Raw genomic sequence first — 106,958 nt, forward strand, 5'->3', positions numbered from 1 at the left:
TGCGGCCGATGATCATTGGCGCGTCTCCGTCTCCGACGTGCGTCCTTCGGCTCTCGCCAGCCATTCCTTGACGGCCACGATCATGTCGGTTCGCGTCGCGTTACTGACGTAGTTGACGTTTCCGTTCTCGGTCTTCCCGAACTCGAATACGAACAGCGCAAAGCCGATGGTCTTAGGCCGTTTGGCGCCGTTGAGAACGTCATCGATCCCTTCGGCAAGAGCACGATGGAACGCTTGCATTTCTTTGCGCGCGTTCAAGGCCGCTTCTCCCAACCAGGCGGTATCATCTCGTGAGCGTCGTCAGGCTCCCGCGTAGGCTTGTGGAACATCGCGCGAGCAACCAGCCAGACGATGCCGACGATGAAAGTCAGGGTGATGGAAAGGCCGAGGAGATCGAGAAGGGTCATGCTGACACCTGTTCAGTCTTCGGCGTCAGCATCGCCTTGAAGATTTCGATCGAGGTCTTGCGCTCGACTACGGGGCGGAAGCACGCAGCCCGGAAACCAGGCTGCCAATCTCCATGCGCGTCACCGTCGAACCGCATCTCAACGAATTGGAGCATTGGCTCCCCCTCGCCAGCGAAGGCCTCGGAAACCGTGTAAATGGCTCCCTTGATCGGATGCGGGGGAGGTTCATCCGCATCAGGTGTGCCATTGATACAAACGACCTTCTGTCCGACGTAGAACATCACCGCACCATGATTTCGAGGAGTTGCACGGCGCCATAGGTTGACGCCATGAGCCAGAGAAAGCCGGCCGTACCGGCTATGGTCTTGAGAGCGCTCATTGAGCTGCCTTCTTGATCTGCCTAGCGATGGCCTTCAGCTCTCGCGCGGTGGTCATCCGACGCTTCTTCGCCCGGCCCTTGAGGTTCTTGGCTGCGTCTCTTCCGATAGCTCTGGCGAGGACGCGGATCGTGCGGGCAGAGGTCATGAAGCCCTCGCGAAGAACTGGCGATTGCGGACACGAAGACGCTGCGAGAACCGGGCGTGGCTCACCATGTCCGCGGTGATTTCTTCGACCTGCTCGTCGGTCAGCCACGACAGTCCGCGACGGTTCAGGAAGCGATCGACGGACGCGGACCAGTCGAGGCCATGCACGCCGTCAAAGCTGGCGATGAAGCGAACCTGGCGGTCGCGGGTGGTGGGGCGCGACATCACCGCACCTCCAGACCGCGCGCGATGTCCTTGCCGAGCTGATAGCGCGCATCGGCGTAGGCAGCCCGGTCAGCGCCTTCGAGGTCTTCCAGGACGTAGTTGGTGATCGCGCCCGTCGCTTTATCGTGCGCTTCGGCCGCGGCAACGATCAGGGCGTACAGGGGATTGTCCTGAGCCAGCCGCGTCAGCGTATGCTTGATGGAGAACTTCGGGCCCGGCGTCGCGATGTCGACCCAGATGGTATCGATCGTCCACGAACCATCGGGCTTCGCATCCAAATCCAGATCGCCATTGAAGTGGATCTGCGCGTGCTTGGTCGCGGGGAAAAGGTTGAGCTCTTCAGCTTGGTAGGTGACCGCGTACATGGGGTCTCTCCTCTGGTGTGAAGAGAGAGTGTGCGAAACGCACGTATAAGTCAACAGGCATGTGCGTGCATTGTGCACTTATTTTTGCCGGCATAGCGCACAGCTGATTCGACTCGACTCTTAACGCTGGGTCTGCTTGATTAAGAACATATCAAGAACTAAGGCAGGGCTGGCTATGAGTATGGGTTGGTCTGGTGCAGCGCCGTCTCCGCATTTTCATACGATTCCGGCGCTTCTAGTCCGGTGCGGATGCGGACATGGGAAGACGCTATCGCGTAACGATCTGGCTGGCCTGATCGAAAAGGGCATCGTCACCACGCACCAGCTCCGCCCGCGGTTGAAGTGCTCAGTATGTGAGGCTAAGGAGGGCCTGGAGCTGGTGCCGGTCCTGAGGGGCTAGAAGCCCAGCAGCTCGTTCTGCGGAATAACGCGCAGGAGCTGCTTCACCTCATCGCGCGAGAAATTCAGCACGCCATGCGGGTTGAACTGCTCCACGGTGATCTTGGAGGAGTTCGCGGCCATCAACTTCTTGATGTACGCCTTGCCCGGTCGGCCTTCCTCCTTAGGATGGAGCTCGACTACGACATAATCCCCGATCGCAGGCTTCCGGCGCTCGATATAGAGCCGCTCACCGTCCTCGTACTTCGGGTACATGCTGACATTGGACACCCTAAGGGCAAAAACGTCCTTGCGGTGCATAAGCCCAGGTGGCCGCTTAACGAGATCCACGACCTGGCCGTTGAACTCGAAGGCGCTTTCGTCCTTGCCGTCGCCAGCCATAGCCGCGCCGAGCTCTTCGATATCCCGCGGGCCAGCCATGGAAGGCAGGTAAACCGGGCCTTCCTCGAAGACCGCGTTGGCTTCAGGTTCTGGCAGTTTAACTAGCGGGTCTTCGCCCGGTCCGGCGCCCTCACCGGTCAGCAGCCAGCCGGCGGAGACCTTGAAGGCCTTGGCATATTGCGGCGCCATCTTTGTGATGCCGCGCAAGCCCCGCTCATGTTGGCTGTAGCTCTCGTAATTAAAACCTAGGCGAAGCGCGGCCTCGCGCGCGCTGGTGAAGCCGCGCGCCTCTCTCGCCTTCTGCAGCCGGATCGCCGGTTCGGGACGCTCTTCTGACATTTGTGCAGAATGCACCGGATCGTCCGTGCAAATCGACTTGACATGAGTGCGTGCATTATGCACATATAATGGCATGGACACGCCAATCGATATCCGAGCCCTGCGGGACCGCCTTCGTTGGACGCAGGACGATCTGGCCAAGTTTCTTGGCCTCGATCGATCGAGCATTTCGCGGATGGAGAACGGCCAGAAGCCGAAGGGACCGGTCGTGAAGCTTCTTCGCGAATTGGCCGAAGGAAAGGCAGCCTGACATGCGCCTCCCGATCAATTTCATCGCCTGCTTCGTCATTCTGCTGGCGTCCATCGTGGCCGCATCGGTCAGCGTGTTCCCGGCATTTCTGATCCTGGCGCTCGCGGTGCTGAAATGACCCGCGGCGAACGCCTTTTCTGTACCTCAGTAACGACCTTGGCCGCTCTGTCGGCGGCCAAGTACTGGGGCATAGCGTTGGGGTGGGCCTAATGCCTCCTCTGACGCTTGCGGCGACGATTTCGCGGCCGCTCAACAAGTTGAAGCTCGCGCACGATGCGGTCGAAACGCTCACGCGCAGGCTCGTTGTCATTCGCGACAACAATACCGTTCTCTTCCAATTCGACGCGTTGCTTAACGCCTGCCAGCAACTCGGCAACGATCGAATCCAGTCGCTTCATGGTCTTGGGCTCCAGTTGGTTCCTTCAATGAACCATCAGCGGAGTCCACGAACTTGGAAAAGTTTTCCGACGCCTACCAGAGGATACACCACATGACTGCCTGCGTGTTGCTTGAAGCGCGGGGCCATGTGTCCGCACTGATCGGACCGCGCGCCCCAGGTGAACGGGTGAAGATCGCAATCCCTCAAATTGCCCGCCGTCTCGGCCTATCCGAGCGCCGCGTGAAGGCTCTGCTCTACGGCGAAGCCAAGTCCGTGCGCGCCGACGAGATGGACATACTTCGGCAAGCTGCCGACCTCGCCGCCCGGAAGAAGGCCTCCAATGGAACACTCGAATACGCCGCACGGCTCGAAGCCGATGCTGAAGCGCTTGAAGCGATCGATCCTGATTTTCATCGGGACTCGGTTGATCGCCTCCGGAACACGGCTCGCCTCATTCGGCGCGCTGTTGCTGGCGAGGGCTGATCAATGACCCCAGCATCCCCAGAATGGCACGCCGAAGCGCGCAAAATGGCCAAACGCGGCAAGTCCGTAGGCCAGATCGCTGCCGCCCTCGGCAAAGGCAAGACGACCGTCCGCTGCGTGATCGACGAGGGCGCGCGTCAGCGCCTTCTGCTGTCAACTAAAGTGCACAAGGCTCGTGTGAGGGCAGAAATCAAGGGAACGCGCGTTCGCGAGCCTAGCCGTGGCCGCGATGAACGCCGCGTGATCCAGACGGCCTATCAGGACAAGGAACCGCGCGCTCCCGCACCGATCACCCTGCCGACCATCAAGATACTGCTGACGCAGCCCGAGCCTGAAGCTCCGCGTCTGCGCTTCGCGCCCAAGTCCACCATCCGCATCGAGTCCCCCGGCGTTCGCCGTTGGCGCGAGATCCACCAAGCCATGATGCGTCGTGGTTTGATCCCTGCGCGTCCGAGCGTGATCGAGGAGCTTCACCCGTGAAAGCCGAGGACGCCCTGCAGATCCAGCTCGTCGCGGTGATCAAGCAATACCTGCGGCCTGACGTGCTGTTCTGGCATACGCCCAACGGCGGCAAGCGCGACAAGCGCACCGCCCAGTTGATGAAGCGTATGGGCGTCCTGCCCGGCGTTGCCGATCTCATTTTCATTCAGCCTGGCCCGAAGGTCGATTTTCTCGAGCTCAAGGTCGATGGCGGGCGCATGTCCTCGGATCAGGAACGCTTCATGGAAGCGGCCCAGCGAACGGACTGTTCCTACCACTGCGCGACCGGCTTCGATGAAGCCATCGCGGTCCTCAATTCCATAGGTGTACTGCGTGTGCGCCTCACCAATTCCGTTTCCGACGCCGCCAGCGATGTCGGGATGCGCGAGGGGGAGGGTCGGCTTGTTCCATCCTCCCCCCAACCCCTCACCGAGACGGACCGGGCGCCTGTTTGACCACAGGCATCGGCTGCTCACCGACTCCAGCCCGGTCCGTCCCGGACCTTAAGGAGCGCGCAGTCAAAAGGAGAAGCTGAGCAAATGGCAATTTCTCTGAAGTCCCTGCATCGCAAGACCGCGACGGAACCGCCGCGCATCTTGCTTTACGGGCCGGAAAAGGCGGGCAAGACGACGCTCGCCTCCGAATTTCCGAACCCGGTGTTCCTCCAGATCGAGGACGGCACCGGCAACCTGGAGATCGACACCTTCGGTAAGCTGTCGAGCTGGTCGGAAGTCAGCGAGGCCCTGTCCGTCCTGATGACGGAAGAGCACGGCTTCCAGACCGTCGTGCTGGACTCGGTCTCCGCGCTGCAGCCGCTCATCTGGGCGGAAACAGGCGAGCGAGGCGATGACAAGGGCAACAAGAAAAACCGGATCGAAGATTTCGGTTACGGCAAGGGCTACACCTACGCGCTTGCCGTCTGGCAGGAACTGATCGACGGCCTGAACATCCTGCGCATTGATCGCGGCATGACGATCATCATGATCGCCCACGCCAAGATCGATCGCTTCGATGACCCCGAGACGGTCGGCTATTCGCGCTACGAGATCGACCTTCACGAGAAGGCGCGCGATCTCCTCAAGCGCGACAGCGACGCGATCCTGCTGCTGAAGCCCGACGTCACGATTAAGACCGAGGACGCCGGGTTTAATAAGACCCGCGCCATCGCGGCCGGCGGCCGCAACGTCTGGATGCACTGCGACAGCCGGCCCGCTTACGTCGCGGGCAACCGCTACAGCCTGCCCGAGAAGATCCTTTACACGCGCGGCGCCGGATACTCGGAGCTCGCGCCCTTCTTCCCCAACTCCCAGACGACCCCTGCGGTCGAGAAAGCTGCGTGACCCATGGCTGATCTTGCTGACGTTTTCGGTTCCAATTTCGATCCAACCAGCGTGCCGGAAGACGAGCGTTCCTTCGACCTTCTGCCGCCCGGCGACTACATGATGCAGGTCATCGAGAGCGAGCTGAAGCCCAAGGACAACGGCGATTGCGGGCTCAACCTGACGATCGAGATCATGGACGGCCAGTTCGCCAATCGGAAGCTCTGGGACTGGCTCAATATCCGCCACTCGAACGCTCAGGCGCAGTCGATCGCGCAGCGCGCTCTGGCCGATCTGTGCCTGGCGACCGGCGTGCAGGGCCTTCGTGATTCCGAAGACCTGCATTTCCGCCCGTTCATCGGCACGGTGAAGGTCAACCCGGCCAAGGGCAACTACGAGGCCTCCAACGGCATCAAGCGCTACAAGCCGATGTCAGGCGCCGGTCAGCCTCAGGCCCGTCAGGCGGCTGCTCCCGCTCGTGTGGCCCCCGCGGCCGCTGCGGCTCAGGCTTCTGGCGCCGGCAAGGCCGCTCCCTGGCCGCGTCGCGCCTAGAGGAGCCGGGCGGGCCGCCCACGCCCTAGGAAGCTGACGGCCCGCCCACCTCACCACTGACTTTTGCAAGCCAACGGGAGCCCCGTTCATGGCACAGGAATCCTATACCCAAAAGGGGCGTGCCTAATGGCTTCGCTCCCCGATCCAATCCCGCATACCGTCGAGGCCATCCACAAGGCCTATGAATCCAAGGCCGAGCGCTACGAGCGCGGATACCTCGGCATGTCCACCATGGGCGAGCCTTGCGACCGAGCCCTCTGGTATTCCTTCCGCTGGGCGTCCGAGCCCGAGCGGTTCGACGGACGCAAGCTGCGCCTGTTCGAAACCGGCCACCGCGAAGAAGCGCGGATGCTGGACGACCTGCGCATGGCCGGCGTCCATGTCGAGGAAGTCGACCCAACTACCGGCAAGCAATGGGCGCTGGAGGCGATCGACGGCCATTTCCGCGGCCATATGGACGGGCGCGGCTCGAATATCCCGGAAGCGCCGAGAGCTGAGCACGTCCTTGAGTTCAAGACCCACTCCGAAAAGTCGTTCAAGGATCTGCTTAAGAACGGCGTGAAAGAGTCGAAGCCGGGTCATTACGCTCAGGTGCAGCTTTATATGCACTTCAGCGGTATCGCCCGCGCCTTCTACCTGGCGCACAACAAGAACACCGACGAGCTCCATTCCGAGCGCATCGCTTACGATCCCGCCTTCGCCATGGCGCAGGTTGCGCGGGCTGAGCGGATTATCGGATCGGATCGCCCCCCGCCGCGTCTGCACGACGATCCGACCAGCAAGGCGGCGTTCGCCTGCGGCTGGTGTCGCCATCGCGCAGTTTGCCACGAAGGGGAGTTTGCGCGGACTACCTGTCGCTCGTGCCTTCACAGTACACCCGCGCATTCCGGCAAGTGGCATTGCGCCCGCTGGGAAAAGCTCCTGAACCAGAAGGAGCAGAAGGCGGCATGCCCTGCTCACCGCTTCGTCCCCGAAACCGTGCCGGGCTCCCAAGAGGATGTGATCGGAGACGACGTCATCGTCTACCGCCTCGCTGACGGCTCCGAGTTCCGTGATGGGGAGGGGCGGTGATGGCTAGATCCCGTCTCCCCGAACGCCGCCCCAGCCTCGTGCTGAACGTCGACCACCCCGGCCATTTCAGTCGGGTCTCCTATGCCGTCTCGATCGGCTTCGATCGTGGCTTCGTGAAGGAGATTTTTATCTCCTGCAACAAGCTCACGACCGCGATGCACACCTCCGGTCTGGAGGTCGCAACCCTCATTTCCATCGCCCTGCAGCACGGCGCCTCTCTGGAGGAACTGGCTGGCGCCATGCCGCGCGAGGAAGACGGCACGGCTCAAGGCGCCGCAGGCGCGGTGCTCGACGCCGTCATTCAGGAAGTTCAGCAGAAGGAGAAGGTGGCGTGAAGGGTCTTCTCATCCTTATCGGCATCCTCGCATGGGTCGGCAGCACCCTTTTCTGCGCAGCCGCTTGGATCACGCACGTCGTCGTCTGCATCAAAGCGGGCTCGTGGATTTTGTTGCTGTTCGGCTGCGTCGTCGTGCCTGTCGGTGTCGTCCATGGCGTAGGCGTCTGGCTGGGGGTGTTCTGATGCAGCCCCGCAAAATCCTCTATTGGCTGGCCCGGCCATATGAAGCCGATGCCTGGAAGCGCAGCGATATCCCACCGAGCGATGAGGCCCGTCGCTATTGCGAGTTTATGCCGGTCTACGAGGACACGCCGCACGCGGAAACGGTGACGCTCGATACGGACAGGTTCAACAAGGACTTCGCCGCCATCTTCGGGGATGGCTAATGCTAACTCTCCGCCCATATCAACGTGAATCCATCGACGCTCTCTACGCCTATTGGCAGAAGGGCGGTGGAAACGGCCTGATCGTCATCCCGACGGGGGGCGGCAAGTCGCTCGTCATCGCGACGATCATTCGCGAAATGCTTGAGCAATGGCCGTCCCTGCGCATTTGCGTCGTGACCCATTCCAAAGAGCTGATCGCCCAGAACTTTCAAGAGCTCATGAAGCTCTGGCCCCAAGCCCCGGCCGGGATCAACTCCGCCGGCATCGGACGTCGCGATACCCGCTCCAAAATCCTGTTCTGCGGCATTCAATCCGTCTGGAACAAGGTCCGTGAGATCGGCGCCTTCGATCTCATCATCGTGGACGAAGCACACCTGATCTCGCGATCGGCAGACACGTCTTACGGCAAGTTCTTCGCGTCGATGCGCGAGATCGTGCCGGACATGCGGGTTCTCGGCGCGACTGCTACGCCGTACCGCCTGGATTCTGGCCGTCTGGACCGCGGCAAAGACCGACTGTTCGACGATATCGTCTACGAAGCTGCTGTTCCCGACCTGATCGAGGGCGGGTTTCTGTCGCCACTGACGTCCAAGGCCACCGCCACGGCCCTCGATGTGACAGGCGTGGGCAAGCGCGGCGGAGAGTTCATTGCTGGCGCTCTGGAGGCAGCAGTCGACAAGGACTGGATCACGCGCGCCGCGGTGGATGAGATCGTGTCCTTTGGCGCCCGCCGTAAGTCATGGCTGTGCTTCTGCACTGGCGTCGACCATGCCATGCATTTCCGCGACGAGATCAGGTCGCGCGGCATCATCTGCGAGACGGTGACGGGAGAAACGCCCAACGGGGAGCGCGACCGGATCGTCCGCCAATTCAAGGAAGGGCGGATTCAGTGCCTAACCAACGCCAACGTCCTGAGCATCGGCTTCAACGTGCCGGCCGTGGATCTCGTCGCCCTTTTGAGGCCAACGCAATCGGCTGGACTATACATTCAGCAAGTTGGCAGGGCCTTCCGTCTGGCGCCCGGCAAATCGGATGCCCTGATCCTGGACTTCGCCGGCAACGTAAAGCGCCACGGGCCAGTGGATGACGTGACGCCGAAGGGCTCCGGTCCCAAAGAGGTCGGCACGGAAGAGCGGCCCAAGGCCAAGGAATGCCCCGGCTGCAAGGAACTGGTCGCGCTCAACACGCGCGTTTGCCAGCACTGCGGGCACGAGTGGCCTAGGGACGAGACCCCGAAGCACGACGCTAGGGCAGACGCGGAACGGCCGATTATGTCGACGGGCGCGGTGTCGAATTGGCTTGAGGTCTCGGAGACGAGGTTCTTTCGCCACGCCAAGATCGGCAGTCCGACCAGCATGCGGGTCGAATACACCTGTGGCCTAGGCGTCCCCTATCGCCAGTGGGTGTGCTTCGAGCACGACGGCTTTGCCCGCCAGAAGGCGGAAAGCTGGTGGCGCCGCATGGGTATTGGCCCATGCCCGAAGACGGTCTCAGAGGCCTTGGAACGGCAAGCGGAAATCATGCCGGCCGCTGAAATCCAAGTGCGTCCGTCGGGCCAGTATTTCGAAGTCGTGGCGGTTCGAGCCTTGGCTTTGGAGGCTGCGGAATGATGGGCAACCGCATGAAGTTGAGCGGCCCGGAGTGGGACGCCTTCCATCGTTTCAGCCGATCGATCCTGAAATGGGCGCCAGGCGAAATCCGAAGGATCAAGCGCAGGTTCTGGCGCCGCGTGCGGGTTCGGCAGCGGGCTCAGATGCGTGCGGAGATGAAGGGAGCGGGAGCATGACGACAGTGATCGAGAAGTGCGGCCGCCTGCGTTTCGTCGTCCCTGACGAGACTTCAGTCGAGCGGCCCAGGCTGCAGCAGGAATTTCAGGTCGTCGAATACGAGGACGGCGGTGCGGTGCGGGAAACGCGTGAATGGCGCGACGTCCCGGTCGTGGCTGTCAAATCTCATACCAGGAGGGCGGTAGGGTGAGCTGGACCGATTACGATCCTTTGCGCAACTGGCCTGACGATCAGCGCTACACGGGCAAATGCTGCGACTGTGAACAGCAATTCTTTGGGCCAAAACGTGCGCCGCATTGCTGGGCTTGCGAGCAGGAAGCCGAACGCAAGCGGCAGGTTATCCGTGAAGCTCTGGAAGCCGAGTACGGGCCATTCGTCCCGCGCTCTTTCTTCGGCAGCCTGACGCCAGCCCAAAAACAAGCTGCGCTCACCTATCGCGGGAACGAGCAACACGGCGCTTGGCCTACCCCATCCAACCCGAACAGGAGCGAGTAGCATGGGGCGCACCAAAGTGAGCCTTCTGGCCGAAGCGAACGACATTCAGAAGGCGATGAATGACTCGATCGACAGGCGGCGCTTTAGCCACATGGCCATTGAGCAGCGCCTCCATGAGCTTGAACACTTGGTCTTCGCAACACTGGCATCTCGCGTCGATGATCTGCGGGAGCGCGCAGAGGCGATGCCTGACGACCCCGTTGAGAGTCCAGGGTCGAACCTAGCGGATGCCACAAAAAAAGAACTCCTCCCATGACAAGCGCAGAGACGATTACCGGAGTGGCGCTCTTGCACGATAACGGCACGCTGATCGCGCTTCCTCGTCCATCCAGGCACCACCATCTGTTCGCACTTGCCGCCTTCATGGCCGCTGGTGATTTCAACAATGCGCGTCAGGGCTTCATGACCAGCACCGGGCGCTTTGTCGAGCGCGAGGAGGCCAAGGAGATTGTTCAGGCAGCAGGCCAGAACTTCAAGGTAGGCCTCGCTCGCACTGACCCGAAACTTTATTCGGAGGACGTGTGGTGACAAGCGCAGAGAGGGCGAAGGAGATCGTTCAGGAGCTTTGCAAGCCGCTCGATGGCGGCAGGCCCTACCTCGAAACGCCGCACCGCAAGCTTATGGCTGAGATCATCGCGTCAGCCATCACCCAGGCACAGAACGACAAGCTGGAGGAGGCGGCGCGGGCTATCGATGCACTTGAGCAGCCTGCCGGCAACTTCACCGGTCGATCGTACTGGGCAACGCACGTCGATGCTCTCGATGAAGCAGCAACAGCCGTCCGCTCCCTCAAATCCCCATGACCTTCACCGATCCCCAGCCCTGCCGCGTTTGTCGACGCCGCGATTGCGGCCTTGGAACGCAGAAATACCGCGGGCGTAATCAGCCCCCTCTTGTTCACTGGTACTGCGAGGACTGCATGCCTCTGGCTACTAAGGTTTCCGCTCTAAGCCCCCGGCAATTCGACGCCTGCGAGCACGACGCCATTTTTGATGCGATGGCGGCTCTAGGCCATTTCATGGACGAAGTCGGCACCACCGACCTGGCCCTCTTGGATGAGCATAACTTCAAGCTGGCCGGCAATCGCATGATCCGCGCTTTCGGCGATTCCATGCGCAAGCGCATCGCCGATCACCAGGCTCCTTTTTAGGTTTTCAAATGGCCATTTTGCCCGACATCTTCGACGCTATGGCGCATGCCGCTATGGCAAATGCGGACCTTGCACTCGATCTCGCCAGCCAGGGCGTATTCGTCTTTCCGTGCCGGGCAGAGAATGGCCCACTCGATGCAAACGGGCATCCCGAGTGGAAAGAGAAGACGCCTTACCCTGGCATCATGTGGCGCTCCGCTTCGACCACGAATGAGCAGCGCATTCGCCAGTGGTGGTCGACCTATCCCGACGCCATCCCCGGCATCGATCTGTCCAAGACCGGCTTCGTGGTTATCGATCTCGACCGCAAGCCGGGGCAACCCGACGGCGTCGCGGCGTTCTTCAATCTTGCCGCCAATCATTCCGACCGGCTGGCGCACGTCCCCCAGGTCGAAACGATCACGGGCGGCATCCACCTCTATTACAAGCAGTGGGACAAGCACGGGAACGGCCGCGGTTCGCTACCTCCAGGCGTCGACGTCCGCGGCTTTGGCGGATATGTCATCGCCCCCGGCGCCACGATGGTGGACGGGCGGCGCTACGAACCAAGCGACATAAGCTTTCTTGATGCGCCAGAAGCTCCTGACTGGCTGATTTCGGTTTTGAGCACAGAGCGCGTCAAAGCACATGCCCAGTTCACCGTTGAGGCTGGCCCGCCCGTCAGCGACGAACGCAAGAGCTTGTACGGCCACCGCGCCCTAGAGGCCGAAATGCGCGAGCTCGCTTCGGCTCCTCCTGGCACCCGCAACGAAGCCGCGAACCGCATAGCCTTCCGTATCGGGCAGCTCGTCGGGGGTAGTTGCCTGACCTTCAGCGAGGCCTATGCGGCTCTCGCCAACGCAGCCATGTCATGGGGCATCCCAGCCAACGACAAGGCCCTAGGCCCGAAGGGAACGATCGCGCGCGCCATTCGCGACGGCACGACCAGCCCGCGCATGCCGCCACCGGACCCAGACGTCATCTCGATCACCAAGAACTTCATCGAGTCGGTTGATGGCACGATCGCGGATGCCAAAACTGGCGAGATAATCTCCACCCCAGCCCCGCCGCCAGCCCCGGACGGAGAGTTGCCTGAGCGGCTGACCAAGGTCCCTGGCCTAGTCGGACGCATCGCGCAGTGGATCACCGATTCATCGCTATACCCGCAACCGGGCCTTTCCCTGGGCGCGGCTCTTTGCATTGTCGGCACCGCGGCCGGGCGGCATCTTGCAGGGCCGAATAAATGCGGCACGCATCTCTATGTGGTCGGGTTAGCGCCCTCAGGAGCCGGCAAGAACCACCCGCTGTCCCAGATCGCGACCATCCTGGCCGCTGCAGACATGCGCTCGCATATCGGGCCGTCCCAGTTCATCAGCATGCCTGCCGTGATCAACTTCCTTTGCCGGGCACCTCTGTCCGTTTGCGCCATGGACGAGTTCGGCTCGTTTCTGAAGCGCATCAACAATCGCCGCGCTTCTGGCTTTGAAGGTGCAATCTCGGGTTTGCTTCGGTCTGCCTGGGGCTCTTCGTTCAAGGCCATGCCGACCCCCGAATGGGCCGGGCGATCGTCGGAAACGATCTTTTCTCCGGCCATGTCGATCTATGGCGTTTCGACCGCGGCTGAGTTCTATGACAGCCTGGAAGGTGGCGACGTCACCAACGGCGTGCTGAACCGTTTTATCATCATCGAGACGCGCAAGCGTCCGCTAGAGCGAAAGCCTCTGGCCGATTCCAACGAGGTGCCGAAGGATATCGTCGACGGGCTCAGGGCCATCTATCTGCGCGACCCTATGCTGGCCGGACAGCTCTGTCAGTCGACCAATTTTCCGCCTTTCGACACGATTTCAATCAGCCCCGATGCGGAGCAGATCAGGCGGGCATTCATCCACGAGCTCCACGCCAAGGGCGACGAAGATCCCAGCCTAGAGCCTTTCCTGGCCCGTACCGCCGAGAACGCCCTTCGGCTGGCCACCATTGTCTCCGTCGGCTGCCATGGCGAGCTGGCTATGATCGACGCCGACACCATCTCCTGGGCCTGCGACTTCTCATCCTGGAGTACGGCCAGCCTGGCAAAGGGCGCGGGCCTCTATATCGCTGACAGCGATACTCAAGCCACAGCGAACGCGATACGCCGCGTGATCAACGAACGCGGCGGGCGAGTTAGCCGACGGGATTTGATGCGCGCCCTCAAGCATCGCTACCGATCAAGGGAGCTTGAGGACGTGCTCAAAAGCCTTGCGGAGGCGGGGCAGATTGAGGTCGAAAAGGTCGCGCCGGAGCGCGGCGGGTATGCAGCGACTTGGTATCGGGCGGCAAACGAGTAGCCCCACGCGAGCAAGTGTCCCGCAGGAAATTTGAGGAGGAGCCCCGCCAAGGGCTCCTTTTTTGTTGGCGAGTGTCCCGAATGTTGACATTTGTCCAATCGCCTTCGGACATAAAAAAGCTAATAAAATCAGATATATATATCAAGTGTCCCTAAATATATACATATATTCTATACATACACCATTGTTATCAAGGTATGTAGGGGGTATATAATAGAGGGGAAAACGGGACACTCGGAGAACCGGTCATGGGCGTCTGGAATTTCAAGCATCTCGACCTGATGGAGATCGCCGGCAGGCTGGACCCCAGCAGGCCGATATCCGCTCGAGGGAAAAGCTACCAATCCACCGAGCCAGGACAGGCCGACTTCGCGGTCATGTGCGTGGCCCACATCCTGCGCCAACTCTGGCAGGCCGAAAACGGCAAGGTGCTGCGCATCGCGGATATCGATGCCGAGGTAGTCGCGTCTCGCGTCCAGCAGGTGTCGGTACGCATCCCTGCCGCGCTCAAACGCCTGGCACGATCAAAGCTGGTGACGCTAGATTTTGATCGCGAGGGCGTGATCGTGAAGCAAGGTTCGGATTGGATCGAAACATGAGCAGCGATCGAATTATCATCTTGGCCCGCAATGACGAAACCGGAGCGTTGGAATTACCGCTCGGGGATACGACGCTCTATTTCATCGATGACGCAGAAAGTATCCTGAAAACGGCATGCAAGTCTTATGGGCCGGAGTGGACCCTTGCGATCTATCGCCCGGATAGCGGGTTCTTTGCTGGGACTAAGGCCCCAGATAAAAACTAACCCCATCCTTGCCGCACTATTCCATGTCCAGCTATCTTGACCGTGCGCATTCCGAAAATCGTTGCGGACTTCTCTGGCTGGGAGCTGCCCGTGACTCAACGCCGCCGCGACAGGGTCACCCTGTCCGCCAAATCGACCAAGCCGCTTGCCGTTGGTGAGAGGCGAGAGACCGTCACCAAGGTTCCGGCGCCTGAGCTGGATCTGACGCCGCCGTGGTTCCTGCTCATGACCGCGCCGCGGGCAGAGGAGCGGGTTTCTGCCAAACTCATGGAAGCCGGCTGTCAGGTGTTCTGGCCGCATGAGTTTCACCGGGTCGAATACGGCGGCAAGCGCAAGCCTCTCGAGTTCCGGCGCGGCACCTATCCCGGCTACCTGCTCATGGCCGGCGAACTGCGGGGCTTGTCCTCGATCTTCGATATCGACGGCGTGACCAGCGTAGTCGGCACCTCCTCTGGCTGGGCAACCATTCCGGCCGGCGTGGTCAAGGCGATGGCGGCGTACCAGAACGACGAGCTTCCACCACATCTCGAAATTGTTCCCAGCGAGGTCGACCCTCCGAACACGATCCGTTCCGGTCAGCCGGTTCGCATCCTGGCCGGCCCGTTCATGGCGTTCATGGCTACGATGGTTGAATCGATCGGCATGGAGCGAGCGAAGGTCGCGATCGACATCATGGGCCGGGAGACATTCGTGGAGATCGATATCGAGCAGTTGGAGGCGGCGTGATGGGGCGCCAAATCAACTTGTATCAGCTCGTATCATTTCGCTTGACGCACTATTCCACTTTTCTGGATAGTACCCCTACGGCTTCCTCGGTGTGCGTGCTCGCTTCGGTTGAGCTCCCCGAACCCCGGACCAGATTTCTGGTGATGTGCGAAGCTTTGCCTGAAAGGAGGCAATCACAATGAACGCCTCTTTCGGCATCTCCTGGCGCCTCTAGCAACACATCGGTGTGTTGTAAGGTAGCCTGCAGGTCTCCAAAACCTTGCGGTCCCGGTTCGATTCCGGGCTCCGGTGCCAAGTTTCAGAGTTCGAAGCCGAGAGGATTGGTGAAGGGGTGCGCCCAGCATCCTAGCCACCCTGGGTGATCCGTTAAACGACCATCGAAATCCGGGTTAGTGGTCGGCCTAAGCCGTGATGAGGCGTGTTCACTTGATCGGTGAACGAGGTGCGGAAATGGCGGCTTCGAAATTATAACCCCGCTCGGCTTCGTGCCTTGCGACGCCACAGGCTTCGGTCTGGGGTTTTTCTTTGCCCTCTCGGGCTCCTCCCATCGTGCGGCGCAAATGGGCACAGAGTGCTCATCAGGGCTGGTATCCCCAGGCCTCGCAGAGTCGCGCCGGAATAACCCGCGCCGCACGAGCCCTTCCCTATGTGCCTCGCATCGACGGGGACGTGATTGAAAATGACCGACACCGTCACGCCTGAGCAGATCGACGTGTGCCTGGATCTCATCGCCATCGCTGAACCTGTGCGCAAAGCCTGCCATACGGCCGGCATTTCGCCCCAGCAGTTCTACCGTCGCATGCTTGCAGACGAGACGATTGCGGAACGATACGCGCGCGCCAAAGAGGCGGCGTTGGACGCCATGGCGGACGATATCCTCGCCATTTCCGACGACGGCTCGAACGACACCTATCTGGACGAAGACGGCAACGAGCGCACGCGCACCGACGTCATCCAGCGCTCCCGGCTGCGAGTCGATTCCCGCAAGTGGATCATGTCCAAGCTGGCCCCCAAGAAATGGGGCGACAAGGTCACCCAAGAGCATACGGGGGCGGTGGCCCTGACCGTCTCCTCCGAGGACGCCGAACTGTGACGCATGACGGTCAAACTCACGGAGAGGCAGAGGGAAGCTAACCGCCTTCTGGCTGGCCCGGCGCGCAATGTGATGCTCCGCGGCGGCTCGCGTTCCGGCAAGACGTTCGTCCTGGTTCGCGCGCTTCTGCAACGAGCCATCAACGCGCCTGGCTCGCGGCATGTCATTTTTCGCTTTCGGTTCAATCACGCCAAGACATCGGTCTGGGCCGATACGATACCGAAGGTGTTGAAGCTCTGCTTCCCGACACTCCAAGCCCGCTTCGATAAGACCGACTTTTTCGTCGAGCTCCCCAACGGCTCGCAGGTCTGGATCGCCGGGCTCGACGACAAGGAGCGGGTCGAAAAGATCCTCGGTCAGGAATATGCGACGCTCTACTTCAACGAGAGCAGCCAGATTCCGTGGGCCTCCGTCGAGACGGCGATGTCTCGTCTCGCACAGAAATGCGAACTGGCCCCCGAGATAGCCAAGGCCACCGGGCGCACGCATATCGCGCTGAAGGCCTATTTCGACTGCAACCCGCCGTCTAAGCTGCATTGGAGCTATCAACTCTTTCGGGCGAAGCTGAAGCCCGGCACGAAAGAGGCCCTGCCTTCGCCAAATGACTACGCAGAAATGCGGGTCAACCCGGCCGATAACTCCGAAAACCTGCCTGCCGAGTATTTTGACGTTCTGGGCTCGATGTCGGCAGCCAAGCGGCTGCGCTTTGAGGCCGGCGAATGGGCTAGCGAGGTCAACGGCGCCCTTTGGTCGCTGGAAGACCGCGAGGCGCCGGACGGTAAGAGAATGCCTGGCATTGACGCCCTGCGCGTTGCTCTGGCTCCTACCGATCTGCGCCGCATTGTCGTGGCTGTCGACCCTTCCGGCACGCGTGGAGATGGCGGCGGTGACGATATCGGTATCGTGGTTGCCGGGCTCGGCCATGACGGACATGGCTATGTCCTGCAGGACGGGACTTGCCAACTCAGCCCGGAAGGCTGGGGCCGTCGCGCGGTCGATCTCTATCACCGACACCAAGCCGACCGCATCGTCGGCGAGCGCAACTTCGGCGGAGACATGGTCCGCTTTACGGTTGCGACTGCCGATCGCCGCGCCTCGTTTAAGGAGGTCGTCGCCAGCCGGGGTAAGGCCGTTCGCGCCGAGCCTATCAGCGCGCTCTATGAGCAGGGCAAGGTCCACCATGTCGGCACATTCGCCGATCTCGAAGACCAGATGTGCAATTTCACTGCCTCTGGCTATGTGGGCGAAGGATCGCCCGACCGTGCCGACGCCCTCGTCTGGGCCTTGACGGAACTGATGCTCGGTGAAGAGCGCAGGATCACTTCGGAGCCCCTGAGACTATGACCGCTGGCTCCGTTGCCAAGACCGTTCGCACGCCGTCGCGTGACTATCTGCGCGCTCAGGAGAAGTGGGACCTTCCCCGCGCTCTTCTGGGCGGCACGCGGGCCATGCGCGAGAAGGCGGAGCAGTACCTGCCGCGTGAGTATGCCGAGGACGCGCTAGCCTACACGGTGCGCCTCAACCGCACGGTGCTGTTCAACGCTTTCGCCAAGACCGTCCGCGACATGGTCGGGCGCATGTTCACCAAGCCGATTCAGCTTGGCGACGATGCTCCCGAACAGATCAAGGAATGGTCGGAGAATATCGATCTCACCGGGCGCGATCTGAACACTTTCGCGTTTGAGGTGGCTGTCGATGCCATGACGACCGGTGTGTCGTTCATTCTGGCTGAAATGCCGCCTCCGTTGCCGGAGGGTGCCACCAAGGCCGACGAGCAGGAGCTTGGGCAGCGACCCTACTGGGTGCACGTCAAGACAGAAGACCTGATCGGCTGGAAATCGAAGACGATCGGTGGACGCGAGGTTGCCACGCAGGTGCGCCTGCTTGAGTGCGTCACGGAGCCCGACCCGAAGAGCCCGTTCGAGGAAGTCGAGATCGAGCAGGTTCGCGTGCTTGAGCCCGGCCGATGGGAGACCTGGCGCAAGAAGGGCGATAGCGACTCATGGGAGCGCCACGAAGAGGGCGTGACCACCGTCGTCACCGATCGCATTCCGATGGTTGCGGTCTATTTCAAGCGCGGCGGGTTCTATATCGGCGATCCGCCGTTTGCCGATCTTGCCGAGCTCAATTGCGCTCACTGGCAGTCGTCGTCGGATCAGCGGAATATTCTGCACGTCGCTCGTGTGCCGATCCTGTTCGGCGCTGGCTGGGATGAGAAGGATACGCTGACGGTCGGGGCTAGCACACTGGCCCGCGCGACCGCGCCAGATGCCAAGCTCACCTATGTCGAGCATAGCGGCCAAGCTATCGAGTCCGGTCGTAACGACCTCAAGGATCTCGAGCTGCAGATGCAGGCCATGGGCTTGCAGTTGCTCGTGTCCCAGCCCGGTCAGACGGCTACCGGCGAAATCCGGGACGACACGAAGGAAATCTCGCCGCTCGCCATGATGGCGGACAGCCTCGAAGACGCGCTCGAGGAGGCCTATGGCCTGCTCTGCGAGTTCAGCGGCGAAAAGGCCGAGGTCACCGTCAACGTCAACCGCGACTTCGGCGCGTCCGTCTTCGCCTCGACCGATCAGACCACGCTGCTTGCGATGGCTGACAGCGGCTACATCACCCACGAGACGCTTCTGCGCGAAATGCAGCGCCGCAAGGTGCTGGAGAACGATTTCGAGCCAGAAGACGAGGTGGAGAAGCTTTCCGGCTATGACGACGGGCTAGACGATGAACCAACGACTGGACCTGGCCGAGCTGCTGAAGGCGAAGAAGGTCAGTCGTAAGTTCGTTCAGATCCAACCGCCCAAGCCGTCGGTCAAAGCTGAGCGCGACTATATGCGCGCGCTCAAGCTGCTCATCACTGCCGCGGCGCGCTACACCAAGAACGTCATCGTACCTTCGGCTGAGACCGCAAAGGGCGTGGACCAAGCCTTGGACGGCCTGAAGACCGTCATTGCCAAGATTACGCCGAACGTCGCGGAGATAGCAACGCGGCTGATCTCTCGCGAGGAAATTCGCAACCGCAAGGATTGGGTCAGCGAGGTCAAATCCTCGACTGGCATCAACTTGGCCGGGCAACTTTCGCGCGACGGCATTCAAGACGACTTCAACATGATCGTGCGCCGCAATGTGGCGCTGATCCAGGGTCTCTCGGACGATGTCAGGGTGCGCATCGAGCGGCTTGTAACGCAGGCTGTCATCGACGGTACGCGGGCGTTTGAACTGGAAAGGCAGCTTCGCGAGGACTTCGGCATTGTCAGTCGAAGGGCAAAGCTGATCGCCCGTGACCAGATCCAGAAGGCCAACAGCGATCTGACGATGCTTCGTCAGGAGCAGTGCGGCATCACCCACTATCGCTGGTCGGGCGTGATGGATGCGCGGGAGCGCCCCAGCCACAAGGCCAACGAAGGGAAGCGCTTCGCCTGGGCCAAGCCCCCGGCTGAAACCGGCCATCCTGGCCACGATATCAACTGCCGGTGCGTCGCTATCGCATTGGTTGAACTACCCGAGGACTAGGCGCGACGCCTGGGCCGGACTGAACCGATCGGCGCGCGATGCATCGATCACCCCGCCGAAGCTGCGATGGCTCGGCTAACTGAGGCAATCAATGACTTTGAAGCTGACTGTCGACACGCTCGATGGCGTGCCTGAAACCGTGCGCGATTTTTACGAAGAGCGCGACGGCAAATTCGCCCTGAAGGTCGATGGCATCAAAGATGCCGCGAATCTTGAGAAGGCGCTGGAGAGCGAGCGAAAGGCAGCGCGCGAAGCGCAAGCCCTCGTCAAGCAGTACCAGGGCTTGGGGATGTCGGCAGAAGACATCAAGAAGCTCATTGAAGAGCGCAACGCCGCCGAACGGAAGAAGGCGGAGGAAACCGGCAATATCGACGCTATCCTGAACCAGCATCGTGATGACTGGAATAAGGAGAAGGCAAAGCTGGAGTCCGAGCTTGCCGCGGCTCATACCTCAGAACGTCAGGCGATCATCGGCAATAGCCTGATGGCGGCCCTGACGAAGGCTGGCGCGACCGAAGAGGGTATTGACCTCCTGCCGGACCGCCTGTCCAGCCGGGTCACCTTCGAAACCGAAAACGGCACCCGTGCCGTGAGAATTCTGCAGGCAGATGGTGCGACGCCTCTGGCCGGAAGCGGAAAAGGCGGTCTCGCGACCTTCGACGATCTCGTCAAGGAAGCGACTGCCAAGTGGCCAAGCCTATTCAAGGCGTCTGGAGCAGGCGGAGGCGGCAAGCTTCCGAACTCGGGCGGCGGAGGCGATGGCCGTCGCACCATGACCCTGGCCGATTTCAATGCGCTGCCCGCCAAAGAGCGCGCCGCCAAGATGGCTCAGGGTCTCACCCTCAAAGATTAGACCCCATAGGAGCCCATAGTGGCCAATACCCTCACCGCTATCGCGCCGACGCTGTTCAGCGCGGCCAAGGAAGTCGCTGCAGAGCCGTTCGGTGTCGTCGGCGCCATCAATGCCAACTTCGACGACAAGGCCGTCGCCAAGGGCGACACCGTCCTTGTCCCGATCGCGCCGGCCCGCACCGCGTCGGACTTCACCCCGGCCGCGACCGCTTCGTCCGGCACCGATGCCACCGCCACGACCACGGGCGTGCAGATCACCAAGTCCCGAAAGGTCGACTGGAACCTGACCGGAGAGCAGCTTCGTTCGCTCCAGAACGGCGGCACCGATCAGGACTGGGTTTCGCAGCTCATCAAGCAGGGCATGCGCACGCTGCGCAACGAGTGCGAGATCGATGCGGCTCTGGCGATCAAGGTCGGCGCCTCGCGCGCTTTCGGCACGGCCGGCACGACCCCGTTCGCTTCGGACCTTTCGGCGCTGACCAATGCCCGCAAAATCTTGCAGGACAACGGCGCCCCGCTGGCTGACCTGCAGTTCGTTGGCGACACCTCGGCCGGCCTCAACCTGCGCAACCTGGGCGTGATCCAGAACCACTATCAGGCGGGCACTGACGAAGAGCGCCGCAGCGGTGTTCTGCAGCGTCAGTTCGGCTTCATGCCGCGCGAGTCGGCTGGCATCGGCGCCCACACCAAGGGCACTGGCGCTTCCTTCACCACTTCTGGCACCGCGCTCCCGGTCGGCACCACCGCGATCCCGCTCATCACCGGCACGGGCACCGTGCTTGCTGGCGACGTGATCACGATCGCGGGCGATTCCAACAAGTACATCGTTGTCGCGGGCACCTCCGGCCCCGGCACGATCACCATCGGCGCCCCCGGCCTGAAGGTTGCGGTTGCCGCTTCGGCCACCAACGTCACCGTCGGCAACAACTACACCGCCAACCTGGCGTTCGAGCGTTCGGCTTGCGTCGGCATCATGCGTCCGCCGCTGGTGCCGGCCAACCCGACCATCTCCCAGATGCCGGTCTCCGATCCGCTGGGCATGACCTACCTCATGCTTGAGATCGCGCAGTACGGCCAGATCTCGTGGGAGCTGCACCTCGCCTGGGGCTTCAAATCGGTCAACGGCGAGTTCTCTGCCGTGGTGCTCGGCTGATCCATGAGCAACGACATTCTCCCTACCGTGCGGGTCAAAAGCCCGGACGCTCCTGGCGGCTTCGTTGTCTTCAATGAGAGCGATTTCGTTGAAGGCATGGAGCTCTACCAGGACGAGCCGGAACCGGCGCTTGTCGACGACCGCGATGAGCTTGTGAAGCAAGCTTCCGAGCTCGGCATCAAGGTCGACGGCCGCTGGTCGAACGATCGGCTCAAGTCCGAAATCGACGCCGCCCTGAAAGGCTGACCCATGGCCCTGATCGTCGAAGACGGCACCGCCAAGACGGACGCGAACGCCTATGTGTCCGTTTCCGATGCGGATGCCTACTTCACGACCAATACGGCATGGATGGCGCTCAGTTCGACCCAGAAGGAAGCGGCCATCCTAGCCGCGACCCGCTGGGTCGATGACGCCTATTTCGGCCTCTGGAACGGCTTTCGGTTCGCGCAGTTTCAAGCCCTGGCTTGGCCGCGCGATAATTCGCCGGGCCTTGCGCTCTTCGCGATGCGCGGGTACGCCCCGCGCGTCACGACCATTCTCTACGACTATGACGGCTTTCCTCTCTGGGGGAATGTCGTTCCAAAAGCAGTCCAAAGGGCCTGCATGGAAGCCGCGCTGCTTTCGGCAACCGGATTCGACTTTCTGAAGAACGGCAATACCGCGGCGATCTCCTCGACCAGCCGCTCCGTTGACCGCGTCTCGTACACTAACGGCTATGCGTCGCCCGTTTCGCAGCGCCACGACAAGCTCAAGTTCATCGATGGGCTGCTCCTTGGACTGATCAAAGCCAGGCCGGGCGCCACGATGAGCACGGTTAGGTTACAGCGCGCATGACCACGGTTGTTCTCAAGGACAAGCTGGCGGGCACGCTGAAGGCCATCCGAGAACTGGCGATGCAGGAGGTCAAGGTTGGCTTTCCGCAAGGCACGGCGAGCCGTGAGGGCGAAGAACTTAACAATCCGACGCTGGCCTATGTCCACGAGTACGGTGCGCCGGCCGCCAATATACCGGCCCGCCCATTTCTAATCCCCGGTGTCCAACAGGCGCTGCCCCAGGTCGAGAAGATCATGAAGGCGGGCGCCATCGACGCCTTGGACGGCAAGTCCAGCGCGAATTCCACGCTTCGCCAAGTCGGATTGGTCGCCCAGGGCTCTGTGCAGCTCAAGATATCGAGCGGTCCGTTCATCCCGAATAAGCCTGAGACGATCCGGCGAAAGAAATCGGATAGTCCGCTTATAGCCAAAGGCGACATGCGTAAGGCCGTCAATTTCGTCGTCGAGGACAAGTAATGCCTGATCTCGACGTCTCTTTCGTGCTCGACGATCCGATGTTCAACGATTCGAGCATCATCATCGAGCGCACAACCTTGGTCGTCGGCTCTGACGGCCGCGGCGTCCCGACCACGGTCAGCATTCCGATCGATGGCGTCGCCATCTCAGGCTACGCCCTGCCTGGCGGAGACGGCGGGCTGGTCAGGCGTCCAGAAGGCGAGACCAACAGCAATGGCATGACGCTCGCCACCCGCTTCGAAGTGCAGATGGGCGATACCGCGACCGGCGCTACCGCCGATGTGATCTTCTGGAACAACAGCCGCTTCACCGTCATCGCGCAGAACGACTACAGCAATTTCGGCGATGGCTATTACCTAATCCTGGCCGATCAGCTCCCGCTCAATCCCTGAGATCCAAGCATGCCCAACACCTCGGCAACGGGCGGATATCTCGCGCCGTCCAGTTCGCCGCCGGCTGAGGGTGACGATCTCGATGACATCTTTCAGCAGCTAGTGGTCGGCATCACCGGCATAGTTGGCCAGTTGGTGCGCCCTCGCTGGGCAGAAAACCCGCTTCCTAGACCCGAACGCACCGTCAACTGGTGCGCTATCGGCGTAACCGGTGTCGAAGCGGATACCTTCCCAGCGGTAATCCATCGCGGCGCAGGCGACGGCGCAGACGAGCTTCAGCGTCACGAGACGATCGATGTTCTGGCCAGTTTCTATGGGCCTCTAGCCCAGGCCAATGCCGCGCTCTTCAAGGACGGCTTGGCGATCGCGCAGAACCGTGAAGATCTCTTCAAGGTCCAGATGAACGTGCTCGATACGGGCAAGATCATCAGCGCCCCTGACTTGCTGAACAATACCTGGATTCGGCGCTTCGACGTGCCTGTTCGCTTCCGGCGCTGCGTCACGCGCACCTATCCCATCCTCAACATCCTATCGGCCCAAGGCTCTGTCAGCACGCCTGACGGCACGCAGCCATTCACCGTCACGGAGTCCTAACCAATGGCCCAGGGCCTTGCCGTTTCCGATGTCGTCAACGTCACCGTCAATCTTTCGCCGCTTGCGGCCCCGACCCGGAATTTCGGCGCAGGGCTTCTGATCGGCGCGACTGACGTCATCGACGTGGGCGAGCGTATTCGCCTTTATTCCAACCTGTCCGGCGTCGCGCAGGATTTCTCGATCACGGACCCCGAGTACAAGGCCGCGGTCAAGCACTTCGCGCAGGTTCCGCAGCCCTCGATCGTCTATGTCGGTCGCTGGGCGCGCACCGCGACCTCCGCGACCCTCCGCGGCGGCGTCCTGACGACCGCTGAGCAGGCTCTGGCCAATTTCACGGCCATCACCTCGGGCGCGTTCTACTTCGTGCTGGACGGCGCCCCGCGGACCGTGTCGGGCCTGAACTTCTCGGCTCAGACCAACCTCAACGGCGTCGCCTCGGTCCTGCAGACCGCCGTCGCTGCCCTCGTGGCGAACTCCACCGTCGTTTGGGACGCCGATAACGGTCGCTTCGTCATCAAGTCCGGCACGACGGGCACGAGCTCGACGATCGGCTTCCTTTCCGACCCGACCGCCTTCGGCTATCTCGATTTCGCTTCCCTGCCGGCGAACAACGATACCGTGACCATTCAGGGTACGGTCGTCACGTTCAAGACCTCGGGCGCCACCGGAAACCAGGTCAATATCGCCGGCACCGGCGCTGCGATGGCCACCGCCTTCGCGACGTTCGCCAATGCCTCGGTCGATGCCAACCTGTCGCTGATGACCTATTTGGCGGTCGGCACGAAGGTCTATGTGATCTCGGATCTGACGGGCACGGCGGGCAACGCCTACACGCTGGCCAAAAGCGGCACCAACCCGGCAATTTCGGGCGCCACGCTTGCGGGTGGCTCGGGCACCTCGGTTGCGGCCTTGCTCAAGGGCAAGTCGACCCAGGCCAGCCTTCCGGCGAACGGCGTGGCTGCGGAAACGCTGGCCGCGGGTGTCTCGGCTCTGATCACGGCTTCAGGTGACTGGTATGCTGGCGAGCTCGTGGAAACGGGCGTCGATAGCGCTTCCATCATCGCCGCGGCGCAGATCATCGAAGCCCAGCAGAAAAAGCGCATTTTCGGCGTCACCATCACCGACACCACGGCGATCGACCCGACGAGCACGACCGATCTCGGCTATCTGCTTTCGGCCAACAACCTGGCGCGCACCTTCAGCCAGTACAGCCAGTACGACCCGCAGGCCATCGCCTCGTTTTTCGGCCGCGCCTCCACTGTGAACTTCAACGGGTCGAAGACGACCCTGACCATGAAGTTCAAGCAGGAGCCTGGCGTTCAGGCGGAGACGATCACCGAGACGCAGGCCGCGGCCCTCAAGGCCAAGCGCGTCAATGTTTTCGTCAACTACGACAACTCGACCGCCATCATCCAGGAAGGCGTTATGGCCAATGGCGCGTTCTTCGACGAGCGCCAGGGTCTCGACTGGCTGGAGAACGACGTCCAGACGGCCGTCTACAACCTGCTCTACACCTCGTCGACCAAGATCCCGCAGACTGACGAAGGCACGCACCTCATCGTCACCACGATCGAGGACCGGCTCGCTCAGGCGGTGTCCAACGGCCTGGTTGCGCCGGGCAAGTGGAACGCTGGCGGCTTCGGCCAGCTCAAGCAGGGCGATTACCTGCCCAAGGGCTTCTACGTCTACGCGCCGCCGATCGCGACGCAGAGCCAAGCCGATCGCGAGGCTCGCAAGTCCGTTCCGATCCAGATCGCGGTCAAGTTGGCCGGCGCGGTCCACTCGGTCGACGTCATCATCAACGTGAACCGTTGATCACGCCGGCTTGGGGAACAACAAAGAACTGATCTTTGCGCGAACCTCGGTCACCACTTCGTCGGGGGCAGCTTCGATGAAACCAGATTGCCGCTCAGTCCAAGACAGGCTTTTCACCTGATCAGACAAGACCGCCCCGGTGGTCGAGCATGATGAGGGAAGGGCTACCTCAAAAGGGTAGCCCTTCGCCTGATTAGTGATCGGGCAAAGCACGCAAAGGCGCACCTTCTCGTTATATGCCTTGGGCGAGAGCACAATAGCCGGACGGCGCCCCGCCTGCTCGCGGCCGGCTTGAGGGTCGAAATTCAGGCTAATGATATCCCCTACGTCGGGGCAGTACGGTTCAGCAGAACTCGTTCCCGACCGCAGCAGTTGTGCCAATCTCGCCATGCAGATTCGTCTCGGTTATGCCAGCGAGCAAATCTGCAAGATCGTACTGCGTGTTGCCAAGCGGCTTTACAACTAGGCAGCCGTTTTCCACGGAGATGTCTGCTAAGGCGCCCTCGCCAACGGAAATTTCCTGGGCGAACGACGCAGGAATCCGGACGGCAAGGCTGTTGCCCCACTTCGAAAATCGCGCGTTCATGTGATGCTCTCCTCACAGGCTTGTATGTCGCCTGGATATACAACGAAGATACATCAAGTAGGTTCTTATGCAAGGTGCATATTTAAAAATCGGCACCCCTGCCAATTAGCTGACACCCTCTGGATCTTCCGTGTGAGGCAGGAGGCCTAGCGTCGTGAGCTGCTCGGATACGAGCGCGCGAACTGCCTCCGGGCGGGATGCGGGCGGGTTCTGGTCAACAGCGAACTGATCGATGGCGTCGAGGAGCCGTCTGTCAAAGCGGGTATTCACCGCTTCGCTATCGACCTTAGGGCGACCTCGGGATTTTTTAGCGCTAACAATTGACATGGCTATTTTATAGCGCTAAATAAGTCGGGCCGCAACGGCGCTTGCAACACCGAAGCGGCCCTAACCGAGACCGATCCTTGGGAGATCGACCGTGGCTGTTTATACAGATACCACGCGCCGCCAGATATTGGCGAGCGCTGCGGCAATCCTTTTGCCTCTTCCAGTCTTGGCCGAGCCTCTTCCCGCCACGGCCGGCGGTTTGGCAGCAGATGATATGGCATTGGCGCATGAGTTTTCGGACGCTCTCTGCCGTATCCCCGAACTCCTGAAATACTTCGAAGAGCGCGACGCAGTGTTCTCGCGCTGCAAACAACCCGGCTGGTATCAGGTTGCTTGGAGCGACCCGGACATAAGCGACGAGCCCCGGCGCTGGGCTGCCAGTGTCGACGACTCTGGCGCAGACGCTCTCTACGCCCGCACCTTCCGAGCGAAGGTCGAGGGCTGGGACAAGTTTTAGATCCGCGCAAGCGGACGGCTGGCGGCCCGGGACGATGTGGCATCCATATATCGACTGCCGCCAGCCACTTATTCCAATGCCCGAGCAATCGGGCTGACCGGTGGCCAATAGGCGAATGTCCCCCTCGGAGCCTCTGCCGCCGGTCAACTCTTTCATGCCTAAGCGCCCCTGGCAGGGCGTCATGACGCGAACCGAGAGCTTCCATGGCGCCCGGTCTCGCGAAAGCGAACCCGCGTCAGGTCCTGCCAGGGCCGGGCGTCATGGAGGACAAAATGTCAGCCCAAACCAAGACTTCGACCGTCGATTACCTCGCTGAAGCCGTGAAGCGCGCTCTGGATGACGCCAAGGGCGATGTCCGCGAGGCCACGCGGATGCTTGAAGAGGCAGTTCGGCAGAGCAGGCGCTTACGCGATCTACTGCTCGAACCCCTGATTTCGAACGCCTGTTACGACGCGATCCGTGCTCAAATCCGCGTTGATCGCCGCGACGTTTGGAAGGCGCCGGTCGTCAAGCTGGTTCCGAGCAAGTCTGGCGTGACGGGTTCCTACCGCGTTGCCCAGCTTTCCGCCGGCACGCTGCTCATGTTCCCGCTTCCAGGCGGCAAGCGCCTTGGGGAGGCGACGCGGGGCGATCTGGTCGAGGCCGCCAACTTCTACGCTACGCAGGCCTCGGACATGGTCCACAAGGCCCGGTGGCTGCAGCTAGTGGCGCAGTGCGTCCCCGAAGATAAGACGGTTGGCGACGTGCTGACTGAGGACCGTCTGCGCGACCTCCAGCAGGCGACGCGCGATGCTGAGTGAGAATCAAGAGATCGGTCGCGAGACCGAATGCGGCCGGGCGGCCGTCGAGTTTCTGAACCCCAATGAAGCTGTGCCGCCCGCCGCGCCCACTCAGTTCGCTGGAATCAGCGAATGCGAGGTCGGCCATTCGTTGACTGACGCCCCTGTTCAAGGTGCCGACCTCGCGCCCATTATCGCGGAAATCCGCGAACAATGGCGCAGGCGCCAAGCATGGCACCGCGCCGAAAAATCCCTGACGCTGCAGGCCAAGGCGCTTTGCCGACGGCTTGCGGACGGCGGCGATAAGAAGGAAGCCGACACGATCTACAGTGCCGCCCTCGGCAAAGGCGCTCATCCCATGGGTGAGATCGCGTTCGGCGCGATCTTCCCGCTGGTCGAAGCCCGCGACGGTGTTGAGAAGCACCGCAAGCTGGTCGAGAAGCGGCTGGTCAAGCTCGCAAAGAGCCTACCGATTGCGCCATGGGTCGAAAGCGTCCGCGGCGTGGGGCTCGCTTCCTTGGCCGCAATCGTAGGAGAGGCTGGCGATCTGGCCGCCTACAACAACCCCGCCAAACTGTGGAAGCGCATGGGCCTCGCGGTGATCGACGGAGAGCGCCAGCGCAGGGTGGCGGGCGTGAAGGCGCTCGATCACGGCTATAGCCCAGCGCGCCGCTCGGTCATGTGGAACCTGGGCGCCTGCATCGTGAAGGCGGGTGGCCCGCTCAAACAGATTTACGACGCGCGCAAAGTCTATGAGGCTGAGCGCGTCGAGACGAAGATGCACGCTCATAATCGAGCGCAGCGCTACGTCGAGAAGAGATTCCTGCGAGACCTTTGGTCTCAATGGAGGCGGGCGGCCTAAGGAGAAATGTAGCCCAATCGGCCCTTGCCGCCCGCCATCACTTTGCCTCTCGCTCCGGCGGGAGGTTTTCTTTTGAACTAAGGAGAGCAGGCCGATGGCCTCGAACACCTATTCGTTTTTAGACGTTCAGGCCGCCATCAAAGGCCCGAACGGCTCCTTTTCTATCGGCAGCGGCGCGGGTGTTTCGGATGAGGGCATCACCGTTTCTCGTTCTGATGACGTTGGCTCGCTGACTGCGGGCGCTGACGGCTCATACATGCACTCGCTTCACGGTGCCCGGAACGGCACGGTGACGGTTCGCCTCCTCAAGACGAGCCCGACTAACGCGCTTTTGATGGACATGTACAACACCGATACCGCCTCTTCGGCGGGCTATGGTCAGAACACCATCAGCGTTCGCAATCCTGTCAGTGGCGATTCCGTCACCTGCAACGGCTGCGGCTTCCGCAAGATGCCTGACGTTGTCTACGGCAAGGAAGGGCAGATGCTTGAGTGGACGTGGAACAGCGGCAAGATTGAAGCGATCCTCGGCACCGGCACCCCGGCGGCTCTCTGATGCGTGAACCGATCGAGTTCGAAGTTGGCGCGTTCAAATATCGTTCGCAGCCATTATCCGCCATGGAGCAGGTTCATTTGGTGCGGCGACTCGCGCCAATCCTGAGCGCGCTGCGCGATGCCGCCTCTAGCGGCGATACTGCCGGCATGATCGGCCCTGCTGCGGAAGCGCTAGGCTCGATGGCTGACGAAAACGTCGATTACATCGTGAACGTCTGCATGTCTGGCGTCTCTCGGCAGAAGCCCGGAGACACTGGCTGGGCCAAGGTGTGGCACTCGTCAGCCCGGCGGGCAATGTTCGAAGATATCACGGGTTTCGAGCTTATCTCGATCACATCGAACGTGGTGATGGCTGAAGTCGGGCCTTTTTGGGACGGCCTGGCGTCCAGTTTGACCGCAGGCAGCCGGGCCTAAAATTCGAACCCGTCCACATGCCAGACGGCGAAGACTATGTGCTGCGGCCCGTCATTGAGGGGCTCTGCCGATACGAATCCCTCATTGATGGAAGCCTGAGCCTTCTCGATATCGCGCGCCTGAATGACGCGCTCGATGTTCGGGATGAAAACGCTCATCGCGCACGAGAAGTAGGCAATGGCTGACGTTATCCGCGAATTTCTCGTCAGCCTCGGCTACAAGATCGACGCTGGCTCGGAAAAGCGGTTCGAGGCATCAGTCCGTTCCGCCACGCTGCAGGCCGATCTCCTAGGTCGCGCCATCGCTAAATCGGCGGAAAAGGTCTTCGAGGGCGTCACCCAGATCTCGAAGTCCTTCGAGCAGGTGTATTGGCAGGCTCAGCGGACGCAGGCGACGGTCCAGGGTATTCGGGCCATTGGCTATGCCGCTTCGCAGCTCGGTTCGTCGGCCGAGAGTGCTGGCGCGTCGATCGAGAACTTCGGCCGGCAGCTCAAATGGAATCCAGGGTTCGAAGGCTTTCTCAGGCAACTCGGCGTCGTTTCGCGCGACAGTAAGGGCCTGCGAGCGTCGACTGATATCCTTGTCGACTTCGCCAATAAGATCAAAGGCCGTTCCAAGGCTGAGCAGCTCGGTCTAGCGGAAGTCGCCGGCATCGATCTTGCCACGCTCGAAGCCATCCAATCTGGCACGTTCCAGAAGCGACTCGACGAGTACAACGACAAGCTGAAGGCTCAAGGCCTCAATTCAGCCGAGGCAGCCAAGAAAGGCGCCGAATTTACTCAGGCCATGCGCTCGCTCAATGCCACTCTTGAGGTGGTTGGGCAAAAGCTCATGTCTGAGTTTGCGGGGCCTCTGCAGAAATTTGTAGATTCATTCGATAAGTGGACGAATGACAACGGTAAATCCTTTGTTGAGTTTGTCGAAAGCCTAGGCCGCACGCTCGGAGAACTGGCTGCCTTTGCGGAAAAGGTTGTTACTGCGCTAAAGCCGATGTGGGAAGGTTTCGACAACTTCTCCAAGCAGATCACTGGTCAGAATGGGCTAACGACAGCTATAGAGGTTCTAATTGGCCTCAAACTGGCTGGCTGGCTGCTCGGTGTTGCATCCGCAATTACGTCCGTCGGAACAGCCGCCAGTGGTGCACTTATTAGCGGCGCGCTCGGTCGCTTCTTTGGAATGCTCACGGGAGTCGGCGCCTTTGCTCTGGGCATGACGCCCAGCACCGCCAACGGCGGTGAAGACGCAGAGATCGCCCGACGCCGTGCGAACGGGACTTGGGGGCCGGCCACAGCTGAAGAACTCGCCGCCGGGGTGAAGCCCGGCGGTGGCGCAGACACCAGCATTTGGGGTCGGGTCAAGCGCTGGTGGCGCGGCGGAGACCCATCAGGCGGCGCGGCTTCGGCTCCGACCGGGTCTGCCGGGCAACAGGCCGCGGCTCAAGAGTCCTATGCGTTCTGGCGCGGCAAGGGTCTTTCGCACGAGCAGGCGGTCGGGATGGTCGCAAATGAGCGAGCCGAAAGCAGGCACAATCCCAATGCGCGCGGAGACGGCGGGCGAGCCCACGGATTGTATCAGCATCACCCAGACCGCCGGGCGGCGATTCTGGCGGGCACCGGCATAGACATGTCCAGCGCCACGGCCGCGCAACAGCGGGAAGGGGCATACTGGGAAATGAGCCAGGGAGCTGAGAGAAAAGCGTGGGCGGCGCTCAAGCAGGCTGAGTCGGCCGGCGAAGCAGCGGCCATCGTGAGCAAGCTATACGAGAGGCCCCTAGACCGCGATGGCGAAGCCGCCAAGCGCGCTGCGATGGCAAATGGTCTCTCTAAGGTGCTTCGCTTGGCCACACAGGCAGAAGGTGGCCCAGGTCTACCGCCGTTGGCTCGGTTCAATTCCAGCGCTCTGGGCGTCGCTGCAGACAATGCAGCCCGCGTGGGCGGCGGAACCGGAGCAGCTAGTGGCGCCGCCCTTACCCCATCAATCGCCGGTCGTGGTGATACGACCGTGACCATCAACCAATCCAATAGGGTTGAGGTTATGGGGAGCGGAGATCCTTCGCTGACTGCATCTCAGGTTGGGGATGCACAGCGAGGGCTGGGGCAGGTTCTGCTACGTGACGTGAAGGGGGCGGTTCGTTAGTTCATCTTCGAACCGTCCAGCATCATCCAGCGTTGGTTCACCCAACCTTCTCCGCCTGCAGTTTTGACGTGCCAGCGGTTGCCGGACTTTCCGAGAATGATTGCCGGTGTGTGGTCAGGGAGATTGCGGCATACAGCCTGTTCACGGTCACAAATTGCCGCGCCTGATTTTATCCAGCAATCTTCCTGGCTCAATGACGAGCACAGGCGCTTCACTGCGGAATCCCAGCTTTCGGCCCCCTGCGATGCCGGCGCAAAAGATACTAGGGCGACTAACAATAGGGTTGCTCGGAGCATATCACTGAGCCGGGGTAGTGGGGGCGGAAGTAAGCTTCAACTGATCAAGGATTTTCTGGAGCAGACCGGCAACGATACCCAGTGACAAAACTACTGCTCCCAGCCCCAGGCAAATTCCCGCCTCAATCTCGTGAATTGCGCTTTGAGAGTTCGCTAGGATCAAAACGCCTACGACCATCATCGTGGCGCCCAAGAAATTCAGAACTTTGCCCATTCAGCCCCTCCCGGCACCGCGCGCAAGTTAACAGCGCTATGTCGCCCGTCAACGCGGGCGGGTTCAATCAGGTTTCGCATGGCAATCCTTGACGATGCATTTGCGCTGATCTTCCGCCCAGGCGTGCAGATCGGCACGCTCATCCCGGACGTGATGGTGAGAGAAGCCAGCCGGGATACATTGATCACCACAGACCACCCCGTCGAAACCGGCGCAGCCATCTCTGACCACGCGTTCAAGTTGCCGTCAGAGATCGAAATGGTGATCGGCTGGTCCGATTCAACCGGCGGTTACGTGGGGTACAGCGATGAAGCGTATCAGATGCTTCTGTCGCTTCAGTCACAGCGACAGCCGATTTCAGTTTCAACCGGGCATCGAAACTACGAGAGCATGCTGCCCGTCGGCATTCAGGTGACCCGAGATCAGGCGACATCCAACGTCGTGATGTGCTCCCTGCGCCTGCGCGAGATCATCATTGTAAGCACGCGAACGACGACCGCCCCGAAATCGGCTCAAGCAAACCCTGGCAAAACCGGCTCAACGACGGATGTCGGCCAGCAGTCTCTGAAGAGTTCGGGCACAACGGGCTTTGCCTCACCTTCAGCGAGGGCCTGATGGCTACAATCCAAGAGTTCCCGCTTCGCCCCGAAGCGCAGACGATGACCATTGAGCTCGGCGCAGAACTTTACACGGTGCGTTTCGGTTGGTGCGATACGACAGACGGCGGCTGGTTTCTGGATCTCAGCACGTACGCAGGTGACCCGCTCATCATGGGTCTGCCGCTTACGGCTGGCGAGAACGTCTTGCAGCAGTTTGATTATCTTAATCTGCCCGGCGAAATTCGCGTCCAGACGGACGGCAATGCGCTGGTTGAGCCGACCTACGCCAATCTCGGCAGCAACGGGAAAGTGGTTTTCATCTCCCCATGACGCGGCAGTATCTTCGCAAACTGGAGCTCACGGTCGAAGGGGGCGGGAAGACGATTGATCTCTCTGAGCTTCGTGTGCGCTTTCTGGTGCAACAGGAAATTCAGCGCCAGCGACCGGCTGTCTCGCAGATCACCATCTCGAACCTGTCAAACGACACCGCCAACCTCATCAATAAGGAAGGCAAAACCGTATCGTTGAAGGCGGGTTATGAGGATGGCTTTGGGCTGATTCACAAGGGAGAGATTTATCAGAAGCGCGGCCCGGCCAGAGAGACGCCGGTCGATAAATACCTCACGCTAAATAGCAAATCCGGCGATACCGCCTATTCGTTTGCCGTCGTGAACAAGACCCTGGCAGCGGGCCATACCTTTCGCGATCAGGTCGACGTCGCGTTAGCTGCTATGAAGCCCTTCGGTATATCGGCCGGTTTCATTGCCGATCTCGGTTCACAGAAGATGCCCCGCGGGCGCGCGCTTTTCGGCATGGCCCGCGATCTTCTGCGCACGGTGGGGCAATCGACGAATAGCTCATGGACGATCCGCGACCAAAAGCTGGAGATCGTCAAGAATGACAAGGCGATGGATGGGGACGCTTTCGTTCTCAATTCGACCACTGGCTTGATCGGTATGCCCGTTCAAACAACGGGCGGCATTCAAGTCAGGATGCTCCTCAATCCGCAGGTCCGTCCGGGTACGCGGCTTAAGATTGACCAAGCATCGATCCAGCAGGCGACGCTTACGCAGGACTACTTCAACCCGTTGGACGTACAGCAGTCGCAGCTTGCGAGCATTGCCGCGGATGGGTTCTACAAAGTTCTGTACCTTGAGCACTCCGGGGATACTCGCGGGACGGCTTGGTACACCGATTGCGCCTGCGTGGCGACCAGCGAGCAAGGTTTGGTGCTCAAGACGTTTGTCAACCAAGGCATCCCGGTAGACGTTTGATGGCAATGGATCTCAGAGACCGCAGCGACAGCTTCGAAGAGACGCTGCGCGCGATGTTCGACGACTTCAAGTCGGGCTTCTTTACCGCAATGCCTGCTCGTGTCGTCAGCTACGACGCCGAAAAGCAGACTATCACTGCTCAGCCGGCGATTAAGGCCTATCAACTTCAGCCAGATGGCTCGTCAAAGGCCGTTGACTACCCAGTTATCCCAGATATCCCCGTTCAATTTCCTGGAGCTGGGGGGCAGACCATGACCTTCCCGGTGAAAGAAGGTGACGAGTGCCTTTTGAACTTCTGTTCCAAGTCTCAAGATTCTTGGCAACAGAGTGGAGGCACTCAGGTACCTATGGATGCTGGCGGGAATAACCTGTCAAATGCATTTGCAATGCTGGGTTTTCGCTCTAACCCGAAGGCGCTGGCTAACGTCTCGACCGACGCGACCGAAGTCCGCTCGGACGACGGCAACACCAAGATCAGCCTTTCCGGATCTGGGGGTGTGGGTATCGCGACGGATAAGACGGTTTCGGTTGCCGCTGCGCAAGGGATCACGATCGGTTCTGGCTCTGGCGAGACTGCCATCACGGGAACGGTTCGGATCACGGGTGAGCTTATCGTCAACAACATCGTTTTCTCGACACACAAGCACACCGGCGTTCAGTCCGGCAGCGATACCTCAACAGGCCCGACGAACTGAGCCATGAAGATTTATAGAACCCTTTAAAAATCATACGGTTGGCATATATCGTCCGGATGGATAAGCCTTACTATGTCTACGTCTTATTTCGCCAGAATGGAGAGCCATTCTACGTCGGGATGGGGAAGGGAGACCGATGGCTTGTCCATGAGAAACGAGCTCATTTTCAGCGCAGCCACAGAGACCGCATCATAGTCTCTGTCGTTTCTTCAATGGGTGATTTGCCGAAAATCAAAGTTCGGGAAGGTCTCACCCGCGAGGAAGCAGTTGAGACTGAGATCGCGTTGATCAGCTCTATTGGCCGCGAGCCGGCCGGTCCCCTCATCAACCAGACGAGGGGAGGTGATGGCGTCGTGGATCTACCAGAGGAAACCAGGCGGCTGATTGGGCGCAAAGTTAGCGTCAGGACAAAAGGTCGGAAGCAGGCTACCGAGCACACGGAGAAGATTCGGGCCGCCCATATCGCCATGAAGAAGGTGATAACCGCCGAACAGCGTTCGGCGATCAGCGCATCGCTATCTGGCAGAGTTAGGCCTGATTTGAGCGAAGCTCGACGCGGTAGGCCGCTCTCTGAAGAGGTAAAGGCCAAACTACGAGGTCGAAAGCACTCGGAGGCGGCACGCTCAAAGATTTCCGCAGCACTCCGCGAGCGCGATCGAAAGCCCGAAACCGGACGTAAGATTGGAGATGCGCTTAGGGGGCGCCCGAAGTCGGAAAGCCATATCGCAAAACTATCTCTGGTCGCCGGCAACAACACCCGCGGCAAGGTTTGGATCACGGACGGCGAACGAAGCCGCAGAACTTTGCCAGGCGATGCCTTGCCAGCAGGTTGGAGGATGGGACGTGCGTTACAGAAAGCTTTCGCCAGAGGGTGATTATCAGTTCGGCAATGGCACCTCCGACTTCTGGGTCGACGTGCCGGACGCTGTCGCGCAGGCGGTGAAGACGCGCCTCTTCCTCTTCGAAGGAGAGTGGTTCCTGGATAGCCGCGAAGGCATGACCTGGAACACTGAGGTCCTAGGCGTCCGCACTGCCAATACGCGCGACCCGGCCATTCGCCGCCGCGTGCTGGGCACACAGGGTGCCAAGTCTCTCCTCGACTATACGAGCTCGCTCGACCGCGACACGCGCGGGTTCAGCGTCAACCTGACCATCGACACCATCTACGGCGTCGCCACCGTGACCGGGGTGAATTTCTAATGGCTCTCCCTGTCTGCACGATCGATGCAAACGGCATTTACAAGCCGGATTACGCGGCCGTGCTCGCCTATTTGCAGGACGAGTTTCGCGGCATCTACGGGCAAGACGTCTATATCGATCCCGATTCTCAAGACGGCCAGCTACTCGCTATTTTCGCCGCCGCGGTCGACCAAGCCAATGCGATGGCGGTGCAGGTCTACAACGCCTTTTCGCCCTCGACTGCGCGTGGCGTCGGGCTTTCTTCGGTCGTCAAGATCAATGGCATCAAGCGCCTTGTGGCCTCCAACTCGACCGTCGATTTGACAGTGGTTGGACAAGCCGGAACCACGATCACTGGCGGTATCGCGAAGGACGATGCGGGCAATCAGTGGCTTCTGCCGGCCAGCGTCACGATCCCCTCAGGCGGCTCGATCACGGTCACCGCGTCAGCAAAGGACGCCGGGGCTATCCTGGCGCTGCCTGGCACCGTGACAACCATCGGCACGCCCACGCGCGGCTGGCAGAGCGTCACGAATGCCAACGCCGCGGCACCCGGTCAGCCGATCGAGCTAGACGCTGAACTGAAGCAGCGTCAGACCATCTCGACCGCCTTGCCGTCTCTGACCGTGTTCGAGGGCACCATGGGCGCTGTCGCCTCGATCACGGGCGTTGAGCGCCTGAAGGGCTACGAGAACGACACTGGCACGACTGACGGAAACGGCATCCCGGCGCATTCGATCTCGCTGGTCGTGCAGGGCGGCGATGCCACGGCTATCGCCCAAGCGATTGCGAACAAGAAGACGCCTGGCACTGGCACCTATGGGACGACCAGCGTCACGATTACAGACGAATATGGTGTTGCTCGCGCGATCAAGTTCTATCGACCGACGACCGCGACCATCAAGGTCAATATCTCGCTGACGGCGCAGTCCGGCTACACCGCTGCGATCGAGGCGAGCATCAAGCAATCGATCGTCGACTTCATCAACGGCCTCGATATCGGCGGGACAAACGGCTTCGTCGAATGGGCGGAGATGTTCGTTCCCGCAAACCTTTCACTTTCGCCCGGCGCCAAGACCTACAAGGTGACGGCGCTGACCATCGCGAAGAACGCCGGCTCGTTCGGCACTTCCGATCTGGCCATTGCCTTCAATGAGGCCCCGACGGCGGATCTGACCAACGTCGCAATCACGGTGTCCTGATGGCAGATGTCGATAGCTATCTCGGGCTCATAACGTCGTTCCATAGAGGCAAGCCGAAGTTTGCGGCGATGATAAAGGCTCTGGTTGAGCCGGTCGTCGCGCAGCAAGCCTTCATGGAGCACCTGCCGCTCGATTTCGATCTGGACCAAGCCATAGGGGTTCAACTCGACGCGGTTGGCGAATGGGTCGGACGCTCGCGTTTCGTGAAGGTTCCAATCGCCAATGCCTGGTTTTCTTGGGACACGGCGCTAAAGGGCTTCGACCAGGGCGTCTGGTATCAGTCCCAGTACGACACGCCAGCCGGCATCACTCGCCTCGACGACGATACCTACAGGACACTGCTTCGGGCAAAGATCGCGGCGAACAATTGGGATGGCACGCTGCCCAGCGCAAAGCAGGCTTTGGAAATCCTGTTCCCGAATGGCGACACCAATATCATCATCGTCGACAATCAGGACATGACGATCACTTTCGGCGTTGCTGGCGTGATCCCCTCAGCCTTGTTCATTGCGCTCTTGTCACAGGGGTATCTGCCGCTGAAGCCAGAAGGCGTGCGGGCAAACTACCTGATCACAACGGTAAGCGGCCCGCTTTTCGGGTTCGACGTCCAGAACGAGTTCATTTCTGGCTGGGATAACGGCGCCTGGGGCGCTCCTCCGAGCTACTTCACTTCCTGATCATCGGAGCACTCGATGCCCACCAATGACTTCCTGCCGTTCGCTACGGCGGGCGGCGCAAACGTGCTTTCGCAGTCGGACTGGAACGCACTCGCAGCGCGCCTGTCCGGCTACGTCGCTGGCGTTGCTCAGTCTCAGCAGGTGAACAAGGGCCTGCGCCAGTCCGCCGCCATGGCTGCGATGCTTGGTCAATTTATCAACGACTATGGCGGCTTTGACGCCCTGGACGATGGCAACACCGCCAATCTTGAGATTGCGCTGGCGCGGACGCTTCAGCAAGGCAAGTTCCTGCTCGGGGTTGCCACCGGCACCGCGAACGCTTGGGTTCTGACGCCCGTCCCGTCGATCGTGGCCTATGCTCTTGGCCGTCCGATGCTGGTCACGATCCCTGCGACTAATACCAGTACAACCGTCAATGCCAATGTCTCCGCACTGGGCAATCGGCGCGTCAAGAAAAGCAATGGCACCGATCCCGCAATCGGTGATTTGGTTTCGGGACAGTTGGTCTGGTGTGCTGACGACGGCACGAACATCCGCGTATTGACCCAGCTCCCGAGCGATATCATTGCTGGCTTGAGCGCGTCGGGTACGGCCCCCCAACTCAACTTCTTTGAGATGGTTACGGGTAATACCCAGTCCGTCCCGACGTCCACGATCACGGTGGTCAACGACTTTTCCGTAACCGCTTCGAAGCCAAGCGATGCCACATTCGGCTCAGGCGGAGTCGTCACCATCGGCGCCAAATCGGCAGGCGTTTGGTCCGTTTCGCAGCAGTACTACCCCAGCCAAGCCGGCGGCGCTGCAACCGTGACACAGGCCTATCTAATCAAGAACGGCGCAACTGTCCTGAACCAGACGGTTGCGGGCACCTTCTGCACGAACTCGGGCTCGGTTCGCGTAGCTGCCGGGGACACTTTGTCGATGGCTGTTTGGCAAAACTCGGGAGGCAACCGCACAAACTCCTTCCCCGGCGCGCTGCCTCTCACGACTGTTTTTAATCTCTACCAGATGTCGTCTTGAGGGCAGAATGGACGCTATTGTTCGCTCATTCCCCGGGGCCGAAGTGGTTGCGAGTATGCCGATCGCATCCGCTTTGCCCGACGGTCTCATCATCCCGCCTGGCGTTTATTCTTACGCGGGCCAGGCGCGCGATTGCACTGCAGAGCGGGTTCACTCGTTCTGGCAGCCTGGCGTCGATCGAGAATACCGCGTGGTCTGGGGTGGCGATGTCGCGAAACTGATTGCATCGCTAGCCTGGCTCAGTGCGATCGGCGCCAGTGATATCAGTGTGCCCCTTCCTACAATTACGGCCAAGGCCAAGTGGTTTAAGCCTCGGCTTCTCTGCGGCCGCACGGTCGAATGGATTCGCTCGATCTGCGTACCTCTCGGCGTCGAAACCCGCACGGCGCGTGCGCTCACGGCGGGGGCGCCAAATGGTTACTTTGAGGGGCACGTTCTGCTCGAAGCTAAGGTTGGCGGAACTTGGCAGCTCTTTGACCCCGCGGCTGGCTTTGATTTCCAGGGACGCTCGATAAGGGATGCTCTGCCGCTCCAGACAGGAGTGATGCGGCGAATCTCGGAGAAGTCTGTGGCGGTTGAGCAGATCGCCAGTTCGCAATTTGACCCCCTTGTTTGGGCCGAATCGACGCTTGCGACGCCTGCGGAAATGGAAGCCGAGTGGCTTCGTGTGCTTCAGATTGCTGGTATCGACCACCCCAATGGCGAAACTTGGTGGCGCATCACGCCTGCGTTTTCTGACCGCTCAGCCTGGGTTCAAAGCCTCTCCCCTGCCTACCGCTGCAAAAGTGCAGATGAGTGGGACTCGGCATTTTACGCTTCATAGGAGTCATCCGTGACCCGTCAGTTTTTCTCTGCGCCCGCGGCCAATCCGCGGGGCGCTTTCGCGCGTCAGTTTGGTGGTCCCTGATGTCGAGATACAACTGTGGTCTTGGGCTCGTCAGCGACATCCCCTTCGTTGCCGGGGATGAGATCGTGCAGGGCTTTATCATCCTGGCCGAGAAGGCGATCGCAGACCTGACGGGATGGACCGTAACGGCCGAAATATGGGCCGGCGGGATTGTGCAAGGCGGCATTGCCGCCTCAGTCGAGATCAGCAACCCCGATCCGGTAGCCGGGGACGCTCACGGCCGAATTCGAATCGTCGAAAGCGAGACCGCCAAGCTGGCGAAGGTCGGTGCTGTATTCGTTCGCCTGGTCTGCATCAATCACGGGCGCACGATGCATACCGCAGGCACCGGGCTGCGCGAGATCACCGGTCCGGCGCCAGCCGTCAGCGGAACCGACGTCCTGGATTGCCTGCTCGTGGGCGTCCGCGCGGCGGATCTGATCCAAACCATCACTTACACCGATGACGACTACGCCGCCTTCGCAGCGGCCGCCTGAGGAGCGATCATGGCTTTCAACATCAAGGATTTCGTCAGTGGCCTGGCGGTCAAGATCAAGTCGACGGCGGACGGCAGCAATGGCGAGGTGCCGCATCACCATGTCGATTCCTCGGCGCTGCCGTCGGGCGCGGCCACGGCTGCGAAGCAGGATCTCGCGCTGGCGGAACTCGCCTCGATCGAAGATCGTCTCGCCGCCGGCATCAACGTCGGGGTGCAGTTCCCGGCGACGCAGCCCGTTTCCGGTCCACTGACGAACACGGAGCTCCGTGCGGCGGCGGTCCCGGTTTCCGCCGCTGCGCTCCCGCTGCCCTCTGGCGCCGCCACCTCGGCAAAGCAGGACACGCTGGCTGCTCTTGTCGGAGAGGTTCAGGCCAACCCGACCGCGAACACAGTTCTGGATCGCCTGAAAGCCATCGCAGCCGCGCTGGCCGGTCTTCTCGGCGTCACCCCGCAGATGGCGTCCGGCGGCAACATCTCGGCTCAGACAGCCAATCCCGGCACGACCTACACCGCCTTCGGCTCGCAGGCCTGCAAGCAGGTCACCATCGTCAACGACACCGGCACGGCGATCCTCGTGCAGCAGGGCGCGGCGGGCGTCGCCGTGCCGATCTTCGATCAGAGCGCCTTCACCTTCTTCGGCCTGTCCAATGCCAACGCGCTGGGCGTGAAACGGAAAGACGACGGCAACACGCAAGTGACGGTCGCCGCGCGCTGGGAGGCGTGACGTGAAGGGACAGCTCAATGCCCGCATGCCCGGTCTTAGGGCGACGCGCCGCCTTGGCACGGGTGGTGGGACGCCTGTCGCCCCGGCGGCGCTCGACCCGCCTGTCACGGCGGCGATGTCATCCAATCTTGTGGAGGCTTGGGGCTTTGACCGGCTGGTCGAAGGCTTCTCTGGCAATACCGTCGCCGTGAAGAACAATGACACGGCTGCTACCGTGAACTATGGCCCTGACAGCAGCGGACGTTTCGCAGGGGCGCTCCCTACCAATTCCGATCTTCTGAACTTCATCGGTCAGAAGGGGACCGGGATAACGCTCGCGGCAGTTTCGGGAAGCTCCACGCTGGCCTTGACGCGCAGCGGAGTAGCTCCGCGTCTCGCGGCTGCGCAAGGTTCGGACGCACAACTGACCCGGTCGGCGTCAGATGGCAGCATCGGCGTTGACCTCGCGGGCGTCGGCATGCTCCAGACGGCGGCTCTGCCCGTTTCGCTCTCTGCGGAAGGGTATGAGCTTCATATCCTCTGGTCGCCAAACAACCGCAAGCGCTCCAGTGGAGACAGTGTCGACCCGCTAACCGGCGACAATGTCCGCGAGAACATCTGTTGCTATGGGCTGAACTCCAACAATCAGATGATCGCCTACATGGGGGGCGGTGCTGCGACTGACTTTGCGCGTATGCAGGCGGGCGGGCAGCAGAACCAGACTACCGGCAAAGGGCCTTCAGGCACCTATCGTTTCAAGGCCAAGGCGCAATACGTCACCAGCTACGTGATGTCGCAGACCTCCTTCATGGAGATCGAGCATGGCAAGGTTACGAAGTCTGTCGCGCTCAACGCTGCTACCACGACCGCCATTCAAGGTGCATCGATGGACAACGGCGTCATCGGCATCGGTGGGGTTTTCGCGGGCTCAAGCAGCAGCGCCCTGGCCACCACCTTCCGGGGCAACATGGTGGTGTCGGCGGTGATCCTCACCAAGGCCCTCACGGACCTTGAGCGGTTCCTGCTCCAGGCAAAGCTCTCGGCCATCGGCCAGCAGCACCGTGTGAAGGCGAAAGCGGACATCGAGGCTATGTTCGACGAGATCGTCGACATGAGAGACGCTGATCCGGTCACTGGCCGCGTGGTTGGCAAAAAGGGTCAGCTTACCGTCGACTTCAATCAGCCCGCCTTCACATTCGGGTACACTTTGCCGAATTTTGGCCTGACCGGCATCAGGTCGCCGGGCAACGAGACGACCCGCAGCTTTCAGGCGACGAATAACTGGTTCTACGAGTGCACGACTGGGACAGTTTTGCGTATCGGCTTCCTCGAAAGCGGCCCGCAGAACAACAACCTGCAGTTCGACTTCAATATGGCGAACGGAAACCCACAGGTCGACAATCGCGGCGACTGCTCGCTGATGTTCGGCTTTCACCACGCCGTTCCGGCCATCGGCACGAAACTCGCGCTGTCAATCGACGGCACAAACCCCTCAAAGTTGGGAACCCGCTTGACGGCGGCCGGGGCAACCTTCGGTGCGACCCTCTACGATGGGCAGAACCAGACCAACGGGAAATACAACTACTTCACCGCCCACATTGGCATGACTTACGGCGAGACGTTCGGGTCGTACACTTGGACCCAATCGACGTGGGAGAACACAGATGTATCCGCGCCGTATCAGCTAGACGCGCCGGTGTTCAAGCCTACGCCGGATAACCTGCAATACCCGTTTAAGCCGAGCCAATTGCAGCTCCATATCGGAACCTTTGAAGCGCCGTCCGGATGGAACCCTTCAAGCCCAAACACGTCGTTGTTCCTGTCGGGCAAGGGCAGAAGCTATGTGTCTGGCGGATTGGTGCAGCCTCTCGGCCATATGGACGGCAGCTATTCTGCGGTTGACCGCACGGGCGTCAGGCAAGGTGACGCGAACCATCGCATCCAGTCCAACCCGTATCAGTATCAGATGATGGGAACGCGCTGTCTGTGGGCCTTCAAGAAGGACAAGGCGTTCACTCAGACCGAGGCTGAGATCGTTGCGGTCAATGCCTACAAGCTAGTCACATAACCGGGCTATACAATCTCTCCGGTCTCCACATTCCGGAACTTATGAGTGGCGATGAGGTAGAGGGCCTCAGCGAGAAAATCGAGTGCGTCAGGGTTGGCAAATTCGACGATGCGCGTAACGCGGTTAGCCTTCGCAAATGCCTTGAGTTCGTCAGATGGTGCCACTGGAACGACGAATGTGAAGGGAGCATTCGGCCCCATCTCCTTACGCAGCCACGTTACATAGCTGAGTTGCTGATCGTTCAGAGTGCCGGGACAATTGAAAATCACTCCAGCGCCTCCAATCACTTGGTCGCCGCCAGTTACAAAGTCTCGGTAGGAGATGATCTGCGCTCTTTTCGTGAATGCAAGCGCCTCTCGCAATGTCTTGCCGGTGGCATCATCCACGCCCAGCACAACGACGCCGGGCGGCACAATTCGGTAGTCTTGGAGATTCGTGGGCATCGTCTACTCCGAAGAAGCGGCAACAATTGCGCCGTGACGATATCTGAAATTCGGGCAGTCGCAACGGCGCCCGGGAACCCATCACCCTTTGCAGGGCAGATAACCCATGACCGAGGCCTCTGTCGAGGCCGCGCTGACTAAGCTTGGCTATGCGCTGAATGGCTGCGCCTTGCGCCGGATTGCGGTGCTTAAGGCGTTCCAGATGGCGCATTGCCTGCGCGTAACCGGCGTGGCCGATCCCCTGACGATCAAGGCGTTGCAGGCCGTCACGGCAGAGCGCCCGGCATTTCGGAAAGAGCCATGAAGAAGCACCCGTCAGGCCGCAAGGTCGAGGCGCTGGATAAGCGCGACTATTCGATGATGGCTCATCGCCGCATCGGCTTCGTTTGCCCTCGGCTCAATGAGGCACTGCCGCCGCGACACGACACCTACGCGGTCGGCTTCGCATCGGGCTTTCCCGATCGCGACGATCTCTATCTCCAAACGGAGGCCAAGACGTGAAGCGCATTCTTATCGCTTCGGGCTTGGCCGCCATGCTCTCCGCTTGCGCCGGGGAGATCGCATTGCTGCGCTGTGCTGCCGTCCAGCACGACGCCAATCGCCGCTGTACCTGAGGTTTCCATGCGTCTCGTCCCAAACTGGCGCCGGGTGCTGAAAAGCACCTGGTCGATCAGGCTCGTCATCATCGCAGGCGCGCTCTCCGGAGCCGAAATCGCGCTCCCCCTCATCCAAGACCTTCTACCCATCCCCCGCGGGGTTTTCGCGGGGCTGTCCTTTGCCGCGACCGCGGGCGCTTTCGTGGCCCGCTTCGTGGCCCAGCAATCTGTTTCGGGAACTGAAGAATGAGCCGCGTCAAGAAAAGCGCTCAGGTCGCTGCCCTGACCGCCGCGATCCTTGGCGGGTTTGAGGGCTTCCGGCAGACCGCATACCCCGACCCTGCGACCAAGGGATATCCTTGGACGGTCTGCTATGGCGAGACGCGCCTGACGGACGGTAAGCCAATCCGTCCGGGCATGAAGTTCACGGTTGAAGAGTGCAAGGCGATGCTCTTGGCTCGCGCCGATGAATTTGGGACCGCGCTGGAACGCTGCGTTCCTTCTGCTCAATCCATGCCTGCCAAGCGCTACGTCGCGCATCTCAGCCTCGCCTACAACATCGGAACCGGCGCCTACTGCTCCTCAAGCGTGGCCCGCCTCCAGAACGCCGCGCAGCCCAAAGCCGCCTGCGACGCATTCCTCAAATGGGACAAGGCTGCAGGCGTCCGCTTCCCCGGCCTGACGCGCCGTCGCACCGAAGAGCGTGCCATGTGCCTGGAGGGCCTGTGATGTTGGCTCTCCTAATGGCCCGAATCAGCAAGCCGCTGATCTATGCGGCCATCGCACTGGCCATTCTCGCCTTGGCCGGTCTCGGATTCTGGCGCGGCTTCGCCGCCATCGAGCGCATGCAGGACAAGGCGGTTAAGACCGCCATCGCGCTCAACAATGCCGAATGGCAGGCGCAAATCCAGGCCGCCAATGCCAAGGCCCAAGCCGAGCGCGACGCGCAGGCTCGCGCAGCCGAGCAGGCATCCCGGCAAGCTGCCGAAGAAATCTCCCGTCTGAATGACAGCCTTGTCAAAAAGGAAGCCCGCAATGCCGAGCTGCCGAACCCTGATGATTGTGGCCTTGACGCTGATCGTGTCCGCTTGCTCAACGAGAAGTGACAAGCCGACCGTCAAGGTCGAGTTCATCCGGCCTGACATTCCGGCAGAGGCGCGCATTGCCTGCCCGAAGCCGGTCCAGACCGAAATACGCAAGCTCACGGTATCCGAGACGTTCCGCTACTGGGACAAGGATCGAACGGCTCTCAAGGTCTGCGAGCAGCGCCGGAAGGCTGCGGTCTCCGCTGCGGACGGAGCCCCCTGATGCCGGTGACGATCGAATTGGTCGGCTACATTGCAGCCGCCGTCGGGGCATTGGCCCTGGTTTGGTTTCGGATTGAATCGCTGGTGAAGGTCTCGCGTCGCGAGCTCGCGGCTGATGCCGCAGCGATCGAGGCCGATGTCCGAAAGCTGAACGACGACTTCAAGAGCTACCAGATCCACGTAGCCGAGACCTATGCCTCAAAGCAGGGCCTCAAGGAGCAGATGGCTCCATTGTTCGATGCCGTCAAAGACGTAGGTGGCCAAGTACGCCACCTTAGCGAGCGCCTGGATCGCGTGATCGAAAACCGCCCGGCGCCCGCCCGCCGCTCCACAACCTCCTAGTTTCCTCACCCCGGAGATACCAATGCGGAACCTGCATATTGCGGGATTGCTGGCGCTCGCCTTTCTCATGGCAGCATGCAGCACGGCGGCCGGCACCAAATCGGCCGGCCATACCGTCAAGCTCGTCATCGACGCAGGCGGCCACGGCTCCGGCGTGCATATCGGCAACGGATTCATCGTCACCGCGGCGCATGTCGCTTCCGACCAGACCAAGATGACGGTCAAAGCGGACGATGGCTCGTCCCGCGAGGCGACCGTGCTTTGGGTGAACAAAAAGTACGACGTCGCCATGCTTCGCATGGACCCTGCCGAAAAGATCGGCGTTGCGCGTCTGGCTTGCCGCGAGCCGCGACAGGGCGAAAATCTTCACGCCCGCGGGAACCCTGGCAATATCGAATTCATCACTACCAATGGCCGCGTAGCCGGTGGCGTGCGTGAGGTCGGGCCGTGGTCTTCGGTCTTCGTCTTCGACGCGACCGTGGCGCCCGGCATGAGCGGCGGTCCTGTCTTGGACAATGACGAGCGGGTTGTCGGCATCACCGTAGGGCTTATGCTCGTCCCGCTGGGCTTCAGCCCAGCGCTCGTTCCCATCTCGTACATCGTGCCCGCAAGTACGGTGTGCATGCTGATGGGCCGCGCATGACGGCGGGCGTTAGTGACGAGGTCTTGGCTGAGACGATCGCCGCCTATGAAGCCTGCGAGCGCAATCAGACCAAGACGGCCATGGCGCTGGGGCTGTCGCGCGGTGGCCTGCAAAGCCGCCTGCACCAGGCAGCGGCGCGGGGGATGATGGGCCAGCCCGAGGTTGACCCTGAGATTGCCGAAGCCGCGCAGGCCGGTGGAATTTCGGACCCGAAAAACCTCTCTCACTTCTGGAAAATCGTCAAAGATCAGGACGGGAATGGGTATTCCCTGTTCGTCAAGAATCCGAAGAACGGCCAGGATATTCGCATCAACGACCTGGTGCGAGAGGCAATCCTTGAGACGCCCGCCAGCTTGGCAAGCCTGCCGCCGCGAGAAGCCCAAGGCGGTGATCACCTCCTGGTTATAGACCTGGCCGATGTTCACTTTCTGAAGCTCTGCGTCCAGGCAGAGACCGGCTATGTCTATAACCGCGAGGTGGCGCGGCATCGAGTCATCGAGGGGACCAAGGCTCTTCTTCGAATGGCCCGGCCGTGGGGCATCGCCCGTGTCCTGTTCGTCATGGGAAACGACATTCTCCATGTCGACGGCCCGCGGACCAGCACGACGAGCGGGACTTATCAGGACAGCGACGGCACGATCTTCCAAGGCTTCAAGGATGCTGGTTCGGCTCTAGAGGCGGCCATTAATGAGGCCTCCGGGCTTGCCGACGTCGATCTGATCCACTGCATGTCCAATCACGATTGGCTTATGGGATGGGCGCTCACGCAGACCGTGGCGGCTCGGCTTCGCTCCAATCCGAGGGTGCGCGCTACCGATTACAACGTCTCCGAGCGTCACCGGAAATATTACCGCTTCGAGAAGAACCTGTTTGGCCTCACCCATGGCGACGGTGCCAAGGAGGAGAAGCTTTACGGGTTGATGGTCGGAGAGGCCCGAGAACACATCTCGGAGTGCAAGAATCTCTATTGGCTCCTGCACCATTTGCACCACAAGATCCGCAAGACCCGCGGCGAATTCGAGTTCCTTCGCGAGAAGGACCACAACGGCATGACGGCCCATATCAAGGGCACGCCGAACCCTGACGGGCACCACCTCAACATCGAATACGTCCGCTCCCCGTCAGCGCCGGACGGCTGGCACGATCGAAACGGCTACGTGAATCGGCAGGCGGTGGAGTGCTTCATCTATCACCCAACGATTGGTCAGAGAGCTCGCTTTACGGAGTGGTTTTGATGAGCGCGCATGACCGATATGATCCCCCTCAAAAAGCCGAGCTCGTGACGTTCTGGACCAAAGATGGCCAGACCGTCATGAGCATCGTGGCTGGCGGCAAAGTGCAGGATTTCGAGATACCGCTGCACGTCCTTGAGGGCGCCGGACGAAGGGCGCTGGAGACCCTGCTGGCGGCCGCTCGGGGTGGCATGAAAAACTAGGATCAATGCCAAATGGCATTCAGGGCTCAGCCGAAAGGCTGGGCCTTTTTTGTTTCTTGACTCCACACGGAGTGGGGCCAAAACAGGAACGATGCTCGCCGGCCCAAACCGCCACACGCTCTACATGCACGGTGTTCCGCTGCTCTGCGAGTGCAAGGACTGCGGGCGCAGGGCTGCGGTCGAGTGCGGCCGGCAGGGCAATATGACGACGCTCAACCGGGTCAGGGTCGTTTGCAGCCATTGCGGGAGCCGGAACGTCTGGCGCGGCATGGCTCATGATAAGGCGCGGACGGAAGAGTGGCTTGCCGGTGATCTATCGCGGGCAACGCTGGAGCCTCCGCATGAGGACGCTCTGGCGCGGGGTGTGCCGGATTAGCCCTCCCCCTGCGCCCGGATGGCTGCGGCAGCGATCCGTCTAGGCCAATCAGGATCTAGCGCAATCTCAACTACATCCTGTTCGGCCACAATCTTGAGCGCGGCTTCTGCGGCTAGGGCGCGGGCTTCGAGGGCGCGATTGCGTTCCCATTCCTCCGCCAGCGCCTCCTCAGCTCGGTTGTGATCCCTCGCGTCCGCCAGGATCGGGGCGAAGTATTCCGCAACGACCTTGGCCAGCACGTTCAAAGGGGCAGGCGACCGATCAGGCCAAAGTCCTTGTCCTGCAAGTTTGGCGTCGCGCTGCGCTTGGAAGTCCCGCTGCGCCTTCAGCAGCAAGGAATGGATGTCGTTCTCCCCCGGCATCTCGGCAGCGGCATCCTTCTCACCGGTCATGGGTGGCCTCGTCGAGGGCGCGGCGCTCTTCAGGGCTGTCGATCGTCATCGTGTAGCCGCAGCACTTCGGCCAGCCGTTGCGGAGCGCGCCGGCAGTGTTGACGCCTTGCGTCGCGCCGCATGTCCGGCACCAGACCTGACCGCGCGCTAAGCTCGGGTGGACAGTCGCCAGCCGGTCGTGAACGCCGGTAAGCTTCGTCAGGAATGCGCTCTTCTCAGCCATGCTCTGCCTCCGTTAAAATCAACCGTTGGGTTATTTCCGCAGGTGGTTTGCGCTTCACAGAGGGCCTGACGGCACCTCTCGACGCAGGCTGTTCTCCAGCCCGTAGGATGTTCAGGGCAGCATTGGTGTCAGCGTGCGCGGCGTGGCCGCACTCACTGCACTCGAACACCGCTTGGTTCTTGCGGTGTGATGGGGAAACGGACCCGCATGCGGAGCACGTTTGCGAGGTACACGCTGGATTGACTTTGATGAGCTGGCCGCCGGCCGCGTCGAGTTTGTACGCAAGCAACCGTTCAAACTGATGCCAGCCGTGTTCGAGTATCGAACGGTTGAGGCCAGCCTTCTGTTTCACGTTGACGCCAGGAGCATCGATCGTGCCTTTGGCTGATCGGATCATGCCGCTGGTGTTCAGCGCTTCAATGACGACAACGCCGTAGCCGGCGGCGATGCGCGTGGACTGCTCGTGGTTCCAATGCTTTCTCACGCGAGCAGCCTTAGCTTTAACTTTCGCCAACAGGCGTCTGGTGCCAGCGCGTCGATTCGAGCCCTTCTGTTGACGAGAAAGCTTCCGTTGGTGCCCCTTGGCGCGTCGATCCAGCACCCTCAGTATGTGGGTTGGCTGAGAGGCAAATGAGCCGTCACTAAATGCCAGGGTGTTTGCAACACCACGATCAATGCCGACGCTGTTCGCAGGCCTTTCGGTGGCCGGCGCCTCGCATTTCAGGCTTAGGCAAACGTGCCACCCAATTGCGTCTCTGATGATGGACGCCTGCAACAGCTTAAACCCAGCGGGCAGGGGGCGCGACAACCGGAACCGACACCAACCAATTTTGGGCAGCCTAATTTCGGAGAAGCGGCGAGATCCTGTCGACCGGATGGGCGAACAAATATCCTTGCCCCGCACTCTGAAGCTGTCGTTCTCGCCACGGCGGCGAGGGGTCGGATATCCGTTCTTGCCTGCGAAGAACCTCCGGTAGGCGTCGTCCAAGTCGCGAAGAGCCTGCGACAGGGCTGATTGTGGAACAGCCGCGATCCAATCAACTTCCGAGCGCAGCGCTGTAAGCTCACGCTCCTGGCTGTAAAAGCTGATCGTTCGTCCAGTCGTCGAGGTGAACTGGCGGTACCAATCGCGGCGTTGCTCAAGCGCCAGGTTATAAACAAGCCGGCACACCCCGACGAACTGATGCAAGGCCACTTCTTGAGCGGCTGATGGGTACAATCGATACCTGAAAGTCCGGTGCATTTGCTCAGGCATCCCCAACCCTCCCGGCAGAGGTGGACTGAGACAGGGCGGCGTGAAGCTGGGCTGGGCCGACAGTGTCGATCAGGTCGAGAAGAGCCTGATAATCATCGTCAACGCGGTCGCAGAGCGCGTCCAAGTACGCGTCATCTTCTTCGTTCTTCGTGAGCTTATAGATCTCCCATGCCCGATAGAACGACAGGTCGGACGCGCTAAGGTCTAGTGCGCTCGCGAGGTCAGAAGCGCACGATCCGAAGGCCGCCGCTTCCGAAGACGAGCCGCCCTGGCGCCACTCCCACGCGGCAATCTGAGCGCAGATCGTATCTCTCTCGCGCTTGTTCATGACAGACGTCCCGCCAGTTTGCATTCGATCGCGTCGACAAGATCACGGTAGCTGCGCCAGTCGGGGATGGCGCGCTCGATAGCCGCTATCACCTCGTTCGCACCGCGAAGCTGCAACGCGATGTCTTCCACATCCCCGCCCGCAGGCGAGGAGGCGGGCCTGGCGAGGGCTGCGATCTGACGGAGCGCTTCCGGGCTGAGCATCGGACCATTTCGCCACTCGCTGACGATACGAGCGATCTCCCCCATCTCGGCCATGCCTTCGCCCGGCTCAGCCTCAGACACGGGCGTCGCGGCTTCAGGCTTCACGCCCATGAACGCCTTCGCTGCGTCAAGACGATGCCCGGCCACGGACACGGACGTCGCGGCCGGCTCGACAACAGCATCCCAGCACTCAGGCGAGCAGGTCCAGCGGCCATCAGAAAGCTCCGCGCCGAACTCATCGCCGCCCTGCGTCGTCTCGCGAGTGTCGATAATACGTCCGCAATGGCAGCAGTTTGCAGTCTGGACGGGCGTCGCGGCCGGGGAGAGGGCCGACAGATACGAGTAGACGATGCCGATCACGTCATCCCGCGAGGCTGAAACACCCGCTGTGTGCGCGCAATCGACGGCCCAATCCATCGCAGCTTTGTCCAGCTTCACCGCATCCACCCCGCCGCTCGCAGGGGCTGGGGCGGAGGCGAGCATGGCGGCTGCGAAATCAGCGCCAGCATATTGAGTCAGAAGGTTGCCGATGTGCAGGCCGTCCGGCATATGCAGCGAGCACGTCATGTCACTGGGGCGGATCTGGAAGAGATAATATCCGCTCGGCAGGTCAATCCTGCGCTCATCGGTCGGCGCCGCCTCATCGCGCGTGGGGGTGGCCTGCGGGGTGGGGTCGGTCACAATTCGCCCCTCCAGATCGCATCAAGGCATCGCTCGTCGTATCCCGCGTTTACAGGCAGCGAGCCCAGCGAAGACCACGCCGCATAGTGCGACCGCATCGCCAAGGTATGGCGCACCCAACGCACATGACGGATGATCGGAAGTCGCTTCCACCAGACGGCTGGAGCAGGCAGCTGGGCGGTGTCAGGTTCGAAGGCCTGATACTCGCGCCAGATCGGACCGTCTTTCGTGTAGATCTCAGGCATCTTCATCCTCCCTTCGCATCTCGCAGTTGTCGCAGCGCCATTCCTTAAGCTCGGGCCGGTGCGACCATTCGTGACTGGGGCAGTGCTTCTCGCACCAGAGCCGCTCGCCTTTCGGCCCGCACACAGGCGTCGGCTTGAGGCAGACACGGCATTCGAACTTGAGTTGGGTCTGTCGCTCAGCCATCCCCATCCTCCCGGCTACCAGAAACGAGGGCGGCGACCGCGACTGCCTGGAGATCGACATAGAAGGCCCAAGGGTCGCCAATAGGCGTCCCGACGATAGGCTCTGCGATCGTCCGCAATGCTTTTCGCAAGCCGGCGATCTCTTCCCTCGCCTCCGACAAGGAGAGGGACTGAGACGAGAGGGCTTCGACGGCTTGAGAAAGCATTTGATACGGATTCTCGCCCGTTCTCTCCGTTGCGCACGCCCGTAGTTTCGCGATCAGGTCAGAGTGATCGGTCATGCTGCCCTCCGATCATTCACGGCCGAAAGGGCTTCCTCGACGCGGAGGATGGCGCGGCCTACGGCTTCTGAGACTTGGGGGGTGACTGAATCCCCGAACGCTTCGCGGCAGAGCTCAGCCAGCCAGGCGGGAAGCCCATCATATGCTCGAAGATGCCGGCCAAGAGGTTCCGACCCGGTAGGCCCACGGAAGATGCGAGCGAGCCCACGGATGGTCTCACCCGACCCTGCCTCTCCGAGCCAGCGACGTTCGAACCATAGAGCGTCTTCGTCGGTGTCGGCGTCCATTGCGACATGAGCTCGTCCAGGCGCTTCCGCGCTCCGCTGCCCCCAGCCGCCAATTGATCCCGACGCTTCCCGGCCGAGGCTGTGGGCGTTGGCGTCCATCCCGACAACGACGCTGCGTTTGCGGATATGGGATGCTCCGGCATGGCCAGAACCCACCACGAGCGGCCAGCAGGTGTAGCCATCTCCTTCCAGGCATTCTGCGATCCGGTCATAGCCGCGAGTTCTGAGACGATCGCTGTTCTCAAGAGCGAACCAACGGGGTCTGACTTCTCGGATGATGCGGACGGCCTCGAAGTAGAGACCGCTCCTCGCGTCCTCGATACCGCGTCCGCGCGGGTTGGCCGCGCTGATGCCCTGGCAGGGAGGGGATCCGACAACAATTCGGGGAAGAGATCCAAGGTCTGCGAGCAAGCGCGCAGCCGTGAGCGTGCGGACATCGTCGTAGACCTTGGCCTCTGGGTTGTTGGCGGAGAACATGGCGCGGCGCCAGTCGACGGCCTCGCAGGCCGCAACGGTCTTGAAGCCGGCGCGATGCATGCCGAGGGACCAGCCACCAGCCGCGCCGCTGAAAAGGTCGAGGATGCCTTCCCCCCTCATGACCTCTCCCTCCCTTCAGAGAGGGGATTTGGGGTGGCATCCGCTAGGTTCGTGCGCCCTTCGGCTTTGGCTAGAGCAACGGCAGCGTCGCGAAGCTGGCCAACCGAGATTTCGTGCTCGTAGACCGTCCCGGCAACCTTCATCTGGATCGTGAGAAGGTCCGCATCGGGGTGGCTGAGAACCCCTGCGCTAAGCCAACCGAACGGCAGGCATTGCAGCGCTTCGAACATGTCGGGGGCCGCCGCAATCAGGTGAGCGTTGGCCTCGATGCGCTGCATGGCGTTTGGCGAAGAGCCCGGCGTCGCCATGAAGCAGATGCGCCAGTCTTCGCCGGCATGGATGACGAGGCTATCGCCGTCGCCATACTCTCGGACTGACCAAGGCCCCTTCGTGTGTCCCCGCTCACCCATGGCGCGCGCTCCTCGGGGAGAGGGCTTCGCGGCCGGCTTCCGTGATCTCGTAGCGAATATGGCGATCCGAGATGCGCTGAAGCTCGACGAAGCCGCGCCGCGCCAGAGCAGTCCGCATAGCTGCCACCATGGCGCGGCGACCGTTCGGCGGATTGAAGCCGTAGGACCAGCGGTCCATCGGCAGCGCATCGCGCTTGGCCTTGGCCATTCGAGCGCTTCACGCTGCGTGCTGGTCAGGCCCCGCTGCCCAGAACCATCCGAGAACGGCGCCTTATCGGGCTGTGCCGTCTCTTGTGCCTGTTGCGACCGTTGGTCAGCTCGTAAAGTTCGCATTTTGCGGTCTCCCGTTCGGGTTAACCGCATTGAGAATGTTGAGCTTTTTCTCGGATTAGGCGCCGTGGGCTAGGCGAGGCAAGCGGTTTAGGAAACCGTTGCTCTATCCTGCTGAGCTACCGGGACGCACGAAACTCCGTGTAGCATAATCGCGATGCGGGTGAAGTCCCTTCTTGCCATCGTCCTGTTCGCCGCCCTTGCCGTCACGCCGGCATGGGCCGCGTCCGGCTGCGTACCCGGCGCCGATGCGACCATGAGCGTGCAATTGACCGGGCTCGATCCCGCAGGAGACCTGCTTCTGGGCGATGGCCGGAAGCTCCGTCTCATCGGCCTCGCACCGCGCCAGAATCCCGAGGAGATGTCGCGTTTCGATGCCGGCCTGCGTGGCTTCCTCGGCCGTCCGCTCGGCCTTGCCGTTCTCGGCGAGCCCGATCGCTGGGGGCGGCTGCCGGCGCGGCTGTCGGTGCCGCCAGCATCATCGGGCGAACCGGCACAGGACCTCGCGCAATCGCTGCTGCGGCAGGGCGCGGCGCTGCCCATGCCCGAGCCCGGCTTATCCCCGTGCGAAGCGCCGCAGAAGGCGCCTGTTCAGAAAACGGTAACATCTCGGACGCAAGTTTCACCGCTGACGGCGGTCGATGGCCATGATCTCGCCGCGGTAAGGGCGCAGGAGGGGCGTTACGTCATGCTGGAAGGCCGGATCGCCTCGGTTGGCGAGCGCTCCCAGCGGACCTATCTGAACTTCTCCCGCCGCCCGAAGGAGGCTGCCTCGATCGTTCTGTCGCGCAGCCTTTGGCGCGAACTCAAGAGCGCCGGCTGGACCGCGAGCGATCTCGGCGGTAAACGGCTGCGCGCCTATGGTGTCCTGTCCGGGCGCGATGGCCTCCTGCTGGAGGTCACATCCCGGACCGCGCTGGAACTGATCGACTGAGGACATGCAGCAGACCGGGCGAGCATCGCTTTCGCGACTTTCGAAGCGGCTGGCAGCCATCGTGCTGCCGGGCTTCCTGCTTGTCGGCTGCCTCGGCGACCAGAGCCCGCTGCTGCCGGCGAGCGCGACCTCCGATAGCGAGATCGCGCCGCGCATCAGCACGATCCAGCGCGCCTCCGACCAGGAGCACCAGCGCCTGCTCGCGGCCTTCGGCGGCGAATATCGCGCCCCACGCGCCCGCGCCGCCCTCGACGAGGTCGTCCAGCGCCTCGCCAAGGCCGGCGAGGGTCAGATCGGCCATTACGACATCACCATCCTGAACTCGCCGGTGGTCAACGCCTTCGCCCTGCCCAATGGCCGGCTCTATGTCACGCGCGGCCTGCTGGCGCTCGCCAACGACACCTCCGAGATCGCCTCCGTGCTGGCGCATGAGATCGCCCATGTCACGGCGCAACACGCCGTCGAGCGGGCCGAGAAGGAAGCGGAATCGGCACTGGTGAACCAGGTCGTCTCGCAGGTCCTAAAGGACCCAGCGCGCGGCGCAGCGGTCAGCGCCGGTTCGAAGCTCTCGCTCGCCAAGTTCTCGCGCCAGCAGGAACTCACCGCCGACCAGATCAGCGTCCGCAACATCTCGCGCGCCGGCTACGACCCCTATGGCGCCGGCCGCTTCCTCGCCACGCTCGGCCGCAACACCGCCTTCCGCAGCAGCGGCCAGAACCAGAGCCCCGACGACAAGCGGCTCGACATCCTCTCCAGCCACCCGCAGACGCCGGAGCGGATCGCCGCCGTCACCGCCGCCGCCCGCCAGATCGGTGCGCCCGGCATCGGCGAGCGCGACGCCAATCGCTGGCTGGGTGCGATCGAGGGCCTGGCCTATGGCGACGACCCGCGTGACGGCGTGGTCCGCGGACGGCGCTATCTCAACAGCGCGCTGCGCATCGGCTTCAGCGCGCCCGAGGGCTTCAGCCTGGAATCCGCGCAGGACATGGTGATCGGCGTCAGCGCCAACGGCGCGCAGGCCCTGCGCTTCGATTCCGTCACGCTGAAGAGCGGCCAGACGCTGGAATCCTATATCGCCGCAGGCTGGATCGAGGGCGTCGAGACCACCGGCATCGAGAAGATCGAGATCGCCGGCCAGCCCGCCATCCGCGCCCATGGCCGCGGCACCGACTGGACCTTCAGGCTCGCCGCCGTGCAGATCGGCGACCGGGTCTATCGCTTCATCCTGGCGGCACGCGGCGGCAGCGACCCGGAGCGGCAGATGCGCAGCATCGTCGACAGCTTCAAGCTGATGACACCGGCGGAAGCACAGGCCGTCCGCCCGATGCAGATCCGGCTGGTCGCAGCCGAAGCCGGCGACACCATCGCCAGCATGGCCGAGCGCATGCCCGAGCAGGACCGGCCGGGCGAGCTCTTCCAGCTCCTCAACGGGCTGGACCGCAATGCGGCGCTGACACCCGGCCAGCGCTACAAGGTCGTCGCCGAGTAGCGCGCCCTTCACAAGGCCGCGAGTCCGTCCAACGCCCTCCTGCATCGCGCCCGCCTGGCGCTATGATCGGCGCAAGGCCATGATCAAGGGAGGCAAAGATGGCGCTCGATCGCCGGATCGTCGAACTCTACGACGAATACACGCATAAGCCGCTCGACCGCCGCGTCTTCATGAACCGGCTGCTCGCCATCGCCGGCACCGCGGCGGCGGCTGAAGCCGCGCTCGCCCTGCTGGAGCCGAACTACGCGCATGCGCAGCAGGTCGCGCCGGACGATGCCCGCATCACCGCCAGCCGTTTCGACCAGACCGTCGATGGCGTGGCGTTGAAGGGCTATCTCGTCACGCCCAAGGCGGAGGCCAAGCGCGGCGGTGTGCTCGTCATCCATGAGAACCGCGGCCTCAACCCCCATATCGAGGACATCACCCGCCGCATGGCGCTGGAAGGCTTCACCGCGCTCGGACTCGATTTCCTTAACCCGCTCGGCGGCACGCCGACCGACCCCGACGCGGCTCGCGCGCTCTTCCCGCAGCTCCCCGCCGAGGCGGTCATCGCCCAGGGCCGCGCCGCACTGAAATACCTGGCCTCGCGCCCGGATGCGACCGGACGAACCGGCGCCGTCGGCTTCTGCTGGGGTGGCGGCTCGGTCAACGACCTCGCCGTCTCGGTCCCGGAACTCTCGGCCGGCGTCGTCTTCTACGGCCGCTCGCCCGACCTCGCCAAGGTGCCGCAGATCAAGGCCCGGCTCCTGATCCAGCAAGCCTCGCGCGACACCCGTCTCGTCCAGATGCTGCCGGATTACGAGAAGGCGCTGAAGGCCGCCGACATCCAGTACGAGGCCATCGTCTATCCCGATGTCGACCATGCCTTCATGAACGACACCAGCGCCGAGCGCTACAACGCCGCGGCGGCCAAGCAGGCCTGGGCGCGGACGGTGGCCTTCCTGAAGGCTGGGACAGGAACCGCGTAGCGCCCTTCAGCTCAGCCCAACAAAAAACCCGGGGGTCGCCCGCCGGGTTCTTCGAAACGATAGAGAATAGACCGCTCAGGCGGCTTCTTCCGCCATATCGTCGTTGTCGCCTTCCATATCCGCCTCGGCTTCAGCCTCGGCCTTGCCGGCGCGGCGCGGCGACTTGGCGAGCTGGCCTTCGATCTTCTTGAGGGCCTCGGTCTCGGTGACGTCGTCGACGACAGCGATCTCGCGGGTCATGCGGTCGAGGGCGGCCTCATAGAGCTGACGCTCGGAATAGGACTGCTCGGGCTGGGCCTCGGAACGATAGAGGTCGCGCACCACTTCGGCGATGGCGACGAGGTCGCCCGAATTGATCTTCGCTTCGTATTCCTGCGCGCGGCGCGACCACATGGTGCGCTTGACGCGGGCGCGGCCGGTGAGCGTGGTCAGCGCCTTGGCGACGGACTCGGCATCGGCGAGCTTGCGCAGGCCGACGCTGGCAGCCTTGGCGGTGGGGACGCGCAGCGTCATCTTGTCCTTGGCGAAGCTGACGACAAACAGTTCCAGCTTGAAACCCGCGACTTCCTGCTCTTCGATCGCCGTGATCTGACCGACACCATGGGACGGATAGACGACGTACTCGCCCGTCTTGAAACCCTGGCGCACAACAGCTTTCTTCGCAGTGGACATGCCGTTACGACTCCTGACCGGCCCGCTCAACGCGAGCACGTGATGATCTGGTCTCCGGCCGGGTGGCAGGAGACTTTCCGCCTGACGCGACGCTTGGAAAACGCACCGCTTCACGCTCCCTAGTCGATTCTTTCATTGGGCCCCTGACGAGAACGACGGCCGAAGCCCCGGCGCCGTGGCCGGCTCTTCCATCACCTGTGATCTCTTGGGGGCGCCCCGATTGCTGAATCTCGCAGGGGCATGCGGAACGACTTCGACTGGGACTAGCTTGTAACACAAAAAACACGCCGAATCAAAGGTAAACGCCGGGCGGCGCTCCCCTGCAATGGCATGGCGAGGTCGTGGTTAATGCAGCGGGGCGGCGAAAGGCCGCCGGATCAGTCGCCTTCGCCCGGTTCCGGCGAGAGCATCTCGAGCTTGCCGGGCACGCCGTCGAACGCCTTGGCGTCGGCCGGCGGGTCCTTCTTCTGGGTGACGTTCGGCCAGCTCGCCGCGAACTTGCCGTTGAGCTGCAGCCAGCTTTCGAGGCCCGGCTCCGTGTCGGGCTTGATCGCCTCGGCCGGGCATTCGGGCTCGCAGACGCCGCAATCGATGCATTCGTCGGGATGGATGACGAGAAAGTTCTCGCCCTCATAGAAGCAGTCGACCGGGCACACCTCGACGCAGTCCATGTACTTGCACTTGATGCAGTTCTCGGTGACCACATAGGTCATGGGTCGGCCCTTCCAACGCTTCTAAACAGCCTCATAAACCCTTGCCCGGCGCAGGTTTCAAGGTCGTTTTCGTGATCTTTTGCAGAACGATCTGTCATTGCAGAGGCGCTGCGGGGAAGATTTCCCTCCCTGGCCCGATTTCAGCGCTGCTGCAGGTAGGGCGCGGATTTAATCCTCGTCCGCGGCCTCCGCAAGCGACGCATCGCCGCTGCCGCCGTCGAGCCGCTCATAGAGCTGCTGGGCCACCGTGAAGGAACCGCGCCGCTCCGCGAAAGCCAGGACCCTGACCACCACCGTGGCATGAGGCAGGGCGAGCGTCAGCACCGCCCCGATCCGGATGCCCTGCGCCGGGTTGTCGCAGCGGCGCCCCTCGATGCGGACATGACCGTCCTCCACCAGGCGCACGGCCGCCGGGCGGTTGCGGGCGAAGCGCGCGAACCAGAGCCATTTGTCGAGACGCTGACGATCGTCCTGCAAACCGCCCGCGCCTCCCTGGAGCATTTTCGAGCGAAGTGGGCACCGGTTCGCGTGAAGAAAATGCGATGAGACAAAAAGCCGAAGCCATTCCGTGGTTTGGAGAAACGCGGAATGGCTCCGGCTCTAGTTCTTGCTGCCTTCGAGCTGGGCCTTGAGGGCTGCGAGCTTGGCGAAAGGCGAATCCGGGTCCGGCTCGCGATTGGCCGGGCGCGGACGCTGCGTCTGCTGGAAGCGCTCGGCCCCGCCCCGCTCCTCACGACGCGGGCCACCGGGGCGACCATCGCGCTTGAAATCGGGGCGCGGACCGCGATTGCCTTCGGGACGGTCCTGCCGCTGCGGCCGGTCGTCGCGGCGCGGCCGCTCATCCTGACGCGGACGCTCCTGGCGCTCTTGGCGCTGCGCCGGAGCGCCCTCGCCGGCGGCAGCAGCCGGCCGGTTGTCGGGGCGTCCGTCGCGACGCGGGCCACCGGGACGGGCTTCGCGCTGCGGCCGGTCGCCGCCACGGCGCTCGCCACCCTCACGACGCTCACCGCCTTCGCGGCGACCGCGCGGATTGCCATGCTCCGGCCGGCGTCCGCCCTGATGGCGATGCGGCCGCCAGACCTCGATCAGCTCGGGCTCGGCCGGCGCGGCTTCAGTGGCGGGAGCTTCCTCGCCAACGACTTCGGCAGAAGCGGTCTCCTCGGCCGCGGCGGCCGGAAGCGCGACCATCGCGTCGGCCGGCACCGGCTCGCGCGCCGCGTCTAGCTCCGCCTCGGTCAGGATCGGCGTATCCGCCGTTTCGACGGCGGGCGCTTCGACGACAGGCGTCTCGTCCTCGGCCAGCCCGTCTTCGTTCAGCACGGTCGCCGGCTCGCTCGGGCCCTCGGTGTCGGCGGTCGCCTCGACGGCATCGCCCTCAGCGGAAGCCGCTTCCGTTTCAGCAGCGGCGACAGGCTGAGCCGGCGCGGTCGCGGCCGGGGGCACCGCCAGCGGCACGGTGATCGCCGGTCCCGGGCGCTTGACCGAGACATAGCCGAGCGAACGCAGGATCGAGGCGAAATCCTCGCCCGCACAGCCGACGAGCGAGGTCATCGCACCGGTGGCGACGAAGCCGTCCTGATCGGCGGCGCCGACGGGCGGCGTACCTTGCGTGACACCGGGACGATAGGCGATCGCCGGGCGGATGAGGTCCGCAAGGCGCTCGAGGATGTCGACGCGCACCGCCCGCTCGCCGCAGACGCGGTAGCCGGCAGCACGGTAGAGCCCCTTCGGCACGGCCTTGTCGACCGGGAAGGAGGTCCGGCCCGAGGCCGCGAGATGGGCGATATCGTCGAGCCCGGCCGTCTCCGGCCCGCCATGCTTCAGCGCCCAGAGCTGGGCGGCGAGCGCGCGTGGCGCCGGCTTCAGCAGCGCGGGCATATAAATGTGGAAAGCGCCAAAGCGGATACCGAGCTGGCGCAAGGCCGCCCGGCCTTCCTGGTCGAGCGCCTTCATCTCCTCGCCGACCTTGGAACGCTCCAGCACGCCGAGCGCCTCGGCCGCCTGATAGGCGATGCCGCGCGCGATGCCGGTGACGTTCTCGGCCGCCTCCAGAACCTGCACGGCGCCGAGCAGCTTGGTGATGTGATTCTTCAGCCAGAGATTGAGCCGGCCCTCGACCTGCTCGCGCGCGGGACCGCCGAGATGCTCTTCCACCAGCAGGCGCAAGCGCGGCTCCAGAACCTTCTCACCGGCGGTGAGGCGCGCGACAGGCTCACCGGTCCAGCGCACCAAACCGTCATGCGACAGCACGAAGGCATCGTCGCCCGCCAGCACGACGCGCGCCGCCCGGGCCTCGATCTCCGAACCGAGCGCCTTCATCGCCGCCAGGTTCAGGGCCTTGACCTCCGACCCACCCGCCTTCGGGTCCGCCGTGAAGCGGAAGCCCTGCAGCATTCCCACATGCTGGCCCTCGACGAGCACGTCGCCCGTCGCGGTGACCTCAGCCTCCAACATCGCATTCTCCCGCAAGCGGCGCATCAACACGCTGGTGCGCCGATCGACAAATCTATGGGTCAGCCGCTCGTGCAGAGCGTCCGACAGCTTGTCCTCTACAAGACGCGCCATGCCCTGCCAATGCTCTGGATCAGGCAACCAGTCAGGACGGTTCGCGACATAGGTCCAAGTCCGCACCTGTGCGATCCGCGCGGAGAGCGTATCGATCTCGCCATCGGTGCGGTCGAGCGAGGCCAGTTGAGCGGCATACCAGTCGGCATCGAGCCGGCCATGGCGCATCAGCCTGAGATAGAGCGTGGACGCGAGATCGGCATGCTGCATCGGGGATATCTTGCGATAATCCGGCAGCCCGCAGACCTCCCAGAGCCGTTCGACCGCGGCGCGGCCCTGCGCCAGCCTCGCGATCTCCGGGTCGCGCGCCAGCACCTCCAGCGTCGTCATGTCCTCGGCGATCAGCGCCCGCGTCAGCCCCTGTTCGGACGGCTGAAGATTCAGCGTGTTCAGCAGGCCACCGACCGAGCGCAGGTCGAGATCGGAATTGCGCCACTGCATCTGGCGGATCGGCTCGAAGCGGTGATTCTCGATCGCCTCGACCAGTTCGGCATCGAAAGGCGGGCAGCGTCCGCTGGTGCCGAAGGTGCCGTCCCGCAGATGCCGCCCGGCGCGCCCGGCGATCTGGCCGAACTCGGCGGGATTGAGCTTGCGGTAATGATGCCCGTCGAATTTCTTGTCCGCCGCGAAGGCGATGTGGTTGACGTCGAGATTGAGTCCCATGCCGATCGCATCGGTGGCGACGAGATAATCGACATCGCCGGATTGGTATAGCTCGACCTGGGCGTTGCGGGTCCGGGGCGAGAGCGCGCCCAGCACAACGGCCGCCCCGCCCTTCTGCCGGCGGATCAGCTCCGCGATCGCATAGACCTCCTCGACCGAGAAGGCGACGATGGCCGAGCGAGGCGCCAGCCGCGTGATCTTGCGGTCGCCGGCGAAGGTGAGCTGCGACAGGCGCGGACGCGTGACGACGTTCACGCCGGGCATGAGCTGCTCGATCAGCGGGCGCATCGTCGCGGCGCCGATCAGCATGGTTTCGGCCCGGCCGCGCCGGTTCAGCAGGCGGTCGGTGAAGACATGGCCGCGGTCGAGATCGGAGGCGAGCTGGATCTCGTCGATGGCGACGAAATCGACCGCGAGATCGCGCGGCATCGCCTCGACCGTGCAGATCCAGAAGCGCGGCCGCTCCGGCTTGATCTTCTCCTCGCCGGTGACGAGGGCGACGGCTTGCGCACCGACCTTGTCGACCACGCGCTGATAGACCTCGCGCGCCAGCAGGCGCAGCGGCAGGCCGATCATCCCGGTGGGGTGGGCGACCATGCGCTCGATGGCGAGATGGGTCTTGCCGGTATTGGTCGGGCCCAGCACGGCCGTGACGCTATTGGCGCGGGCAGCGGGCGGCAGCGAACGGAAAGGAAGCAAGGCGAAGGAGCCGATCTTCTCGCCCGCCCATGCGGGCGGGAGCGTGGACGGGGTTGATGCAGATCCTAGAAGCGGACCCGACAAGAACGAGTCTGGAACGAAGCGGGGCCGAATCGCTGACTCCGGCAGAATCGGGTTTTGTTCCCTTTTCGGAATCCGTCCCCCGGCGGCATGGGCCATGTCGTCATCGCGCCCTCCCGGATTGGCGTGGTGAGGCGGCACGCAACGCCGCCCGGCAGGAACCTATTTAAGCCTTTTCGCCCCGGAGACGAGAGGCAAGGCAGATTTCGGGCCTGCGCCTAGTGCTTCAATGATGGGCGTGGTCGCACTGGCCGTGATCGGCCAACGCCTCGATGATCGCGCAGTCGCAGGCCGCAACCCCGCCCGAGCAGGTCGTCGCGATCCGCTCCAGCTCCTTCTCCAGCGAGCGCAGTTTCGCGATCTTGTCGCGAACCTCGTCGAGATGGGCGACCGAGATCGCATGCGCCTCGTCGCAGGCCATGCCGGGCGTGTCGGAGAGCTTCAGGAGCGTACGGATGTTCTCGACCGCGAAGCCGAGATCGCGCGCATGCTTGATGAAGGCGAGCCGCTCGGCGTGGCGCCGGCCATAGCGGCGCTGGTTGCCCTCGGAGCGTTCCGGCGGCGGCAGGAGCCCGACCTGCTCGTAATAGCGGATGGTCTCGACCTTGACCCCGGTGCGATCGGCGAGCGCTCCAATCGGCATCACGCGTTCGAGCTTGCCGGCAAGGGTCATGGCAGCACCTCTAAAGCTGTAGTCTCTACAGATTTAGATAGCGCGATGCTGTCGCGTTGCAAGCCCGATCAGGCGACGCCCATCGCCAGCAGGTCGTGGACATGGACGAGCCCGGCTGGGCGGTCTTCACCGTCGACCACGATCAGCGCCGTGATCCGGCTGCGATTGACCAGTTCCAGCGCCTCGACCGCGAGCGTATCGAGCCCGATGCGGCGCGGGTTCGCGGTCATGATGTCACGCGCCCTGAGCGAGGCGCCACCGCCCATCGCCGCCTTGCGGCGCAGGTCGCCATCGGTGACGACGCCGGCGAGCTTGCCGTCCAGATCCATCACCACGGCGCAGCCGAAACCCTTGTCGGAGATCATCGCGATGACGTCCGGCAGCAGCGTGTCGAGCCCGATCAGCGGCAGGTCGGCCCCCCGATGCATGATGCTCTCGACCGTCTTGAGCTGTGCGCCGAGCTTGCCGCCGGGGTGATAGACAAAGAAATCCTGCCGCGAGAAGCCGCGCGCCTCCAGAAGCGCCACGGCCAGCGCATCGCCCAGCGCCATCTGCATCGTCGTCGAGGTCGTCGGGGCGAGCCCGTTCGGGCAGGCCTCCGTCGCCTTGGGCAGGACGAGCGCGATGTCCGCCTCCTTACCGAGCGTGCTCTCGGCATTCGCGGTGATCGCGATCAGCCCGACGCGGAAGCGGCGGGTGTAGCCGACCAGCGCGGCAAGCTCGACCGCCTCGCCCGACCAGGACAATGCGATCACCACATCCTCGGGCTGGACCATGCCGAGATCGCCATGGCTCGCCTCGGCCGGATGGACGAAATGCGCGGGCGTGCCGGTCGAGGCCAGCGTCGCCGTGAGCTTGCGCCCGACATGGCCGGACTTGCCCATGCCGGAGACGATCACGCGGCCGCTCGAGGCGCGGATCATCGCGATGGCCTCGGCGAAAGGCTGGCCCAATCCATTCGCCAGCGCATCGTGGAGGGCGTCGAGACCGGCGCGTTCGGTGGCGATGGTGCGAAGGGCGGAGTCGCGGATATCGGCTGTCATGGCCGGCGCTGTAGCACGGCGGCGCCAGCCATTTCCACCATCTGCCGATAGGCCCGGCCCGCGTTGACGGCTCCTTAACCCTGTTCGTTCTAACTCCGTTAACCATGCGCGCCACCTGCGCGCCCATCACCTGGAGCCCTGCGACGCCCGTGTCCGGCCGCGCGACGACCCTGCTTCTGTCCGGCACGGCCCTGGCCGCGCTGGCACTCGCCTGCGCAGCGGCGCAGGCGCAGCAGATGCCGCGCGCCAATCTGAGGACCGGCACGCCCACTTACGTCGCGCAGCAACCGGCAACGCCCCAGCCTGCCCTCTCGCCGGCAACGGCCGAGCCGGAAGCCATTCGCGATCCCGCTGGCCTGATCCAGCGACAGGGTTCGGCCGTTTCGGGGCGGCAGCCACCGCGCGCTAGCCAACCGATTCAGGCGCCGGCACTGCGCGGCGTCACCCAGCGCCAGTTCCGTCCGCCGCAGCCGGCGGTGACGACCGTGCCGCCCCCACCTCCCCCTCCGCCCCCGCCACGCCGGCGTGTCGCGAGCGAGGAGGACCCCTATGCAGCGCTCGGCATCCGCATGGGCTCGATCACGCTGCGGCCCTCGGTCACCAACTCGGTCGGCTACGACACCAATCCGCAGCGCAGCTCCGCGCCTGGCACCAAGGGCTCGGGCTACAGCCGCCACGAGGGTGAGCTGGAGATCCAGTCCGACTGGAACGTCCATGAGCTCAAGGGCAAGCTGCGCGGCGGCTATATGGAATTCTTCCGTGCCAAGGATGCCTCGCGCCCCGATGCCGAGGGCAGTCTCGACCTGCGGCTCGATGCGACGCGCGATACCCGCATCCTCCTGGAAACGCGGCTCAGGCTCGACACGCAGCGGCCGGGCTCGCCCGACCTGACCGCCGCGGTCACCGGCCGCCCGCAGATCTACCAGTATGGCGGCTCGGCTGGCGTCACCCATGACTTCAACCGCCTGCAACTAACGCTGCGCGGCTCGGTCGATCGCAGCGACTATGAGGATGCCCGCCTATCCAATGGCGCGATGCTCTCGCAGAAGGATCGCAACCTCACGCAATACGGCCTGCGCCTGCGTGCTGCTTACGAGATCACGCCCGGCTTCAAGCCCTTCGTCCAGGCCGAGATCGACCAGCGCGAGTTCGACGAGAAGAGCGATTCCAGCGGCTATATGCGCTCCTCGAACGGCATAACGGGGCGTGTCGGCTCGACCTTCGAGATCAGCCGGCAGCTGACCGGCGAGGTCTCGGGCGGCTATCAGGACCGCAAATACGACGACAGCCGCCTGAAGAACCTGCGGGGCTTCGTCGGCGACGCCGCGGTGCTGTGGTCACCCACGCCGTTGACGACAGTGACGCTGCGCGGCGGCGCCGAACTCGGTGACACCACCATCGCCGGCTCCTCGGGCACCACGGTGCGGCGCGCCACGCTGGAAGTGGCGCATGCATTGCGCCGCAACCTCACCGTCACCGGCTTCACCAATTTCAGCCGCACCGAATATGACGGCCAAGGCCTGCGCGAGGACTACACCAATGTCGGCGCGCGGCTCGAATACAAGCTGACGCGCACCTTCGCCGTGCGCGCGAGCTTTACCCATGAGCGCCTGAACTCGACCGCGCAGGGCTCCGACTATACCGCGAATGTTTCGCTGGTGGGCCTCAGGGTACAGTTCTAGCTTCAGCCGTCATGCTCGGGCTTGACCCGAGCATCTCATGACCGGAAGGCGCTGGTTTCCGAGATGGCCGGGGCAAGCCCGACCATGCCGAGAGCTTTCACTCCATCCCTTCCAGCTCGATGATCATGCCCTCGATCATCCGAAGCCCGATCTGCCAGAAGCCCGGGTCCTTCGCGTCGAGCCCGAAGGGCGCCAGCAGCTCGGAATAGGGCTTGCTGCCGCCGGCTGAAAGCAGCGCGAAATAGCGCTCCTGGAAGCCCTCGGCGGCGTTCTGGTAGACGCCGTAGAGCGAGTTCACCAGGCAATCCCCGAAAGCGTAGGCATAGACGTAGAAGGGCGAATGGATGAAGTGCGGGATGTAGCACCAGTAGGGCTCATATCCGCTCGACAGCCGGATCGCCGGGCCGAGGCTCTCTTCCTGCACGCTCATCCAGATCTCGCAGAGCGCTTCCGGTGTCAGCTCGCCCTCGCGGCGGGCCTCATGGACCTTGCGCTCGAAGGTGTAGAAGGCGATCTGGCGCACGACCGTATTGATCATGTCCTCGACCTTGGCCGCCAGCATCGCCTTGCGTTGCTTCTTGTCGTTGGTCGAGTCGAGCAGCTTGCGGAAGGTCAGCATTTCCCCGAAGACGCTCGCCGTCTCGGCCAGGGTCAGCGGCGTCGGCGCCATCAGGGCACCATTGGGCGCCGCCAGCACCTGATGCACGCCATGGCCGAGCTCATGGGCCAGCGTCATCACGTCGCGCGGCTTGCCCTGATAGTTCAGCAGCACATAGGGGTGCGCGGATGGCACCGTAGGGTGAGCAAACGCGCCCGGCGCCTTGCCGGGGCGCGGCGGGGCGTCGATCCAGCGCTCGTCGAAGAAGCGCCTGGCGATCGCCGCCATCTCCGGCGAGAAGGCGCCATAGGCCGAGAGCACGGTCTCGCGCGCCTCGGTCCACGGAATCGTGCGCTGCTCGACCTGCGGCAGCGGCGCGTTGCGGTCCCAGAAATCGAGTTCCTCGCGGCCGAACCACTTCGCCTTCAGCCGGTAATAGCGATGCGACAGGCGCGGATAGGCCTCGCGCACGGCGGCGACGAGAGCATCCACGACCTCACGCTCGACCCGGTTGGCGAGATGGCGGGAATCCGCGACATCCTCGAACTTCCGCCAGCGGTCGGAGATTTCCTTGTCCTTGGCGAGCGTGTTGGTGATCAGCGCGAAGGTCCGCAGCTCCTTGCGGAACACCGTGCTCAGCGCCTCCGCCGCCTTGCGGCGCACCTCGCCGTCGCTGTCCTGCAGCTTGTTGAGCGTGAGCTCGAGCGTCAGCTCCTCGCCATCGACGATGAAGCGCAGCGAGGCGATGGTCTCGTCGAAGAGGCGGTTCCAGGCGGCTGCGCCCGTCATAGACTTCTCGTGGAACAGCGCCTCGATCCGGTCGTCGAGCTGATGCGGCTTGTCCTTAGCGAGATCGTCGATCCAGGGCTTCCAGTGCGAGAGGGGCGCTTCAGCAGCGACCTTCGCCAGCAGGCCCGGCTCGATCCGGTTCAGCTCCAGTTCGAAGAACAGCAATTCGGTGATCGCGGCGTTCAGCTTGTCCTGCGTGTCGCCGTAGAACTTGGCGCGCTGCGGATCGGTCGTGTCGCCGGAATAGACCAGACCGGCATAGGCGCCGATCCGGCCGAGCAGGTCGCTCAGGCCCTCATAGCTCTTCACTGCGGCTGCCAGTGTCGTGCTGCCGTCTGGCGCTGCGGCGAATTCCGCGAGCTTGCCGCGATAGCGGCCAGCCAGCGCCTGCGCATCGAGAAGACCCCGCTCCAGATCGCCCTTGAACTCCGGCGATTCGATCCCGGGATAAAGATGGGTCAGGTCCCATTCCGGGAGATCGCCGGTCGCATTCGCCGGCTTTGCCGCCCCCGCCTTCGTGGCGGAACGCAGGACGGTCTCATGAAAAGCCATTCGCTCGATACCTTCGCGCACTGAAACGAGCCCCATCCTTAGGCCGGCACGGCCCCGGCGATCAACGCCCGGTCGCTTCATCCCGCGGCCATCGGCCTTGGGCTTAAACCCCGCTTAACCCTTCTGGCCGACCATGCCCCAGAACGGAACAGGTGATTCCACCTGGAGCCAAGATTTCTTTCATGCTGCACGGGCTTTCGAGGTGCCATGGCCGACACCGTCCTCATCGTTGACGATGATCCCGTCCAGCGCCGCCTGCTGGACGCGATGCTGAAGCGCTTCGGCTACGATGTCGCCAGCGCCGACAACGGCGAGGCCGCGTTGACCTTGCTCGGCGCGCCCGAGGGCGAGCGCTTCAGCGCTATCGTCCTCGACCTCAACATGCCCGGCCTCGACGGCATGGGCGTGCTGGCGGCGTTGCGCGAACGCGGCATCGAGATTCCCGTCATCGTCCAGACCGCCAACGGCTCGATCGAGACCGTCGTCTCCGCCATGCGGGCCGGTGCCGTCGATTTCGTGGTGAAGCCTGTCGGGGCCGAGCGCCTCCAGGTCTCGCTGCGCAACGCCCTCAAGCTTGGCGCGCTCGAACACGAGCTGCGCCATATCAAGCGCCGCGCCTCGAACACGCTCGGCTTCCGCGATCTCGCGACCAAGAGCCCGGACATGGCCCGCGTCGTCCGGCTGGCCGAGCGCGCCGCGAAATCGAACATCCCGATCCTGATCGAGGGCGAGTCGGGCGTCGGCAAGGAGGTGCTGGCCCGCGCGATCCAGGGCTCCAGCGACCGCAAGGGCAAGCCCTTCGTCACCGTGAACTGCGGCGCGATCCCGCATAATCTCGTCGAATCCATCCTGTTTGGCCACGAAAAGGGCGCCTTCACCGGTGCGACCGAGCGTCATCTCGGCAAGTTCGTCGAGGCCAATGGCGGCACGCTCTTCCTCGACGAGGTCGGCGAATTGCCGCTCGATGCGCAGGTCAAGCTCCTGCGCGCCATCCAGGAGGGCGAGGTCGACCCCGTCGGCGGCAAGAAATCGGTGCGCGTCGATATCCGCCTGATCTCGGCCACCAACAAGAGCCTGCTCGACCAGGTGAAGCGGGCTGAGTTCCGCGAGGACCTCTATTATCGCCTCAACGTCTTCCCGATCACGCTGCCGCCCTTGCGCCAGCGCCGCGAGGACATCGCCGACTTGGCGCGCGGCTTCCTTGCCCGCTTCGCCGCCGAGGAGGGCCGCAAGCTCACCGGGCTCACGGCCGAGGCCGCCGCCCTGATCACCGGCTATGACTGGCCGGGCAATGTCCGCCAGCTCGAGAACGCCGTGTTCCGCGCCGTGGTCCTGGCCGACGGACCGGAGCTCGACACCACCGAGTTCCCGCAGATCGCCGCGCAGATGGACGGCTACGAAGTCCGCATTCCGCCGGCCCCCGCGTCGCTCACCCGCTCCGAAGCGCAAGGCGAGCCGCCGCCCCGCATCATCCAGATGCCGGTGCGCGATCCCAACGCGCTCGACCTCGTCACCGGCTCCGACATGCGCAAGCTCGACGACCTCGAACGCGAGATCATCACCTTCGCGCTCGCGCACTACCGCGGCCACATGTCCGAGGTCTCGCGCAAGCTCGGCATCGGCCGCTCGACGCTCTACCGCAAGCTCAAGGATTACGGGCTGATCGAGAGCGAATCGAACGGCGATGAAACCGACGCGGCCTGAGCCGCGACCAATCGAAATGGGGCGGTCTGTTGCACCGCCGCATCTTGTCTCAACCAGCCGAGTCACGCAGGAATGGCGGGGTTCGGCAGCAATCGGGATAGCGACCATGCGTCCTCGCCATTGGGCGAAACTGACCTCGGCATCCGCCCTGGCCATCATCCTGGGATGCCTCCCGCTCCGCGCCGAGACCCCTCTCAACACCGATGCGACGCTCGGCATCCCGCTGCCGGAGCAGCCGGAGCTCAGCCTCTCCGGCATCGCGCCGCCGGCCCCCGCCGCGCAGGCTGTGGCCGCACCCGACCATTCCGCCGATGCCGAGATCGTCACTGGCACGGTGATCCCCGGAAACCGCCTGCCGGACCCGGCGAAGCAGGATGCGGCCGCCCCCCTCGACATGGCCGAGGAAGCGGTCACGCTCGACATTCCCGCGGTCGAGATGCCGGCGGCCGACCCGGCCCTGACGCCCGTCGTCAAATCGCCGGCTGCGGCTGAGGCTGCCCCGCAGACCGGGCCGCTGCGCACCGTCGAGCCGCTGGTGCCGATGCCGGATGTGCCGAAGGTCGTCGTCGAATTGCCGCCCGGCTCGGAATTTTCCGCCGCCATCACCGCTGCCCTGCCGGAGGCGCTGACGCTGCGCCGCCTCGGCGAGCGCGAGCGCAACGAGATCGCCGCCGCCTATCAAGCCAATGAGAACCGCCCCTTCTGGGTTGGCGCCAAGGGCTGGAACGAGGCCGGCAAGCGCATCGCGACGCAGCTCGGCCGTGCCGGCGAGGATGGCCTGCGTCCGAACGACTATGCGCTGCCCGTTTTCGAGGCGAGCGACAAGGCCAGGCTTGCCGAGGCCGATATCCGCCTCTCGGCCATCGCCGTGCTCTATGCCCGCGACGCCCGCGGCGGCCGTCTCAATCCGCGCCAGCTCTCGAAGCTGATCACGCCGACGCTCTACCTGCCCTCCGCGACCGAAGTGCTCTCGGAGCTTGCCGGCGCGACGGATGCCGGCGCCGTGCTCGCCGCTTACAACCCGCCGCATGAGGGCTATCACCGCCTCAAGGCCAAGCTCGCCGAGATGCGCGAGCATCTCGACGACACGCCGCTGGTACGCATCCCCGCCGGCCCGCCGCTCAAGCTCGGCATGCGCGACGAGCGCGTGCCGCTGGTGCGCGCCCGCCTCGGCCTTGGGCCGAGCGAGGAGCCGGTCTTCGACCGCTCGACCGCACTGGCTCTGACCGATTTCCAGAAGAAGGCCGGCCTCCCGGCCAACGGCATCCTGAGCGAGCGCACGCTGGCCGCGCTCGGCAAGCCGGCGAGCGCGCGTGGCGAGGAGGACATCGTCGCCCAGATGGAGCGCTGGCGCTGGCTGCCGCCCGATCTCGGCGCCGCTCACATCATGGCCAATGTCCCGGAAATGCGCGTGCGCGTCATCCGCTCCGGTCAAGTCGTGCACGAGACCCGCGCCATCATCGGCAAGCCGGAATCGGCGACGCCCATCTTCTCGCACAAGATGGACCACGTCATCGTCAACCCGTCCTGGTACGTGCCGCCCTCGATCCTGAAGAAGGAATTCCTGCCCGGCCTCGCGGCCGATCCGGAATATGCGGCCAAGCGCGGCTATGTCGTGACCCGCACCAAGGGCGGCGGCATTTCGGTGCGCCAGCCGCCGGGCGAACGCAATGCGCTCGGCTGGATCAAGTTCATGTTCCCGAACGAGCATGCGGTCTACCTGCACGACACGCCGAATCGCCGCCTCTTCGCCGGCGAGCGCCGCGCGCTCAGCCATGGTTGCGTCCGCGTCGAGAACCCCTTCGCGCTGGCCGACCAGGTGCTCGGCCCGGAATGGTCGCATGAGCGGCTGAAGCGCCTGATCGGCTCGGGCGAGCGCCGCATCAACCTGCCGCAGCCCCTGCCGATCCACCTCGTCTACAACACCATCGTCGTCGGCGATGACGGCCAGATCACCCGCTTCGACGACGTCTACGGCTTCCACCGGCTAGTCCGGCAGGCGCTGGAGCAGCAGGGCGGTTGAGCCCCTCTTGGCGAGGGCGCCCTGTCCTATGGGCACCTTTTCGCCATGATCCGACTTTAGCCACGTTCGGCAGGAATTTCTTGGCGTGGCGATTGCCGGCTCGCTAACGAGACGTTAACGCTTCTCCGCAACTGTTCGTTCACGTTTATCGCACCGCTTCGGCGGGGGCACCGAGACGGGTCAGACAGATTGGGCAGGACAACCGCCACGCTTGCAGGATGCGCGCCGTCCGGCACGAAGCCGACCGCGCGACAGGCGCTGGCGCTCGGCCTGGCCCTGATCGCCTCGCTGGTAGGCATCCGCGGCACGCAGGACGCCGCCGCCAACGGCGACACCCGCACCATCACCATCCGGCACATGCACACGAAGGAAGAGACGACCGTCACCTTCAAGCGTGACGGCCGCTATGATTCGTCCGGGCTCGAGAAATTGAACTGGGCCCTGCGCGACTGGCGCACCGACGAGCCGACCCGGATGGACCCGCGGCTCTTCGACGTCGTCTGGGAGGTCCAGCGCCAGCTCGGCTCCGACCAGCCCTTCCACGTCGTCTCCTCCTATCGCGCGCCCGGCACCAACGCGATGCTGCGCCGTCGCTCGCGGGCCGTCGCCAAGCACAGCCAGCATATGCTCGGCAAGGCGATGGATTTCTACCTGCCGGACGTGCCGACCGCCCGCATCCGCGAGATCGGCATGCGGCTCCAGCGCGGCGGCGTCGGCTTCTACCCGAACGCCCATACGCCCTTCGTCCATCTCGATGTCGGCTCGGTCCGCTCCTGGCCGCGCATGACGCGCGACCAGCTCGTGCGTCTCTTCCCCGACGAGAAGACCGTGCACCTGCCGGCCGATGGCCAGCCGATGGCCGGCTACGAGCTCGCCAAAGCGGAGATCCTGTCGGGCGGCGGTGCTGTCGCCGGCTATGCCACTGCCGAGCTCGATGAGGGCGCCGTCATGGCGTCGGGTCGCAAGAGCCTCTGGGCCTCGCTGTTCGGCGGCGACGACGAGGAGGCCGATGCCCGACCGACCGCGCGCGGCCGCCGCGCCACACCGCGTCAGCAGCCCGCGGTCATGGCCTATGCCAATCCCGGCTACAACGACGCCAATTCGCCGGATGGCGGCCGCTTCGCCGTCGCCATGGCGCCTGCCGCCGAACCTGTGACGCGTTCGCTCACACGTGAGCGCTCGGAGCGCCTGGCACCGCAGGTCAACGCGGCTCCGCCTCAGCCCGCTCCGGAACCGGCGCCCCAGCCGGCCGTCGCCGCCGCTCCCCAGCGCGTGCAGGAAAACCGGCCGCAATTGATCGATGCGCCGCTGCCGCTGGCGCGGCCGCGTGGCCTCTCCGTACCTGCCGACGACGGCGCGCCCGTCCAGATCGCCGCCCTGCCCGCAGCCGGCGGTGCGCTGGCCTTCGCGCCGCAGCCCGACCAGAAGCTGGTGCTGGCCTCCCTGCCGCCGCGCCGCCCGGGCGAGATGGCGAGCGCGAGCGAGATCGTCGTGGCCGGCCAGCCCACCAACGCCCCGCTGCCGCCGATGCGGCCGACCGCGCTCGCCGACGCCGCGATCGCCTCGCTGCGTGGCACCGGAGCGCCTGAAGCGCCGTTGGCCCAGGCCGCGGAAGGCCGGCTCGTGACCGCCTCGCTGCCACCGGTACGGCCGCGCGAGGGTGGTGTCAGCTTCGCGACCGCCACCCAACGTTCCGTCCCGGTTCCGGAAGAGCCCGAGGATACCGCCGAGATGGATCGCGGCGGCCTGAACTCCCTGTTCGCCGCGGTCTCCCGCACCGGCAGCACCCCCGGCAGACCGGTGAATGTCGCCACCGCCCGCGCCAAGGCCGCCGGCCCGTCAGGCGCGCCGATCGCCGGCCCGAGCCCGGCCGCGGCACTGGGCTTCAGCCATGCCGACCCGGTCGACGCCAAGCCCGGCACCTTCTCCGGACCGGCCGTCCGCCCGCTGCCGACGAATTTCGTCCAGAACTGAGCACTGAAGGTCGTCATGCTCGGGCTTGACCCGAGTATCTCGGAAACCAACGCCTTCTCGTCCTGAGATTCTCGGACCTACGCTACGCTCCGCCCGAGAATGACGGCGATCAGCTATTCCCGGTCGATCGGCCAGGCCTTAAACACGTCGAGCGCCTCGCAGGCACGCGCCTGCTCGGCCAGTGCCGGCCAGCGCTCTTCCGGCGCGAATTCCGGGATCACGAAGCGGCAGAAGCCCCAGGCGATGGCGGCCGCGATATCGCTCGGCAGCAATTCCGGCCCCGCCGTCAATTCACCCTCCTTCACTGCCGCGTCGAGCAGGTCGAGCGCGACGTGGAGCTGGGTGACGATGCGCTCCTGCCAGGGCGCATAGCGCTGCGCCTCCGGCCGCTTGCGCTCGTATTCGATCGAGACCGCCTTGTCGGCCGCGACGATGCCGATGCCGGTCAGTGCCAGATCGCGCCGGCGCGCCACGCCTTCGAGCGGGCGCAGCGAGCGTCCCGCGACATCCTCGAAATGCTGGATGATCAGCAGGGATTCGCTGATCGCGATGCCGTCGTCCGTGACCAGCGTCGGCGCCTTGATCAGCGGATTGATCGCCCGGAATTCCTCCATGTGCCGGAAGACCGAGACCGAGCGATGCTCGAACGGCACTTCCAGCAGGGTCCCCGTGATCGCCGCACGGCGGACATAGGGGCTATCCAGCATTCCGACGAGCAGCATCGCGACCTCCGTTTCAACGCGGCGGCAGAGTGCCGAAACCCCGCCGCAAAGCCACGCGAATTCGCGTGATGCGCGGGATCACGCCGCTTGATGCGCAGGACTGGCGACGGGCGTGATCTGCTCGCTCAGCGGTTCGTCCAGCCTCAGGCCGCGCTGATGCGCCTCCATCTGGCAGGGGTCCCAATAAGGCGTGCCGCCGAAGCGCTCGACCAGGAGGTCGATCAGCACGCGCACCTTGCCCGGCACATAGGCGCCGGGCGGGCGCACGACATAAAGCGCGCGCGTCGGCATCGGATAATCCAGCAGGATCGGTTCGACCGCGCCGGAGCGGATCGCGTCCGAGGCGATGAAAGTCGGCAGGACGGTCAGTCCGAGCCCCGCCACGGCCCATGAAAGCAGCGTGTCGCCGCTATCCGAATGCATTCGGCCGGGGGGCCTGACCGTGATCCAGCGCTTGCCGGTGCGGAACACCCAGTCCTGATCGTTGGTGCCGCTATAGAGCAGGCAGTCATGGTCATTGAGATCGGCGGGGATCGCCGGGCGCCCACGCCGCGCGAAATAGGCGGGGCTGCCGACGACCGTGGCGTGGACCGGCGCGATCTTGCGGGCGATCAGGCTGGAATCCTTGAGCGAGCCGATCCGGATCGCGGCATCGAAGCGCTCGCCGATCAGGTCGACATAGCGGTCGCTCGCCTGCACGTCGATTTCGAGCCGCGGATACATCTGCGCGAGTTCGCCGAGCAGCGGCGCGACATGCCGGTTGCCGAAGGTCATCGGCATGGCCAATCGCAAGCGCCCGGCAACGCCGCCCGCGCGCTGCGCCACCGCCTCGCGCGCCTCCTCCAGCTCGGCCAGGATGCGCTCGCTGCGCGCCTTGAACTCGAGCCCGGCCTCGGTCGCGGCGACGCCGCGCGTCGTGCGGCTGAGCAGGCGCGTGCCGAGCTCCTCCTCCAGCCGGCTCACGCGCCGGCTGACGATCGACTTCGCCAGGCCCAGCGTCTGTGCCGCCCGGCCGAAACCGCCCGCCTCGACCACGGCGATGAAGCTTCGGATGTCGTCGAGCTCCGCCATCGGTGTTCCCTTAGCAGCAACAGTCTGGTTCCGATTATGGCGGTTCTAGTGCCATTCGTGAACCACTACCTTTCGGGTCATCGAAATCACTCCTGCCAGATAGGAAGTTTTCACCATGGCTACCGTCCTCGTCCTCAACAGCAGCGCTTCGGGTGCCGATTCGGTTTCCCGGCAGCTCGTCCAGGCCACCGTCGCCCGGCTGCGCGCCCAGAACCCCGGCGTGCATGTCGTCGAGCGCGACCTCGACGCCAACCCGATCCCGCATCTGAACGCGGAGACGACGGCGGCCGTCCGCGCCGGCATCAACGGAACCAAGGCGCAGCAGGACGCGCTCGCCCTCTCCAACGCCCTGGTCGAGGAACTGAAGGCGGCCGACACGATCGTGATCGGCGCGCCGATGTACAATTTCGGCATTCCTTCGACGCTGAAGAGCTGGTTCGACTATGTGCTGCGCGCCGGCATCACCTTCAGCTACAGCGAAGCCGGCCCGGAAGGCCTGCTCAAGAACAAGCGCGCCATCGTCGTCGAGAGCCGCGGCGGCCTCTACAGCAGCGGCCCGGCCCAGTCGCTGGATTCGCAGGAGCCGCATCTGCGCACGATGCTCGGCTTCTCCGGGATCACCGACGTGACCTTCATCCGCGCTGAGAAGCTGGGTTATGGCCCGGAAGCCCGCGAAGAGGCGATCCGCAACGCCAATGCCGAGCTCGCGCTCGTCGCCTGAGGTTCTCTCCAAAGAAAAGCCCCGCATCGGGAAACCGATGCGGGGCTTTTTCATATCTGGCTCGGCAGTTGCTGAGATTGCTTGGCAGCTCGCTGCGGTGAGGTGAATGGCGGTGTTTTCGAGAACCGGAGCGGAGCGTACGTTGGTACGTGAGCACCGGAAGCGCAGAAAACGCCGTCAGTCGGCCGCCGCAGTAGAGGTGCGAAGCGGTCTCAGGCCGATTCGCCCACAGCCTGGAGATAGAGGTCGAGGATCGCTTCCTCTTCCTTGCGCTCGTCGAGATCGCGCTTGCGCAGCGCCACGACCTTGCGCAGCACCTTGACGTCGTAGCCGTTGCCCTTGGCCTCAGCATAGACCTCCTTGATGTCGTCGGCGATCGTCTTCTTCTCTTCCTCGAGCCGCTCGATGCGCTCGACGATGCTCTTGAGCTGGTCGCCCTGAACCGGATCGTCCATCTGATAACCTTCTCGGGTACGAAATTGGCCGGCAGCGTTCGCCCGGATGGGGGGCGCCCGTCAAGACCGAACTGGCGTAAGCCCGGCTGCCCATCAACAGTCCTGACGCCGCACGACCGGGCGCCGGCCCATCTCCGTTGCGCAATCCTTTCAAAAAGTATGACTAGATCGCCAGACGGCAGATGACGCCGCTTCGAAGCCACCCTACAACGATGACAAGGAGAGCGCCGCGAAGCGGCCAGGACCAAGGGAGCCGCGCGGCGTGCCGCAATCCACCACCGCAATCGCAGCGATGCGCGCGACCGCCCGCGCGATCTTCGACGCCGCCGTCGCCCGCGCCCATCCCGCAGGCTGCTTGCCGCAGCATCTGCCCCCACCGCCAACCAACGGGCGCCTGATCCTGCTCGCAGCCGGCAAGGCCGCCGGCAGCATGACAGCGCTCGCCGAAGCGCATTATCTTGACCAGGGCTTTCCGCGAGAAAGGCTCCTCGGCCATGCCGTGGCCCGGCACGGCTACACCGCGCCCACCCGGCATATCCCGATGGTCGCGGCCGGCCACCCCGTGCCCGACCAGGGCAGCATCGACAGCGCCGAGCGGGCGCTCGCACTCGCGGCCTCCGCAACCGAAGACGACTTCGTGCTCGTCCTGCTCTCCGGCGGCGGCTCGGCCAATTGGGTCGCGCCGGCCGGCGGGCTTGCGCTCGCCGAAAAGCAGGCGGTCAACAAGGCCTTGCTGCGATCCGGTGCGCCGATCGGCGAGATGAACATTGTCCGCAAGCGGCTCTCGCGGATCAAGGGCGGCCGGCTGGCGCTCGCCGCCGCCCCGGCGCGCCTGCTGACGCTCGCGATCTCCGACGTGCCCGGTGACGAGCCGACCGCCATTGCTTCCGGACCGACCGTCGCCGACCCCAGCACGACAGAGCAAGCCCGCGCCATCGTCGCCCGCTATGGGCTCGACCTGCCGCCCGAGGCCCGCAAGCTTCTCGACGATCCCGAAAACGAAACGCCGAAGCCCGGCCACCCGGCTTTCGCCAACAGCGAATTCCGCATCATCGCTCGCCCCGCCGACGCGCTGGCGGCGGCACGCGCGACGGCTGAAGCCGCCGGCTATGCCGTGCATGATCTCGGCGCCGATCTCGAAGGCGAGGCGCGCGACGTTGCAGCCGCCCATGCAGATCTTGCCCGACGCCTGAAGCGGGAGGGCAAACGCGCCGCGATCCTGTCCGGGGGCGAGCTCACGGTCACCCTGCGCGGCTCGGGCCGTGGCGGCCCCAATCAGGAATACGCGTTGGCACTTGCCATCGCGCTCGCAGGCGAGCCCGGCATCGTCGCGCTGTCCGGCGATACCGACGGCACCGATGGCGGCGGCGGCGAGGCGACCGACCCCGCGGGCGCCCTGGTCGATCCCCAGACTTTGACCCGCGCCGCCGAGACCGGCCTTGATCCCGCCCGATCCCTCGCCGACAACGATTCGACCGGCTTCTTCGAAGCGCTCGGCGATTTGCTGCAGCCGGGACCGACGCTGACCAATGTCAACGACTGCCGCGTGATCCTGATCGAACCGTGAGAATGCCGGGCTTTCCTCGAACGGTCCTTCCCCTCGCCTTCTGCGCGGCCGCCTTCCTTGGAAGCGCGGCGCCGGCCAAGGCTGATCTACGCATGTGCAACACCACGTCTAGCCGCATCGGCGTGGCGATCGGCTATCGCGACGCGCAGGGCTGGATCACCGAGGGCTGGTGGAATATCAGCCCGCGCGGCTGCGAGACATTGCTGCGCGGGACGCTGGCGGCGCGCTTCTACTACGTTCACGCCGTCGATTACGACAAGGGCGGCGAATGGACCGGCAAATCGGTCATGTGCGTGCGCAACAAGGAGTTCACGATCCGGGGCATCGAGGACTGCCTGGCGCGCGGCTATGACCGCGCCGGCTTCTTCGAAGTCGACACCGGCGAGCAGAAGAGCTGGACGATCCAGCTCACCGACACGAGTGGTGGCGCAGCTCCGCGGCCCTGATCGGCTTACGCCGGGCGAAAGTCTCGGCATAAGGTAGACGACCGACGCAGGGTCAGCCGGCCCTGCGGACAAGAAACGGAAGCGAGGCCCCGGCAACGGGCATACCTCGCTCCAGAACGAACGAAAGGGTGCGGCCGGAGCCATGTGGGCTCGCCGGTCGCAGGGGAAGAACAATGAAGCGCGAACGCCGGATCAAGATCATCGCCACCCTGGGCCCCGCCTCCGCGACCGAGGAGATGTGCGCAAAACTGTTCGCCGCCGGCGTCGACGTCTTCCGCATCAACATGAGCCATACCCAGCGTGAGACGCTGGCCGAGAAGGTTGCGATGCTGCGCGGGCTGGAAAGCAGGTTCCGCCGCCCGGTCGGCATCCTCGCCGACCTGCAGGGCCCGAAGCTGCGCGTCGGCCAGTTCGGCGGCGACGGTGGTGTGATGCTGGAAAAGGGCGCGCGATTTACGCTCGATTCCGACCCCGCGCCGGGCGATGCCAAGCGCGTCCACCTCCCCCACCCCGAAATCCTGAGCGCGCTCGAGCCCGGGCACCACCTCATCCTCGATGACGGCAAGCTGCGCCTCGTCGTCGAGAAGGCTTCGGCCGAGGAAGCTGTGACCAAGGTTCTGGTCGGCGGGCGCCTGTCCTCGCGCAAGGGCGTGAGCCTGCCCGACACCACGATCGCGGTCTCGGCCATGACCGACAAGGACCGCGCCGATGCCGAGGTCGCGGCCGAGGTGGGCGTCGACTGGATCGCGCTCTCCTTCGTGCAGCGGCCCGAAGACATGGCGGATTTGCGCAAGATCGTGCGCGGCAGAGCCCTCGCGCTCGCCAAGATCGAGAAGCCGCAGGCGGTGGCACGCATGGAGGAGATCATCGACGCCTCCGACGCGATCATGGTCGCGCGCGGCGATCTCGGCGTCGAGATGCCGCTGGAGCAGGTGCCGGGCACGCAGAAGCGCCTGACCCGCATGGCCCGCCTCAAGGGCAAGCCCGTCGTCGTCGCCACCCAGATGCTGGAGAGCATGATCACGAGCCCGGTGCCGACCCGCGCCGAGGTCTCCGACGTCGCCACGGCCGTCTTCGAGGGCGCCGACGCCGTGATGCTTTCCGCCGAGAGCGCTGCCGGCCAGTACCCAGTCGAGGCGGTGTCGATGATGAACCGCATCGCCGAGGAGGTCGAAGGCGACGCGGTCTACCGCTCGATCCTCGACTCGCAGCGCAATGAGCCGGAAGCGACCGGCGCCGACGCGATCGCCAAGGCCTCCCACGAGATCGCCGAGACCTTGAACCTCAAGGCGATCTGCGCCTGGACCTCCTCGGGCTCGACCGCCTTCCGCATCGCCCGCGAGCGCCCGAACTCGACCGTGATCGCACTCACCCCGAACCGTGCCACGGCCCGCCGGCTGACGCTGGTCTGGGGCGTGCATGCCATCGTCACCAAGGATGCCAGCGACGCCGACGACATGGCCTTCCGCGCCTGCAAATTCGCGGTGCGCGAGCATTACGCCAAGCTCGGCGACCGCATCATCGTGGTCGCAGGCGTGCCCTTCGGAACGCCGGGCGCCACCAACATGGTGCGCATCGCCTTCGTCGCTCAGGAGCATGTCGAGAAGGCTTGAAACCAGAGCGTTATTCTCGGGCGAAGCACAGCGCAGACCCGAGAATCTCTTTCAAGTGAGGCCTCGTCGAGAAACGTCGTCTCCGGCATGAGATGCTCGGGTCAAGCCCGAGCATGACGGCCGAGATTGCCGGTGCTCACGCGTCGCGGCCGTCGACATCCGTCTTCAGCGAATCGACGGCTTTCTTCACCGCGTCGAACTGCGGATAGATCTCCAGCGCCTTGCGGAAAGCCTTCATCGCGGCCTTGTCGTCGCCCTGCTGGCGCAGGATCATGCCGAGCCCCATCATCGCGCCGTAATGGCGCGGCTCGCGCTTCAGCGTCTCGCCGATATCGAGCATGGAGCGGATCGAATCGCCCATGAGATAGAGCGCGTTGGCGCGCTGGTTCCAGGCTTCCGCCCAATCCGGCTGCAGGCTGATGACGCGGTCGAGCAGTTCGATCGCCAGCTCGTTCTGCTTGTCCTTCAGGGCCTGCTGGGCACGCGTCATCAGCAGATCCGCCGTATCGGAGCCCGAACGAGCCCAACGCCGCTGGATCAGGCGCGCGACGCCCTCTGCCTCTTCTTGCGTGGTCGCATCGTGCAAGCGCTGGAACAGCCGCTCCAGCGTCGCCGCGGGGCTGCGCTGCGGCACATTGGGCGTGACCGGATTATCCGCCTTGTCGTCGGGCGCGACGGTACCGGGCCGCGGCGGCGGCGCGGGTTGCGCGAGGGCTGCACCGACGGCCAGCGGACCAGCCGAAGCCAGAAGCAGCGCAATAGCGGCGGGCGCGATGCGAGAACGGATCATGCCGATGACTTTAGCCGCCACCGCCGCCCGGTCAAATCACAGCCGGGCGAGCGCGCAACGCAAAGAGCGGGCACGCCATCGGCGTCCCGCTCTTCAAAATCCCAACCGAGGCATGCGCGCGGCGAAAGCCGCGCGACGTCTCAGCCCTGACGCGCCTTGAAGCGCTTCTGGACCTTGTTGATGATGTAGACGCGGCCCTTGCGGCGCACGAGCTGGTTGTCGCGATGACGCGCACGCAGCGACTTCAGCGAATTACGGATCTTCATCGTCTCAACTCCATCGGCCCGCCCTTGCGAGATGGGCCGGTCAAAAACCTTCAGTCTGCGACGCGAACCTCAACGGCCCTCACCGCCCATGCAATGGTGCGACTGATGCGATGCCGGCTGTATACGGATTTTTCCGTGGATCGCAAGTGCGATCGCGCCTTGGCTCGCAGGAAATCCGCTTTCGCTCCACGGGAACCTGAACCACAGAATGGCGTTTGGACACTCGCCCACACGGAGATATCCCATGCGCTTGCCCCTTCTCGTCTCGACCCTCGCCGTCACGCTGATGCTCGGCGCCTGCGGCAACACCGTCGAACAGCGCATCGGTGGCGCGGCTGTCGGCGCCGGCACCGGCGCCGTGGTCGCGGGTCCCGTCGGTGCCGTCGTGGGCGGCGCAGCCGGCGCCGTCACCGGCCCCTCGGTCGTGCGCGCGACCCGCCGCGCGACGCGCTGAGCCGGACAGCTTTTCAACCGCAGGCGGGGCGATAAAGACTCCGCTCGCGGCCGCTTTCGCTCGGCCCGGCCGCGAGCGAGTCGCGTGACCCTGCAGGCATGGTGCTTGGAAACCGACGGCGCAGACGCCTCGCCGCGCCCGCCCTAGACCCGATCACAACAATTCGATGACTTCCTGATTTTGAGGGTTGCCAAGACGAAATGGACCGGCTATCTCCCCCGTCATCAGGCCGGACGCAACGCGTCATGACGCTCTGAGACGCGCCCGTAGCTCAGCTGGATAGAGCATCAGACTACGAATCTGAGGGTCAGAGGTTCGAATCCTTTCGGGCGCGCCATTTCTTCCTATCAATCCAGATAGAAGCGTGAACGCTCGCAGCCGGCTGCTGCTGGAGCGTTTTGAAATCATATCTCCTCCGTCGCAAATTCTCCGCGCAGGCTGAAAAGCCTGTCTGTATCGACCTGAGCCGCTGCGGCCTTTCGGGGACCGCCGCGCCCCGAGGCAGGACATCACCCGGCTCGGGCCGGATGGCATGACGGTACGTCGCACCGGGCGGCGCTGAAGCCTGCCGCCGGCCACCCCCGCATGCTTACCGGTGCGTCGGAGCGCGGCCGACGACTTCCCGCCCCTCAGAAGCTGACGGCGAGCCTTGCCGTTCCGCCGAGGCTGCGGGTGCTGGCGGAGAGCTCGCTGTCGAGGCGCAGGCCGAGCGAGACGCGCGCAGAGAGCTTCGCGTCCAGGCCGGCCGCGAGCAGGGCCGCATTCCGGTCAGGACGGGCGCCCGAGGCGCTGAAGCTCGCCCCCGGCAAGGCGATCAGGCCGGCTGTCAGGCTGGCGTCACGCTCGAAATAATGCGCCCAGGATGCCCGCACGAAACCGGTCACCGGCACGGCACCAAGGCTCGCCTGTCCATCGAGCTGCACGCCGAGCTCGGAGCGGCTGGTCCGGTCGTTGCGGCCGGCAACGCTGAGCGCGCCTGCATTGCCGCCGGGCCCGGCCCGCTCCACGAAAGCGGGGCTGCGCACCTGCGCCGCCTGCAGCGCCGCCAGCGGCGAGAGAGAAAACCCGTTCCAGCTCAGGAGCTGCGCGCTCGCCTGCAGCCGCCCGCTCCAGACCGTGCTGGCATAGGAAGCGGTGAGCGCATTGCCGAGCACCGGCACGGCGCGCTGCACATCGTTGTCGAGCCTGGCATAGCCGATCGCGGCGCCGAGGCTGAGCGGGCCGATCCGGGTCCGGCCGTAGAAAGCGGCCTGGAAGACGTCGCTCTCGACCTTGCCGAGCCCGCCGGACAGCGAGGCGCGTGCCCGTCCACCCGCCACCGCGACACCCGCGACCGTGCCGGGTGCCAGCAGGATATCCGCGCCGACAGCCAGATGCGCACCGTCTTGCGTCCGGTTGGCCGAGCCGACGCTGCGCTCACCCTCATATCGCCCGCGCGAGCCGAAGGTCACCCCCCAGAGCGAGAACCGCGCCGGATCGAAGGAGGACGGCCCGGTGGCACTCCGCTTCGTGGGCAGATCGGCGGTGAAGTCCGCTGCCCCGCCCGGCCCGCCGGAGGCGCCCGCCAGACGGCCGCTGCCATTGGGATCGAGCATGGAGCCGAGAAACTGGTCCGCAACCTGGAAACCGAGCGCGGACGCGCCGCTATGGACCTCTCCCGAGAGCTGGTTGACGGCAGCGGGGATGGCGTTCGCCGGCTGGTTATAGAGGTTGAACAGCGGCGAGGCATCGGCTCCGCCCGCCACCGCGCCGTCGATCGCGGAGGCGACCGCATGGGCATTGGCCGGATGGCGAACGCCGAGGATCGGCGTCAGCGGCCGCGACACCAGCGTCAGCAGCACCGTATCGCCGGTATAGTCGACGCTTGCGACGACGCCGGCGCCGAAGGAGCCGGTGGTATCGACCGGGCTGAAAGTCCCAGAGACGCCACCCGCGGCCGAGAGCAGCGTGTAGGGGCTGTTGAAGCTGTAGGCGCCGCCAAGCGGCACCAGTCGCAGCGTGCCGGCAAGCGATGCCGTGCCCGTGACGGTGATCCGGTCCGCTACGGCGCCCTGGACTTCCGCGCGATAGACCGAACCGGCGCCCATCAGCAGATTCCCGTTGACCGTCAGCGTGCCCGGCGAATTGCCCGGCGAGATCGTGCCGCGGACCAAGGTTCCGGGCAACGTCCCCGAGCCGCCGACGATCGCTCCCGCCTCGACCGTCAGCCCCGACGATGTGGCGATCGAGCCGTTCACGATCAGCGAGCCGGCATCGACGAGGGTCGTGCCGGCATAATTGTTTATGCGTGTGAGCGTCAGCGTGCCGGCGCCGACCTTGCTCAGGCTGCCGGCACCGGAGACGACACCGCTCATGGTCAATGTCTGGCCGGGGTCCGCCTCGACCGTTCCCGCCGAGGCGAGGTTCGCCGCGCGCGCCGTCGTGAAGCTCCCCGTCGCCTGCAAGGTGCCGCCGTTGAAACTGAGCCCGCCTGAAACAGCGCCGAGATTGGCATCCGAGGAGACCGCGAGCCTGCCCGCGGTCAGCGTCGTGCCGCCGCTATAGGTGTTGGTGCCCGTCAGGGTCAGCGTCCCGACGCCGCTCTTCGTCACCTGGCCGGCGCCGCTGATGGCATTGCCGACCGTGACATTGGTCGGTTGGGCGAAGGTCAGGCTGCCGCCGGCCACGACGATGCCGCCGATCAGGCCGGAGGTCGCGTTGCCGAAGCTCAGGCTGTTGCTGCCGCCGGTGATGTGGATCGCCGCCGCGCACGTCAGGCCGTCGCCGGACAGGCCGCCCGAGATCGTGCCCGACGTGACGATCGTCAGGTTCGAGCTGACGATGCCTTGCCCGCCGGCACCAGCCCCGCCGGGGCCGCCCGAGCTACTCGAGCCGCCGCGAGCGCCGCCGTCGCCGCCGCGTGGCGAGGCGTTGCTGGCGGCGGCGCGCCGTCTCATCGCCCGGGATTGCACCGATCCCAACCTTTCGCCGGAGCGGCTGGCGATGGCGCTCGGCTGCTCGCGGGCACAGCTCTACCGCGCCTTCGCCGAACAGCAGGATTCGGTGGCGACCGCGATCTGGAACGCCCGGCTCGATTGCGCCAGGGCGCTGCTCACGGAATCGCGACGCTCATGGTCCGCCAGCGAGGTGGCGATGCGCTGCGGCTTCCTCGACGCGTCGAATTTCAGCCGGATGTTCAAACGCCGCTTCGGTGCGTCGCCCGGGCAGATGCGCGACGGCTGACGCAGGCGCAGCGGCGTCTCCGCCGATCGTTGAGCGGAGCATCTCAGCCGAGGCCGATGACCCAATCGCGATCCGCCCGGCGCGTCTCGGCTTGCAGGCGCAGTCCGAACGCCGCTTCGAAGGCAGGCGCATCGAGCAACCTCGATGGCGGCTCGTCGGCGACGACACGTCCCCCGTCGAGCAGGACGAGCCGGTCGCAGAAGCGCAGGGCGAGATCGATATCGTGCATCACGACGATCGCCAGTGCCGAACGGGCATAGCTTTGCAAGCGCTCCAGCAACGCGAGCCGGTGCCGCATGTCGAGGCTGGCGCCGGGCTCGTCGGCGAGCACGAGAGGCGGCCTCGTCGCCAGGGTGGCGGCCAGCATCGTCCGGGCCCGCTCTCCGCCCGAGAGCTGGCTCCAGCGCCGTTGGGCCAAGGCTTCGACGCCATGCGCCCGCAACGTCTCGTCGACGGCGGGCGCCCCGATCGGATTGCGGTCCCGCCCGAGGCCGACGATCTCCGCGACCGAATAGTCCCATGCCGGCTCGAATTGCTGCGGACAATAGCCGCAGGCCGAGCCGCGTTCCGCCGCCGCCCATTCTGCGAGGGGCCGGCCATTCCACAGCACTTCGCCGCGATCCGGGCGCCGATAGCCGGCGAGACAGCGCAGCAGGGTCGATTTTCCCGCCCCGTTGGGCCCGAGAATGCCGACGAGCGCGGGCGCCTCGAAAGCGACGCTCACGCCATCGAGCAATGCGGTATCACCAGCGTGAACCCGAAGGTCGCGACACGTGACTTGCATCATGCCTGCAGTCTCCGCGCCAGCAGCAGCAGGAAGAACGGGCCGCCGATCAGGGCGGTGACCAATCCGAGCGGGATTTCCGCAGGCGGCAGCACGGACCGCGCGATCCCGTCGCAGACGGCGACCAGCGCGGCGCCGATGAGCGCGCACGCCGGCATCAGGGCGCGATGCCGCGGCCCGATCCACCAGCGCGCGAGATGCGGCGCGATCAGGCCGACGAAGGCGACGAGCCCGCCGAAGGCCACGGCCGCCGCCACGATCGCGGCACCGACCAGAACGGCACGCCGTGCGAAACGGACGGGATCGAGCCCGAAGGCGAAGGCCTGCTCGTCGCCGAGCCCGAGAAGATCGAGGCCATGCGCGAGCCAGAGCGCCGCCGCCAACCCGGCCGCCACGAGCGCGCTCAGCAGCAGCAGACCCGTCAGGTCGGGGGTCTGGATGCCGCCCAGCGTCCAGCTGAGCACGACCTGCAGGTTCACCGTGTCGTCCGACAGCGCCAGCATGAGGAAGGAGCGCAGGGCGCCAAGGATCGCCGCGACAGCGACCCCGGCGAGCAGCAGTCCGGCCGTATCCGGCCGGCCATGGAGCCCGGAGACCGCCAGCACCACCCAGGTCGCGCCCCAGGCTCCGGCGAAGGAGAGCGCGGCCAAAGCCGGGCCACCCGGAAGCCCGAGCGGCACGAGCAGGGCGATCGTCGCGCCGATCGCCGCACCGCCCGACGCCCCGAGCAGATAGGGCTCGGCCAAAGGATTGCGGAATACGCCCTGGAAGATCGCGCCGCCGAGCCCGAGCAGCGCACCGACCAGCGCGGCCGCGACAACACGCGGCAGCCGCCAGACCAGCAACAGGCGGCTTTCCATGTCAGGCGCGCCCGAGAGGGCCAGCAAAAGCCTGCGGGGCGAGGCCCAGTCATGCCCCGCCATCACGGCGAAGAGCAGGACGGCCATCAGTATCCCGGCCATGGCGAGAAAACGCGCCTTCATCGACCGGGCCTCCGCAGCAGGGCTGCAAGCTTCTCGATGCCGTCGACGGTGCGCGGCCCCGGGATGAGGAACTCGGCGCGGGCGACCGTATAGGCGCGCCCATCCCGCACAGCGCGTGAAAGGCGCCAGCCGGGCTGGGCCACGAGCGCGTCGAGATCGGCCTTCGTCCCCGCGAAGAGGAGCACATCGGGATCGGCCGCCACGATCGCCTCGGGCGAGACATGGGCGACGACGCTGCGCTCCAGCGCGTGGCGGCCGCCCGCCTTCACGATGGCATCGCCCGTATAGGTGTCGGCGCGCGCGATCAAAACGAGCCCATTGCCGAGCCTGCCCGTGATCATCGCGACGCGAGGGCGCGAAACGGGGGCAGTTTTCTCGATGCCAGCGAGGCGCGCTTCGAGCGCGGCCGCCACGGCCTCTCCGCACTCGGGCACTCCGGCGGCCCGGCCGACGAGGCGCAGATTGTCCATCACCTCCGCAACGCTGCGCGCCAGGAGCACGACGACAGGCACGCCGAGCCGCGTCATCGGATCGAGCAGCTGATGCATCGCCTGCCTTGCCGGCGTGACGATCAGCAGATCCGGGCGTTGCGCGACAATGGCATCGACGGAAAAGCCGAGCCGGCCGCCGACCTGCGGCTTCTGCGTCAGCTCCGGGGGAAAGCGTGTATAGCTCTCGACGCCGACGATGCGATCGGTGAGGCCCAGCGCCGCAACGAGCTCCGCGTTGGAGGCGAAGATCGGCACGATGCGCTGCGGCGGCTGCGCGATCTCGACCGCCCGGCCGACCGCGTCGGTCAGCCGGAGAGGCTCGGCGACGGCAGGAGCCGCGGCGCCGATGAGGCCAGCGAAAGCGAGAACGGCGCGCCGCACTCAGAACCGCGCCTGCAATCCGGCCTGGAACTCGAGGCCCGGCATGGATGTGCCGTAGCCGCCATTGGCGAAGCGGGAATCGAGCTTGTAGGGCCGCTTGTCGATGCCGATGAAGATCGGGTGCTCGTTCTTGTTGAAGAGGTTGTTGACCAGAGCGAAGAGCTTCACGCCCTTGCTCACCTCCACCTCGCCGCGCAGGTTCCAGACCCAGAACGGGTTCTTGCGGTGGATCCAGTCGCGGTTGGGCTCGGCGAAGGGGATGAGCAGGTTCTCCTCGGTGTTGTACCACATCGGGCCATAGAGCACGCCCGACACCTGCACCGACCACGGATAGCGCACGCCGCTCTGGCCGAAGCGCGTGCCGATGGCCGCCTGGTACTGGTACATGCGCTCCGGCTTGCGGCTGTTGGCCGTCGCCGCCGCGCCCTTGTCCTCCATGTCGAAATTCCAGGAGCCGTTGCCGAACACCGACCAGCGCCAGGCGGTGTTGTCGTATCCGGTCAGCTTCAGGATATCGGCATCGAGCTGCAATTCGACGCCGCGCACGACGACGTCTCCGGCATTGTTCGCATAGTCGGAGGTATTGGCGACATTGGTCCGGGCGCGGGTGACGATGCGGTCGGAAATGACGTTCTGGAAGATCGCGAAATCCGCGCGCCAGCCGTCGCCGGCATAGGCTGCGCCGGCCTCGACCTGCTCGCTTGTCTCCGGCTTGAGCGAGGGATTGCCGAAGATGCGCCCGCCGCCGAGCGTGTTGAAATCGGCGGCGAGCTCCGTCGCCGTCGGGGCGCGGAAGCCGGTCGCGTAGCCGACGCGGAAGGTCAGCCGGTCGGTCGCCTTGAAGGTCGCGCCGGTGGAGTATGTCGTTGCCTGATAATCGACCTCGCGCGGGCGCTGGCCGGCGAGGTTCGGCGTGTATTCGAAGCTGGTCGTGCCGAAGGTGCGGCGCACGCCGGCGCGCAGGGTGACGCGATCGTCGAAGAGCTTCTGGGAGTCCTCGACATAGAGCGCGTTGACCGTCTCGGACTGGTTGTTGTCCTGCGGCGAGACGGGCGCGAGCGGATTGCCGGGAACGCCGATGCGGTCGCGGATCGAGCGCAATGTGCTGCGCTCCCAGTCCCAGCCGGCGAGCAGGTCGTTGCCGGCCCAGAGCGTCATGCTCGGCTGGAAGCGGGTTCCGACGATGTTCAATTCGCGGCGGTTGTAATCGGCTGCCGTGCCGGCTGCCGGCAGGCCGGTGCCGCCCCGGATGACCGGCGAAGCCCAGCGGAAATTGTCGACGTCCTGCACGGCATAGCCTTGCAGCATCCAGCGATACTGTCCGCCGGGGAGTTGGCCGCGATAGGTGATGTCGACGGAGTTGTTGTAGCGGTCTTCCTGGCTGATCGTGTTGGCGCCGGAACCACGGAAGCCGACATCGTAGATGCCGTCGGTCCGCAGTGTCGTCTCGATGCGATGGTCGGGATTGATCTGCAAGCCCAGCGCGCCAGCGATGCCGAGGCGCTTCCAGCCGGTATTGGCCATGGTCGTGCCGCCGCGACCGGACCGGTAGTCGTCGCGCGTGCCGCCCGAGATCCCGGCGTAATAATCGACGCTGTCATAGAGCCCGCCGGTCTGGGCCTTGCCCTGCAGCAGCCCCCAGGAGCCCCCTGCCCCTTCGATCATCGTGCCCGGCGCGGTGCGGCCGGTCTTGAGGATGATGTTGATGACGCCGCCGATATTCTGGCTGCCATAGACGACCGATGACGGGCCGCGGATGATCTCGATGCGCTCGACATCGGCGGCGGAGAGCTTGGACAGGTTGGCCGTGCCGGCGCGACGGCCGTTCATCAGCACCAGCACTTGGCTGCGGAAATCCTTGCCTTGCCCGTCGCTGGCGCCGCCGCGGATGTTGATCGAGGTCTGCCCGGGCGTCCATTGGCTGAAGAAACCGACGGCGTTCTCCGCGAGCAGGTCGGTGATCGATTGCGCACGGGCCCGCTCGATCTGCGCGGCATCGATGACCTGGACCGTTCCGGGAATGCTGCTGCGCGGCTCGGGGCGGCCCGTCGCTGTGACGACGAGCTCGTCGAGCTTGATTTCGGTCTGGGCGAAGGCGGGCACGGCCCCGATCGCCATCAGGCAGGTCGCGGCAAGCAGGCAGGCTTTGCGGGAATTCAGGCGGATCATGACAGGTTCCAGACGAGGATGGCCGAGCGGCGATGGCAGGAGAGGCGAAAGCCGCCCGGCACGGGCACGGCCTGCTTGTGGAGATGGTCGAAAAGCTGCGGCCGGCGCGGATCGTTGGGCGGCCAGCCCAGCCGATCGGCCTGGAAGGCGGCGAAGGCCGGCAGGTCCGGCAGCACCAGTGAGAAGGTCCAGTCGACCGCGTCCACGCGATCGGGCAGGTCGGTGCCGAGCTGCGGCAGCACCAGATCGATGCCCGGCGTCTCGTCTTCGTGATGCCATTCGCGCGGCAGGCATGCGGAGAGGATCAGCCCCTTGGGTGCCTTCTGCGCGGCGACGATCCAAACGATCTGCCGGGTCGCCCACTGCCGGCAGCGCGCCAGGAAGCTGGGGGCATCCGTGAAATAGCCCGGCATGGTGGCGGCCAGGACCGTATCGGCGGCTTCGCAATCGACCGCGACGTCGTCCCAGCCGTGCGGGATAATGGCCGGCGGCTGCGGCAGGGCGGCGAGCCGGGCCTGCATCGTCGGAGACGGTTCGATGGCCGTCCAGCGCGCGCCGGGCCGGCGCAGCGCCGCGCCCAGCTGCCCTCCCCCGGCGCCGATGTCGATCAGATCGTCGATCCCGGGCGCGAGCTGGCGGATGAGCGGCGCGACACGCGCGACATAATCGGAAGAGTCGATAGCACTGGCGTAAAGCGCAAGCGGATCCAGGGGCGCCGCAGAGGACGCAGGCAGAGAAGCGGAGGCAGAGTTCATACCTGCCTCTTATCGCAATGTTATAACATTGCAATTACTCATGCCTGACACAGGCGCTCCGGGCCTGGTCCACGCCCGACCGCTCGCGTGGCCGCCTCTCGGCCCCGTCAATTCTATCATGGTCGTCCAGCCCCTCGCTGTCGCGGCCGGGGCAAAGGGAGGAAGCGCGGCAGACCGGCGGCAGGCGCCCGGTGCACTGCGATTCCGCCGGACACCCCGCCCGCGCGACATCATCACTGCGTCGGGGCAGGTCTCCTGGCTTGCGGGTCGTTGCTTTCAGGCTGTCTTCCCGGCGCGGACGCCAGTGACTTCAAGTAGCCGAAAACTCACCGCTCACAGTTGCGGGGGCAGCTCCGGGTTCCGTGCAAGCGCACGTCACCGGATTCCCTCTTAGCTTCGGATCGCTCCGAAGACCTCGACACGGATTAACGTAGATGGCGAGATTGTGGCGTCAAGCTACCGATGGCGCGGCAGGCGCGAAGGCTGTGGACGGCAGCGACGAGGACCGTCATCGCACAACGCGCTACCTGAAACCCCTCGTCAGCTTACGTCGTTCGCAGCGAGCACCTTGGGCTCGATCGCGATGATCTCGCAATCCGCCTCGGTGCCATCCTGCCAGGACTGGACGAGGAAACGCGCATCGGAGCCGATGGCTATGATCGGATGATGCCAGAGCCCGCGGCGATAGATCACGCCCTGCGAAGCGGAGAACGAGAAGGCGGCCAGCGTTGAGAGATCGGGCCGGCCATCCGCGCCGTCCCGGGCGACGATGACGATATGGCCGGCGCCATCGAGCGGGACGATCCATTGGATCGAATTGACATGCCGCTCCAGCATGGCGATCGCGAGGCCCCGCTGCTGCTGCTTGGCCGAGAAGATCGACGTCACAAGTCTGGTGCCGGCCCGGACCTCGGCAGCCGGATGAGCATGGATATCGTGCCGGCGCGCGGTGCCGTTATTCGCGGTGCGGCCACTTTCCCCGGCTTCCACGATCCAGCCGAAAGGCTCGAAAGCGGCCTGCGTGACCGGCTGGATGCGAAGCGGGGTAAGGGGCTGAAGCTCGGTCCTGCCGTCATCCTGCATGTTGCGTTCTTTCTTCTCGCTTATCGCACCAGCGCTGCGGCGAAGACCGACGCGATCGCGTCCAGCCTGCGCGCGTAATCCGCGGCACTGGGTGGCGTGCCGAGCTTCGCTCCCGCGGCGGCAAAGAGCAGGCTGGCGGTCCAGTCGTCCGCGCTGGCCGGCAGGCGCGATAGATTGATCTCGCCGCCTTGCTCGGCCTGCCTCAGCAATTCGCGGGCAAAGGTCGAGAAGATTCGCTCGAAAGCCTGCAATTCACGCGTCGCGATCGTGTTCATCACAGCCTTCAGTTCGACGAGATGCTCGCCGGTGCCGAAGCTGGCATAGGCCAGCCCGTGATGCGCCTGAAGCAGCGCCGCGAGCCGCTCCGGAAACGGCCCCTGCCTCGCCACGACCTCACGGCAACGTGCTTCGACCCGTCGCCCGAGCAGGTCCAGCATGGCCCGGAAGACATCGTCCTTGCCCTTGAAGTGCAGGTAGAGCGTCGCCTTGGCGAGCCCCGCCTCTTTGGCGATGTCGTCCATCGAGCTGCGCTTGTAGCCGTAGCGGGCGAACAGACGCAGCGCCGCATCGGCGATCTGGTCGGTGCGGGCATTGGCATCCTCCGCAGGGAGAACGTTGGAACCTTCGTTTCCGTCCGGCATTGCAGCTTCTGCAGTCTTGACAAAATCCAAACTGCGCGCGACCATCCTAACTAGACTCAAAACGTCTAACTAGTCCAGTCGCGCGACCCAGGGCTACGGATCCATCGCCCGTCATCTGATATGTCAGATCGGGCCATCGAGGGCGAGCCCTCGATCCGCACCATGGTGCCGCGCTGCGTTATGCCAGCATCGGAGGCAACCATGGTCTCTCTCAAGGTCAACGGGACGACGCATACCGTCGATGTCGACGACGACACGCCCCTGCTCTGGGCGATCCGCGACAATATCGGCCTCACCGGCACCAAGTTCGGCTGCGGCGTCGCCCAATGCGGCGCCTGCACCGTCTTCATCGACGGCCAGCCCCTGCGCGCCTGCGTGACACCCGTCTCGGCGGTCGGCACCAGCGAGATCACCACGATCGAAGGCCTCGCCGGCAAGGAGGCGGATGCCGTCCAGGCCGCCTGGATCGCCCGCGACGTGCCGCAATGCGGCTATTGCCAGTCCGGCCAGGTGATGAGCGCCATCGCTCTCCTGAAAGAGAACAAGAAGCCGAGCGACCGCGACATCGATCTCGCGATGAACGGCAATATCTGCCGCTGCGCCACTTATGTCCGCATCCGCGCCGCGATCCATGACGCGGCCCGCGCGCTGGAGATCTGAGCCATGACCGCGCATGATCCCAAGCTCTCCCGCCGCAGCCTGCTCGCAGGCGCCGGCGCGCTCGTCATCGGCTTCCATCTCCCCCGGAATGCAAAGGCGCAGTCCGGCGCCGGCGCGGCCTACCGCCCCGGCGGCAACGCCACCTTCGCGCCCAACGCCTTCATCCGGGTCGCGCCGGACTCCACCGTGACGGTGCTGATCAAGCATATCGAGTTCGGCCAGGGTCCGTTCACCGGGCTCGCGACGCTCGCGGCCGAGGAGATGGACGCCGCCTGGAGCCAGATGCGCGCCGAGCACGCCCCGGCCGACGTCAAGCTCTATGCCAATCTCGCCTTCGGCGTGCAGGGCACCGGCGGCTCGACCGCCATCGCCAACAGCTGGGAGCAGATGCGCAAGGCCGGCGCCGCTGCCCGCATGATGCTGGTGCAAGCCGCGGCCGAGAGCTGGAAGGTCCCGGCCTCCGAGATCAAGGTCGAGGAGGGCGTGATCAGCCATGCTTCCGGCCGCAAGGGCTCCTTCGGCGAGTTCGCCGAAGCTGCCGCGAAACTGACGGTGCCGGAGAACCCGCCATTGAAGCCGGCCTCGGCCTACAGGCTGATCGGCAAGGAAGGTGCGGTGAAGCGCCTCGACAGCGCCGACAAGACGCGCGGCAAAGCCCAGTTCACCATCGATATCCACGCCCCGAACATGCTGACGGTGGTCGTGGCCCGCTCGCCGCGTTTCGGTGGCAAGGTCGCGAGCTTCGACGCGGCCGCGGCGCTCAAGGTCAAGGGCGTCGTCGATGTGAAGTCGATCGGCTATGGCGTCGCTGTTTATGCCAACGGCATGTGGCCGGCGCTCAAGGGGCGCGAGGCGCTGAAGGTGACCTGGGACGACAGCGCCGCCGAGAAGCGCGGTAGCCCCGAGCTCATCGCCGAGTACCGCAAGCTCACCCGCCAGCCCGGCACCGTCGCCGGCAGCCATGGCGACGCCGAAACCGCGCTGGCCAAGGCCGAGCGCGTGATCGAGGCGGAGTTCGTCTTCCCCTATCTGGCGCATGCGCCGATGGAGCCGCTCGACGGCTACCTGGAATGGGACGGCGAGAGGGCCCATGCCCGCTTCGGCAGCCAGTTCCAGACCACCGAGCACCAGACCATCGCCGCCATCCTCGGCCTGCCGCCGGAGAAGGTGACGCTGGAGACGATGCTCGCCGGCGGCAGCTTCGGCCGGCGCGCGCAGGTCAGCCAGCATCTGGCGGCCGAGCTCGCCACCGTCGCCAAGACGATCGGCCCGAACCGCCCGGTCAAGGTGGTCTGGACCCGCGAGGACGATCTGACCGGCGGCTATTACCGCCCGCTCTTCGTCCATCGCTTCCGCGGCGCTGTGAAGGACGGCAGGATCGCCGCCTGGTCGAGCACGCTGGTCGGCCAGTCCTTCTTCCTCGGCACGCCCTTCGAGGCCATGGTCGTCAAGAACGGCATCGACGCGACCTCGGTCGAGGGCGCCAACGAGATCTTTTACGAGGTCGCGGATTTCCGCTGCGAGGTGCACAACCCCAAGGTCGGTGTGCCAACGCTTTGGTGGCGCTCGGTCGGCCACACCCATACCGGCTATGCCGTCGAATGCTTCGTCGACGAATTGCTGCAGGCGGCGGGGCAGGACGCGGTGCAGGGTCGGCTCGCGCTCATGGGTGACAAGCACCCACGCGCTGCCGGCGTGCTCAAGGCCGTCGCCGAACTCGCGAACTGGAAGGGTCCTGGGCCCGTCGATGGACGCGCGCGTGGCGTCGCCGTGGTCGAGAGCTTCGGGTCTTTCGTCGCCCAGATCGCCGAGGTTTCGATGGGGCCCGAGGGCGAGCCCAAGGTCCACAAGGTCTGGTGCGCGGTCGATTGCGGCGTCGCCGTCAATCCCGACATCATCCGCGCGCAGGTCGAGGGCGGCATCGGCTTCGGCCTCGGCCACGCGCTCTACGGCCAGATCACGCTTGATGGCGGCCGGCCGGTCCAGACCAATTTCCACGAATACCGCTCGCTGCGCATCCACGAGATGCCCGCGGTCGAGGTGACCATCATCTCCTCGACGGAGAAGCCGAGCGGCATCGGCGAACCAGGCGTGCCGCCGATCGGGCCTGCCGTGGCCAATGCGCTCGCCGCGCTCGGCCATGGCCGGCCACGTCAACTGCCGATGCAGGGAGGCACCGTCTGATGAGCCGCAACCTGATCCTCGCCGCAGGCGCGGCGCTCGCGGTCTGCCTCGGCGGCAGCGCATTGACGCTGGCGCAGAATGCCGGGCAGGCCCAGCCCGGCGGCGAGAGCCTGCGCCCGGCATCGAGCTTCTCCGGCATTGCCAACCAGCGCGACCGCTCGGTCGCTCTGTTCAACGAGATGGGCAAGGTGCTGACCCATCCGCGCTGCATGAACTGCCACCCGGCAACGGAGCGCCCGCGCCAGGGTGACCTGCGTAAGCTGCACGAGCCTGTCGTCGTGCGCGGCAAGGACGGGCATGGCGCGGCCGGCCTGCCTTGCGCAGCCTGTCACGGCAAGCAGAACTTCGACCCCGCAGGCGTTCCCGGCGACGGTCACTGGGCGCTGGCCCCGGCCTCGATGGCCTGGGAAGGCAAGACACTCGCCCAGATCTGCGAGCAGTTGAAGGACCAGAACCGCAATGGCAGCCGCGACCTCGCCGCGCTGGTCAAGCATGTCACGACGGACACGCTGGTGCTCTGGGGCTGGAACCCCGGCAAGGGCCGCACGCCCGCGCCGGGCACGGCCGCCGAGTTCGGCGCGCTGATGCAGGCCTGGGCCGACACCGGCGCAGCCTGCCCGGCCTCGTAGCAGACAGACGGGAATCCGGCCCGGCATAGGACAGGCCGGATTCCCGCTTGTATTCAGGTGTTCACGCGGCGCCCGTCATCGCGGGAGCCGCGCACCGGCCAGTATCACACGCCTCCGCCTCGACATTCGACGAGCCGGCGTGAAGTTCCGTCGCGGGCGCGGACAAGGCCATGGCGATGCGGGCGCCCAGAGCAAGGTCTTCCTCCACCCCGAAGGCATGATGCAGGATCGCGCCGTCGCGCCCGATCAGCACCGAGGACGGCGTTCCGCGCAGGCCAAAGCGCCGCATCGTGACGGGGATGTCCGATCCCGCTTCGGCCAGGTCCACCGCAACCGGCGACCTCACCCGGTATTCGTGCAGGAAGGCGCGAAGCGTGACGGGGGACATCGCCGCATGGTGCTCGAACACCGTATGGACGCCGATGATCTGCAGATCGCTCCCGGCGAAGACGCGCTCGATGCGCTGCACTTGCGGGATCGCCTGCGCGATGCAGCCGGGGCAGAGCAGCTGGAACGTGTGCAGGAAGACGGGTCGTCCGCGCAAACCGGCGAGCGTCAGCGGCGCGGAGGTGTTGAACCATTCGCTCACGGCCAGTTCCGGAGCGAGCACGGCTTGATTGCCGGACATGATGGTGATCCTTCCGTCAGGCGGCTGCGTGGCTGGAGAAGCCGGCGAGCTTGCAGGGCGTGCCCGTTGCGCTCTCCCGGCCGGCAAGAGTAATCCTCGTCATGTTCTGTCCTTTCATTTGCCTGGAGGGGGAGAACAGGCCGGTTCGTCGATGGCAGTCGGCGAACCGGCACCAATGCCGTCAGCGCGCCGGCATGACCTTCCCGGGAAGGCTGAGATTACCCGACGCGACCTTGAACACGTCGCTGACGCAGAGCAGCGGCGCATGCAGGTTGCCGTTGACCTTGAGGCCCGCGGTCACGCCGTCGAAGGACGCGCCCTTGATCCCGCCGATCAGCGAGACCGGGATCGAGACGTCGACCGTGTCGCCCTTGAAGCTGGTCGGGTAATCCGGGCTGTCGATCAGCAGCGGGACATTCGGCCAGGTCGGCGGCACCTTCGGCTTGCTGCCTGCGGGGATATCGATGACCTTGAGCCCGGCGCCGCAGGCCTTGTCCTGCGCCAGCACGACCCAGTGCGGGTGCCAGACATGCCGGTTCTTGCCGCCATAGGCCGCATCGTCGAAATCGGGATGGAAGGTGACGGCGAGCGCGACGATGCCCTGGTCCTTCTCGAAGCCGATCTCGCCGCTGTTGAGCGTGGTCGGCCAGACATAGGCATAGACGCTGGAGCCTTCGAACTTGCCGGTGGCGTCTGGCTTGTCCTTGCCGGCCTCCCCGCGCACCCGCGTCGTGAACACGGCGGTATCACCCTTGGTCACGATCGTGGTCTCGATGATGTCGAAGGAGGCCTGGACCGCCTCGGCCGGCTGCGACTTGACCGAATGAGCCCCGGCTGTCGCCAGCCATAGCGAAGCCGTCCCGGCGATGAGCACGCCGGCTATCTTTCTGGCAATCATGATCTTGTTCCCTTCTGTCTTTGCCTGGAGGGGTGGTTATCCCGCTTGGAATGCTTCCCAGGTGGCAGCCCGGGAAGCGGGATCGGCTGTCTGATGGTCGCGGCAATCGATGCGCAGCTCGCGCTGGCCGAAGGCTGCGTCCACGAAACGACAATGATGCGGCCGCGCCGCGCCCGGATGGGCGAAGGGCGCGAAATACCGGCAGCTCGTGCACATGCGCTGAATCGGGATCGCGCCGGCTTCCTGAAATTCGCGGATCATCCTGATGAGGCTGAGAAGCAGCCGTTCCTGCTCTTCCGCTCCGAGCGCATCGACGGCCTGGCCGGCGGCGCCATCGAGCGTCGCGTCAGTGGCGAGCAGCGCCTTGCCCTCGTTGGTCAACACGATGGCCACGGCCCGCCCATCGCCGGCCACCGCCCGCTTCTCGACGGCTCCCTTGCGCGCAAGGGCGTTGATCGAATCCGTCGCCGTGGGCTGCGAGACGCCCAGATGCGCCGCGATCTCCTTGACGCCCAGCCCGCCGTCACGGCCTTCCAGCAATTCGAGGATCGCCAGTTGCGTCGGGTTGATGCCGGCGCGCTTCGCCCGCTCCCAGTCATCGATGCGCATCACCGTCGCGACGCGGGCAAAGGCCTCGCGCAGGCGGTGACTGATCAGCGTCGGGTTACCGGGCGTTTCCATGACGCCTTATATATAGGATTCCTATACATTCACAAGAGCTGCGCACCGAGACTTGTTCAAGGGCCGGGCTGAAGCGCCGCCGGCGCCCTTGAGGAGAAGAGCGCCGGCGGCTGGAAATATGCCTTCAGGGCCCGACGAGCTGCCCGCCATCGACCACGATGCTCTGGCCGGTGACCCAGCTCGCCTTGGCCGAAGCGAGGAAAAGCACGACCTCGGCGACCTCCTCGGGCTTGCCCATCCGCCCGAAAGCGATGGATGCCAGCGTGGCGTTGTAGAGTTCGGGATTGGAGGTCTTGCGGTTCTCCCAGGAGCCGCCGGGAAATTCGATCGAGCCCGGCGCGACGCAGTTCACCCGGATGCCCTTGCGCGCCAGCATCTTCGCCTGGCTGCCGGTATAGTGCATCACCGCGGCCTTGATGGCACCGTAAGGAGCGGAGCGCGCCGAGGCCCGCAGCGCCGAGATCGACGAGATGTTCACGATCGAGGAGCCCGGCTGGAGATGCGGGATCGCCGCATGGCTGCCCCGCACCACGGCCATCATGTCGACGCTGAGCGAAGCGGCCCAGCCCTTCTCGTCATCGGTCTGACCGAAGCCGGAGGCGTTATTGATGAGGATGTCGAGCCCGCCCAGCGCCTTCACCGCCTCCGGTACATAGGCCGAAATCTGGCCTGCATCGGCGAGATCGACGCTCGCCGCATGGGCGGTGACGCCGAGCGCCTCGATCTCCTTGCGCGTCGCCTCCAGCGGCCCGGCGCCGCGCGCGCAGATCGACACGGACGCCCCGCCCGCGGCGAAGCCGAGCGCGATCGAGCGGCCGATGCCACGGCTGCCACCCATGACGATGACGCGCTTGCCGGTGAATTCCTTGGCCATGCAGGCCTCCCCTTCCTGATTGATTCCCGATCCTTATTGCCGGCGGGAAGGGGCAAGCTTCAAGGCAGGCGGCACGCATGCCGCCCCTGCGATTCCAGGAGGAACCCAGAATCTAACGGTCGCGCGCGACGCGGAAACCATTGGTGTAGAAGCGCACATCGGCCTCATATTTGAAGCGCGCGGCCGAGCGCAGATAGCGCGGATCATTGTTGAACGAGCCGCCACGCAGCACGCGCTCGCGGCATCCCCCGATCGTATAGGCGCTGCCGTCGCGGGGCGCGCTGCGGTAATTCTCGCTCCAGCAATCGGCGACCCATTCGGCGGCGTTGCCGGCCATGTCGTAGAGCCCGAAGGCATTGGCGGGGAACTGGCCGGCCGGAACGGCGCTGCCGCGCTTCTGGTCGTTGCAGCCGAGGCAGTTGGCGCGCTCCTTCACCAGGGTCTGGCCCCAGGGATAGGTCGTCGCGGTGCCGGCGCGCACAGCATATTCCCATTCGCTTTCGGTCGGCAGGCGATAGGGCTTTCCGCTGCGGGCGGAGAGCCAGGCGAGATAGGCATTGGCGTCGTTCCAGTGGATGTCGGTGACCGGCCGCTTGCCGCGGCCGAGCCCGCGATCATCCGGCCGGTAAGCGCAGCCGCCCTGGTCGATGCAAAGGTCCCATTCCTCGAAGGTCACCTCGCGCGCGCCGAGATAGAAGCCACGGACGGTGACCGGATGCACCGGCTTCTCGAACTCGTAGAGATCGTTCGAGCCCATCTGGAAGCTGCCTGCGGGAATCGCGACCAGCTCCGGACAGCCCGTGCAGTCGCGCTGCGGCGCGCCGTTGGCCTGAGGAGCGGCCGGCGGAGGCACGACAACGGCAACGGCAGGCGCGGCCGGGCTGGCGCGGTATTCCTGCTCGCGCGTGCGGGCGAGCGAAGCGAAGCGCCCGTTCGGGTAAGCATCGAGATAGGCGCGATACTCCGCGGCATTGCGGCTGTTGCGGATCGATTCCCAGAAGGCGAGGTCATACGCCGCGTCCTGGGTCGTGCCCGGCGTCTGGGGCGGCGGAATCACGGCACGGCTGCCTTGCGCCACGGAGACAGGCCGCGCGACGGGCGTGACGACGAGCCCTCTCGGTGGCTCCGCCGAGAGCCAGGCCTGCTGGCTGCGCCGGGTTTCGCGCGCGACCGTGTCCCGCACCTGCTTCAGTGCCTGCGCCATCTCCAGCCCCGGCGTCCGGATCGCCTTCAGCCAGGCCTCGGCGGCGTGGCCGGGGCCATTGGGCACCGTCTTGCCGGGAGCCGCCGGGAACAGCACCGCGATCCCCTCCATCGGCTCGAGCGGCAGGAGCCCCCGCGCCGCGCCCTGCCAGGGATTATCACGGCCGGCATCGAGGAAGATCAGGGCGCTGGCCGGTCGCGCGATGATCAACGGGTCGACGATCTCGTCGAGATCGACCGCCCCTTCGGTGCCGCCCTGCGACGGCAGCAGGAAATTGCGGTTCCGTTGCTGGATGGCATGGCCGCTATAGAACACGACGACCTGCGCACCGCGCCTGAGCTTGCTGGCGAAGCCGGCGATCGCCTGCCGCAGCGCGTTGCGGTCGGCATTCTCGACCGCGACCACGTCGAAGCCACCGGCGCTTAAGGTCTCGGCAACCGCACGTGCCTGCTGGACGGCACCAGGGACCGGCGCCTGCGGATAGGCCTCGTTGGCGATGACGAGGGCGACGCGCGCAGGCTCTCCCGGCTGCTGGGCGAGGCCGGGCAGAGCCAGCAGCGGCAGCAGGAGAGCGGCAACCAGGACGCGTAACCAGGCCATCGGCGGACGAAACCCTTCGCGGCTAGCGGACATTGACCGTGATCTTCTGGGACATCACGGGCGGATTATGCGGCGTATGAGTGTGGTCACCGAGCAGCAATTGCAGCGTGTGCCGGCCCTTGGGCAGCGTCACCACCACCTCGGTCTGGCCGTTGCCGAGATGGATGTTGTTGTAGTCGGACGGGATCGGCTGGTCCGGCGGGCCGGGATCGGTGTCGATCAGCAGGTGATGATGCCCGGTCCGCGCATGATTGATGCCGGCCGGTGCTACGCCCATGCCACGCAGGCCGATCCGCACCGTGAAGCGCTCGGGCACGCTCAAGCCATCGACGGGATAGTGGAAATAGACCTGCGCACCCGGCGGAGCCGCCTGGCGCGTCGATGATTGCGCCAAGGCCTCGGAGGCGGCGCCCGACAAGGCCATCAGCGCGATGAGGCCAGCTGCGATGCGGGCTTGCGGGATCACCGGCGCCTCCTCGTCCTCGGGCCGCCCGGCGCCACGATCACCGTGATGCGCTCCGATATCACCGGCGGATCATGCGGCACATGATTCTCGTCCGCGAGCAGGAGTTGCAGCGTGTGCCGCCCGTTCGGCAGCGTCAGCCGGTACTCGGTCTGGCCGCCGCCGAGATGGATATGGTTGAGGTCGGCCGGGATCGGCTCGCCGAAGGCTGGCGGCCCGGTATCGACCAGCAGATGGTGATGCCCGGTGTTCGGCTTGGCGACGCCGGCCGGCGCCACCCCCATGTTGCGCAGGCCGAAGCGGATCGTCGAGGTCGGATAGATCCGGTCGCCATCCCGCGGATAGACGAAGTAGACCACGGCATCGTTGGGCGAAGCCGTGCGGGCCTTGCCGGTACCATGGGCATGTGGCGCCGATGGCGCGGCGACAGCGGGTTGCCCATCGGCGACGACACGGACCCGGATGCGCTGGGAAACCACGGGCGGATCATGCGGCACATGCTCGTGGTCGCCCATCAGCAATTGCAGGGTGTGCTCGCCGGGCGGCAGCGAGAGTTCGACCTCGGTCTGGCCGCGCCCGAAATGCAGATGGTTGAAGTCGCTGGGAATCTCGCGGTCGAGCGCCGGCAGCTCGGTATCGACCAGAAGATGGTGGTGGCCGCCATTCGTGCTGGTGGTCCCGGCCGGCGTGATCGCGATGCCCTCCGTGCCGAAGCGTATCTTCGACCGGCTCGGGATCGTAGCGCCATCCTGCAAATCGATGAAGAAGACGCGGGCCCCGGGCGCCGCGGCCGAACGCGGCTTCTCCGCCGCCGTCGCCGGAACCTCGACCGTGATGCGCTCCGATACGATCGGCGGATCATGCGGCACATGGTTGTGGTCGGCGAAGAGCAATTGCAGCGTATGTTTGCCCGGCGTCAGCGCGATCTCGGCCTCGGTCTGGCCGCCGCCGAAATGGATATGGTTGAAGTCGCTGGGGATCGGCTGGTCGAGCGGCGGCAATTCGGTGTCGATCAGCAGGTGGTGATGCCCGCCATTGCGCGCGACCTGCCCAGCGGGCACGACCTCCATGCCGGAGATCGCGAAACGCACCGTGAGCTTGGCGGGAACCTGTGCCTTGTCGGCAAGGCCGACGAAGGAAAGACGGGCGGTTGCCGGGGCCGGGCTGCGCTGCCGGGCGCGCTCCTGTGCCGAGGCCTCGGCGAATGGGATCGCCACGGCGAGAACCAACAGCAGAAGCGCCGGCGCGAGGCGAAGCATCAGCGTCTTCCTTCCGCGAGAAGAGGAGGCGGAGGCTACCAGCGCCGACTGGCGCCTTCAAGCAAAACGCCATCCCGTTTCGGTGAAGACTATGCTTTGTTCTGGAGGCGGCCGGGGTCATGCATTAGCATGACGCAGAGGCTGTCGGCAGCCTCTAGGAACGTGATCCATGCTCCTCGTCGCGCGACTCTGCGGCCTGCTTCTCGTGCTGCTGTCCGGCCTTGCCCTGGCCGAGGCGCAGCCCGAGCGCCGCGTCGCGCTGGTCATCGGCAATTCCAGCTACCGAAACGCTCCCGTCCTGCCGAACACCGTCAACGACGCCCGCGACATGGTGGTCGCCCTGCGCAAGGTCGGCTTCGAGGTGGTCGACGGCATCGATCTCGACAAGCGTGGCATGGACGCGGCTCTGACGCGCTTCGCCCGGCTGGCGCAGGATGCCGATGCCGCGATGTTCTATTTCGCCGGCCACGGCTTCCAGTTCAACGGCGAGAACTATCTCGTGCCGGTCGAGGCGAAGGTCGAGGACGAAGTCGGCGTCCAGTACGAGACGACGCGGCTCAACGATGTCGTCACCGCCCTGAACTATGCGAAGGGCGTCAAGATCATGGTGCTCGACGCCTGCCGCAACAATCCTTTCGTCGGCCTGCTCGCCAAGCGGCAGGCGACGCGCGGCTTCTCCGTCGGCTCCGGCCTTGCTCCGGTCCAGCGTGCACAGGGCATGGTCATCGCCTATGCCACGCAGGCCAACGACGTCGCCGCCGATGGCGCCGGCCGCAACAGCCCCTTCACCGCCGCTCTGGTGCGCGAGATCGACCAGCCCGGGCTGGAGGTCGCCACGCTGTTCCGCCGCGTGCAGAAGAGCGTCTACGACAACACCGCCGGCCGGCAGACACCGGAACTCTCGCTCTCCCTGCTCGGCGATTTCTACCTCAACCGCGAGGAGACGGATGCCGATATCTGGCGCCGCATCCGTGCCAGCGACGAGCCTGCCGCCCTGCAGGCCTTCATCCAGCGCTATCCGCAGAGCTTCTTCGTAATCGATGCCCGCACGCGGCTCGATCTGCTGGAGCGCCGCTCCTCGGTCTCGAGCGAGCGCGACAAGCTCGTGCGCGAATTCGCCGAACGCGAGCGCACCCTGCTCCAGCGCCTCGAACGAGCGGAGCAAGGGCGGCGTCAGGCGGCCGACGATCTCGCCCGCAAGGATATCGGCGACGCCGTCGGCGTCCCGCCACCCGTGCCGGCTCCGGGCTCCGCGCCAGTCGCGGCTGCCCCTGCTCAGCCCGCGCCACGTGTCCAGGACAAGGCTGAGCGCGCGCGCCTCGCCGATGAGCTCGCCCGCCGGGAATCCGAACTCGCGGCGATCGAAACGGAGAAGCAGCGCCTCGCCGAGGAACGCCGGGCGGTCGAGCAGGCGCTGGCGGCCCGGCTTGGCGCCCCCGCCGCGCCGAACCGCTCGACACAACCCATCGCTCTGCCGGGCGCGCCGCCACGCTCCCCGGAAGCAGCTCCCGGAGCGGCACCGCGGGGAAGGTCCTCCGGCGATTGCGCCGAACTCCTGATGCGCGCGCAGCTCGGCGAGCTGACGCCGGGCGGGCGCGAACAATTGCGGCAATGCCGCTGATACAGGACCTCCGTGGCGGAAAGCCCGCCCGAAGCTGGAGAGATGAGCCATGACGGGGTTTGTCCGCCTCACGACCGCCGCGATCGGCCTCGCCCTGCTGGCGGGCATGACCACGGCCGGCGCCCAGCCTGCGCCCCCGACGCCCGTTCCCTTCGCCGACGCCTTGCGCAAGGCGGCCGACGACCTGTTCGGCAAGGCGGCAGTGACCGGCGAGAAGGTCAACCTCGTCATCGACCCGCTGATCGACGCGGCCTCCGGCGCGCAATCGGCCGCGACGCGCTCGATGCAGGCGACGCTGATGGAGATGGTCAAGGCGAACTACCCGCGCTTCACCATCCTGCCCTTCGACAGCGAGGCCCTCGCCAGCAAGCCGGTGGTGCTGGTCGGCACCTTCACCGCCGTGAACAACCAGGGCGCCGCCGACGGGCCGCGCGACGCCTACCGGATCTGCCTGACGCTGGCCGATCTCAAGTCCAACAGCGTCGTGTCGAAAGGCGTCTCGCGCGCCCGGCCGGAGGGCGTCGACGCGACGCCGACACAGTATTATCGGGACTCGCCGCTCTGGGCCAAGGACCAAGCGACCGATGCCTATATCAAGACCTGCCAGGGCACGAAGCTCGGTGACGCCATCGATCCCGGCTATGTCGAGCGGCTCACCGCCAATGCGCTGATCAATGACGGGATCCTCGCCTACGAGACGCAGCATTTCCGCGAGGCGCTTGCCTTCTACCGGGCGGCCCGCAAGCTGCCCGGCGGCGAGCAGCACCGCGTCAGGATCGGAACCTATCTCGCCGCCAGCAAGCTCGCGCGGCGCGAGGACATGGTCGACGCCTTCGGCGACCTGATCGATTACGGCCTCGGCTCGGACCGGCTGATGGTGAAGCTCCTGTTCAAGCCCGGCACGACGCAATTCATCGACGATCGCCAGATCACCGAACCCTATCCGATGTGGCTGAGCCAGATCGCGACCCGCGCCCGCCAGAAGGGCGCCTGCCTGGAAATCGTCGGCCATACCTCGCAGACCGGCCTGCCACAGGTGAACGACCGGCTCTCGGCCTTGCGGGCTCAGTTCGTCATGGACCTGCTGCTCACCGGCGCACCGGATAATCGCGGCCGCATGATCGCGACCGGTCGCGGCTTCCGCGAGAACCTCGTCGGCACCGGCAAGGACGATGCCAGCGACGCGCTCGACCGCCGGGTCGAGTTCAAGGTGATCGGCTGCTAGAGCGGTTTCGTGCGAAGCGGGCGCCGGTTCGCACGAAACGCATCGGGACAGGAGCCTTGCGCAAGGTGGGTTGACGCAGGACCAGGCCGGGTAAGCCCCACCCGGAAATCCGGCAAATTTGTCCCCTGCTGTTTTTGAACGGGCGGCATGTCGCCAATCGCCTCCTGCGGGCTGACATGCGCCTCTCAAGCCTCCGCGATCGCGCAGCTCCCGGTCTTTTTTGTCCTTCCGACGGAGCGTTTCCGTCGGTTGCCCGTGTGCTTGCGAGGGCACGGCCGGCTCGGCTCGGCAGCGGAACCGCAACACTCAGCCAACCAAAGGTTGGAATAACCTCGCGAATCACTTGTATTGGGGGCGGCCGCACGCGCGAAGCCTGCAGCGCAGCGCCCCTGGCGAGCGTAACCGCGCGTTAACCTGTATTAACCAATGGTCAACACATGACGATGCTGTACCGACATCGGCGCGCGTGCCTATGAGGACCTGGAACACCATCGCTTCGATGCCTCCCAGCGCGTTCCGTGGCGTCTCCAGACCTGTGGCAAGCGGGCTTGCGGCCTCATGCCTTGCCCTTTTACTCGCTGGTTGCGGCGAACAGCGCTTCTCCGGCGACCAGCTCGTCTCCGCCTCGCGCGCCGTTTCCGTCGATGTCGGCCGTGCGATGGCACTGCCTCCGCCGGGCAGCGTCCCGGTGATCGGCGTCACCCAGCGAACCTATGAGAACGGCGTCTCGCAGACCATTTCCCTGGCGACCCGCGGCCGGACGCCGGGCGAGAACGCCTTTCATGTCGCTTTCCTCACCGCAGCCGATCTGCCCGAGGAAGCAGGCGTCGAAGGCAATCTGCTGCGGGAACCCGGCATCGACGACTTCGCCATCGCCAGGGAGATGGAAGAGCGCCTCCCCGGCGTCGCCATGGCGCCTTCCGCGATCTTCGTCCAGAACAGATACGGCCCTTTCGGCTATGCCTTCGGACGCGGCGCCGGCGGCGAAGCCTGCCTCTATGCCTGGCAGCGGCTGGCGCGGGGAGACAGCGTGTTCCGGCCACGATCGGGCGTGATCTCGCTGCGCCTGCGCGTCTGCGATCCCGCCGGGACCGAAGCCTCGCTCCTGCGCCTGGCTTATGATTATTCGCTCAATGCCCGGTTGCAGCGCGTCGGCTGGAATCCGGTCGGCGATGCCCCGGCACCCTCCCCGGACCTCGGCGAGGCCGGTGCTCCGATCTATCCGCAGGCGCCGCAGCCCTCCTTCGGCGAGGCCGCGCAGCGACCGCAGACCGCAAGGCCCCGGCCGGAACGCAGGCTGCGGCCCACGCCCGTGGAAGTCGAGGCCCCTGCCCCGATCTCCGCCAAGCCGCTCGAAGGATACCCCACCGTCCCGCCCCCGCCCGCACCTTGAGCCGAACCGGATAGCCGAACGCCCGATGCGAACCGCGAGCTACGTCATCTTCTGGGCCCTGACCGCGATCGTCGTCATCGCACTGGTGACCCTGCCGATCAGCCTGCAGGCGCATCTGATCGCCGGCACGATCGTGGTCGGCGCGATGATCGTGCTCAAGTTCCTGCGGCCTTACGGCGTCTGGCGGCTGATCGCGCTCGGCCTGGGAACGGCGATTGTGCTGCGCTACGTCTATTGGCGCACGACCAGCACGCTGCCACCGGTCAACCAGCTCGAGGATTTCATCCCGGGCCTGATCGTCTATCTCGCCGAGCTCTACAATATCGGAATGCTGGGCCTCAGCCTCTTCGTGGT

At 64.5% G+C, this 106,958-nt stretch carries 133 protein-coding genes, 2 tRNA genes and 1 riboswitch (2 of these 136 cut by a window edge); of the genes, 85 read left to right on the forward strand and 50 right to left on the reverse strand.

From position 1 onward, the window contains the following. The 8 genes from AC3WMA_RS12030 to AC3WMA_RS12065 all read right to left on the reverse strand — a co-directional run. Positions 1-16, reverse strand: partial view of a hypothetical protein gene (locus AC3WMA_RS12030; protein WP_492285586.1) — the beginning only. The gene continues 254 nt to the left of window position 1, outside the view; only the first 16 of its 270 coding nucleotides appear in the window; the start codon lies at positions 14-16; its stop codon lies off the left edge, out of view. Next, entirely contained in the window at positions 13-258 is a 246-nt protein-coding gene (locus AC3WMA_RS12035; RefSeq protein ID WP_492285587.1) for a hypothetical protein, read from the reverse strand. The genes AC3WMA_RS12030 and AC3WMA_RS12035 overlap by 4 nt, the downstream gene beginning before the upstream one ends. Beyond that, positions 255-407, reverse strand: a complete 153-nt coding sequence (locus AC3WMA_RS12040; protein ID WP_492285588.1) for a hypothetical protein — start codon at positions 405-407, stop codon at positions 255-257. The genes AC3WMA_RS12035 and AC3WMA_RS12040 overlap by 4 nt, the downstream gene beginning before the upstream one ends. Next, positions 404-688, reverse strand: coding sequence for a hypothetical protein (locus AC3WMA_RS12045; RefSeq protein ID WP_492285589.1), 285 nt, complete (start codon positions 686-688; stop codon positions 404-406). The genes AC3WMA_RS12040 and AC3WMA_RS12045 overlap by 4 nt, the downstream gene beginning before the upstream one ends. A gap of 94 nt (positions 689-782) precedes the next feature. Continuing rightward, positions 783-932: a hypothetical protein gene (locus AC3WMA_RS12050; RefSeq protein ID WP_492285590.1), complete on the reverse strand. Its 150-nt coding sequence runs from the start codon at positions 930-932 to the stop codon at positions 783-785. Further along, a complete protein-coding gene (locus tag AC3WMA_RS12055) occupies positions 929-1,156 on the reverse strand; it encodes a hypothetical protein (protein ID WP_492285591.1) in 228 nt (75 codons plus the stop codon). The genes AC3WMA_RS12050 and AC3WMA_RS12055 overlap by 4 nt, the downstream gene beginning before the upstream one ends. Then, entirely contained in the window at positions 1,156-1,521 is a 366-nt protein-coding gene (locus tag AC3WMA_RS12060; protein WP_492285592.1) for a hypothetical protein, read from the reverse strand. The genes AC3WMA_RS12055 and AC3WMA_RS12060 overlap by 1 nt, the downstream gene beginning before the upstream one ends. Positions 1,522-1,917: 396 nt before the next feature. Further along, the gene (locus tag AC3WMA_RS12065; protein WP_492285593.1) at positions 1,918-2,715 is read right to left on the reverse strand and encodes a S24 family peptidase; all 798 of its coding nucleotides are present in this window, start codon (positions 2,713-2,715) and stop codon (positions 1,918-1,920) included. Between AC3WMA_RS12065 and AC3WMA_RS12070 the strand changes: the two genes are divergently transcribed. Next, the gene (locus AC3WMA_RS12070; protein ID WP_492285594.1) at positions 2,714-2,890 is read left to right on the forward strand and encodes a helix-turn-helix domain-containing protein; all 177 of its coding nucleotides are present in this window, start codon (positions 2,714-2,716) and stop codon (positions 2,888-2,890) included. The genes AC3WMA_RS12065 and AC3WMA_RS12070 overlap by 2 nt on opposite strands. 206 nt (positions 2,891-3,096) lie before the next feature. Here the strand turns inward: AC3WMA_RS12070 and AC3WMA_RS12075 are convergent, their stop codons facing one another. After that, positions 3,097-3,288 (reverse strand): hypothetical protein, encoded by a 192-nt coding sequence (locus AC3WMA_RS12075; RefSeq protein ID WP_492285595.1) that lies wholly within the window; start codon positions 3,286-3,288, stop codon positions 3,097-3,099. 92 nt (positions 3,289-3,380) lie between these two features. On the opposite strand from AC3WMA_RS12075, the gene AC3WMA_RS12080 reads away from it, so the two are divergent. From AC3WMA_RS12080 to AC3WMA_RS12240, 33 genes are all read left to right on the forward strand, one after another. Then, entirely contained in the window at positions 3,381-3,752 is a 372-nt protein-coding gene (locus tag AC3WMA_RS12080; RefSeq protein ID WP_492285596.1) for a hypothetical protein, read from the forward strand. Positions 3,753-3,755: 3 nt separating this feature from the next. Continuing rightward, a complete protein-coding gene (locus tag AC3WMA_RS12085) occupies positions 3,756-4,232 on the forward strand; it encodes a hypothetical protein (protein ID WP_492285597.1) in 477 nt (158 codons plus the stop codon). Next, a complete protein-coding gene (locus AC3WMA_RS12090) occupies positions 4,229-4,687 on the forward strand; it encodes a VRR-NUC domain-containing protein (protein ID WP_492285598.1) in 459 nt (152 codons plus the stop codon). Before AC3WMA_RS12085 ends, AC3WMA_RS12090 begins: the two co-directional genes overlap by 4 nt. An 84-nt stretch (positions 4,688-4,771) precedes the next feature. Further along, complete coding sequence (locus AC3WMA_RS12095) at positions 4,772-5,572, forward strand: ATP-binding protein (protein ID WP_492285599.1); 801 nt, start codon at positions 4,772-4,774, stop codon at positions 5,570-5,572. Between the two features lie 3 nt (positions 5,573-5,575). Next, positions 5,576-6,103, forward strand: a complete 528-nt coding sequence (locus tag AC3WMA_RS12100; protein WP_492285600.1) for a DUF669 domain-containing protein — start codon at positions 5,576-5,578, stop codon at positions 6,101-6,103. A 126-nt stretch (positions 6,104-6,229) separates the two neighbouring features. After that, on the forward strand, positions 6,230-7,174 hold the full coding sequence (locus AC3WMA_RS12105) for an oxidoreductase (protein WP_492285601.1): 945 nt from the start codon (positions 6,230-6,232) through the stop codon (positions 7,172-7,174). Then, entirely contained in the window at positions 7,174-7,509 is a 336-nt protein-coding gene (locus AC3WMA_RS12110) for a TSCPD domain-containing protein (RefSeq protein WP_492285602.1), read from the forward strand. Before AC3WMA_RS12105 ends, AC3WMA_RS12110 begins: the two co-directional genes overlap by 1 nt. Next, on the forward strand, positions 7,506-7,694 hold the full coding sequence (locus AC3WMA_RS12115) for a hypothetical protein (protein WP_492285603.1): 189 nt from the start codon (positions 7,506-7,508) through the stop codon (positions 7,692-7,694). The genes AC3WMA_RS12110 and AC3WMA_RS12115 overlap by 4 nt, the downstream gene beginning before the upstream one ends. After that, positions 7,694-7,897 carry a hypothetical protein gene (locus AC3WMA_RS12120; protein ID WP_492285604.1) on the forward strand — a complete coding sequence of 68 codons (204 nt, stop codon included), beginning with the start codon at positions 7,694-7,696 and terminating at the stop codon, positions 7,895-7,897. The genes AC3WMA_RS12115 and AC3WMA_RS12120 overlap by 1 nt, the downstream gene beginning before the upstream one ends. After that, positions 7,897-9,507: a DEAD/DEAH box helicase gene (locus AC3WMA_RS12125; protein WP_492285605.1), complete on the forward strand. Its 1,611-nt coding sequence runs from the start codon at positions 7,897-7,899 to the stop codon at positions 9,505-9,507. Before AC3WMA_RS12120 ends, AC3WMA_RS12125 begins: the two co-directional genes overlap by 1 nt. A gap of 172 nt (positions 9,508-9,679) precedes the next feature. Further along, positions 9,680-9,874, forward strand: a complete 195-nt coding sequence (locus AC3WMA_RS12130; RefSeq protein WP_492285606.1) for a hypothetical protein — start codon at positions 9,680-9,682, stop codon at positions 9,872-9,874. Then, positions 9,871-10,179, forward strand: a complete 309-nt coding sequence (locus tag AC3WMA_RS12135; protein ID WP_492285607.1) for a hypothetical protein — start codon at positions 9,871-9,873, stop codon at positions 10,177-10,179. Before AC3WMA_RS12130 ends, AC3WMA_RS12135 begins: the two co-directional genes overlap by 4 nt. Position 10,180: 1 nt before the next feature. Further along, complete coding sequence (locus AC3WMA_RS12140; RefSeq protein ID WP_492285608.1) at positions 10,181-10,435, forward strand: hypothetical protein; 255 nt, start codon at positions 10,181-10,183, stop codon at positions 10,433-10,435. Continuing rightward, complete coding sequence (locus AC3WMA_RS12145) at positions 10,432-10,707, forward strand: Y16D family protein (RefSeq protein ID WP_492285609.1); 276 nt, start codon at positions 10,432-10,434, stop codon at positions 10,705-10,707. Before AC3WMA_RS12140 ends, AC3WMA_RS12145 begins: the two co-directional genes overlap by 4 nt. Next, positions 10,704-10,982, forward strand: coding sequence for a hypothetical protein (locus AC3WMA_RS12150; RefSeq protein ID WP_492285610.1), 279 nt, complete (start codon positions 10,704-10,706; stop codon positions 10,980-10,982). The genes AC3WMA_RS12145 and AC3WMA_RS12150 overlap by 4 nt, the downstream gene beginning before the upstream one ends. After that, complete coding sequence (locus tag AC3WMA_RS12155) at positions 10,979-11,329, forward strand: hypothetical protein (protein WP_492285611.1); 351 nt, start codon at positions 10,979-10,981, stop codon at positions 11,327-11,329. The genes AC3WMA_RS12150 and AC3WMA_RS12155 overlap by 4 nt, the downstream gene beginning before the upstream one ends. Before the next feature lie 8 nt (positions 11,330-11,337). Then, positions 11,338-13,632 (forward strand): bifunctional DNA primase/polymerase, encoded by a 2,295-nt coding sequence (locus AC3WMA_RS12160; protein ID WP_492285612.1) that lies wholly within the window; start codon positions 11,338-11,340, stop codon positions 13,630-13,632. A 248-nt stretch (positions 13,633-13,880) separates the two neighbouring features. After that, on the forward strand, positions 13,881-14,231 hold the full coding sequence (locus AC3WMA_RS12165) for a hypothetical protein (protein ID WP_492285613.1): 351 nt from the start codon (positions 13,881-13,883) through the stop codon (positions 14,229-14,231). Further along, the gene (locus tag AC3WMA_RS12170; protein ID WP_492285614.1) at positions 14,228-14,437 is read left to right on the forward strand and encodes a hypothetical protein; all 210 of its coding nucleotides are present in this window, start codon (positions 14,228-14,230) and stop codon (positions 14,435-14,437) included. Before AC3WMA_RS12165 ends, AC3WMA_RS12170 begins: the two co-directional genes overlap by 4 nt. Positions 14,438-14,479: 42 nt before the next feature. Beyond that, positions 14,480-15,163, forward strand: coding sequence for a transcription termination/antitermination protein NusG (gene nusG, locus AC3WMA_RS12175; protein WP_492286099.1), 684 nt, complete (start codon positions 14,480-14,482; stop codon positions 15,161-15,163). Positions 15,164-15,383: 220 nt separating this feature from the next. Beyond that, a tRNA-Trp gene (locus AC3WMA_RS12180) sits at positions 15,384-15,457 on the forward strand. A gap of 385 nt (positions 15,458-15,842) precedes the next feature. Beyond that, positions 15,843-16,256, forward strand: a complete 414-nt coding sequence (locus tag AC3WMA_RS12185) for a terminase small subunit-like protein (RefSeq protein ID WP_492285615.1) — start codon at positions 15,843-15,845, stop codon at positions 16,254-16,256. Positions 16,257-16,259: 3 nt separating this feature from the next. Next, a complete protein-coding gene (locus tag AC3WMA_RS12190) occupies positions 16,260-17,600 on the forward strand; it encodes a phage terminase large subunit (RefSeq protein ID WP_492285616.1) in 1,341 nt (446 codons plus the stop codon). Then, a complete protein-coding gene (locus AC3WMA_RS12195) occupies positions 17,597-19,036 on the forward strand; it encodes a DUF4055 domain-containing protein (protein ID WP_492285617.1) in 1,440 nt (479 codons plus the stop codon). The genes AC3WMA_RS12190 and AC3WMA_RS12195 overlap by 4 nt, the downstream gene beginning before the upstream one ends. Further along, the gene (locus AC3WMA_RS12200) at positions 18,981-19,769 is read left to right on the forward strand and encodes a phage head morphogenesis protein (protein WP_492285618.1); all 789 of its coding nucleotides are present in this window, start codon (positions 18,981-18,983) and stop codon (positions 19,767-19,769) included. The genes AC3WMA_RS12195 and AC3WMA_RS12200 overlap by 56 nt, the downstream gene beginning before the upstream one ends. A gap of 91 nt (positions 19,770-19,860) precedes the next feature. Next, positions 19,861-20,622, forward strand: coding sequence for a hypothetical protein (locus tag AC3WMA_RS12205; protein ID WP_492285619.1), 762 nt, complete (start codon positions 19,861-19,863; stop codon positions 20,620-20,622). 18 nt (positions 20,623-20,640) lie between these two features. Then, entirely contained in the window at positions 20,641-21,774 is a 1,134-nt protein-coding gene (locus AC3WMA_RS12210) for a major capsid protein (RefSeq protein WP_492285620.1), read from the forward strand. Positions 21,775-21,777: 3 nt separating this feature from the next. Further along, on the forward strand, positions 21,778-22,020 hold the full coding sequence (locus tag AC3WMA_RS12215; protein WP_492285621.1) for a hypothetical protein: 243 nt from the start codon (positions 21,778-21,780) through the stop codon (positions 22,018-22,020). A 3-nt stretch (positions 22,021-22,023) separates the two neighbouring features. Then, positions 22,024-22,608: a DnaT-like ssDNA-binding protein gene (locus AC3WMA_RS12220; protein ID WP_492285622.1), complete on the forward strand. Its 585-nt coding sequence runs from the start codon at positions 22,024-22,026 to the stop codon at positions 22,606-22,608. Then, positions 22,605-23,063, forward strand: coding sequence for a hypothetical protein (locus AC3WMA_RS12225; RefSeq protein ID WP_492285623.1), 459 nt, complete (start codon positions 22,605-22,607; stop codon positions 23,061-23,063). Before AC3WMA_RS12220 ends, AC3WMA_RS12225 begins: the two co-directional genes overlap by 4 nt. Next, positions 23,063-23,455 carry a hypothetical protein gene (locus AC3WMA_RS12230; RefSeq protein ID WP_492285624.1) on the forward strand — a complete coding sequence of 131 codons (393 nt, stop codon included), beginning with the start codon at positions 23,063-23,065 and terminating at the stop codon, positions 23,453-23,455. Before AC3WMA_RS12225 ends, AC3WMA_RS12230 begins: the two co-directional genes overlap by 1 nt. Positions 23,456-23,464: 9 nt before the next feature. Then, a complete protein-coding gene (locus AC3WMA_RS12235) occupies positions 23,465-24,049 on the forward strand; it encodes a phage neck terminator protein (protein ID WP_492285625.1) in 585 nt (194 codons plus the stop codon). A gap of 3 nt (positions 24,050-24,052) precedes the next feature. Beyond that, positions 24,053-25,864, forward strand: a complete 1,812-nt coding sequence (locus AC3WMA_RS12240; protein ID WP_492285626.1) for a DUF3383 domain-containing protein — start codon at positions 24,053-24,055, stop codon at positions 25,862-25,864. Here AC3WMA_RS12240 and mazF read toward each other — a convergent pair whose 3' ends face one another. Then, a complete protein-coding gene (gene mazF, locus AC3WMA_RS12245; protein ID WP_492285627.1) occupies positions 25,865-26,245 on the reverse strand; it encodes an endoribonuclease MazF in 381 nt (126 codons plus the stop codon). Continuing rightward, positions 26,208-26,450 carry an AbrB/MazE/SpoVT family DNA-binding domain-containing protein gene (locus tag AC3WMA_RS12250; protein WP_492285628.1) on the reverse strand — a complete coding sequence of 81 codons (243 nt, stop codon included), beginning with the start codon at positions 26,448-26,450 and terminating at the stop codon, positions 26,208-26,210. Before AC3WMA_RS12250 ends, mazF begins: the two co-directional genes overlap by 38 nt. A gap of 418 nt (positions 26,451-26,868) precedes the next feature. Here AC3WMA_RS12250 and AC3WMA_RS12255 point away from each other — a divergent pair, with 418 nt between their 5' ends. From AC3WMA_RS12255 to AC3WMA_RS12285, 7 genes are all read left to right on the forward strand, one after another. Continuing rightward, positions 26,869-27,234 (forward strand): hypothetical protein, encoded by a 366-nt coding sequence (locus AC3WMA_RS12255; RefSeq protein WP_492285629.1) that lies wholly within the window; start codon positions 26,869-26,871, stop codon positions 27,232-27,234. A 203-nt stretch (positions 27,235-27,437) separates the two neighbouring features. Then, positions 27,438-28,034 (forward strand): hypothetical protein, encoded by a 597-nt coding sequence (locus tag AC3WMA_RS12260; protein WP_492285630.1) that lies wholly within the window; start codon positions 27,438-27,440, stop codon positions 28,032-28,034. Further along, entirely contained in the window at positions 28,024-28,875 is an 852-nt protein-coding gene (gene tas, locus AC3WMA_RS12265; RefSeq protein WP_492285631.1) for a TIGR-Tas system RNA-guided endonuclease, read from the forward strand. The genes AC3WMA_RS12260 and tas overlap by 11 nt, the downstream gene beginning before the upstream one ends. 94 nt (positions 28,876-28,969) lie before the next feature. Then, on the forward strand, positions 28,970-29,431 hold the full coding sequence (locus AC3WMA_RS12270; RefSeq protein ID WP_492285632.1) for a tail tube family protein: 462 nt from the start codon (positions 28,970-28,972) through the stop codon (positions 29,429-29,431). Further along, on the forward strand, positions 29,431-29,844 hold the full coding sequence (locus AC3WMA_RS12275) for a phage tail assembly chaperone (RefSeq protein ID WP_492285633.1): 414 nt from the start codon (positions 29,431-29,433) through the stop codon (positions 29,842-29,844). The genes AC3WMA_RS12270 and AC3WMA_RS12275 overlap by 1 nt, the downstream gene beginning before the upstream one ends. A gap of 17 nt (positions 29,845-29,861) precedes the next feature. Then, positions 29,862-30,029 (forward strand): DUF6889 family protein, encoded by a 168-nt coding sequence (locus AC3WMA_RS12280; protein WP_492285634.1) that lies wholly within the window; start codon positions 29,862-29,864, stop codon positions 30,027-30,029. Then, the gene (locus AC3WMA_RS12285; protein WP_492285635.1) at positions 30,022-31,980 is read left to right on the forward strand and encodes a phage tail tip lysozyme; all 1,959 of its coding nucleotides are present in this window, start codon (positions 30,022-30,024) and stop codon (positions 31,978-31,980) included. Before AC3WMA_RS12280 ends, AC3WMA_RS12285 begins: the two co-directional genes overlap by 8 nt. 297 nt (positions 31,981-32,277) lie before the next feature. Here AC3WMA_RS12285 and AC3WMA_RS12290 read toward each other — a convergent pair whose 3' ends face one another. Continuing rightward, positions 32,278-32,490 carry a hypothetical protein gene (locus AC3WMA_RS12290; protein ID WP_492285636.1) on the reverse strand — a complete coding sequence of 71 codons (213 nt, stop codon included), beginning with the start codon at positions 32,488-32,490 and terminating at the stop codon, positions 32,278-32,280. Positions 32,491-32,568: 78 nt separating this feature from the next. Here AC3WMA_RS12290 and AC3WMA_RS12295 point away from each other — a divergent pair, with 78 nt between their 5' ends. The 13 genes from AC3WMA_RS12295 to AC3WMA_RS12355 all read left to right on the forward strand — a co-directional run bounded on the left by AC3WMA_RS12295 (position 32,569) and on the right by AC3WMA_RS12355 (position 43,292). Then, a complete protein-coding gene (locus AC3WMA_RS12295) occupies positions 32,569-33,105 on the forward strand; it encodes a phage baseplate protein (RefSeq protein WP_492285637.1) in 537 nt (178 codons plus the stop codon). Beyond that, positions 33,105-33,419, forward strand: a complete 315-nt coding sequence (locus AC3WMA_RS12300; protein ID WP_492285638.1) for a phage baseplate plug family protein — start codon at positions 33,105-33,107, stop codon at positions 33,417-33,419. Before AC3WMA_RS12295 ends, AC3WMA_RS12300 begins: the two co-directional genes overlap by 1 nt. After that, positions 33,416-34,363, forward strand: a complete 948-nt coding sequence (locus tag AC3WMA_RS12305) for a phage protein (RefSeq protein ID WP_492285639.1) — start codon at positions 33,416-33,418, stop codon at positions 34,361-34,363. Before AC3WMA_RS12300 ends, AC3WMA_RS12305 begins: the two co-directional genes overlap by 4 nt. Beyond that, positions 34,363-35,058: a Gp138 family membrane-puncturing spike protein gene (locus AC3WMA_RS12310; protein ID WP_492285640.1), complete on the forward strand. Its 696-nt coding sequence runs from the start codon at positions 34,363-34,365 to the stop codon at positions 35,056-35,058. The genes AC3WMA_RS12305 and AC3WMA_RS12310 overlap by 1 nt, the downstream gene beginning before the upstream one ends. A 38-nt stretch (positions 35,059-35,096) precedes the next feature. Beyond that, on the forward strand, positions 35,097-35,933 hold the full coding sequence (locus AC3WMA_RS12315) for an NUMOD3 domain-containing DNA-binding protein (RefSeq protein WP_492285641.1): 837 nt from the start codon (positions 35,097-35,099) through the stop codon (positions 35,931-35,933). Next, positions 35,902-36,258 (forward strand): contractile injection system sheath initiator, encoded by a 357-nt coding sequence (locus AC3WMA_RS12320; protein ID WP_492285642.1) that lies wholly within the window; start codon positions 35,902-35,904, stop codon positions 36,256-36,258. Before AC3WMA_RS12315 ends, AC3WMA_RS12320 begins: the two co-directional genes overlap by 32 nt. Continuing rightward, positions 36,258-37,439, forward strand: a complete 1,182-nt coding sequence (locus tag AC3WMA_RS12325; protein ID WP_492285643.1) for a baseplate J/gp47 family protein — start codon at positions 36,258-36,260, stop codon at positions 37,437-37,439. Before AC3WMA_RS12320 ends, AC3WMA_RS12325 begins: the two co-directional genes overlap by 1 nt. Then, complete coding sequence (locus tag AC3WMA_RS12330) at positions 37,439-38,116, forward strand: DUF2612 domain-containing protein (protein ID WP_492285644.1); 678 nt, start codon at positions 37,439-37,441, stop codon at positions 38,114-38,116. The genes AC3WMA_RS12325 and AC3WMA_RS12330 overlap by 1 nt, the downstream gene beginning before the upstream one ends. 15 nt (positions 38,117-38,131) lie before the next feature. Further along, positions 38,132-39,136, forward strand: coding sequence for a hypothetical protein (locus tag AC3WMA_RS12335; protein ID WP_492285645.1), 1,005 nt, complete (start codon positions 38,132-38,134; stop codon positions 39,134-39,136). A 7-nt stretch (positions 39,137-39,143) separates the two neighbouring features. Then, positions 39,144-39,959, forward strand: a complete 816-nt coding sequence (locus tag AC3WMA_RS12340) for a hypothetical protein (RefSeq protein ID WP_492285646.1) — start codon at positions 39,144-39,146, stop codon at positions 39,957-39,959. Positions 39,960-40,042: 83 nt separating this feature from the next. After that, positions 40,043-40,519: a hypothetical protein gene (locus AC3WMA_RS12345; protein ID WP_492285647.1), complete on the forward strand. Its 477-nt coding sequence runs from the start codon at positions 40,043-40,045 to the stop codon at positions 40,517-40,519. 9 nt (positions 40,520-40,528) lie between these two features. After that, a complete protein-coding gene (locus tag AC3WMA_RS12350; protein WP_492285648.1) occupies positions 40,529-41,245 on the forward strand; it encodes a hypothetical protein in 717 nt (238 codons plus the stop codon). A gap of 1 nt (position 41,246) precedes the next feature. Next, positions 41,247-43,292, forward strand: coding sequence for a hypothetical protein (locus AC3WMA_RS12355; RefSeq protein ID WP_492285649.1), 2,046 nt, complete (start codon positions 41,247-41,249; stop codon positions 43,290-43,292). 5 nt (positions 43,293-43,297) lie between these two features. Here AC3WMA_RS12355 and AC3WMA_RS12360 read toward each other — a convergent pair whose 3' ends face one another. Beyond that, on the reverse strand, positions 43,298-43,735 hold the full coding sequence (locus tag AC3WMA_RS12360) for a calponin homology domain-containing protein (protein WP_492285650.1): 438 nt from the start codon (positions 43,733-43,735) through the stop codon (positions 43,298-43,300). Between the two features lie 106 nt (positions 43,736-43,841). On the opposite strand from AC3WMA_RS12360, the gene AC3WMA_RS12365 reads away from it, so the two are divergent. The 10 genes from AC3WMA_RS12365 to AC3WMA_RS12410 all read left to right on the forward strand — a co-directional run bounded on the left by AC3WMA_RS12365 (position 43,842) and on the right by AC3WMA_RS12410 (position 48,058). Then, positions 43,842-44,039, forward strand: coding sequence for a peptidoglycan-binding domain-containing protein (locus AC3WMA_RS12365; RefSeq protein WP_492285651.1), 198 nt, complete (start codon positions 43,842-43,844; stop codon positions 44,037-44,039). Further along, positions 44,036-44,236, forward strand: a complete 201-nt coding sequence (locus AC3WMA_RS12370) for a hypothetical protein (RefSeq protein WP_492285652.1) — start codon at positions 44,036-44,038, stop codon at positions 44,234-44,236. The genes AC3WMA_RS12365 and AC3WMA_RS12370 overlap by 4 nt, the downstream gene beginning before the upstream one ends. A 120-nt stretch (positions 44,237-44,356) precedes the next feature. Then, the gene (locus AC3WMA_RS12375; RefSeq protein ID WP_492285653.1) at positions 44,357-44,581 is read left to right on the forward strand and encodes a DUF7940 domain-containing protein; all 225 of its coding nucleotides are present in this window, start codon (positions 44,357-44,359) and stop codon (positions 44,579-44,581) included. Next, on the forward strand, positions 44,578-45,060 hold the full coding sequence (locus tag AC3WMA_RS12380) for a lysozyme (RefSeq protein ID WP_492285654.1): 483 nt from the start codon (positions 44,578-44,580) through the stop codon (positions 45,058-45,060). The genes AC3WMA_RS12375 and AC3WMA_RS12380 overlap by 4 nt, the downstream gene beginning before the upstream one ends. 14 nt (positions 45,061-45,074) lie before the next feature. Beyond that, on the forward strand, positions 45,075-45,437 hold the full coding sequence (locus AC3WMA_RS12385; protein WP_492285655.1) for a hypothetical protein: 363 nt from the start codon (positions 45,075-45,077) through the stop codon (positions 45,435-45,437). Then, positions 45,400-45,639 carry an Rz1-like lysis system protein LysC gene (gene lysC, locus AC3WMA_RS12390; protein ID WP_492285656.1) on the forward strand — a complete coding sequence of 80 codons (240 nt, stop codon included), beginning with the start codon at positions 45,400-45,402 and terminating at the stop codon, positions 45,637-45,639. Before AC3WMA_RS12385 ends, lysC begins: the two co-directional genes overlap by 38 nt. Next, positions 45,639-45,980 carry a hypothetical protein gene (locus tag AC3WMA_RS12395; RefSeq protein ID WP_492285657.1) on the forward strand — a complete coding sequence of 114 codons (342 nt, stop codon included), beginning with the start codon at positions 45,639-45,641 and terminating at the stop codon, positions 45,978-45,980. Before lysC ends, AC3WMA_RS12395 begins: the two co-directional genes overlap by 1 nt. A gap of 22 nt (positions 45,981-46,002) precedes the next feature. Next, positions 46,003-46,623: a S1C family serine protease gene (locus AC3WMA_RS12400; protein WP_492285658.1), complete on the forward strand. Its 621-nt coding sequence runs from the start codon at positions 46,003-46,005 to the stop codon at positions 46,621-46,623. After that, positions 46,620-47,858: a hypothetical protein gene (locus AC3WMA_RS12405; RefSeq protein WP_492285659.1), complete on the forward strand. Its 1,239-nt coding sequence runs from the start codon at positions 46,620-46,622 to the stop codon at positions 47,856-47,858. Before AC3WMA_RS12400 ends, AC3WMA_RS12405 begins: the two co-directional genes overlap by 4 nt. After that, the gene (locus tag AC3WMA_RS12410) at positions 47,858-48,058 is read left to right on the forward strand and encodes a hypothetical protein (protein WP_492285660.1); all 201 of its coding nucleotides are present in this window, start codon (positions 47,858-47,860) and stop codon (positions 48,056-48,058) included. The genes AC3WMA_RS12405 and AC3WMA_RS12410 overlap by 1 nt, the downstream gene beginning before the upstream one ends. Before the next feature lie 372 nt (positions 48,059-48,430). On the opposite strand, the gene AC3WMA_RS12415 is transcribed toward AC3WMA_RS12410, so the two are convergent. The 10 genes from AC3WMA_RS12415 to AC3WMA_RS12460 form a co-directional block, all read right to left on the reverse strand. Beyond that, positions 48,431-48,826, reverse strand: coding sequence for a hypothetical protein (locus tag AC3WMA_RS12415; protein ID WP_492285661.1), 396 nt, complete (start codon positions 48,824-48,826; stop codon positions 48,431-48,433). Next, the gene (locus AC3WMA_RS12420) at positions 48,816-49,049 is read right to left on the reverse strand and encodes a hypothetical protein (RefSeq protein ID WP_492285662.1); all 234 of its coding nucleotides are present in this window, start codon (positions 49,047-49,049) and stop codon (positions 48,816-48,818) included. Before AC3WMA_RS12420 ends, AC3WMA_RS12415 begins: the two co-directional genes overlap by 11 nt. Next, positions 49,042-50,304, reverse strand: a complete 1,263-nt coding sequence (locus tag AC3WMA_RS12425) for an RNA-guided endonuclease InsQ/TnpB family protein (protein ID WP_492285663.1) — start codon at positions 50,302-50,304, stop codon at positions 49,042-49,044. The genes AC3WMA_RS12420 and AC3WMA_RS12425 overlap by 8 nt, the downstream gene beginning before the upstream one ends. Then, positions 50,297-50,632, reverse strand: coding sequence for a hypothetical protein (locus tag AC3WMA_RS12430; RefSeq protein WP_492285664.1), 336 nt, complete (start codon positions 50,630-50,632; stop codon positions 50,297-50,299). Before AC3WMA_RS12430 ends, AC3WMA_RS12425 begins: the two co-directional genes overlap by 8 nt. Further along, entirely contained in the window at positions 50,629-51,516 is an 888-nt protein-coding gene (locus tag AC3WMA_RS12435; RefSeq protein ID WP_492285665.1) for a hypothetical protein, read from the reverse strand. Before AC3WMA_RS12435 ends, AC3WMA_RS12430 begins: the two co-directional genes overlap by 4 nt. Then, the gene (locus AC3WMA_RS12440; protein ID WP_492285666.1) at positions 51,513-51,761 is read right to left on the reverse strand and encodes a hypothetical protein; all 249 of its coding nucleotides are present in this window, start codon (positions 51,759-51,761) and stop codon (positions 51,513-51,515) included. The genes AC3WMA_RS12435 and AC3WMA_RS12440 overlap by 4 nt, the downstream gene beginning before the upstream one ends. A 176-nt stretch (positions 51,762-51,937) precedes the next feature. Further along, positions 51,938-52,225: a hypothetical protein gene (locus tag AC3WMA_RS12445; protein ID WP_492285667.1), complete on the reverse strand. Its 288-nt coding sequence runs from the start codon at positions 52,223-52,225 to the stop codon at positions 51,938-51,940. Further along, positions 52,222-53,109: a DNA cytosine methyltransferase gene (locus AC3WMA_RS12450; protein WP_492285668.1), complete on the reverse strand. Its 888-nt coding sequence runs from the start codon at positions 53,107-53,109 to the stop codon at positions 52,222-52,224. The genes AC3WMA_RS12445 and AC3WMA_RS12450 overlap by 4 nt, the downstream gene beginning before the upstream one ends. After that, complete coding sequence (locus tag AC3WMA_RS12455; RefSeq protein ID WP_492285669.1) at positions 53,106-53,519, reverse strand: XkdD/Y8K6 family phage-associated protein; 414 nt, start codon at positions 53,517-53,519, stop codon at positions 53,106-53,108. Before AC3WMA_RS12455 ends, AC3WMA_RS12450 begins: the two co-directional genes overlap by 4 nt. Beyond that, positions 53,512-53,727, reverse strand: coding sequence for a hypothetical protein (locus AC3WMA_RS12460; protein WP_492285670.1), 216 nt, complete (start codon positions 53,725-53,727; stop codon positions 53,512-53,514). Before AC3WMA_RS12460 ends, AC3WMA_RS12455 begins: the two co-directional genes overlap by 8 nt. A gap of 285 nt (positions 53,728-54,012) precedes the next feature. On the opposite strand from AC3WMA_RS12460, the gene AC3WMA_RS12465 reads away from it, so the two are divergent. The 3 genes from AC3WMA_RS12465 to AC3WMA_RS12475 all read left to right on the forward strand — a co-directional run bounded on the left by AC3WMA_RS12465 (position 54,013) and on the right by AC3WMA_RS12475 (position 57,240). Next, complete coding sequence (locus AC3WMA_RS12465) at positions 54,013-54,783, forward strand: hypothetical protein (RefSeq protein ID WP_492285671.1); 771 nt, start codon at positions 54,013-54,015, stop codon at positions 54,781-54,783. Between the two features lie 4 nt (positions 54,784-54,787). Continuing rightward, on the forward strand, positions 54,788-56,272 hold the full coding sequence (locus AC3WMA_RS12470; protein WP_492285672.1) for a M48 family metalloprotease: 1,485 nt from the start codon (positions 54,788-54,790) through the stop codon (positions 56,270-56,272). Between the two features lie 98 nt (positions 56,273-56,370). Then, positions 56,371-57,240, forward strand: a complete 870-nt coding sequence (locus AC3WMA_RS12475; RefSeq protein WP_492285673.1) for a dienelactone hydrolase family protein — start codon at positions 56,371-56,373, stop codon at positions 57,238-57,240. 75 nt (positions 57,241-57,315) lie between these two features. On the opposite strand, the gene AC3WMA_RS12480 is transcribed toward AC3WMA_RS12475, so the two are convergent. The 6 genes from AC3WMA_RS12480 to AC3WMA_RS12505 form a co-directional block, all read right to left on the reverse strand. After that, complete coding sequence (locus tag AC3WMA_RS12480) at positions 57,316-57,912, reverse strand: CarD family transcriptional regulator (protein WP_492285674.1); 597 nt, start codon at positions 57,910-57,912, stop codon at positions 57,316-57,318. A gap of 377 nt (positions 57,913-58,289) precedes the next feature. Then, complete coding sequence (gene fdxA, locus AC3WMA_RS12485) at positions 58,290-58,625, reverse strand: ferredoxin FdxA (protein WP_492285675.1); 336 nt, start codon at positions 58,623-58,625, stop codon at positions 58,290-58,292. A 168-nt stretch (positions 58,626-58,793) separates the two neighbouring features. Further along, complete coding sequence (locus AC3WMA_RS12490) at positions 58,794-59,102, reverse strand: RNA-binding S4 domain-containing protein (protein WP_492285676.1); 309 nt, start codon at positions 59,100-59,102, stop codon at positions 58,794-58,796. A gap of 123 nt (positions 59,103-59,225) precedes the next feature. Then, positions 59,226-62,552, reverse strand: coding sequence for a helicase-related protein (locus AC3WMA_RS12495; protein WP_492285677.1), 3,327 nt, complete (start codon positions 62,550-62,552; stop codon positions 59,226-59,228). 307 nt (positions 62,553-62,859) lie between these two features. Continuing rightward, the gene (locus AC3WMA_RS12500) at positions 62,860-63,279 is read right to left on the reverse strand and encodes a MerR family transcriptional regulator (protein ID WP_091860771.1); all 420 of its coding nucleotides are present in this window, start codon (positions 63,277-63,279) and stop codon (positions 62,860-62,862) included. 95 nt (positions 63,280-63,374) lie between these two features. Next, on the reverse strand, positions 63,375-64,349 hold the full coding sequence (locus AC3WMA_RS12505) for a KpsF/GutQ family sugar-phosphate isomerase (RefSeq protein ID WP_492285678.1): 975 nt from the start codon (positions 64,347-64,349) through the stop codon (positions 63,375-63,377). 149 nt (positions 64,350-64,498) lie between these two features. On the opposite strand from AC3WMA_RS12505, the gene AC3WMA_RS12510 reads away from it, so the two are divergent. Next, positions 64,499-66,031, forward strand: a complete 1,533-nt coding sequence (locus tag AC3WMA_RS12510; RefSeq protein WP_492285679.1) for an outer membrane beta-barrel protein — start codon at positions 64,499-64,501, stop codon at positions 66,029-66,031. A gap of 97 nt (positions 66,032-66,128) precedes the next feature. Here AC3WMA_RS12510 and AC3WMA_RS12515 read toward each other — a convergent pair whose 3' ends face one another. Beyond that, positions 66,129-67,970: a M3 family oligoendopeptidase gene (locus AC3WMA_RS12515; protein ID WP_492285680.1), complete on the reverse strand. Its 1,842-nt coding sequence runs from the start codon at positions 67,968-67,970 to the stop codon at positions 66,129-66,131. A gap of 207 nt (positions 67,971-68,177) precedes the next feature. Between AC3WMA_RS12515 and AC3WMA_RS12520 the strand changes: the two genes are divergently transcribed. From AC3WMA_RS12520 to AC3WMA_RS12530, 3 genes are all read left to right on the forward strand, one after another. Then, positions 68,178-69,674, forward strand: a complete 1,497-nt coding sequence (locus AC3WMA_RS12520) for a sigma 54-interacting transcriptional regulator (protein WP_492285681.1) — start codon at positions 68,178-68,180, stop codon at positions 69,672-69,674. Between the two features lie 106 nt (positions 69,675-69,780). Then, positions 69,781-71,697, forward strand: a complete 1,917-nt coding sequence (locus AC3WMA_RS12525; protein ID WP_492285682.1) for a L,D-transpeptidase family protein — start codon at positions 69,781-69,783, stop codon at positions 71,695-71,697. A gap of 189 nt (positions 71,698-71,886) precedes the next feature. Further along, a complete protein-coding gene (locus AC3WMA_RS12530) occupies positions 71,887-73,671 on the forward strand; it encodes a peptidoglycan L,D-endopeptidase MepK (RefSeq protein WP_492285683.1) in 1,785 nt (594 codons plus the stop codon). A 113-nt stretch (positions 73,672-73,784) separates the two neighbouring features. Here the strand turns inward: AC3WMA_RS12530 and AC3WMA_RS12535 are convergent, their stop codons facing one another. Together AC3WMA_RS12535 and AC3WMA_RS12540 are read right to left on the reverse strand one after the other, a co-directional pair. Beyond that, entirely contained in the window at positions 73,785-74,393 is a 609-nt protein-coding gene (locus tag AC3WMA_RS12535) for a glutathione S-transferase family protein (protein WP_492285684.1), read from the reverse strand. A 78-nt stretch (positions 74,394-74,471) separates the two neighbouring features. Next, a complete protein-coding gene (locus AC3WMA_RS12540; protein ID WP_492285685.1) occupies positions 74,472-75,464 on the reverse strand; it encodes a LysR family transcriptional regulator in 993 nt (330 codons plus the stop codon). Positions 75,465-75,579: 115 nt separating this feature from the next. Here AC3WMA_RS12540 and AC3WMA_RS12545 point away from each other — a divergent pair, with 115 nt between their 5' ends. After that, positions 75,580-76,185: an FMN-dependent NADH-azoreductase gene (locus tag AC3WMA_RS12545; RefSeq protein WP_336810802.1), complete on the forward strand. Its 606-nt coding sequence runs from the start codon at positions 75,580-75,582 to the stop codon at positions 76,183-76,185. A 212-nt stretch (positions 76,186-76,397) separates the two neighbouring features. Here AC3WMA_RS12545 and AC3WMA_RS12550 read toward each other — a convergent pair whose 3' ends face one another. Further along, the gene (locus tag AC3WMA_RS12550) at positions 76,398-76,640 is read right to left on the reverse strand and encodes a GapR family DNA-binding domain-containing protein (RefSeq protein WP_112580168.1); all 243 of its coding nucleotides are present in this window, start codon (positions 76,638-76,640) and stop codon (positions 76,398-76,400) included. A gap of 292 nt (positions 76,641-76,932) precedes the next feature. On the opposite strand from AC3WMA_RS12550, the gene AC3WMA_RS12555 reads away from it, so the two are divergent. The 3 genes from AC3WMA_RS12555 (at position 76,933) to pyk (ending at position 80,266) form a co-directional block, all read left to right on the forward strand. Further along, positions 76,933-78,207 (forward strand): glycerate kinase type-2 family protein, encoded by a 1,275-nt coding sequence (locus AC3WMA_RS12555; protein WP_492286100.1) that lies wholly within the window; start codon positions 76,933-76,935, stop codon positions 78,205-78,207. A 2-nt stretch (positions 78,208-78,209) separates the two neighbouring features. Further along, positions 78,210-78,653: a DUF1036 domain-containing protein gene (locus tag AC3WMA_RS12560; protein ID WP_492285686.1), complete on the forward strand. Its 444-nt coding sequence runs from the start codon at positions 78,210-78,212 to the stop codon at positions 78,651-78,653. A 173-nt stretch (positions 78,654-78,826) separates the two neighbouring features. Next, positions 78,827-80,266 (forward strand): pyruvate kinase, encoded by a 1,440-nt coding sequence (pyk, locus tag AC3WMA_RS12565; RefSeq protein WP_492285687.1) that lies wholly within the window; start codon positions 78,827-78,829, stop codon positions 80,264-80,266. Positions 80,267-80,402: 136 nt separating this feature from the next. Here pyk and AC3WMA_RS12570 read toward each other — a convergent pair whose 3' ends face one another. Continuing rightward, a complete protein-coding gene (locus AC3WMA_RS12570; protein ID WP_492285688.1) occupies positions 80,403-81,056 on the reverse strand; it encodes a tetratricopeptide repeat protein in 654 nt (217 codons plus the stop codon). A 140-nt stretch (positions 81,057-81,196) separates the two neighbouring features. Beyond that, positions 81,197-81,322 carry a type B 50S ribosomal protein L36 gene (gene ykgO, locus AC3WMA_RS12575; RefSeq protein WP_038363015.1) on the reverse strand — a complete coding sequence of 42 codons (126 nt, stop codon included), beginning with the start codon at positions 81,320-81,322 and terminating at the stop codon, positions 81,197-81,199. A 244-nt stretch (positions 81,323-81,566) separates the two neighbouring features. Between ykgO and AC3WMA_RS12580 the strand changes: the two genes are divergently transcribed. Further along, complete coding sequence (locus AC3WMA_RS12580; protein ID WP_377841946.1) at positions 81,567-81,776, forward strand: hypothetical protein; 210 nt, start codon at positions 81,567-81,569, stop codon at positions 81,774-81,776. A gap of 260 nt (positions 81,777-82,036) precedes the next feature. Next, positions 82,037-82,113: transfer RNA gene (locus AC3WMA_RS12585), tRNA-Arg, on the forward strand. Between the two features lie 292 nt (positions 82,114-82,405). Here AC3WMA_RS12585 and AC3WMA_RS12590 read toward each other — a convergent pair. Next, entirely contained in the window at positions 82,406-84,712 is a 2,307-nt protein-coding gene (locus tag AC3WMA_RS12590; RefSeq protein ID WP_492285689.1) for an autotransporter outer membrane beta-barrel domain-containing protein, read from the reverse strand. Between the two features lie 46 nt (positions 84,713-84,758). Here AC3WMA_RS12590 and AC3WMA_RS12595 point away from each other — a divergent pair, with 46 nt between their 5' ends. After that, positions 84,759-84,998 carry a helix-turn-helix domain-containing protein gene (locus AC3WMA_RS12595; protein WP_492285690.1) on the forward strand — a complete coding sequence of 80 codons (240 nt, stop codon included), beginning with the start codon at positions 84,759-84,761 and terminating at the stop codon, positions 84,996-84,998. A 43-nt stretch (positions 84,999-85,041) separates the two neighbouring features. Here AC3WMA_RS12595 and AC3WMA_RS12600 read toward each other — a convergent pair whose 3' ends face one another. The 7 genes from AC3WMA_RS12600 to AC3WMA_RS12630 all read right to left on the reverse strand — a co-directional run bounded on the left by AC3WMA_RS12600 (position 85,042) and on the right by AC3WMA_RS12630 (position 92,285). Next, complete coding sequence (locus AC3WMA_RS12600) at positions 85,042-85,785, reverse strand: ABC transporter ATP-binding protein (RefSeq protein ID WP_492285691.1); 744 nt, start codon at positions 85,783-85,785, stop codon at positions 85,042-85,044. Continuing rightward, a complete protein-coding gene (locus AC3WMA_RS12605) occupies positions 85,782-86,765 on the reverse strand; it encodes a FecCD family ABC transporter permease (RefSeq protein WP_492285692.1) in 984 nt (327 codons plus the stop codon). Before AC3WMA_RS12605 ends, AC3WMA_RS12600 begins: the two co-directional genes overlap by 4 nt. Beyond that, positions 86,762-87,637, reverse strand: a complete 876-nt coding sequence (locus AC3WMA_RS12610) for an ABC transporter substrate-binding protein (RefSeq protein ID WP_492285693.1) — start codon at positions 87,635-87,637, stop codon at positions 86,762-86,764. The genes AC3WMA_RS12605 and AC3WMA_RS12610 overlap by 4 nt, the downstream gene beginning before the upstream one ends. Beyond that, complete coding sequence (locus AC3WMA_RS12615) at positions 87,638-89,806, reverse strand: TonB-dependent receptor (protein ID WP_492285694.1); 2,169 nt, start codon at positions 89,804-89,806, stop codon at positions 87,638-87,640. Continuing rightward, positions 89,803-90,561, reverse strand: a complete 759-nt coding sequence (locus tag AC3WMA_RS12620) for a methyltransferase domain-containing protein (protein ID WP_492285695.1) — start codon at positions 90,559-90,561, stop codon at positions 89,803-89,805. The genes AC3WMA_RS12615 and AC3WMA_RS12620 overlap by 4 nt, the downstream gene beginning before the upstream one ends. A 228-nt stretch (positions 90,562-90,789) precedes the next feature. After that, positions 90,790-90,994: riboswitch (cobalamin riboswitch) on the reverse strand. A 107-nt stretch (positions 90,995-91,101) separates the two neighbouring features. Beyond that, positions 91,102-91,644, reverse strand: coding sequence for an ureidoglycolate lyase (locus tag AC3WMA_RS12625; protein WP_492285696.1), 543 nt, complete (start codon positions 91,642-91,644; stop codon positions 91,102-91,104). A 20-nt stretch (positions 91,645-91,664) separates the two neighbouring features. After that, complete coding sequence (locus AC3WMA_RS12630) at positions 91,665-92,285, reverse strand: TetR/AcrR family transcriptional regulator (protein WP_492285697.1); 621 nt, start codon at positions 92,283-92,285, stop codon at positions 91,665-91,667. Between the two features lie 201 nt (positions 92,286-92,486). On the opposite strand from AC3WMA_RS12630, the gene AC3WMA_RS12635 reads away from it, so the two are divergent. From AC3WMA_RS12635 to AC3WMA_RS12645, 3 genes are read left to right on the forward strand one after another with little or no spacing between them, the layout of a single operon-like run. Beyond that, positions 92,487-92,945 (forward strand): (2Fe-2S)-binding protein, encoded by a 459-nt coding sequence (locus AC3WMA_RS12635; protein ID WP_257733365.1) that lies wholly within the window; start codon positions 92,487-92,489, stop codon positions 92,943-92,945. A gap of 3 nt (positions 92,946-92,948) precedes the next feature. Beyond that, positions 92,949-95,129, forward strand: a complete 2,181-nt coding sequence (locus tag AC3WMA_RS12640; protein WP_492285698.1) for a xanthine dehydrogenase family protein molybdopterin-binding subunit — start codon at positions 92,949-92,951, stop codon at positions 95,127-95,129. Next, on the forward strand, positions 95,129-95,758 hold the full coding sequence (locus AC3WMA_RS12645; protein ID WP_492285699.1) for an Isoquinoline 1-oxidoreductase subunit: 630 nt from the start codon (positions 95,129-95,131) through the stop codon (positions 95,756-95,758). The genes AC3WMA_RS12640 and AC3WMA_RS12645 overlap by 1 nt, the downstream gene beginning before the upstream one ends. Before the next feature lie 61 nt (positions 95,759-95,819). Here AC3WMA_RS12645 and AC3WMA_RS12650 read toward each other — a convergent pair whose 3' ends face one another. From AC3WMA_RS12650 to AC3WMA_RS12680, 7 genes are all read right to left on the reverse strand, one after another. Next, positions 95,820-96,347 carry a thioredoxin domain-containing protein gene (locus tag AC3WMA_RS12650; protein WP_492285700.1) on the reverse strand — a complete coding sequence of 176 codons (528 nt, stop codon included), beginning with the start codon at positions 96,345-96,347 and terminating at the stop codon, positions 95,820-95,822. A gap of 220 nt (positions 96,348-96,567) precedes the next feature. After that, on the reverse strand, positions 96,568-97,284 hold the full coding sequence (locus AC3WMA_RS12655) for a hypothetical protein (RefSeq protein WP_492285701.1): 717 nt from the start codon (positions 97,282-97,284) through the stop codon (positions 96,568-96,570). A gap of 36 nt (positions 97,285-97,320) precedes the next feature. Continuing rightward, positions 97,321-97,965 (reverse strand): MarR family winged helix-turn-helix transcriptional regulator, encoded by a 645-nt coding sequence (locus AC3WMA_RS12660; protein ID WP_492285702.1) that lies wholly within the window; start codon positions 97,963-97,965, stop codon positions 97,321-97,323. Positions 97,966-98,089: 124 nt separating this feature from the next. Further along, positions 98,090-98,839 (reverse strand): SDR family NAD(P)-dependent oxidoreductase, encoded by a 750-nt coding sequence (locus tag AC3WMA_RS12665; RefSeq protein ID WP_492285703.1) that lies wholly within the window; start codon positions 98,837-98,839, stop codon positions 98,090-98,092. A gap of 112 nt (positions 98,840-98,951) precedes the next feature. Beyond that, the gene (locus tag AC3WMA_RS12670; RefSeq protein WP_492285704.1) at positions 98,952-100,643 is read right to left on the reverse strand and encodes an SUMF1/EgtB/PvdO family nonheme iron enzyme; all 1,692 of its coding nucleotides are present in this window, start codon (positions 100,641-100,643) and stop codon (positions 98,952-98,954) included. 22 nt (positions 100,644-100,665) lie between these two features. Continuing rightward, entirely contained in the window at positions 100,666-101,109 is a 444-nt protein-coding gene (locus AC3WMA_RS12675; protein WP_492285705.1) for a DUF4399 domain-containing protein, read from the reverse strand. Beyond that, a complete protein-coding gene (locus tag AC3WMA_RS12680) occupies positions 101,106-102,365 on the reverse strand; it encodes a DUF4399 domain-containing protein (protein WP_492285706.1) in 1,260 nt (419 codons plus the stop codon). The genes AC3WMA_RS12675 and AC3WMA_RS12680 overlap by 4 nt, the downstream gene beginning before the upstream one ends. Before the next feature lie 169 nt (positions 102,366-102,534). On the opposite strand from AC3WMA_RS12680, the gene AC3WMA_RS12685 reads away from it, so the two are divergent. The 4 genes from AC3WMA_RS12685 to bcsA form a co-directional block, all read left to right on the forward strand. Next, positions 102,535-103,986: a caspase family protein gene (locus AC3WMA_RS12685; protein WP_492285707.1), complete on the forward strand. Its 1,452-nt coding sequence runs from the start codon at positions 102,535-102,537 to the stop codon at positions 103,984-103,986. A 49-nt stretch (positions 103,987-104,035) separates the two neighbouring features. Next, a complete protein-coding gene (locus tag AC3WMA_RS12690) occupies positions 104,036-105,211 on the forward strand; it encodes an OmpA family protein (protein WP_492285708.1) in 1,176 nt (391 codons plus the stop codon). Positions 105,212-105,869: 658 nt separating this feature from the next. Next, positions 105,870-106,604 carry a cellulose biosynthesis protein BcsN gene (gene bcsN / locus AC3WMA_RS12695; RefSeq protein ID WP_492285709.1) on the forward strand — a complete coding sequence of 245 codons (735 nt, stop codon included), beginning with the start codon at positions 105,870-105,872 and terminating at the stop codon, positions 106,602-106,604. A 25-nt stretch (positions 106,605-106,629) separates the two neighbouring features. Continuing rightward, positions 106,630-106,958 carry the beginning of a UDP-forming cellulose synthase catalytic subunit gene (gene bcsA / locus AC3WMA_RS12700; protein WP_492285710.1) on the forward strand. The gene runs 1,855 nt beyond the window's last position, so the window shows 329 of its 2,184 coding nt (coding positions 1-329); it begins with the start codon at positions 106,630-106,632; the stop codon falls past the right edge of the window.

Source organism: Allobosea sp. FW305-C-101 (assembly GCF_058783685.1).

Excerpts from the sequence above, each read along its gene's own strand:
- AC3WMA_RS12475 (WP_492285673.1), top strand. The coding sequence starts at position 56,371 with ATGGCGCTCGATCGCCGGATCGTCGAACTCTACGACGAATACACGCAT.
- AC3WMA_RS12185 (WP_492285615.1), top strand. The coding sequence starts at position 15,843 with ATGACCGACACCGTCACGCCTGAGCAGATCGACGTGTGCCTGGATCTC.
- AC3WMA_RS12155 (WP_492285611.1), top strand. The coding sequence starts at position 10,979 with ATGACCTTCACCGATCCCCAGCCCTGCCGCGTTTGTCGACGCCGCGAT.
- AC3WMA_RS12205 (WP_492285619.1), top strand. The coding sequence starts at position 19,861 with ATGACTTTGAAGCTGACTGTCGACACGCTCGATGGCGTGCCTGAAACC.
- AC3WMA_RS12690 (WP_492285708.1), top strand. The coding sequence starts at position 104,036 with ATGACGGGGTTTGTCCGCCTCACGACCGCCGCGATCGGCCTCGCCCTG.
- AC3WMA_RS12240 (WP_492285626.1), top strand. The coding sequence starts at position 24,053 with ATGGCCCAGGGCCTTGCCGTTTCCGATGTCGTCAACGTCACCGTCAAT.
- ykgO (WP_038363015.1), bottom strand. The coding sequence starts at position 81,322 with ATGAAGATCCGTAATTCGCTGAAGTCGCTGCGTGCGCGTCATCGCGAC.
- AC3WMA_RS12440 (WP_492285666.1), bottom strand. The coding sequence starts at position 51,761 with ATGCCTGAGATCTACACGAAAGACGGTCCGATCTGGCGCGAGTATCAG.
- AC3WMA_RS12370 (WP_492285652.1), top strand. The coding sequence starts at position 44,036 with ATGAAGAAGCACCCGTCAGGCCGCAAGGTCGAGGCGCTGGATAAGCGC.
- AC3WMA_RS12620 (WP_492285695.1), bottom strand. The coding sequence starts at position 90,561 with ATGAACTCTGCCTCCGCTTCTCTGCCTGCGTCCTCTGCGGCGCCCCTG.
- AC3WMA_RS12505 (WP_492285678.1), bottom strand. The coding sequence starts at position 64,349 with ATGACAGCCGATATCCGCGACTCCGCCCTTCGCACCATCGCCACCGAA.
- AC3WMA_RS12635 (WP_257733365.1), top strand. The coding sequence starts at position 92,487 with ATGGTCTCTCTCAAGGTCAACGGGACGACGCATACCGTCGATGTCGAC.
- AC3WMA_RS12655 (WP_492285701.1), bottom strand. The coding sequence starts at position 97,284 with ATGATTGCCAGAAAGATAGCCGGCGTGCTCATCGCCGGGACGGCTTCG.
- pyk (WP_492285687.1), top strand. The coding sequence starts at position 78,827 with ATGAAGCGCGAACGCCGGATCAAGATCATCGCCACCCTGGGCCCCGCC.
- AC3WMA_RS12055 (WP_492285591.1), bottom strand. The coding sequence starts at position 1,156 with ATGTCGCGCCCCACCACCCGCGACCGCCAGGTTCGCTTCATCGCCAGC.
- AC3WMA_RS12040 (WP_492285588.1), bottom strand. The coding sequence starts at position 407 with ATGACCCTTCTCGATCTCCTCGGCCTTTCCATCACCCTGACTTTCATC.
- AC3WMA_RS12410 (WP_492285660.1), top strand. The coding sequence starts at position 47,858 with ATGAGCGCGCATGACCGATATGATCCCCCTCAAAAAGCCGAGCTCGTG.
- AC3WMA_RS12285 (WP_492285635.1), top strand. The coding sequence starts at position 30,022 with ATGGCTGACGTTATCCGCGAATTTCTCGTCAGCCTCGGCTACAAGATC.
- AC3WMA_RS12250 (WP_492285628.1), bottom strand. The coding sequence starts at position 26,450 with ATGAACGCGCGATTTTCGAAGTGGGGCAACAGCCTTGCCGTCCGGATT.
- AC3WMA_RS12535 (WP_492285684.1), bottom strand. The coding sequence starts at position 74,393 with ATGCTGCTCGTCGGAATGCTGGATAGCCCCTATGTCCGCCGTGCGGCG.
- AC3WMA_RS12405 (WP_492285659.1), top strand. The coding sequence starts at position 46,620 with ATGACGGCGGGCGTTAGTGACGAGGTCTTGGCTGAGACGATCGCCGCC.
- AC3WMA_RS12045 (WP_492285589.1), bottom strand. The coding sequence starts at position 688 with ATGTTCTACGTCGGACAGAAGGTCGTTTGTATCAATGGCACACCTGAT.
- AC3WMA_RS12340 (WP_492285646.1), top strand. The coding sequence starts at position 39,144 with ATGGACGCTATTGTTCGCTCATTCCCCGGGGCCGAAGTGGTTGCGAGT.
- AC3WMA_RS12350 (WP_492285648.1), top strand. The coding sequence starts at position 40,529 with ATGGCTTTCAACATCAAGGATTTCGTCAGTGGCCTGGCGGTCAAGATC.
- AC3WMA_RS12075 (WP_492285595.1), bottom strand. The coding sequence starts at position 3,288 with ATGAAGCGACTGGATTCGATCGTTGCCGAGTTGCTGGCAGGCGTTAAG.
- AC3WMA_RS12685 (WP_492285707.1), top strand. The coding sequence starts at position 102,535 with ATGCTCCTCGTCGCGCGACTCTGCGGCCTGCTTCTCGTGCTGCTGTCC.
- AC3WMA_RS12665 (WP_492285703.1), bottom strand. The coding sequence starts at position 98,839 with ATGGCCAAGGAATTCACCGGCAAGCGCGTCATCGTCATGGGTGGCAGC.
- AC3WMA_RS12395 (WP_492285657.1), top strand. The coding sequence starts at position 45,639 with ATGCCGGTGACGATCGAATTGGTCGGCTACATTGCAGCCGCCGTCGGG.
- AC3WMA_RS12070 (WP_492285594.1), top strand. The coding sequence starts at position 2,714 with ATGGACACGCCAATCGATATCCGAGCCCTGCGGGACCGCCTTCGTTGG.
- AC3WMA_RS12190 (WP_492285616.1), top strand. The coding sequence starts at position 16,260 with ATGACGGTCAAACTCACGGAGAGGCAGAGGGAAGCTAACCGCCTTCTG.
- AC3WMA_RS12545 (WP_336810802.1), top strand. The coding sequence starts at position 75,580 with ATGGCTACCGTCCTCGTCCTCAACAGCAGCGCTTCGGGTGCCGATTCG.
- AC3WMA_RS12110 (WP_492285602.1), top strand. The coding sequence starts at position 7,174 with ATGGCTAGATCCCGTCTCCCCGAACGCCGCCCCAGCCTCGTGCTGAAC.
- AC3WMA_RS12400 (WP_492285658.1), top strand. The coding sequence starts at position 46,003 with ATGCGGAACCTGCATATTGCGGGATTGCTGGCGCTCGCCTTTCTCATG.
- AC3WMA_RS12430 (WP_492285664.1), bottom strand. The coding sequence starts at position 50,632 with ATGAACAAGCGCGAGAGAGATACGATCTGCGCTCAGATTGCCGCGTGG.
- AC3WMA_RS12550 (WP_112580168.1), bottom strand. The coding sequence starts at position 76,640 with ATGGACGATCCGGTTCAGGGCGACCAGCTCAAGAGCATCGTCGAGCGC.
- AC3WMA_RS12450 (WP_492285668.1), bottom strand. The coding sequence starts at position 53,109 with ATGAGGGGGGAAGGCATCCTCGACCTTTTCAGCGGCGCGGCTGGTGGC.
- AC3WMA_RS12415 (WP_492285661.1), bottom strand. The coding sequence starts at position 48,826 with ATGACCGGTGAGAAGGATGCCGCTGCCGAGATGCCGGGGGAGAACGAC.
- AC3WMA_RS12580 (WP_377841946.1), top strand. The coding sequence starts at position 81,567 with ATGCGCTTGCCCCTTCTCGTCTCGACCCTCGCCGTCACGCTGATGCTC.
- AC3WMA_RS12640 (WP_492285698.1), top strand. The coding sequence starts at position 92,949 with ATGACCGCGCATGATCCCAAGCTCTCCCGCCGCAGCCTGCTCGCAGGC.
- AC3WMA_RS12645 (WP_492285699.1), top strand. The coding sequence starts at position 95,129 with ATGAGCCGCAACCTGATCCTCGCCGCAGGCGCGGCGCTCGCGGTCTGC.
- AC3WMA_RS12380 (WP_492285654.1), top strand. The coding sequence starts at position 44,578 with ATGAGCCGCGTCAAGAAAAGCGCTCAGGTCGCTGCCCTGACCGCCGCG.
- AC3WMA_RS12275 (WP_492285633.1), top strand. The coding sequence starts at position 29,431 with ATGCGTGAACCGATCGAGTTCGAAGTTGGCGCGTTCAAATATCGTTCG.
- AC3WMA_RS12515 (WP_492285680.1), bottom strand. The coding sequence starts at position 67,970 with ATGGCTTTTCATGAGACCGTCCTGCGTTCCGCCACGAAGGCGGGGGCG.
- AC3WMA_RS12455 (WP_492285669.1), bottom strand. The coding sequence starts at position 53,519 with ATGGGTGAGCGGGGACACACGAAGGGGCCTTGGTCAGTCCGAGAGTAT.
- AC3WMA_RS12330 (WP_492285644.1), top strand. The coding sequence starts at position 37,439 with ATGGCAGATGTCGATAGCTATCTCGGGCTCATAACGTCGTTCCATAGA.
- AC3WMA_RS12225 (WP_492285623.1), top strand. The coding sequence starts at position 22,605 with ATGACCACGGTTGTTCTCAAGGACAAGCTGGCGGGCACGCTGAAGGCC.
- AC3WMA_RS12660 (WP_492285702.1), bottom strand. The coding sequence starts at position 97,965 with ATGGAAACGCCCGGTAACCCGACGCTGATCAGTCACCGCCTGCGCGAG.
- AC3WMA_RS12260 (WP_492285630.1), top strand. The coding sequence starts at position 27,438 with ATGGCGCCCGGTCTCGCGAAAGCGAACCCGCGTCAGGTCCTGCCAGGG.
- AC3WMA_RS12600 (WP_492285691.1), bottom strand. The coding sequence starts at position 85,785 with ATGATGCAAGTCACGTGTCGCGACCTTCGGGTTCACGCTGGTGATACC.
- AC3WMA_RS12670 (WP_492285704.1), bottom strand. The coding sequence starts at position 100,643 with ATGGCCTGGTTACGCGTCCTGGTTGCCGCTCTCCTGCTGCCGCTGCTG.
- AC3WMA_RS12625 (WP_492285696.1), bottom strand. The coding sequence starts at position 91,644 with ATGCAGGATGACGGCAGGACCGAGCTTCAGCCCCTTACCCCGCTTCGC.
- AC3WMA_RS12470 (WP_492285672.1), top strand. The coding sequence starts at position 54,788 with ATGCAGCAGACCGGGCGAGCATCGCTTTCGCGACTTTCGAAGCGGCTG.
- AC3WMA_RS12605 (WP_492285692.1), bottom strand. The coding sequence starts at position 86,765 with ATGAAGGCGCGTTTTCTCGCCATGGCCGGGATACTGATGGCCGTCCTG.
- AC3WMA_RS12300 (WP_492285638.1), top strand. The coding sequence starts at position 33,105 with ATGGCTACAATCCAAGAGTTCCCGCTTCGCCCCGAAGCGCAGACGATG.
- AC3WMA_RS12520 (WP_492285681.1), top strand. The coding sequence starts at position 68,178 with ATGGCCGACACCGTCCTCATCGTTGACGATGATCCCGTCCAGCGCCGC.
- AC3WMA_RS12360 (WP_492285650.1), bottom strand. The coding sequence starts at position 43,735 with ATGCCCACGAATCTCCAAGACTACCGAATTGTGCCGCCCGGCGTCGTT.
- AC3WMA_RS12480 (WP_492285674.1), bottom strand. The coding sequence starts at position 57,912 with ATGTCCACTGCGAAGAAAGCTGTTGTGCGCCAGGGTTTCAAGACGGGC.
- AC3WMA_RS12615 (WP_492285694.1), bottom strand. The coding sequence starts at position 89,806 with ATGATCCGCCTGAATTCCCGCAAAGCCTGCCTGCTTGCCGCGACCTGC.
- bcsN (WP_492285709.1), top strand. The coding sequence starts at position 105,870 with ATGGCACTGCCTCCGCCGGGCAGCGTCCCGGTGATCGGCGTCACCCAG.
- AC3WMA_RS12630 (WP_492285697.1), bottom strand. The coding sequence starts at position 92,285 with ATGCCGGACGGAAACGAAGGTTCCAACGTTCTCCCTGCGGAGGATGCC.
- AC3WMA_RS12105 (WP_492285601.1), top strand. The coding sequence starts at position 6,230 with ATGGCTTCGCTCCCCGATCCAATCCCGCATACCGTCGAGGCCATCCAC.
- AC3WMA_RS12385 (WP_492285655.1), top strand. The coding sequence starts at position 45,075 with ATGGCCCGAATCAGCAAGCCGCTGATCTATGCGGCCATCGCACTGGCC.
- AC3WMA_RS12590 (WP_492285689.1), bottom strand. The coding sequence starts at position 84,712 with ATGAGACGGCGCGCCGCCGCCAGCAACGCCTCGCCACGCGGCGGCGAC.
- AC3WMA_RS12595 (WP_492285690.1), top strand. The coding sequence starts at position 84,759 with ATGGCGCTCGGCTGCTCGCGGGCACAGCTCTACCGCGCCTTCGCCGAA.
- AC3WMA_RS12080 (WP_492285596.1), top strand. The coding sequence starts at position 3,381 with ATGACTGCCTGCGTGTTGCTTGAAGCGCGGGGCCATGTGTCCGCACTG.
- AC3WMA_RS12145 (WP_492285609.1), top strand. The coding sequence starts at position 10,432 with ATGACAAGCGCAGAGACGATTACCGGAGTGGCGCTCTTGCACGATAAC.
- AC3WMA_RS12065 (WP_492285593.1), bottom strand. The coding sequence starts at position 2,715 with ATGCCATTATATGTGCATAATGCACGCACTCATGTCAAGTCGATTTGC.
- AC3WMA_RS12375 (WP_492285653.1), top strand. The coding sequence starts at position 44,357 with ATGCGTCTCGTCCCAAACTGGCGCCGGGTGCTGAAAAGCACCTGGTCG.
- AC3WMA_RS12140 (WP_492285608.1), top strand. The coding sequence starts at position 10,181 with ATGGGGCGCACCAAAGTGAGCCTTCTGGCCGAAGCGAACGACATTCAG.
- AC3WMA_RS12460 (WP_492285670.1), bottom strand. The coding sequence starts at position 53,727 with ATGGCCAAGGCCAAGCGCGATGCGCTGCCGATGGACCGCTGGTCCTAC.
- AC3WMA_RS12060 (WP_492285592.1), bottom strand. The coding sequence starts at position 1,521 with ATGTACGCGGTCACCTACCAAGCTGAAGAGCTCAACCTTTTCCCCGCG.
- AC3WMA_RS12095 (WP_492285599.1), top strand. The coding sequence starts at position 4,772 with ATGGCAATTTCTCTGAAGTCCCTGCATCGCAAGACCGCGACGGAACCG.
- AC3WMA_RS12540 (WP_492285685.1), bottom strand. The coding sequence starts at position 75,464 with ATGGCGGAGCTCGACGACATCCGAAGCTTCATCGCCGTGGTCGAGGCG.
- AC3WMA_RS12085 (WP_492285597.1), top strand. The coding sequence starts at position 3,756 with ATGACCCCAGCATCCCCAGAATGGCACGCCGAAGCGCGCAAAATGGCC.
- AC3WMA_RS12570 (WP_492285688.1), bottom strand. The coding sequence starts at position 81,056 with ATGATCCGTTCTCGCATCGCGCCCGCCGCTATTGCGCTGCTTCTGGCT.
- AC3WMA_RS12130 (WP_492285606.1), top strand. The coding sequence starts at position 9,680 with ATGACGACAGTGATCGAGAAGTGCGGCCGCCTGCGTTTCGTCGTCCCT.
- AC3WMA_RS12170 (WP_492285614.1), top strand. The coding sequence starts at position 14,228 with ATGAGCAGCGATCGAATTATCATCTTGGCCCGCAATGACGAAACCGGA.
- AC3WMA_RS12365 (WP_492285651.1), top strand. The coding sequence starts at position 43,842 with ATGACCGAGGCCTCTGTCGAGGCCGCGCTGACTAAGCTTGGCTATGCG.
- AC3WMA_RS12195 (WP_492285617.1), top strand. The coding sequence starts at position 17,597 with ATGACCGCTGGCTCCGTTGCCAAGACCGTTCGCACGCCGTCGCGTGAC.
- AC3WMA_RS12445 (WP_492285667.1), bottom strand. The coding sequence starts at position 52,225 with ATGACCGATCACTCTGACCTGATCGCGAAACTACGGGCGTGCGCAACG.
- AC3WMA_RS12345 (WP_492285647.1), top strand. The coding sequence starts at position 40,043 with ATGTCGAGATACAACTGTGGTCTTGGGCTCGTCAGCGACATCCCCTTC.
- AC3WMA_RS12270 (WP_492285632.1), top strand. The coding sequence starts at position 28,970 with ATGGCCTCGAACACCTATTCGTTTTTAGACGTTCAGGCCGCCATCAAA.
- AC3WMA_RS12525 (WP_492285682.1), top strand. The coding sequence starts at position 69,781 with ATGCGTCCTCGCCATTGGGCGAAACTGACCTCGGCATCCGCCCTGGCC.
- AC3WMA_RS12280 (WP_492285634.1), top strand. The coding sequence starts at position 29,862 with ATGCCAGACGGCGAAGACTATGTGCTGCGGCCCGTCATTGAGGGGCTC.
- tas (WP_492285631.1), top strand. The coding sequence starts at position 28,024 with ATGCTGAGTGAGAATCAAGAGATCGGTCGCGAGACCGAATGCGGCCGG.
- AC3WMA_RS12425 (WP_492285663.1), bottom strand. The coding sequence starts at position 50,304 with ATGCCTGAGCAAATGCACCGGACTTTCAGGTATCGATTGTACCCATCA.
- fdxA (WP_492285675.1), bottom strand. The coding sequence starts at position 58,625 with ATGACCTATGTGGTCACCGAGAACTGCATCAAGTGCAAGTACATGGAC.
- AC3WMA_RS12310 (WP_492285640.1), top strand. The coding sequence starts at position 34,363 with ATGGCAATGGATCTCAGAGACCGCAGCGACAGCTTCGAAGAGACGCTG.
- AC3WMA_RS12050 (WP_492285590.1), bottom strand. The coding sequence starts at position 932 with ATGACCTCTGCCCGCACGATCCGCGTCCTCGCCAGAGCTATCGGAAGA.
- AC3WMA_RS12125 (WP_492285605.1), top strand. The coding sequence starts at position 7,897 with ATGCTAACTCTCCGCCCATATCAACGTGAATCCATCGACGCTCTCTAC.
- AC3WMA_RS12560 (WP_492285686.1), top strand. The coding sequence starts at position 78,210 with ATGCCGGGCTTTCCTCGAACGGTCCTTCCCCTCGCCTTCTGCGCGGCC.
- AC3WMA_RS12295 (WP_492285637.1), top strand. The coding sequence starts at position 32,569 with ATGGCAATCCTTGACGATGCATTTGCGCTGATCTTCCGCCCAGGCGTG.
- AC3WMA_RS12220 (WP_492285622.1), top strand. The coding sequence starts at position 22,024 with ATGGCCCTGATCGTCGAAGACGGCACCGCCAAGACGGACGCGAACGCC.
- AC3WMA_RS12100 (WP_492285600.1), top strand. The coding sequence starts at position 5,576 with ATGGCTGATCTTGCTGACGTTTTCGGTTCCAATTTCGATCCAACCAGC.
- AC3WMA_RS12235 (WP_492285625.1), top strand. The coding sequence starts at position 23,465 with ATGCCCAACACCTCGGCAACGGGCGGATATCTCGCGCCGTCCAGTTCG.
- AC3WMA_RS12160 (WP_492285612.1), top strand. The coding sequence starts at position 11,338 with ATGGCCATTTTGCCCGACATCTTCGACGCTATGGCGCATGCCGCTATG.
- AC3WMA_RS12305 (WP_492285639.1), top strand. The coding sequence starts at position 33,416 with ATGACGCGGCAGTATCTTCGCAAACTGGAGCTCACGGTCGAAGGGGGC.
- AC3WMA_RS12290 (WP_492285636.1), bottom strand. The coding sequence starts at position 32,490 with ATGGGCAAAGTTCTGAATTTCTTGGGCGCCACGATGATGGTCGTAGGC.
- AC3WMA_RS12325 (WP_492285643.1), top strand. The coding sequence starts at position 36,258 with ATGGCTCTCCCTGTCTGCACGATCGATGCAAACGGCATTTACAAGCCG.
- AC3WMA_RS12165 (WP_492285613.1), top strand. The coding sequence starts at position 13,881 with ATGGGCGTCTGGAATTTCAAGCATCTCGACCTGATGGAGATCGCCGGC.
- AC3WMA_RS12120 (WP_492285604.1), top strand. The coding sequence starts at position 7,694 with ATGCAGCCCCGCAAAATCCTCTATTGGCTGGCCCGGCCATATGAAGCC.
- AC3WMA_RS12420 (WP_492285662.1), bottom strand. The coding sequence starts at position 49,049 with ATGGCTGAGAAGAGCGCATTCCTGACGAAGCTTACCGGCGTTCACGAC.
- AC3WMA_RS12335 (WP_492285645.1), top strand. The coding sequence starts at position 38,132 with ATGCCCACCAATGACTTCCTGCCGTTCGCTACGGCGGGCGGCGCAAAC.
- AC3WMA_RS12215 (WP_492285621.1), top strand. The coding sequence starts at position 21,778 with ATGAGCAACGACATTCTCCCTACCGTGCGGGTCAAAAGCCCGGACGCT.
- AC3WMA_RS12555 (WP_492286100.1), top strand. The coding sequence starts at position 76,933 with ATGCGCGCGACCGCCCGCGCGATCTTCGACGCCGCCGTCGCCCGCGCC.
- AC3WMA_RS12680 (WP_492285706.1), bottom strand. The coding sequence starts at position 102,365 with ATGCTTCGCCTCGCGCCGGCGCTTCTGCTGTTGGTTCTCGCCGTGGCG.
- AC3WMA_RS12230 (WP_492285624.1), top strand. The coding sequence starts at position 23,063 with ATGCCTGATCTCGACGTCTCTTTCGTGCTCGACGATCCGATGTTCAAC.
- AC3WMA_RS12200 (WP_492285618.1), top strand. The coding sequence starts at position 18,981 with ATGAACCAACGACTGGACCTGGCCGAGCTGCTGAAGGCGAAGAAGGTC.